General features: G+C 61.8%; 95 protein-coding genes, 1 tRNA gene and 16 pseudogenes (2 of these 112 cut by a window edge). 83 read left to right on the top strand and 29 right to left on the bottom strand.

Annotated features, from left to right (window positions below; genetic code table 11):
- From NHAM_RS04480 to NHAM_RS04465, 4 genes are all read right to left on the bottom strand, one after another.
- Positions 1-411, bottom strand: the 5' end (the start) of a protein-coding gene (locus tag NHAM_RS04480) for an acetate/propionate family kinase (protein ID WP_011509431.1). It extends 804 nt beyond the left edge of the window; the window shows 411 of its 1,215 coding nt (coding positions 1-411); the start codon lies at positions 409-411; the stop codon falls past the left edge of the window.
- 5 nt (positions 412-416) lie between these two features.
- A complete protein-coding gene (locus NHAM_RS04475) occupies positions 417-1,379 on the bottom strand; it encodes a phosphate acetyltransferase (protein ID WP_041358749.1) in 963 nt (320 codons plus the stop codon).
- A 38-nt stretch (positions 1,380-1,417) separates the two neighbouring features.
- Positions 1,418-3,646 (bottom strand): DUF3141 domain-containing protein, encoded by a 2,229-nt coding sequence (locus NHAM_RS04470; RefSeq protein WP_011509429.1) that lies wholly within the window; start codon positions 3,644-3,646, stop codon positions 1,418-1,420.
- A gap of 77 nt (positions 3,647-3,723) precedes the next feature.
- The gene (locus NHAM_RS04465) at positions 3,724-4,806 is read right to left on the bottom strand and encodes an AI-2E family transporter (RefSeq protein ID WP_011509428.1); all 1,083 of its coding nucleotides are present in this window, start codon (positions 4,804-4,806) and stop codon (positions 3,724-3,726) included.
- A 159-nt stretch (positions 4,807-4,965) separates the two neighbouring features.
- Between NHAM_RS04465 and NHAM_RS04460 the strand changes: the two genes are divergently transcribed.
- Positions 4,966-5,487, top strand: a complete 522-nt coding sequence (locus NHAM_RS04460) for a GNAT family N-acetyltransferase (protein WP_011509427.1) — start codon at positions 4,966-4,968, stop codon at positions 5,485-5,487.
- A 477-nt stretch (positions 5,488-5,964) separates the two neighbouring features.
- Here the strand turns inward: NHAM_RS04460 and NHAM_RS27970 are convergent, their stop codons facing one another.
- Positions 5,965-6,123 carry a hypothetical protein gene (locus NHAM_RS27970; RefSeq protein ID WP_245269997.1) on the bottom strand — a complete coding sequence of 53 codons (159 nt, stop codon included), beginning with the start codon at positions 6,121-6,123 and terminating at the stop codon, positions 5,965-5,967.
- Here NHAM_RS27970 and NHAM_RS27965 point away from each other — a divergent pair, their 5' ends adjacent.
- A complete protein-coding gene (locus NHAM_RS27965) occupies positions 6,124-6,342 on the top strand; it encodes a hypothetical protein (RefSeq protein ID WP_245269996.1) in 219 nt (72 codons plus the stop codon). It abuts the gene before it with no gap.
- 203 nt (positions 6,343-6,545) lie between these two features.
- Here NHAM_RS27965 and NHAM_RS04455 read toward each other — a convergent pair.
- Positions 6,546-6,862: pseudogene (locus tag NHAM_RS04455) on the bottom strand (transposase); the annotation flags it as partial.
- A gap of 231 nt (positions 6,863-7,093) precedes the next feature.
- Positions 7,094-7,525 (bottom strand): CBS domain-containing protein, encoded by a 432-nt coding sequence (locus NHAM_RS04450; RefSeq protein ID WP_041357701.1) that lies wholly within the window; start codon positions 7,523-7,525, stop codon positions 7,094-7,096.
- Positions 7,526-7,846: 321 nt separating this feature from the next.
- Between NHAM_RS04450 and NHAM_RS04445 the strand changes: the two genes are divergently transcribed.
- The 6 genes and pseudogenes from NHAM_RS04445 to NHAM_RS04420 all read left to right on the top strand — a co-directional run bounded on the left by NHAM_RS04445 (position 7,847) and on the right by NHAM_RS04420 (position 11,489).
- Positions 7,847-8,716, top strand: a complete 870-nt coding sequence (locus NHAM_RS04445) for a tyrosine-type recombinase/integrase (protein ID WP_011509425.1) — start codon at positions 7,847-7,849, stop codon at positions 8,714-8,716.
- 13 nt (positions 8,717-8,729) lie between these two features.
- Positions 8,730-9,287 (top strand): annotated as a pseudogene (locus NHAM_RS04440) (IS91 family transposase); the annotation flags it as partial.
- A 29-nt stretch (positions 9,288-9,316) separates the two neighbouring features.
- Positions 9,317-9,742: a transposase gene (locus NHAM_RS04435; RefSeq protein WP_283805361.1), complete on the top strand. Its 426-nt coding sequence runs from the start codon at positions 9,317-9,319 to the stop codon at positions 9,740-9,742.
- Complete coding sequence (locus NHAM_RS27960) at positions 9,742-9,972, top strand: hypothetical protein (protein WP_049769292.1); 231 nt, start codon at positions 9,742-9,744, stop codon at positions 9,970-9,972. The genes NHAM_RS04435 and NHAM_RS27960 overlap by 1 nt, the downstream gene beginning before the upstream one ends.
- A complete protein-coding gene (locus NHAM_RS27955; protein ID WP_430707701.1) occupies positions 9,870-10,217 on the top strand; it encodes a transposase in 348 nt (115 codons plus the stop codon). Before NHAM_RS27960 ends, NHAM_RS27955 begins: the two co-directional genes overlap by 103 nt.
- A gap of 300 nt (positions 10,218-10,517) precedes the next feature.
- The gene (locus NHAM_RS04420) at positions 10,518-11,489 is read left to right on the top strand and encodes a catalase family peroxidase (RefSeq protein ID WP_198136995.1); all 972 of its coding nucleotides are present in this window, start codon (positions 10,518-10,520) and stop codon (positions 11,487-11,489) included.
- A gap of 192 nt (positions 11,490-11,681) precedes the next feature.
- On the opposite strand, the gene NHAM_RS04415 is transcribed toward NHAM_RS04420, so the two are convergent.
- The gene (locus NHAM_RS04415; RefSeq protein WP_011509422.1) at positions 11,682-12,125 is read right to left on the bottom strand and encodes an SRPBCC family protein; all 444 of its coding nucleotides are present in this window, start codon (positions 12,123-12,125) and stop codon (positions 11,682-11,684) included.
- A 410-nt stretch (positions 12,126-12,535) separates the two neighbouring features.
- Between NHAM_RS04415 and NHAM_RS04410 the strand changes: the two genes are divergently transcribed.
- Positions 12,536-13,498 (top strand): alpha/beta fold hydrolase, encoded by a 963-nt coding sequence (locus tag NHAM_RS04410; RefSeq protein ID WP_011509420.1) that lies wholly within the window; start codon positions 12,536-12,538, stop codon positions 13,496-13,498.
- 401 nt (positions 13,499-13,899) lie between these two features.
- On the opposite strand, the gene NHAM_RS04405 is transcribed toward NHAM_RS04410, so the two are convergent.
- The 3 genes and pseudogenes from NHAM_RS04405 to NHAM_RS04400 all read right to left on the bottom strand — a co-directional run bounded on the left by NHAM_RS04405 (position 13,900) and on the right by NHAM_RS04400 (position 15,625).
- Positions 13,900-14,361: a MaoC family dehydratase gene (locus NHAM_RS04405; protein ID WP_011509418.1), complete on the bottom strand. Its 462-nt coding sequence runs from the start codon at positions 14,359-14,361 to the stop codon at positions 13,900-13,902.
- A gap of 42 nt (positions 14,362-14,403) precedes the next feature.
- Positions 14,404-14,613: pseudogene (locus tag NHAM_RS27945) on the bottom strand (SDR family NAD(P)-dependent oxidoreductase); the annotation flags it as partial.
- Positions 14,614-14,755: 142 nt separating this feature from the next.
- On the bottom strand, positions 14,756-15,625 hold the full coding sequence (locus NHAM_RS04400) for a LysR substrate-binding domain-containing protein (RefSeq protein ID WP_011509417.1): 870 nt from the start codon (positions 15,623-15,625) through the stop codon (positions 14,756-14,758).
- Between the two features lie 46 nt (positions 15,626-15,671).
- Between NHAM_RS04400 and NHAM_RS27940 the strand changes: the two are divergent.
- Positions 15,672-15,868: pseudogene (locus NHAM_RS27940) on the top strand (integrase core domain-containing protein); the annotation flags it as partial.
- Between the two features lie 309 nt (positions 15,869-16,177).
- Here NHAM_RS27940 and NHAM_RS04390 read toward each other — a convergent pair.
- Positions 16,178-17,056 carry an endonuclease/exonuclease/phosphatase family protein gene (locus NHAM_RS04390; protein WP_011509416.1) on the bottom strand — a complete coding sequence of 293 codons (879 nt, stop codon included), beginning with the start codon at positions 17,054-17,056 and terminating at the stop codon, positions 16,178-16,180.
- Between the two features lie 170 nt (positions 17,057-17,226).
- Here NHAM_RS04390 and NHAM_RS04385 point away from each other — a divergent pair, with 170 nt between their 5' ends.
- The 12 genes and pseudogenes from NHAM_RS04385 to NHAM_RS27925 all read left to right on the top strand — a co-directional run bounded on the left by NHAM_RS04385 (position 17,227) and on the right by NHAM_RS27925 (position 27,587).
- Positions 17,227-18,780, top strand: coding sequence for a phospholipase D family protein (locus NHAM_RS04385; protein WP_011509415.1), 1,554 nt, complete (start codon positions 17,227-17,229; stop codon positions 18,778-18,780).
- A 69-nt stretch (positions 18,781-18,849) separates the two neighbouring features.
- Positions 18,850-19,197, top strand: a pseudogene (locus NHAM_RS04380) (transposase); the annotation flags it as partial.
- Between the two features lie 150 nt (positions 19,198-19,347).
- Complete coding sequence (locus NHAM_RS04375; protein WP_011509383.1) at positions 19,348-20,847, top strand: catalase; 1,500 nt, start codon at positions 19,348-19,350, stop codon at positions 20,845-20,847.
- Positions 20,848-21,590: 743 nt separating this feature from the next.
- A complete protein-coding gene (locus tag NHAM_RS27935) occupies positions 21,591-21,953 on the top strand; it encodes a ParB/Srx family N-terminal domain-containing protein (protein ID WP_245269993.1) in 363 nt (120 codons plus the stop codon).
- A 47-nt stretch (positions 21,954-22,000) separates the two neighbouring features.
- Entirely contained in the window at positions 22,001-22,912 is a 912-nt protein-coding gene (locus tag NHAM_RS04370; RefSeq protein ID WP_245269992.1) for a DNA-methyltransferase, read from the top strand.
- The gene (locus NHAM_RS04365) at positions 22,909-23,400 is read left to right on the top strand and encodes a DUF5681 domain-containing protein (RefSeq protein ID WP_011509414.1); all 492 of its coding nucleotides are present in this window, start codon (positions 22,909-22,911) and stop codon (positions 23,398-23,400) included. Before NHAM_RS04370 ends, NHAM_RS04365 begins: the two co-directional genes overlap by 4 nt.
- On the top strand, positions 23,390-24,592 hold the full coding sequence (locus tag NHAM_RS24505; protein ID WP_245269991.1) for a hypothetical protein: 1,203 nt from the start codon (positions 23,390-23,392) through the stop codon (positions 24,590-24,592). Before NHAM_RS04365 ends, NHAM_RS24505 begins: the two co-directional genes overlap by 11 nt.
- Positions 24,552-24,653: pseudogene (locus tag NHAM_RS29015) on the top strand (helix-turn-helix domain-containing protein); the annotation flags it as partial. The gene NHAM_RS24505 and the pseudogene NHAM_RS29015, both read left to right, overlap by 41 nt.
- A 264-nt stretch (positions 24,654-24,917) precedes the next feature.
- A complete protein-coding gene (locus NHAM_RS04350) occupies positions 24,918-25,139 on the top strand; it encodes a hypothetical protein (protein WP_041357696.1) in 222 nt (73 codons plus the stop codon).
- 98 nt (positions 25,140-25,237) lie between these two features.
- Positions 25,238-25,591 (top strand): DUF3489 domain-containing protein, encoded by a 354-nt coding sequence (locus NHAM_RS04345; RefSeq protein WP_011509413.1) that lies wholly within the window; start codon positions 25,238-25,240, stop codon positions 25,589-25,591.
- A gap of 86 nt (positions 25,592-25,677) precedes the next feature.
- Positions 25,678-27,120 (top strand): recombinase family protein, encoded by a 1,443-nt coding sequence (locus tag NHAM_RS27930; RefSeq protein WP_245269990.1) that lies wholly within the window; start codon positions 25,678-25,680, stop codon positions 27,118-27,120.
- Positions 27,093-27,587: a hypothetical protein gene (locus tag NHAM_RS27925; protein WP_245269989.1), complete on the top strand. Its 495-nt coding sequence runs from the start codon at positions 27,093-27,095 to the stop codon at positions 27,585-27,587. The genes NHAM_RS27930 and NHAM_RS27925 overlap by 28 nt, the downstream gene beginning before the upstream one ends.
- 821 nt (positions 27,588-28,408) lie before the next feature.
- On the opposite strand, the gene NHAM_RS04330 is transcribed toward NHAM_RS27925, so the two are convergent.
- Positions 28,409-32,635, bottom strand: coding sequence for a G8 domain-containing protein (locus NHAM_RS04330; RefSeq protein WP_245269988.1), 4,227 nt, complete (start codon positions 32,633-32,635; stop codon positions 28,409-28,411).
- A 335-nt stretch (positions 32,636-32,970) separates the two neighbouring features.
- Here NHAM_RS04330 and NHAM_RS04325 point away from each other — a divergent pair.
- A pseudogene (locus tag NHAM_RS04325) lies at positions 32,971-33,318 on the top strand (transposase); the annotation flags it as partial.
- A gap of 243 nt (positions 33,319-33,561) precedes the next feature.
- Here the strand turns inward: NHAM_RS04325 and NHAM_RS04320 are convergent.
- A complete protein-coding gene (locus tag NHAM_RS04320) occupies positions 33,562-34,593 on the bottom strand; it encodes an IS110 family transposase (RefSeq protein WP_011509410.1) in 1,032 nt (343 codons plus the stop codon).
- A gap of 87 nt (positions 34,594-34,680) precedes the next feature.
- Here NHAM_RS04320 and NHAM_RS26435 point away from each other — a divergent pair.
- The 21 genes and pseudogenes from NHAM_RS26435 to NHAM_RS23860 form a co-directional block, all read left to right on the top strand.
- A pseudogene (locus NHAM_RS26435) lies at positions 34,681-34,877 on the top strand (helix-turn-helix domain-containing protein); the annotation flags it as partial.
- A gap of 300 nt (positions 34,878-35,177) precedes the next feature.
- Positions 35,178-35,416 (top strand): annotated as a pseudogene (locus NHAM_RS27920) (IS481 family transposase); the annotation flags it as partial.
- Between the two features lie 85 nt (positions 35,417-35,501).
- A complete protein-coding gene (locus NHAM_RS04315; RefSeq protein ID WP_011509409.1) occupies positions 35,502-37,436 on the top strand; it encodes a phage tail sheath family protein in 1,935 nt (644 codons plus the stop codon).
- 15 nt (positions 37,437-37,451) lie between these two features.
- Complete coding sequence (locus NHAM_RS04310; protein WP_011509408.1) at positions 37,452-37,976, top strand: phage tail protein; 525 nt, start codon at positions 37,452-37,454, stop codon at positions 37,974-37,976.
- An 11-nt stretch (positions 37,977-37,987) separates the two neighbouring features.
- Positions 37,988-38,701, top strand: coding sequence for a hypothetical protein (locus tag NHAM_RS04305; protein WP_011509407.1), 714 nt, complete (start codon positions 37,988-37,990; stop codon positions 38,699-38,701).
- The gene (locus tag NHAM_RS04300) at positions 38,698-39,435 is read left to right on the top strand and encodes a hypothetical protein (protein ID WP_011509406.1); all 738 of its coding nucleotides are present in this window, start codon (positions 38,698-38,700) and stop codon (positions 39,433-39,435) included. Before NHAM_RS04305 ends, NHAM_RS04300 begins: the two co-directional genes overlap by 4 nt.
- On the top strand, positions 39,432-40,751 hold the full coding sequence (locus NHAM_RS04295; protein WP_011509405.1) for a DUF4255 domain-containing protein: 1,320 nt from the start codon (positions 39,432-39,434) through the stop codon (positions 40,749-40,751). The genes NHAM_RS04300 and NHAM_RS04295 overlap by 4 nt, the downstream gene beginning before the upstream one ends.
- Complete coding sequence (locus NHAM_RS04290; protein WP_011509404.1) at positions 40,748-42,841, top strand: ATP-binding protein; 2,094 nt, start codon at positions 40,748-40,750, stop codon at positions 42,839-42,841. Before NHAM_RS04295 ends, NHAM_RS04290 begins: the two co-directional genes overlap by 4 nt.
- Entirely contained in the window at positions 42,838-43,128 is a 291-nt protein-coding gene (locus tag NHAM_RS04285; RefSeq protein ID WP_041357693.1) for a hypothetical protein, read from the top strand. The genes NHAM_RS04290 and NHAM_RS04285 overlap by 4 nt, the downstream gene beginning before the upstream one ends.
- Positions 43,125-45,815, top strand: a complete 2,691-nt coding sequence (locus NHAM_RS23875) for an eCIS core domain-containing protein (protein WP_011509403.1) — start codon at positions 43,125-43,127, stop codon at positions 45,813-45,815. The genes NHAM_RS04285 and NHAM_RS23875 overlap by 4 nt, the downstream gene beginning before the upstream one ends.
- Entirely contained in the window at positions 45,812-48,541 is a 2,730-nt protein-coding gene (locus NHAM_RS23870; RefSeq protein WP_011509402.1) for a polymorphic toxin type 5 domain-containing protein, read from the top strand. The genes NHAM_RS23875 and NHAM_RS23870 overlap by 4 nt, the downstream gene beginning before the upstream one ends.
- Positions 48,538-49,194, top strand: a complete 657-nt coding sequence (locus tag NHAM_RS04270; protein WP_011509401.1) for a hypothetical protein — start codon at positions 48,538-48,540, stop codon at positions 49,192-49,194. The genes NHAM_RS23870 and NHAM_RS04270 overlap by 4 nt, the downstream gene beginning before the upstream one ends.
- Positions 49,194-49,553 carry a LysM domain-containing protein gene (locus NHAM_RS04265; RefSeq protein ID WP_198136992.1) on the top strand — a complete coding sequence of 120 codons (360 nt, stop codon included), beginning with the start codon at positions 49,194-49,196 and terminating at the stop codon, positions 49,551-49,553. Before NHAM_RS04270 ends, NHAM_RS04265 begins: the two co-directional genes overlap by 1 nt.
- A 3-nt stretch (positions 49,554-49,556) precedes the next feature.
- Positions 49,557-50,672: a hypothetical protein gene (locus NHAM_RS04260; protein WP_011509399.1), complete on the top strand. Its 1,116-nt coding sequence runs from the start codon at positions 49,557-49,559 to the stop codon at positions 50,670-50,672.
- Between the two features lie 12 nt (positions 50,673-50,684).
- On the top strand, positions 50,685-51,293 hold the full coding sequence (locus NHAM_RS04255) for a phage baseplate assembly protein V (protein ID WP_011509398.1): 609 nt from the start codon (positions 50,685-50,687) through the stop codon (positions 51,291-51,293).
- A 13-nt stretch (positions 51,294-51,306) separates the two neighbouring features.
- Complete coding sequence (locus NHAM_RS04250) at positions 51,307-51,642, top strand: hypothetical protein (protein WP_041357691.1); 336 nt, start codon at positions 51,307-51,309, stop codon at positions 51,640-51,642.
- Positions 51,639-52,010, top strand: coding sequence for a GPW/gp25 family protein (locus NHAM_RS04245; RefSeq protein ID WP_198136991.1), 372 nt, complete (start codon positions 51,639-51,641; stop codon positions 52,008-52,010). The genes NHAM_RS04250 and NHAM_RS04245 overlap by 4 nt, the downstream gene beginning before the upstream one ends.
- Positions 52,007-54,859 carry a putative baseplate assembly protein gene (locus NHAM_RS04240; protein WP_041357689.1) on the top strand — a complete coding sequence of 951 codons (2,853 nt, stop codon included), beginning with the start codon at positions 52,007-52,009 and terminating at the stop codon, positions 54,857-54,859. Before NHAM_RS04245 ends, NHAM_RS04240 begins: the two co-directional genes overlap by 4 nt.
- The gene (locus NHAM_RS23865; protein WP_011509396.1) at positions 54,856-57,948 is read left to right on the top strand and encodes a putative baseplate assembly protein; all 3,093 of its coding nucleotides are present in this window, start codon (positions 54,856-54,858) and stop codon (positions 57,946-57,948) included. Before NHAM_RS04240 ends, NHAM_RS23865 begins: the two co-directional genes overlap by 4 nt.
- A gap of 10 nt (positions 57,949-57,958) precedes the next feature.
- Positions 57,959-60,193 carry a hypothetical protein gene (locus tag NHAM_RS04230; protein ID WP_011509395.1) on the top strand — a complete coding sequence of 745 codons (2,235 nt, stop codon included), beginning with the start codon at positions 57,959-57,961 and terminating at the stop codon, positions 60,191-60,193.
- 10 nt (positions 60,194-60,203) lie between these two features.
- Positions 60,204-61,667 (top strand): DUF6519 domain-containing protein, encoded by a 1,464-nt coding sequence (locus NHAM_RS23860; protein WP_011509394.1) that lies wholly within the window; start codon positions 60,204-60,206, stop codon positions 61,665-61,667.
- Positions 61,668-61,935: 268 nt separating this feature from the next.
- Here NHAM_RS23860 and NHAM_RS27915 read toward each other — a convergent pair whose 3' ends face one another.
- Entirely contained in the window at positions 61,936-62,031 is a 96-nt protein-coding gene (locus tag NHAM_RS27915) for a TOBE domain-containing protein (protein WP_245270049.1), read from the bottom strand.
- 523 nt (positions 62,032-62,554) lie between these two features.
- Between NHAM_RS27915 and NHAM_RS26430 the strand changes: the two genes are divergently transcribed.
- Positions 62,555-62,992 carry a DUF5681 domain-containing protein gene (locus NHAM_RS26430; RefSeq protein ID WP_011509392.1) on the top strand — a complete coding sequence of 146 codons (438 nt, stop codon included), beginning with the start codon at positions 62,555-62,557 and terminating at the stop codon, positions 62,990-62,992.
- Complete coding sequence (terL, locus tag NHAM_RS04210) at positions 62,985-64,340, top strand: phage terminase large subunit (protein ID WP_011509391.1); 1,356 nt, start codon at positions 62,985-62,987, stop codon at positions 64,338-64,340. The genes NHAM_RS26430 and terL (NHAM_RS04210) overlap by 8 nt, the downstream gene beginning before the upstream one ends.
- Positions 64,341-64,604: 264 nt before the next feature.
- Here the strand turns inward: terL (NHAM_RS04210) and NHAM_RS28810 are convergent, their stop codons facing one another.
- Entirely contained in the window at positions 64,605-64,733 is a 129-nt protein-coding gene (locus NHAM_RS28810) for a hypothetical protein (protein ID WP_011509390.1), read from the bottom strand.
- A gap of 46 nt (positions 64,734-64,779) precedes the next feature.
- A complete protein-coding gene (locus tag NHAM_RS04205; RefSeq protein WP_011509389.1) occupies positions 64,780-65,031 on the bottom strand; it encodes a hypothetical protein in 252 nt (83 codons plus the stop codon).
- A 513-nt stretch (positions 65,032-65,544) separates the two neighbouring features.
- On the opposite strand from NHAM_RS04205, the gene NHAM_RS04195 reads away from it, so the two are divergent.
- A complete protein-coding gene (locus tag NHAM_RS04195; protein ID WP_011509387.1) occupies positions 65,545-65,754 on the top strand; it encodes a cold-shock protein in 210 nt (69 codons plus the stop codon).
- A gap of 314 nt (positions 65,755-66,068) precedes the next feature.
- The gene (locus tag NHAM_RS04190) at positions 66,069-67,181 is read left to right on the top strand and encodes an IS630 family transposase (protein WP_011509386.1); all 1,113 of its coding nucleotides are present in this window, start codon (positions 66,069-66,071) and stop codon (positions 67,179-67,181) included.
- A gap of 266 nt (positions 67,182-67,447) precedes the next feature.
- Here NHAM_RS04190 and NHAM_RS04185 read toward each other — a convergent pair whose 3' ends face one another.
- Positions 67,448-68,476: an IS110 family transposase gene (locus NHAM_RS04185; RefSeq protein ID WP_011509385.1), complete on the bottom strand. Its 1,029-nt coding sequence runs from the start codon at positions 68,474-68,476 to the stop codon at positions 67,448-67,450.
- Between the two features lie 87 nt (positions 68,477-68,563).
- A pseudogene (locus NHAM_RS24485) lies at positions 68,564-69,252 on the bottom strand (IS5 family transposase); the annotation flags it as partial.
- Positions 69,253-69,777: 525 nt separating this feature from the next.
- Here NHAM_RS24485 and NHAM_RS04170 point away from each other — a divergent pair.
- The 10 genes and pseudogenes from NHAM_RS04170 to NHAM_RS04125 all read left to right on the top strand — a co-directional run.
- Positions 69,778-70,125 (top strand): annotated as a pseudogene (locus NHAM_RS04170) (transposase); the annotation flags it as partial.
- A 150-nt stretch (positions 70,126-70,275) separates the two neighbouring features.
- Positions 70,276-71,775, top strand: a complete 1,500-nt coding sequence (locus NHAM_RS04165; protein WP_011509383.1) for a catalase — start codon at positions 70,276-70,278, stop codon at positions 71,773-71,775.
- A 743-nt stretch (positions 71,776-72,518) separates the two neighbouring features.
- Positions 72,519-73,829: a site-specific DNA-methyltransferase gene (locus NHAM_RS04160; protein ID WP_011509382.1), complete on the top strand. Its 1,311-nt coding sequence runs from the start codon at positions 72,519-72,521 to the stop codon at positions 73,827-73,829.
- Positions 73,826-74,317, top strand: a complete 492-nt coding sequence (locus NHAM_RS04155; RefSeq protein ID WP_011509381.1) for a DUF5681 domain-containing protein — start codon at positions 73,826-73,828, stop codon at positions 74,315-74,317. Before NHAM_RS04160 ends, NHAM_RS04155 begins: the two co-directional genes overlap by 4 nt.
- Entirely contained in the window at positions 74,307-75,707 is a 1,401-nt protein-coding gene (gene terL / locus NHAM_RS04150) for a phage terminase large subunit (protein WP_011509380.1), read from the top strand. The genes NHAM_RS04155 and terL (NHAM_RS04150) overlap by 11 nt, the downstream gene beginning before the upstream one ends.
- A 397-nt stretch (positions 75,708-76,104) precedes the next feature.
- Entirely contained in the window at positions 76,105-76,398 is a 294-nt protein-coding gene (locus NHAM_RS04145) for a helix-turn-helix domain-containing protein (RefSeq protein ID WP_011509379.1), read from the top strand.
- Between the two features lie 140 nt (positions 76,399-76,538).
- Entirely contained in the window at positions 76,539-76,760 is a 222-nt protein-coding gene (locus NHAM_RS04140) for a hypothetical protein (RefSeq protein WP_041357684.1), read from the top strand.
- 96 nt (positions 76,761-76,856) lie between these two features.
- Complete coding sequence (locus NHAM_RS04135) at positions 76,857-77,210, top strand: DUF3489 domain-containing protein (protein WP_011509377.1); 354 nt, start codon at positions 76,857-76,859, stop codon at positions 77,208-77,210.
- Positions 77,207-77,704 carry a DUF2924 domain-containing protein gene (locus NHAM_RS04130; protein WP_011509376.1) on the top strand — a complete coding sequence of 166 codons (498 nt, stop codon included), beginning with the start codon at positions 77,207-77,209 and terminating at the stop codon, positions 77,702-77,704. Before NHAM_RS04135 ends, NHAM_RS04130 begins: the two co-directional genes overlap by 4 nt.
- On the top strand, positions 77,694-79,214 hold the full coding sequence (locus NHAM_RS04125; RefSeq protein WP_011509375.1) for a recombinase family protein: 1,521 nt from the start codon (positions 77,694-77,696) through the stop codon (positions 79,212-79,214). The genes NHAM_RS04130 and NHAM_RS04125 overlap by 11 nt, the downstream gene beginning before the upstream one ends.
- A gap of 290 nt (positions 79,215-79,504) precedes the next feature.
- Here the strand turns inward: NHAM_RS04125 and NHAM_RS04120 are convergent, their stop codons facing one another.
- Both NHAM_RS04120 and NHAM_RS04115 read right to left on the bottom strand, forming a co-directional pair.
- Positions 79,505-80,056, bottom strand: coding sequence for a TIR domain-containing protein (locus NHAM_RS04120; protein ID WP_011509374.1), 552 nt, complete (start codon positions 80,054-80,056; stop codon positions 79,505-79,507).
- Positions 80,056-81,168, bottom strand: a complete 1,113-nt coding sequence (locus NHAM_RS04115) for a macro domain-containing protein (RefSeq protein ID WP_011509373.1) — start codon at positions 81,166-81,168, stop codon at positions 80,056-80,058. Before NHAM_RS04115 ends, NHAM_RS04120 begins: the two co-directional genes overlap by 1 nt.
- Positions 81,169-81,433: 265 nt before the next feature.
- Between NHAM_RS04115 and NHAM_RS04110 the strand changes: the two genes are divergently transcribed.
- The 10 genes and pseudogenes from NHAM_RS04110 (at position 81,434) to NHAM_RS04060 (ending at position 93,287) form a co-directional block, all read left to right on the top strand.
- The gene (locus NHAM_RS04110) at positions 81,434-82,108 is read left to right on the top strand and encodes a hypothetical protein (protein WP_245269987.1); all 675 of its coding nucleotides are present in this window, start codon (positions 81,434-81,436) and stop codon (positions 82,106-82,108) included.
- 4 nt (positions 82,109-82,112) lie between these two features.
- A complete protein-coding gene (locus NHAM_RS04105) occupies positions 82,113-83,096 on the top strand; it encodes a beta-ribofuranosylaminobenzene 5'-phosphate synthase family protein (RefSeq protein WP_041358722.1) in 984 nt (327 codons plus the stop codon).
- Positions 83,093-84,661 (top strand): non-canonical purine NTP pyrophosphatase, encoded by a 1,569-nt coding sequence (locus tag NHAM_RS04100; RefSeq protein ID WP_011509370.1) that lies wholly within the window; start codon positions 83,093-83,095, stop codon positions 84,659-84,661. Before NHAM_RS04105 ends, NHAM_RS04100 begins: the two co-directional genes overlap by 4 nt.
- A 293-nt stretch (positions 84,662-84,954) precedes the next feature.
- Positions 84,955-85,306 (top strand): annotated as a pseudogene (locus NHAM_RS04095) (integrase); the annotation flags it as partial.
- A 114-nt stretch (positions 85,307-85,420) separates the two neighbouring features.
- Positions 85,421-86,911, top strand: a pseudogene (gene istA / locus NHAM_RS04090) (IS21 family transposase); the annotation flags it as partial.
- A gap of 8 nt (positions 86,912-86,919) precedes the next feature.
- Positions 86,920-87,783 carry an IS21-like element helper ATPase IstB gene (gene istB, locus NHAM_RS04085; RefSeq protein WP_011509368.1) on the top strand — a complete coding sequence of 288 codons (864 nt, stop codon included), beginning with the start codon at positions 86,920-86,922 and terminating at the stop codon, positions 87,781-87,783.
- Between the two features lie 3 nt (positions 87,784-87,786).
- A pseudogene (locus tag NHAM_RS24480) lies at positions 87,787-88,074 on the top strand (tyrosine-type recombinase/integrase); the annotation flags it as partial.
- Positions 88,075-88,543: 469 nt separating this feature from the next.
- Complete coding sequence (locus NHAM_RS04070; RefSeq protein ID WP_198136988.1) at positions 88,544-89,398, top strand: hypothetical protein; 855 nt, start codon at positions 88,544-88,546, stop codon at positions 89,396-89,398.
- Positions 89,395-91,386, top strand: coding sequence for a hypothetical protein (locus tag NHAM_RS04065; RefSeq protein ID WP_011509366.1), 1,992 nt, complete (start codon positions 89,395-89,397; stop codon positions 91,384-91,386). The genes NHAM_RS04070 and NHAM_RS04065 overlap by 4 nt, the downstream gene beginning before the upstream one ends.
- Before the next feature lie 11 nt (positions 91,387-91,397).
- Complete coding sequence (locus NHAM_RS04060; RefSeq protein WP_011509365.1) at positions 91,398-93,287, top strand: hypothetical protein; 1,890 nt, start codon at positions 91,398-91,400, stop codon at positions 93,285-93,287.
- A 305-nt stretch (positions 93,288-93,592) separates the two neighbouring features.
- On the opposite strand, the gene NHAM_RS04055 is transcribed toward NHAM_RS04060, so the two are convergent.
- Both NHAM_RS04055 and NHAM_RS04050 read right to left on the bottom strand, forming a co-directional pair.
- Positions 93,593-94,066 carry a VOC family protein gene (locus NHAM_RS04055; RefSeq protein ID WP_041358716.1) on the bottom strand — a complete coding sequence of 158 codons (474 nt, stop codon included), beginning with the start codon at positions 94,064-94,066 and terminating at the stop codon, positions 93,593-93,595.
- A gap of 321 nt (positions 94,067-94,387) precedes the next feature.
- A tRNA-Gln gene (locus NHAM_RS04050) sits at positions 94,388-94,462 on the bottom strand.
- 300 nt (positions 94,463-94,762) lie between these two features.
- Between NHAM_RS04050 and NHAM_RS04045 the strand changes: the two genes are divergently transcribed.
- The 12 genes and pseudogenes from NHAM_RS04045 to clpS all read left to right on the top strand — a co-directional run bounded on the left by NHAM_RS04045 (position 94,763) and on the right by clpS (position 108,321).
- Positions 94,763-96,547, top strand: coding sequence for an acyl-CoA dehydrogenase (locus NHAM_RS04045; protein WP_011509363.1), 1,785 nt, complete (start codon positions 94,763-94,765; stop codon positions 96,545-96,547).
- A 29-nt stretch (positions 96,548-96,576) separates the two neighbouring features.
- Complete coding sequence (locus NHAM_RS04040) at positions 96,577-97,338, top strand: crotonase/enoyl-CoA hydratase family protein (RefSeq protein ID WP_041358714.1); 762 nt, start codon at positions 96,577-96,579, stop codon at positions 97,336-97,338.
- Between the two features lie 106 nt (positions 97,339-97,444).
- Positions 97,445-98,374, top strand: a complete 930-nt coding sequence (locus NHAM_RS04035; RefSeq protein ID WP_011509361.1) for a histone deacetylase family protein — start codon at positions 97,445-97,447, stop codon at positions 98,372-98,374.
- 70 nt (positions 98,375-98,444) lie between these two features.
- A complete protein-coding gene (locus tag NHAM_RS04030; RefSeq protein WP_011509360.1) occupies positions 98,445-98,696 on the top strand; it encodes an exodeoxyribonuclease VII small subunit in 252 nt (83 codons plus the stop codon).
- Between the two features lie 573 nt (positions 98,697-99,269).
- Complete coding sequence (gene dxs, locus NHAM_RS04025; protein ID WP_041358712.1) at positions 99,270-101,198, top strand: 1-deoxy-D-xylulose-5-phosphate synthase; 1,929 nt, start codon at positions 99,270-99,272, stop codon at positions 101,196-101,198.
- 225 nt (positions 101,199-101,423) lie between these two features.
- Entirely contained in the window at positions 101,424-102,179 is a 756-nt protein-coding gene (locus NHAM_RS04020) for a TlyA family RNA methyltransferase (RefSeq protein WP_011509358.1), read from the top strand.
- A 123-nt stretch (positions 102,180-102,302) separates the two neighbouring features.
- Complete coding sequence (locus tag NHAM_RS04015) at positions 102,303-103,547, top strand: class I SAM-dependent RNA methyltransferase (RefSeq protein ID WP_011509357.1); 1,245 nt, start codon at positions 102,303-102,305, stop codon at positions 103,545-103,547.
- 176 nt (positions 103,548-103,723) lie between these two features.
- Positions 103,724-104,778 (top strand): annotated as a pseudogene (locus NHAM_RS04010) (class I SAM-dependent methyltransferase).
- A 193-nt stretch (positions 104,779-104,971) separates the two neighbouring features.
- Entirely contained in the window at positions 104,972-105,295 is a 324-nt protein-coding gene (locus NHAM_RS04005; protein ID WP_011509356.1) for an ArsR/SmtB family transcription factor, read from the top strand.
- Positions 105,292-105,703: pseudogene (locus NHAM_RS04000) on the top strand (SRPBCC family protein). Before NHAM_RS04005 ends, NHAM_RS04000 begins: the two are co-directional and overlap by 4 nt.
- A gap of 394 nt (positions 105,704-106,097) precedes the next feature.
- Positions 106,098-107,780 carry a methyl-accepting chemotaxis protein gene (locus tag NHAM_RS03995; protein ID WP_041358710.1) on the top strand — a complete coding sequence of 561 codons (1,683 nt, stop codon included), beginning with the start codon at positions 106,098-106,100 and terminating at the stop codon, positions 107,778-107,780.
- A gap of 235 nt (positions 107,781-108,015) precedes the next feature.
- Positions 108,016-108,321: an ATP-dependent Clp protease adapter ClpS gene (clpS, locus tag NHAM_RS03990; protein WP_011509354.1), complete on the top strand. Its 306-nt coding sequence runs from the start codon at positions 108,016-108,018 to the stop codon at positions 108,319-108,321.
- A 63-nt stretch (positions 108,322-108,384) separates the two neighbouring features.
- Here clpS and aroC read toward each other — a convergent pair whose 3' ends face one another.
- Both aroC and NHAM_RS03980 read right to left on the bottom strand, forming a co-directional pair.
- Positions 108,385-109,485 carry a chorismate synthase gene (gene aroC / locus NHAM_RS03985; protein WP_011509353.1) on the bottom strand — a complete coding sequence of 367 codons (1,101 nt, stop codon included), beginning with the start codon at positions 109,483-109,485 and terminating at the stop codon, positions 108,385-108,387.
- A gap of 140 nt (positions 109,486-109,625) precedes the next feature.
- Positions 109,626-110,219, bottom strand: a complete 594-nt coding sequence (locus tag NHAM_RS03980; protein ID WP_011509352.1) for a histidine phosphatase family protein — start codon at positions 110,217-110,219, stop codon at positions 109,626-109,628.
- Between the two features lie 54 nt (positions 110,220-110,273).
- Between NHAM_RS03980 and NHAM_RS03975 the strand changes: the two genes are divergently transcribed.
- Entirely contained in the window at positions 110,274-111,275 is a 1,002-nt protein-coding gene (locus NHAM_RS03975; RefSeq protein ID WP_245269986.1) for an alpha/beta fold hydrolase, read from the top strand.
- Between the two features lie 173 nt (positions 111,276-111,448).
- On the opposite strand, the gene NHAM_RS03970 is transcribed toward NHAM_RS03975, so the two are convergent.
- On the bottom strand, positions 111,449-112,408 hold the full coding sequence (locus NHAM_RS03970; protein ID WP_011509350.1) for a DnaJ C-terminal domain-containing protein: 960 nt from the start codon (positions 112,406-112,408) through the stop codon (positions 111,449-111,451).
- Between the two features lie 198 nt (positions 112,409-112,606).
- Complete coding sequence (locus NHAM_RS03965; protein ID WP_245269985.1) at positions 112,607-113,131, bottom strand: RT0821/Lpp0805 family surface protein; 525 nt, start codon at positions 113,129-113,131, stop codon at positions 112,607-112,609.
- Here NHAM_RS03965 and pdxH point away from each other — a divergent pair.
- Positions 113,130-113,771: a pyridoxamine 5'-phosphate oxidase gene (gene pdxH, locus NHAM_RS03960; protein WP_011509348.1), complete on the top strand. Its 642-nt coding sequence runs from the start codon at positions 113,130-113,132 to the stop codon at positions 113,769-113,771. The two genes, NHAM_RS03965 and pdxH, sit on opposite strands and share 2 nt — an antisense overlap.
- Complete coding sequence (locus NHAM_RS03955; protein ID WP_011509347.1) at positions 113,768-114,562, top strand: SDR family NAD(P)-dependent oxidoreductase; 795 nt, start codon at positions 113,768-113,770, stop codon at positions 114,560-114,562. Before pdxH ends, NHAM_RS03955 begins: the two co-directional genes overlap by 4 nt.
- A gap of 106 nt (positions 114,563-114,668) precedes the next feature.
- Here the strand turns inward: NHAM_RS03955 and NHAM_RS03950 are convergent, their stop codons facing one another.
- Positions 114,669-114,902 carry a hypothetical protein gene (locus tag NHAM_RS03950; protein WP_041358708.1) on the bottom strand — a complete coding sequence of 78 codons (234 nt, stop codon included), beginning with the start codon at positions 114,900-114,902 and terminating at the stop codon, positions 114,669-114,671.
- Between the two features lie 232 nt (positions 114,903-115,134).
- A protein-coding gene (locus tag NHAM_RS03945; RefSeq protein ID WP_011509345.1) for a magnesium transporter CorA family protein crosses the window boundary here: on the bottom strand, positions 115,135-115,343 show its 3' portion. Its footprint extends 772 nt past the window's final position; 209 of the gene's 981 nt are visible here — the last part of the coding sequence; the start codon falls outside the window, past its right edge; it ends in the stop codon at positions 115,135-115,137.

Here is a 115,343-nt window from a genome sequence, read left to right as displayed (position 1 = left end):
AGCGAGAAGCGACCGGATCGGATCCAGATTATTCGGCTGATGGAGCGGGGCCAGCGCCACGAACCGCTCCAACCGCGCTACGACACCGTGGTCGATCAGCACCGGCCGGTCATAATCCGGACCGCCATGAACCACGCGATGGCCGACTGCCATCGGGCTAATGCGGAGTTCGTCCCGCAACCATCCGCCGGCGACGCCCATTGCGGCTGGAACGTCCGAAACCGACTCGATCGGGTAGGCGCGGTCGGCCAAAGGTTCGTTATCCGCACCGCTCGCCCGCAGGCGAGGACGACTGCCAATGCCATCGACCTGGCCCTTGATCTGCCGTAGCAGCTTCCCCTCTCCCTCAGCTGAGAAGACCTGGAACTTGACGCTTGAGGAGCCTGCATTGACGACGAGGATGCTATCCATGGCGATCACGCGGCAACAGTTGGAGCCTGCTGGCGCCTTGCATTCGCATAGAGAGCCGCGACAGCGCAGGACGCCATCCGAGCGCGCGCCGAGTCTGCACGCGACGTCAGAACGACAGGCACCCGGGCGCCGAGCACGATGCCAGCGCTATCCGCCTTGGCGAAGTAGGCGAGATTTTTCGCCAGCATATTTCCGGCCTCGAGATCCGGAACGAGCAGTATCTGCGCCCGCCCGGCAACCTCGGACCTGATTCCCTTGATCCGTGCCGCCTCAACATCGATCGCATTGTCGAACGCAAGCGGTCCGTCGAGCACGCCGTCGGTGATTTGCCCTCGATCGGCCATTTTGCAGAGCGCCGCGGCCTCGATCGTAGACGGGATACTCTGGGTAACGGTCTCGACCGCCGACAGGATCGCCACACGCGGCGATTTCCCGAATCCGGTTTGCGTGTACAGATCAATCGCGTTCTGAATGATATCCCGTTTGGCATCGAGATCGGGAAAGATGTTGATGGCTGCGTCCGTCACAAACAGTGTTTCGGCATAGGCCGGTACATCCATTACGAACACATGGCTGATCCGCCGATTGGTTCGCAGCCCGCCCACCTTTGCCGTAATGCTGCGCATCAATTCGTCGGTGTGCAAGCTGCCCTTCATCAGCATCTCGCCCTCGGCAGCATGGATGAGCTCAACGCCCTTTGCAGCCGCAGCCTCGCTGTGCGAAACATCGACGATCTTGAAGCCAGAAATGTCCAGGCCACACTTGCTGGCCGTATCCCTGATTTTCCCTTCAGGTCCGACCAGTGTCGGCCGGATGATGCCCGCCGCCGCACTATCGATGACGCCGCGCAACGATGTTTCATCGCAGGGATGCACCACAATGGTCTGCGCCGGCGGCACCGCCTTGGCCGCTGCGATCAGACGGTCATATTTTCTGGGAGAGCGCGCTTGTCCTGAATTGGCCGGCATGGCGTTCATGGTGTCGCTCCGGATCTTTCCGATTAACGCTACGATGCCTTCGCTTTTGGATCGAAGGTGGCGATGTTAGAACTCATAGCTGACACTTCGTCGACATCGATCCCGAACAGTTCGGCAATACGCTTCAGACGCTTCGCGGCCTCACCCGAAATTGCCGCACTAGCGGACAACACTTCGCCAATTGCCGCGAAGGCCGCCTGGCGGGCGCTTGCATCGTCGGGCAACAGCTTCGGTATCGCGGTCAGCGCTCCTTCTTGATCCAGCAGAAGCATGAAGAACTGGTCGCGGACCAGCATTTTGAACTCGGTCAACGTCAGCCGCGCACCGGAGTTGCTCCGGCGAACGTTGCGCAGCGCTTCAAGGCTACGCTCGTCCACCATTCCTCTCGCTGACCCGACATATAGCAGACCGCGAATGGCCGCTTCGCGAAGGCCACCTTCGCCAATTCTGGATTTCAGCTCGGCGATCCGCCTATCGAGCATTTCACGGTGTGCAGCAGACATCTCCTGCGGGCGCGATGGGGCGGATTGCGGATCGATTCCGACAGCCGCTTGCAACGCCGGTGAGCCGTAGACTGCAAGAAAAGTCGCCTCGCTCAGCGCCTCCTGCGAATCCCGCCAAATGTCCAGAGCGTGAACGATTTGTTTGGAGACCTGCTCCTGAAAGGCAACGAAGGGATTGCCCGTCGAGACCTGCTTCCGATCCTCGTTCACCTGCTCCGCCAGCGACTTCACCGCGGACATGAGCGGATTCTGGCTGCTAAAGGCTTCATACTGAAGTCGCAACGGATGCAGACCACGCATCAACTCCGCCACCTGCGGAGTCACCATGCCTTTGATCCAGGGCTGCAGAAACTTCTGGTAAGCGGCCAGATTGATTTCCGATACACGCTTGGCGGCGGCAAACCGCCGTTCATCCTCGGGCGAATTGCCACCCATGGCACGGATGTCATCAAGCGTCCGCGCCTCGCAGCGCATGACCCACTGGCCGACGGCAACGTCGACATTCGTCGTGTCGGTCCCCTTGGCCTCGAAAGTCGCTTCGTAGAGACCGGGTGGCAAGATATCGATCAGATCGATATTGCTGGAAAATTCCGCGTGTTCTTTCTTGGCAATGCCGCCGGAAACGAAAATGCCGAGATGGCCGACGTTCTCGTGAACCGTGTAGACAATCGTCTGCGCGTAGGCCCTGATTTCGTCGACGTCTGCATAGAGATCGAGGATCCAGTCCAACGCCTGCTGCGGCGGGGTAATATTATCCCCCTTGGAGCAGAATACCACGATCGGTGATCTGATATTACGCAGATCGACCGGCTGACCATCAGACATCCTGATGCGACCGGCGGCGAGATTATTCCCGACAAACAGCTCGTCGACGATGAACTGGATTTCCTCGGCATTCAGGTTGACGTGCCCGCCCCACCAGCGTTCGAATTCGAGATATCGCTCGGCCTCGGTATCGACCTTTGAGTAGACATTGTACTGCTTGGTCCACAGCGTATTCGAAGGATTCTGACTCTCGAAGTTTTGCACGAGCCAAGCGCCGTCGAATTTGCCGGCTCCGAGATCGCTCGTCAGCGCGGTCAGCCAGCTTCCTCCCAGCAGGCCGCCCGAGTAGCGCATCGGGTATTTGCCATGTACGCCCGCCCAATAGGCAAGTGGGGCGCCTGCAATGATGGTGGGGCCGAATAGTTCCGGTCGCAGCGATGCGAGGATCATGACGGCCCAGCCGGCCTGGCAATTTCCGATGACACACGGCTTGCCGTCGGCTTTCGGATGAAGGCTGATGACTTTCTCAATGAATAGGGCTTCGGCGCGCGCGATCCGCTCGATTGTTTGTCCAGGCATCGGTTCGGGCAGGAAGCCAATGAAATAGCACGGATGCCCCGCTTTCATCGCAACGCCGATTTCGCTGTCCGCCTTGAATCCGCCGATTCCCGGACCATGCCCGGCGCGGGGATCGACCACGATAAACGGTCGCCGGTCGAGATCAATTTCAACGTCTTTGGGCGGGATAATACGCACCAGCGCATAATTCACCGGTTCATCCAGTGTTCGGCCGTCGACAATCAGTTCGGCGGCATAATGCAAGACATGTGGCGCCGTTTGCGCGGCGTGTTCTCGATACTGATCGCCGCGTCGACGCAAGACGTCCATGAACAGGACGTTGCGCTGACCTGCATCCATCATGTACTCCACAGCCGAAGCAACAAACCCTGACAAGGCACCGCCCGGCAATGTTGCTTTGTCTATCGACATGTCTTGACCTCGCCGTCGTGCAGTTCATTCAAGGAGCATCGCGGCATCGAACGTTGATTTAGGTCAACGTTCGACAATCAGCTGGGCAATGACGCTGTGCCGGCGCGATCGCTCCGTATCCAGGCCACCGTCAACTCCCAGGCCAGGGAGAGAATGATCGGTCCGATAAAGAGGCCGACAATTCCATGCGCGAGCGTTCCTCCGATCACCCCCACAAAGATGACAAGTGTCGGGGTCGTCAGGCCACGCTTCATCACGAGCGGCTTCAAGACGTTGTCGAGTACGCCGACGAGACCCAGGAACACCGTCAGCAGGAGCGCCGTAGTGAAATCCTTGTCCATCCAGATCCAAATGATCACTGGAACCAGGACGATTGCCGCGCCGACCTGAACGATTGACAGGATCATAACTGCGAAAGCCAACAGGCCAGCGCTGGAAATACCTGCCAGCTTGAAGCCGATGCCGGCCAATAGGGACTGGATGATTGCGACACCGATGACGCCCTGGGATACCGCGCGGATGGTTGCACCCGCCAGTTCGAGGAAATGTTCGCTCTGCTCAGGCACGATGCGATAGAGGAAGCTCTTGCCTGCCTCTATAAGCTGCGAGCCGTAGGGGAAGAGAAACCCGGCCAGCGCTACAGACAGGAGAAACTTCAGCGTGCCCACACCGGCATTACCCGCAAGAGCCAGCAAAACGCCTGCCAATGGCTTCAGATAAGGAGCCACCTCACGCAACGCCGCTCGAATGTTGCTGGATGCCTGATTCCAGAACTCGTAAAGATTCGGGCCGATGAGCGGCCAATCCTTGACACCCTCCGGAGGAGACGGAACCACCAGGTTACCAGCATTCAGCTGTCCGGCGAGTTCCTTCACCCCGTCCAAGGCACTCAAGCCAAGCCAAGTCGCCGGTCCGATGACGATCCCGAGATTGATGAGGGTGAGAAGTGCCGCTGCAAGCCGTGGACGACCACCGAGAAGTCGGGAAAGGAGATCAAAGACAGGATAGAGCGCAACAGTGAGTACGATGCTCCAGGCCAAGATAGGCACAAAGGGACGGATCAGAACGAACGTCCAGTAAATCAGTAAAGCGAGCAACCCGAGCCGGATCGCAAGCTGAATGACGTCGTCTCCAGGCAAGTACTGGCGAAAGGTTTTCAAGGACGCACCTTCAACTGAGGGCGAGCATACTGTCACCAAGCTACCGGCCGCCCTCGTGTCATAGTCTTGATCCAGATCAAACAGCCGTGAGTTGGTCTGGGCTCCAACTGGCGGCTCCGATCGATAGTGCTGTCCGTGTTTGCCGATACACGAGGCCCAATGACTGAGGTCATCAACTACACTGCACGGGAGCTTCTGCGCGACGGCAGCCAAGTCGAAATCCGCGCGCTCCGGCGGGAGGATGAAGCCGACATGCTCGCTGCGGTCGAAAGGACTAGCGCGCAATCACTGCAGCGCCGCTTTTTCGTCATGAAGCGGCACTTCTCGGAGAAGGAGCGCGCCTTCTTCATCGACATCGACTTCAAAAATCATGTTGCGATTGTCGCGCTCGCAGAAGACGCCGGCCGCAAGGTGATCGCCGGAGGCGGCAGGTACATTGTTTTCGCGCCGGGTCGGGCCGAGATGGCATTTGTCGTCGTCGACAGCTGGCAGGGACGTGGCGTAGGTTCGATCCTGATGCGTCATCTCGTCAAGTTCGCGAGCGATGCCGGACTGCAGGAACTAACGGCAGAGGTTCTCCCCGAAAACGCGGCAATGATAAAAATATTCGGGAAGTTCGGCTTCAAGCTCGCCGCACACCGAGACCCGCAAACACTCCATCTGATGCTGAAGCTCTCTTAGAAAGCACTCCAGGGAGGGAAGCGACCCGGCATTGATTCAAATCAAAGTCAGCCCTGGCACTGAAGCATCCCCTTGCTATGCTCTGTAGCTGGCCATGCGTCGAGGATCTCGACCTTCAGTCGACTGAGTTGATTCCAGTGCCAACTACGGCGGATGGATTCATAAATTTCGTCAAAGCAGTTTTTCTAGCCGCACTTTCCGGCACCACCCACCACCGGCACCTTCGCTGCACGGGGTGAGGGCGGACGCTTGTTCTGCACCCATGCCGCCAGCTGTGAAAATGTGTCTCCGATCACGATCTTTACTTCCCACACGCGAGTGGGTCGTAGCGGGGCTTCTGTAGATAATCTTCGGGCTTGCCGAGGAACGTTGATCTAAATCAAGCAACAAACCCGACAGAGCAGAAGTCTTTCGGTGGCCGAAGGTACGACAGCTAATCGTGAGGAGGACGCCATGCTTCGTTATGCTCTTATTGGCCTAGCCACAGCTGTTCTTGTTACCGCGACTCTGATTCCCGATGATGCATTCGCTCGCCGTGGTGGAGGTGGCGGCTTTCGGGGCGGCGGCTTCCATGGAGGAGGCATGCATGGTGCCCACTTCCGGGGCGGGGCTGTCCATGCCGGACGCCACGCTCATGTGTCCCGTCCAATCGCCCGCGCGCCGGTAGCGCGCGCAGCGGCTGCCCGCGGGGTCTATCGGGGCGCGGCTTATCGCGGCGCCTATAGAGGTGCAGCCTATGGTGCGGCAGCGGTCGGTGCCGCTACGATAGGTGCCTATGGCTATAACTACTACAACAATGGCTGCTACCGCGACGCCCGCGGTTATGTGGTTTGCCCCAATCAGTATCCGTACTAGCGGACCCGCAGGGCGGCCGAGCGGCACTGGTTCTCGACGAGAAAATCCGGCTGGATGATTCATCCAGCCGGGGTGTTTTAAGCCGCCAAGATAATCGGTTGCAGAGCCTCCTGGGGACCAGTTTGGGGATCGAGTTCTGCAGGTCGTAATCTAGCAGGTTTTGTTGCGCCTAAATCGCGCTAGGCGCGGCTATTCAAATCTCTCGACTCCGAACGGTGGGCCTTCACGGCTGAGGAATCGATGAGCACCTGGGCCGGAGGATCGTCGGCGCTGGCCAGCACATGGAAGAGATCGACCCAGACGCCCTTGGCGGCCCAGCGAACATAGCGATCGTAGAGCATCTTCGAGGTCCATAATCGGATGGCGCATCGATCCAACACCCGCCGGACTTGAGAACGTGGATGATCCCACTGATCACCCGACGGTCATCGACGCGCGGCTTGCCTCGCGCATCTGTCGGAAAATGCGGTTCGATCCGCGAAAACCGTGCATCCGTCAGCCAGAACTGATCCTCCTTCATCAAAGGCTCCTGTCGGAGACCCTGAATCACAAAACGCAGTCCGCTCAAACCAATTTTATGGGTCCAAGTCCTAACACTAGCACGGTGAACTTGAGCTCGCCAGATCCGGTTGTGCTTGTCGTAAATCATGATTAGCCAGCGCGCACTTGGCGGCCAGAATGTGCCTGGCCAATCGCTGCGCACGAAACCGGCGCATCTTTCCAAATGCGCGCTTGTAGTAATTTAGAGCCGTCAACGCGAGGTGTTGTAGGCATCACGTAGGACGTTCGTCTCAAGCTCCAGTTCCTCCAGCCGATACTTGACTACATCGCCGATGCTGACGATACCGGCCAGCTTGCCGCCGAGTAGTACCGGCAAGTGTCGCACGCGATGGTGCGTCATCAGGTTCATCACGCGAGTGACACTTTCGTCCGGGGACACGGTGGTCACACCGCGTTGCATGATTTCCTTCACACGCATCGACCCGGCAGTCTCGCCGTAGCGAAAAAATGCATCAACGATTTCACGTTCGGAAATGAGGCCAAGAATTGCGTCCCCACTCGTCACCACGAGAGCGCCAATATTCTTTGCGCGGAGCCAGCCCGCCGCGCTCTTGATATTGGCTTCCGGACCTATTGTTGTGACGTCGGTGCCCTTCCGCCTCAGAATGCTTTCGATGGACATAGCTTCCTCCATCGTGTGGCCTAGCCGCCTATCACATTGATTTGCGTGGCAGTGCCGGTCTCCCCCCAATTGGGGGAGCATCGTTCTCCTCCATGAGGAGCATTAGCATATCATATCGGCGGGAAGCAGTCAGCCAGCATCTAGGACCGTGGAACCGATCAGTCGTTGGCTAACTGGTGCGTGACCGGTTCGGGTCAAAGGACTAAACCTCTCGCGCGGTAGTTCGCCGCGGCCAGCGGCACGGCAACACGATAGCACGCCGGGGCGTCCTGTCTTGAGATAAGGAGTTCGCAACCTTCATCAAAGACAGGAGCATCCCCCATGACCGACAAGGCCATAAGCCCGCTGCGGCAGCGCATGATCGAAGACATGACGATCCGCAAGTTCGCGCCGAAGACTCAACATGACTACCTTCAGAGGGTCAAGAACTTCGCTGTCTATCTTCGCCGCTCGCCCGACACGGCAAGCGCAGAGGACGTGCGGCGCTACCAACTTCACCTGACGGCGAGCGGCGTTGGCGTCCCCACCGCCAACCAGACGGTCTCGACGCTGCGGTTCTTCTTCAAAGTCACGCTCGGGCGCGCCGACCTCGTCGAACGCACGGCATTCGTCCGTGAACCGAGCAAGCTGCCGGTGGTGCTCAGCCCGGAGGAAGTGGCGTGCCTGCTCGATGCGGTGCCGGCGCTCAAGTACAAGGCGGCGCTGAGCGTGGCTTACGGGGCGGGATTGCGCGTCTCCGAGGTGGTGGCGCTGAAGGTCGGTAACATCGACAGCAAGCGCATGATCATCCGCGTCGAGCAAGGCAAAGGCCGCGAATACCGCTACGTGATGCTGTCGCCGCATCTGCTTGAACTTTTGCGTGCCTGGTACAAGGCGGCACGCCCACAGGGCTGGCTGTTTCCAGGACGAGACCGCGTGCGGCAGATGACAACGCGCCAACTCAATCGCGCCTGCCATGCCGCCGCCGACATGGCCGAGATCGGTAAGCCGGTGTCTATGCATACGCTGCGACACAGCTTCGCCACTCACCTACTCGAGCAGAACATCGATATCAGAGTGATCCAGGTCCTGCTCGGTCATGCCAAGCTCGACACCACGGCGCTCTACGCGCGCGTCGCCACCAAGGCGATCCAACAGGTCATGAGCCCGCTCGACCGCATCACCCTGACGCAAGCCGAGCCGCCTGCTTGACGCGAGACTTCTTGTGTCGCGTCCATCGCTGGAGGTCGCTGGCATCTTCCGCGGCCACGGCCCGGCATGGCGCAAAGCCAACGCCGGCCATGTCAGCCTCGGCCAACTCAAGGTAATGTCGGCGATCGAGAACTGTCGCACGGCAGCGCTCGGCGGTCATGTCGCGCGCTGCGAGAAGTGCGCGCACACCCAAGTCTCGTACAATAGTTGCCGCAATCGGCACTGCCCGAAGTGCCAGGGCGCGGCGGCAAAGGAATGGCTGGCGGCGCGCGAGGCCGATCTGCTGCCAGTGCCGTACTTCCATGTCGTGTTCACCCTACCGGCGGCCATCGCCGATATCGCCTACCAGAACAAGGCCGTCATCTACGACCTGCTGTTCAAGGTCTCGGCCGAGACCGTGCTGACAATCGCCGCCGATCCGAAGCATCTGGGCGCCAGCGTCGGCATCACCTCGGTTCTCCATACCTGAGGCTAGGCCATGACCCATCACCCGCACGTCCACATGATCGTGCCGGGCAGCGGCATCTCGCTCGACGGCAAGCGTTGGGTGGTGTGCCGGTCCGGCTGTTATTCGGCCTGCAATATTGACCCCCTGATGGAGTGGGCCCCTTGGGCCGGACGGGATGGTTTTCAGCAATTGACCGGGTAGCTGGGCTTTCAGAGGATGAAGGCCCATGGCAAAGCCATCGAACCCACAGCGTCGAGTTCAAGCGGCAAGTTTCGCAGGAGTATCTCGGCGGCGAGACCTTGCACGCCCTCTCGAAGCGCTACGACGTCTCACGCAATCTGATCCGGATCTGGGTTGAGAAGTATCAGGCGGGCGCTCTCGATGAGGATGCCGCAGCGGCTGATCTTCTCCAGGCTTATGAGGCGCGCGTCGCCGCGCTCGAACGACTGGTCGGCAAGCAGGCCCTGGAGCTTGAGTTTCTAAAGGGGGCTCTGCATACACGACCGCGGCCGAGAAGCGGAGCTACATCCGCGATCACCGGCCCCGTGGTCTCTTCATTGCCGAAGGATGCCGGCTGATGGGGCTCTCGCGCACAAGCTTCTATGATCAGCCGCGCAATGCCGCCGACGACACCGCGATCGTCGAAGCGATCGCCACCATCTGCAACGAGTTCGAGCACTATGGCTGGCGGCCCTGGCCGCCGCAATCGAAGGACGTAACCCTCCACCCGGCTGCGTGCATCATTCCGACCGCGGATCACAATATGCCGCGACTGCCTATCGTGATCACCTTGCCACGCACGGCCTAATCGGCTCCATGGGCCGGCCCGGCAATCCATACGACAACGCCAAGGCGGAAAGCTTTATGAAAACGCTCAAGGTCGAAGCCGTCTATCCGATGGCCTTCGAGACGTTCGCCGATGTCACCGAAAACCTTCCGCATTTCCTTGAGGAGGTTTACAACCGACGACGGCTTCACTCAGCGCTTCGCTATCTCAGCCCCATGCAATTCGAGGATCAACACGCCCGGCAAACGGTCAAACCAGCAGCCTGACCTTGTCCGGCCCAAGGGGCCCACTCCAATACGGGGTCAAACTTCGGCGCCGATTGACAGTCGGGGAGATCCCGGTGACACGCGGGCAGAACGTCGCCGCCAACGAGGTGCTGGTGCGGATCGACGACCGATTATGATGGGCAATGGCGTAACGCTCGACCGGATACCGACTATGTTGGGCGCGCGTTTTAGTTTAGATTATCCACTGTGGCGGGTGTTTCCGCCTGCCTGAAACAGCTTTCCGTATGCGTTCCCTCGTAGACCAGGAGGATAGTCATGCGATCGTTTCAAAGCTTTGCTGTGAGCATCGCATTCTGCACGCTGATGGCGGCAGGAGCGACCTACGTCGGCGCCGAAGACGAGCCGCTTGGCGTTCGGCTGGTCAATCAAATGAACGCACTTTACGGTCAGCATGCGGGCGTTCGCGCGAACCACGCCACGGGCGCCGTGTTTGAGGGTACCTTCACGCCGGCGCACGGCGCCGACACCTTCAGTTCGGCTGCCTTTCTTAAAGGCGCTCCCACACCGTTGGTCATTCGCTTCTCAAACGCGGGCGGCGTCCCCGACGCGCCCGACACCCACCCTTCGACGGGTGGTATCCGCGGCATGGCGATCAAGTTCCGTCTCTCGGGTGGCAGCGAGCAAGACATAGTCTGCATATCGGCCAACGGGTTTCCGGTGGCGACTGGAGAAGATTTTCTGGCTTTGCTCCAGGCGGTCGGTGAGAGCGGTCCCGACGTGCCCAAGCCGACGCCGGTCGAGAAATTCTTGTCGACCCACCCAGCCGCATCAGCGTTTGTCACCACGCCTCGGCCTGTGGCGGTCAGTTACGGTACGCAGCCCTTCTTCGGCGTCAACGCGTTCAAGTTCACCAACGCGCAAGGAACAAGCAAGTTCGGCCGCTACCGCATCGTACCCGAGAGCGGCCCCGCCTACGTAAGCGACGAGGAGGCGGCGAAGCGTCCTCCGAACGCTCTAGCTGACAATCTACGGGCATCGCTCGAAACAGGACCAGTCAAGTTCCACCTTTTGGTGCAGGTTGCCGCCGCTGATGATCCAACGACGGATGCCACGAAAGTCTGGCCGGACAGCCGGCCGACGGTAGAACTCGGCGAAATCGCGGTCATCAAAGCGTTGGATACGAAGAAGGTCGAGAACGAGTTGCTGTTCCTGCCGACCAATGTGACGACCGGCATCGAGGCTTCGGATGACCCAATCATTAATGTACGCACCGAAGCGTATGCCGAGTCGTTCAGTCGCCGCACCAAATAAATCGTTCGATAGCCACCGGAAAGCCGTCCGGGCGAATGATCTCCGCGGGTGGGCGTTCGTAGCGCGATGGGCGCGATCATGCGAGCCCTTTGTCGCGATAGCGACGGTGCGACGCATGGCGCGAGCCTACAGCCACGATTCGCGTGATCGCGTATCAAGTGCAAACGTCCTGAAGCAAGTTCAGGCTCGCGCCTACTGGTTGATTTCCGGCTCGACAAGTCTTGAGAGCTTGCGCAGGGATTCCTGCCAACCGAGATAACAGGCCTCGGCGGGGATCACATCCGGCACACCCTGCTGTTCGATGTTTACCTCTGTGCCAACCGAAACGGCCTTCAGGCTCACCGTGACCTTCATCTCGCCGGGCAAGTGCGGGTCATCGAACTTGTCGGTGTAGACGAGACGTTCGCCCGGAACGAGTTCCAGATAAGAGCCGCCAAAGGAGTGGCTTTTCCCCGTGGTGAAATTCCGGAATGACATCCGATGATTGCCACCGACCTTCGCATCCAGCTCGTGAACGGTGCAGGTAAACCCGAAGGGCGGAAGCCAGCTCGCAATCGCATCCGGTTCGAGGAAGGCGCGATAGAGCTTTTCGGGCTTGGCGGCAATGACGCGATGCAGACGGATCGTGTTGGGCATAACTTCTCCCTGCGGTTTGGCTTTATCAGAGTTGTTCGATCGTCTCCGAGCGGAGGGGTCGATGGTTGGCCTGCGTAGGACGATGTCACCCGCTTCTACGGGTAAACGTCATCACCGTCTTGGAGATAGTGGTTTTGGCCAGGCCCAAGCTCTTGCGCAGCCTCGCTGAACGATCCGCGCTCGGCGACTTTGGCGAAGATGGCCCAGGCCTCGAAATCCGTCATATGCGGCATGTTTCGAAGCTCGCCCCGATTGCGGATTCATATCCCAAGCTCGGAGCACGCGAAATCACCGGGGAGCGGAGCACAGATTGGCGGCGATCCGGCAACAATCTCGTGCCGCGCCGGCTGAGAATCACCAGAGCCCAGGCGATGTAACTTAATATTGCCACTCAACGAGGAGCAACGTCCATGAGCATTCTCCGCACCGGTTCCAATATTTTTGGCGCCAACTCGATTTCAAAGCATCTTTCCTCACTCACCGCTTTGGCCGCCGCCACGCTCCTGTCGACCGTTGCATTCCTTGGAGCGACGCCTGCGCAGGCCGAAGTGAAACCATGGCCGACAACTTTCTATGCCGAGCAGATGCCGGTCAGCGACGGCACCCAATATGTGCGCCTCGGCGGCACCGGTCCGGCCGTCGTGCTGCTACATGGCTTCGGCGACGCCAGCGACATGTGGGTGCCGCTCGCCGAAGCTCTGATGAAGGATCATACCGTCGTCGTACCTAATCTGCGCGGCATGGGCTTGTCGTCTCATCCGGAAGGCGGCTACCGCAAGGTTACGCAAGCGCGATCTTGCAGCGTGGCCCTCGTGAAGCACGATATTGGCAACATGGTCGGCTATGCCTTTGCCGTGCAGTATCCATCGCGAACGGTAAAGTGGGTGGCGATGGACGCACCGCTGCCGAGCATCGGCTACTGGGACGAACAGTTGAAGAATCCGAAGGTCTGGCACTTCAACTTCCGTGAACCGGACGTCGAGCGCCTGGTCGCCGGGCGGGAGCGCATCCTGCTCGATCGCTTCTACAACGAACTGTCGGCAACCCCGGCCGCAATCGATGAGCAGACGCGCGATTACTATGCCGCTCTCTACGCGCGCCCACACGCAATCCATGACGACTTCAGCGGGCAGTTCGCGGCCTTTACTGACGACGCCGTCGACAACCAGAAGCTGCTTGCCGAGAAGGGCAAGCTGACAATGCCGGTGCTCGCGATCGGCGGTGATCATTCCTACGGCGCCAGTCTGGCGACCGAAATCGGATTTGCTGCGACCGATGTCCGCGCGGCTGCCGTCAAGGACTCTGGCCACTGGATCATGGAAGAGCAGCCCGGTCAGGCCGTTGCACTCATCACCTCGTTCATCGGGCAGTAGCCCACTTTTTCCATGGGACGGGCGCGCGCCAGAGCCGATGGCTTCAGTAAACCTCTAAAAGGAATCAGAAAATGCAATCTCAAAGACGATACGTCGAAACTTCAGGAAACCAAGGAAACCTTCAAGGGTGTCGGTGACGACACCGTCTTCACGCGGTCGCAGCACCGACGGCAAGCTCGCCATGGACGGCGAGAAGCCCTTTGGTCACAGGAGATCCGACCCATATTCGAAAGGCGGTCGAAGGATCGCTGCGGCGCCTGAGGACCGATGGCATCGACCCGAGACGAACTGGAGAATCTCGAGCAAGCGGCATTCGTCGGGTATGCACTCACCGTGTCTTACTGGCGTTTTCGAGTCAGAGAAGGCAATTAGCAAGCTAATATGCACATCAAGTATCGCACCTAAGACCGGCGAGGGACAACAAGCTTCGCCGTCAACACCTGGACAACCTTTCCGTTTTGATTCTTCGTCTCGCTGCGCATCCGAACGATCCCCTGGTTGGGTTTCGAACGGGACGGGATGATCTCTATCACTTCGCTCTCGACGTGAAGCACATCCCCTGGTCGCACGGGATACGGCCACTCGATTTCGCTGCCGGCGCCGACAATACCGCCCGCGAGCGGTGCACCACCCTGAACGAGGAGCCGCATGGTTACCGCAGCCGTATGCCAGCCGCTCGCCGCGAGTCCTCTGAACAGGGTCGATTTGGCCGCCTCGTCATCAAGATGGAAGGGTTGCGGATCGAACCGACAAGCGAACTCTTTGATCTCCGCCTCGGAAATACCGTAGCTCGCGCTGGTAAATTTCTGGCCGATACTGAGTTCATCTAGGAAAAGGGGCTTGGGGTGTTCGATCTGCGACATGTTTACCTCCTGCCTTGTATGAATGATGACAGCATCGTCGCCGCGAGCCAGTACCTCGCGGGTCACGGCCTCGGCCGTCTTCGGATCAGCGATGTCACCGGGAATCGCCAGAATGTCCTGGTCGCCGGCCTGCTTGATCGAGCGCGACGTCGCTACTACGCGATAATTGCGGTCTCAAAATTCCTTGACCAGCCCGGCGCCGATACCCTGCGACGCTCCAGTGACAATTGCGACCTTACGTTCGTTGCTCATGATGCCCCTCAGATCCTCCCAGCGAGCGGGATCGCTGCTGTCCGGCCCGTCTGGCTCGGTGGGCATCATTTGGGAGATTTCGCGAAATACCTGAATATCTCTTGTTCGGCAGACATTCTTCCTTCTGCCGGAAGAATGGCAGCTATCCGGCGTGCATCGCGACTGCTTCAGCAGAGAGCCGTGCAAAATCAGCACGCAACCGCGGCACGGCGAAGTCCAGGAATGCCCTGACTTTCGGGACTGCGTTACGCCCTTGCGGCAGCACCAGGTTAACTGGTCTCGCAGGAGGCTCCGCGTCCCTCAGCAGGAGCTGCAGCGAACCATCCTGGACACGTTCGGCCACATGATAAGTAAGCAGGCGGGTGACCCCCAGCCCACCCACCGCGGCACCGAGCGCGACACGCACACTGTTGACCACCAGTCGTGGCTTAAACTGGACGGAGCGCGGCACAGACCCGTTCCTCGCCGGAGGGAAGACCCAGGCATCGCTTCCAAAATCGGTGCAGGCGACGATGCTGTGCTTCGTGAGATCACTAGGTTCGTCGATGCGAGGGTGCGGGGCGAGATAACGCGGAGAGGCAACGATAACTGGTTTCACGTCGCCACCGATCCGAACGGCCATCATCGAGGAATCCGGGAGTTCGGCGATCCGTAAGGCGATGTCGATTCCCTCTTCGATCAGATTTGCGCTGCGCACAATCAGAACAAGATTGACTGAAACGGCCGGGAAAGCCTCGATATACGCATCGATGATCGGGCGCAGAATTTCCTCCCCGCTGATGGGCGGAGCCGTAATCGTCAGGGCGCCACGCGGGGCAATATGCTCGCCGGCCGCAACCACCTCCGCTTCCTGCAAATCGACCAGAACACGATGGCACGCCGCAGCATAACGCTCGCCGATCTCGCTGAGTTTGATCGTGCGGGTCGTCCGATGCAGCAATGCTGCACCGACCTGTTGTTCAAGGAACGTGATCGCTGTTAAGGCAGCCCGCATGGAAGCACTGTCTTTCATTCCTGACGATGCAACGAGATATGGACGAGTGATGCCGGACACGGCGTCGCCGCAACTGAACGGCAAGGTCGAGCGCTCGCATCGCACTGATAAGCAGGAGTCCCATCAGCTCCTCACCTACACCGATGATGTGGACCTGTGAGCAAGGCTTTCCGAGTGGGAGCAGTTCTACAACCTCTCTCCCGACCTCACGGTGCATTCAACGGAAAGGCACCTTACGCGGTGCTTCGTGAACGGCTATAATTGACCAACGGGTGTCTCATAAGTGTGCCGTCATTACAGACCGATCCGTTCTCCGGTAGTGTCTACGTGTTCCGCGCCAAGCGGGCCCAACACGCGATATTCTGCATACAGTCTTCGAAGCGTGACAATTGTATATCACGCTTGAAGAAGTCTAAGATGCTGATTGGCGGCCGAACTCTGCGCCGGATAGCACTTGACGCACTTGGCGGTTGACTTCCGGCAGACTTCGCAAGATGGCTGATGCGGCCAGAGAGTAAAGACACGCTTCTAAGCGTGGCCCGACGCCGTAGCTCTATTCTGCATCCCGGTCTACGCGGCAGCTATCTTATCCGGTTTTGAAGCACGATCCGAAATGCCTGCCGAAAGATCGATCACGGCTTTTAGCGGCAGGTGATCGGAGGCAATGCGCGCCAGCGGCGTATCGTGCAGCGCTACACTCGAAATGAGACCATGGGGATAGCCGAGGATGCGATCGAGAGCCAGCATGGGGAAGCGTGCCGGGAAGCTCGGTATAGGCGCGTGCAGAGGGCCAAAACCCGGTGCCAGCCCATGCAAGGTCGATTTATCGCCGAGCCGCCATTCGTTGAGGTCTCCGACCAGCAAAACCGGCCGGTCGTCCTGTGGTTCGGCGATGGAAAGCAGCGCCGCGACCTGCAGCGCCCGCGAACGGCGCAGCAGACCCAAATGCGCCGCGACGATGCGCAAAGGCCCGCTTGGCAGGTCCAGATCGACCACCAGCGCGCCGCGCGGTTCAAAGCCCGGCAGCTTGACCTGATGGGTCGCCGTGACGCTGCCTTCACGGTAGAGGATGACGTTGCCGTGCCAGCCGTGGCCGCCCTGTGAAAACTCCAGAGGAACCGGGACAAGGCTGCATTCGCTTTTGAGGGCCTGGATGTCGAGAAGGCTGCGGCGATCGCCGAAACGCCGATCAGCTTCCTGCAGGGCAATGATGTCGGGCTGAATCTCCTTGATCACCCTCACCGTGCGGTGCGGATCGAAGCGGCGATCCCTGCCAACGCCCTTGTGGATGTTGTATGAGGCGATGAGGGCGCTCGCCCTGCGGTCCTTGTCGAGGTGGGCGATATAGGCCTTACGATCCTGGCGAAACGTCGAAACGAGAAGCGGGCCGAACCGGCGGATGGAAGGACTTTTGTCACGTTGGGTTCGCACGATGTTGACGGGCTCCATCGTTTGTTGCGTCACACACGAAAACGGGCACCGAATCCTTTGATGCCCATCAGAGTTTTCCTTAGACCAATATAGGCACTGGAGCCGGATTTGCCACTCTGGAAAGGTTTGAAGAGCGGCTATCCGGCACATAACCTCCACTGCGTCAATCCTTCGGCAGAATTGAAGAAATGCAGCTTTTGTCGATCATCGCTGTTGTTGTGGCCTTGTTTGCGCTGGCATCGCTCGCCGCGGTTTATTCCTATGGCCGCTTCGCCAGGCAGGCGCGCGGCGAGCCCTCCTCGGCACTGCCGATTGCCGAGCGCGACACGTTGCTCGACAGGATCGTCTCGCCGAAGCTGAAGGAGTATCCGGACAAGAGCGGTCTGTTGCTTGTGACGAGCAATCTTCAGGCTTTCGCCATCAGGGCGCTCGCCGCGCGCAGCGCCGAGCGGAGCCTGGACCTTCAATATTACTACTGGAAGGACGACCTGACGGGCGGTCTGCTGGCACGCGAGTTGATCGCCGCCGCCGATCGTGGCGTTCGGGTGCGGGTGCTTCTCGACGACATCAATACGAAGGGCGACGATTCCACCTATCTGGCCCTCGACAACCATCCCAACGTCGAAATCCGGCTGTTCAATCCTTCCCGCAGCCGCACCAGTGCGCTGCGGCGCGGCATCGAGATGGCGCTTCGCGCCTTCAGCGTGACGCGGCGTATGCATAACAAGGCGTGGATTGCCGATGGCCGCATGGCGATCGTCGGCGGCCGCAACATCGGGGACGCCTATTTCGACGCGGCCGAAATGTCGAATTTTCACGACATGGACCTCGTGCTGATCGGACCTGCCGTGCAGCAGGCCGAGACCGTATTCGATGACTACTGGAACAGCAGCGTTGTGCTTCCGATCAGCTCGCTTTGGCGTTTTCGAAAGGGCGACCTGAGAAAGAAAAGGGCGTATCTCGAAGCCTTGGTGTCGAGTGATGGCGCCCGGCCTTATCTGCGACGGCTGCAAGCGGAGAACAGCACCGGATCGCTGCTGAGCGGGAAGCAAACCATTCACTGGACCGCCGGCGCGAGGATCGTTTCCGACCCTGCTGAAAAGGCCGTTAGTGCAGCAAGCGAGAACTGGCTTTTGAACACCATCTTCCCGGTGATCAATGCGGCGACGAGCGAACTGCACATCATCTCCCCTTATTTCATCCCGGGAGCTCAGGGGGTCGTTGCTCTGCAAAAGCTGGCGGCTGCCGGCACGGAGGTATCCGTGCTAACGAATTCGCTCGCGGCGACGGATGTCGTGGCCGTGCACGGCGCTTATGCGAATTATCGGCTGGCGCTGCTGGCCGCCGGTGTTAGTCTCTACGAACTGCGTCCGGAAATCATCCGTCAAGGTGTCTCCCTGTTCGGATCGAGCGGCGCCAGCCTGCATACCAAAGCCTTCACCGTCGACGGCAAGTCGGGCTTCATCGGCTCGTTCAATTTCGATTCGCGTTCGATATCGCTCAACACCGAGATGGGCGTGCTGTTCGATGATCCGGGCCTGACAACCGAGGTGAACGGGGTGTTCGCTGATCAGATCTCGCCCGAAAGCAGCTACAGGGTCATGCCGAGAACGGGAAACGTTGTCTGGCAGGATGGAACCGGAGCGAGCGCGAGGATCCTTGATTCCGAGCCTGCGGCAAGCATCTGGCGACGCATCACCGCTGTCGTTATCGGCCTGTTGCCGATCGAGTCTCAGTTGTAAAGACATGTTGCGCGACACCTGCCGCCCGATTTCCTGGATGATGTGACAACATGCATCAGCCACCAGATTGCGCGCGTGCCCTTCGGAGCCTGGAAAACACTGACCTTCGTGGCCGGGCTGCGCTGTGATGGCATGACTGCTCCGATGATTATCAATGGGGCGATGAACGGAGAGATTTTCTTGGCCTACGTCGAGCAATGCCTGGTGCCGACGCTCAAACGCGGCGACATCGTTGTGATGGATAATGTCGCCATCCATCGGGTCGCTGGCGCGCGCGAGGCGATCGAAGCGGCCGACGCGACGATGCGTTATCTGTCGGGACGAACTCCCGACACACGGCAACTGATCCGTCAGGCGCCGATCATCCCGGAAACACCTGAAATCATCTCGATCAGAATTTCTTATCTAACGCTCTAGATAAAGCGATTAGACCTAATTTGGATATCTGCCTATTACAATATGAATCGAAGAGAGTTCGTAGCTGTCTGTCATCCACTTGCGCCAGTCTGACCGAATATGCGGGAACCGAGGTCCGGTTGCGATTAAAATCAGAAAAAGGGTGGTTTCATGAGTAGCTCACACAAAAAGCAAAACACCGGTTCGACCATGAGCACCGGCGTACCGGCGGCCAGCGACCGCAATTCACTGACGCTCAACCCCAATGGTCCGATTCTACTGCACGACGTACATTTCCTCGAGCAGATGGCACACTTCAACCGTGAAAAGGTGCCGGAGCGGCAGCCGCACGCCAAGGGTGCCGGCGCATTCGGTGAACTCAACATCACCGAGGAGATGTCAGCGTTCACCAAGGCCGCGGTGTTTCAGAAAGGTGCGAAGACCGAGATGCTGGCGCGTTTCTCCACAGTCGCCGGCGAAATGGGAAGCCCGGATACCTGGCGCGACGTGCGCGGCTTCTCGCTGAAGTTCTACACCAGCGAGGGCAACTACGACCTCGTCGGCAACAACACGCCGGTGTTCTTTATCCGCGATCCGATGAAATTCCCGCACTTCATCCGCAGCCAGAAGCGGCTGCCGGATTCCGGCCTGCGTGACAATCACATGCAGTGGGATTTCTGGACTAATAATCCGGAGAGCGCACATCAGGTTACGTACGTGATGGGCGAGCGCGGCCTGCCGCGCACCTGGCGCAACATGAATGGCTACGGTTCGCACACCTATATGTGGATCAACGCCAAGGGCGAGAAATTCTGGGTCAAGTATCACTTCCACACCAATCAGGGCATGAAGTTCTTCAACAACGCGGAAGCCGCCGCCATGGCCGGCAGCGATGCCGACTACCATCGCCGCGACCTGTTCGATGCCATCAAGCGCGGCGAGCATCCGAGCTGGACGCTGTCGGTGCAGGTGATGCCTTATGCGGATGCGAAGAACTATCGCTTCAACCCGTTCGACCTCACCAAAGTATGGCCGCACGCCGACTACCCCTTGAAAAGGGTTGGCACCATGACGCTGAACCGCAACCCGGAAAACTTCTTCGCCCAGATCGAACAGGCGGCGTTCTCGCCGGGCAACACGGTTCCTGGCATCGGTCTGTCGCCGGACAAGATGCTGCTGGGCCGCGCCTTCGCCTACAACGACGCGCAACGTAACCGCATCGGTACCAACTTCCATCAACTGCCGGTCAACCGGCCGAAGGTGCCGGTCAACACCTATATGTTCGACGGCCAGATGGCCTTCGATCATAGCGGCAGCGCGCCAGTCTACGCCACCAACAGCGGCGGGCGCACCTGGATGGATCAAACCGGCCCGATTGCCGACGGCTGGGAGAGCGACGGCGAGATGGTGCGCAGCACCTACACGCTGCACAAGGAGGACGACGACTTCAGCCAGCCTGGCACCATGGTGCGCGAGGTCTGGAATGACGCCCAGCGGGCGCAGTTCGTAGATCAAGTCGCCGGCAGTCTACTCGGCGGTGTGCAGGAGCCGGTACTCAGCCGCGCCATCGACTACTGGAAGAAGGTTGACGCCGCGACCGGCAAGCAGATCGAGCAGAAGGTCCGCGCCAAGGCCGCGCCGCAGCCTGCCGAAGGCATGGGCGAACGATAGTCAAGCTAGCCCCTTATGACAAAAAGTCATTTTGGCCTGACCAATCGGTGAGGTATGAGGTCAGTTGCCCTAGGGTAGGTAGCGCCGGCATCGATCACGGCCTCGATGACGTGCAGGCCATCGCATATGGAGCGCGTGGCGTGTTCCACTCCCGATCACAAGCTTGTCGCCGGCGCACAACGCGGCCGGAGCCGCGTCATCGTCGCCTGGCATCCTAGACGCTTATGAGGTCCAACGCGCACGGACGCTCGCGTGCGAATTCGCTGTTCAAATAGACGATCGTCGGCCGAAATACTATGCCTCGACCGACTCGACACCGACGGACGTTGGGAGCCGTTGCCCGAGAGTCGCTTTGTTCTCGGGATCGACATCCACCGACCTGCAATGAATTTTCCAGGCATTGGGCGACTAGAGATGTCGGTGGCGCAGTAACCAACGAGCGACATTGGCGTTCCATAACGCCTATTCCCGCGAATCCAATCATTCAGCCATCGGTATTGACGTCACAGCACGAATCAAATTTACGTCTGCACGAGAACAGCCGGACCCTAGGCTAGGCGGTTTTCGGCTAAGCTGGTGTTCCAGCATGGTAAGACGGCTGGTCGGCCACTTTCATTGGATATCGTGGCTGCGGTCAAATAGCATGGTGGGCTCGCTCAAGAGCCCGATCTCTCAGTTCGTCACACCAGTGAACGCTGGCGTTTGTCTACGTCTTTGTGGACATCGCCGGTTGGAGATGACCCATGCGCGATATCCAATGGGCCCTTCAGTGGGTCCCTATCCATGCTCCCAAGCCCAATCCGCGTAACGCACGCACCCACTCAAAGAAGCAGATCAGGCAGATCGCAAACAGCATTTCGCGATTTGGTTGGACTTATCCGCTATTAGTCGATGAGAACTTCGTTGTCCTGGCAGGACATGGCCGTCTTCTCGCAGCTTCAGAATTGAATTTAGACAAGGTTCCCCTAGTGGTCGTCAGTGACCTCAGCGAAGCAGAAAAGCGCGCCTTGATGTTGGCGGATAACAAAATCGCCGCCAACGCCGGATGGGACCGCAAAATCCTCGCCAAGGAGCTTGGCGAGCTATCTGATCTCTTCCCGAGATAAATCTCGATATCGAAATAACCGGATTTTCCGCGGCTGAGATCGAACCTTTGCTCGTCGATTTGGTCGACGGAGAATGCGATCCAGCAGATGACGCTCCCCTGCTGGCGAAGGAGGCCATCACCCGCAAGGGTGATCTCTGGATATTAGGCGACCACAGACTCATTTGTGCAGATGCCTGCAGTCGCAAGGCATACCAAGCGCTCATGAAAGGTTGTTTCGCGTCAGTTGCGATACCCGATCAACCCTACAACGATTCCATCGCTAAGATCGTCGGACGAGGGAAGATCAAGCATCGGGAATTCGCCCGCGCTTCCGGCGAACTCTCGCCCGAGCAATTTATGAACTTCCAACGACAATGGATGGAGCTCTGTGCGGAATTTTCAAAGCCTGGTTCAATCCATTTCGTCTTTATAGATTGGCGCCATCTCTCGGAGGCACTGACGGCGGGGCATGCTGTCTATAGCGAGCTCAAGAATGTCGTCGTCTGGTGCAAGACCAATGCCGGGCAAGGTAGCTTCTATCGCTCACAACATGAGCTCATCCTTGTTTTTAAAAACGGTGATGCCCCACACCAGAATAACATCGAATTAGGTCGCCACGGCCGCAATCGTTCAAACGTCTGGACGTACGCCGGCGTAAACACATTCCGCGCTGGCCGGATGGATGATTTGTCTGTCCATCCGACCGTTAAGCCGGTCGGACTGGTCCTGGATGCAATCAAGGATTGTTCGCGTCGCGGGGACATTGTCCTCGATCCCTTTATGGGATCCGGAACAACAATCCTTGCTGCCGAACGGGTTGACCGACGCGGCTTCGGCATCGAGATCGACCCGCTCTATGTCGACGTCGCGATTCGTCGTTGGCAGCAATTTACTGGGCAGGATGCGATCCTCGAAGCCAGCGGCTTAACATTCCACGAGATTGAGGCAAAACGATCTACCGATGGAGGTGGCAAATGAGCAAGCGCAGCGATGACGACGCGCGGAGTAACTGCACGGCGTCTCCGACCAAACGTGTGCCACGGGTACGCGCCCGCATATTGCGCAAAGCCAGGAATCCTGACGTCGGCTACGGCAAGCCACCGGTCGAACACCAATTCAAGCCCGGTCAGAGTGGCAACCCAAGAGGCCGGCCAAGAGGACGGAAAAGCGAAGCGAAGATGCTCGATGACGTACTGTATCGCATGGTCGGTGTAAGGGGACCCGGGGGTACGCGCAAGATTCCCGTCTTAGAAGCAATGCTGTACCGCTTCGCTGAGGATTCTCTCAAAGGCAATACGAAGACTGCAGCATTTTTGTTGGCCCGCCATGCGGCGGCAACCTCAATGACCCAAGAGGCGCCGGAACTCAGCGCAGACGACAAGGCGGTCGTCGAAGCGTTCTTACAGGACTTCGCAGCCAAGAACGGAGAGACTAACACAAGCGAATGGCAAAGCCATGAAAAATGAGATCGACCTCTTCAATGCAATCCTGCGAAGCAACTTTGCCAGCTTCGTGCATCGTTCCGTCCGAACGTTAAATCCCGGATCGGCCTTTATTCCGAACTACCACATTAACGCGATTGCTTATCAGCTTGAGCGGATCCGACGAGGCGACATCAACAGGCTCATCATTAATCTGCCGCCTCGCTATCTCAAATCGATCATAACATCAGTGGCGTTTCCCGCTTTTCTTTTAGGCCACGATCCGAGGCGGCGGATCATTTGCTTAAGTTACGGCGCCGAATTGGCAGCAAAGCATGCGGCCGATTGTCGGGCCATCATGATGTCGAATTGGTATCGCAGAGCATTCCCGCAAATGATCGTCTCGCGGGCTGCTGACTCCAACATCTACACCTCCGGGCAGGGCTTCCGTAAAACCAGCTCAGTCGGGGGTGCCCTGACAGGTCTGGGAGGAGACCTATTTATCATCGATGACCCTCAAAAGCCTGTGGATGCACAATCCCAGCCTTTGCGAGATCAATTAAACCAGTGGTTTTCCAATACGCTCGTGTCTCGCCTGGATAACAAGGAAAAGAGCGCCATCATTGTTGTCATGCAGCGCGTCCATCTCAACGACTTGACCGGCTATCTCACTGAGAGCTCCGACCGGTGGACTGTCCTCAGTCTTCCGGCGATCGCTGAAGTCGACGAGCGCATTCAAATCGGCGATTCGCGATACTACGAGCGTCACGCCGGTGAAGCGCTGCACGAGAAATACGAATCCCTGGCCACTTTGGAGGATCTACGTCGGGAAATGGGGACGGAAGCGTTCAGTGCGCAGGATCAACAAGCCCCTGTACCGCCGGGCGGCGCGATGATCCAGCGGCGATGGCTTCGTTACTACGATGTCCCTCCCGAAGGCTCGAGCAGCGCACGGATTATTCAGAGTTGGGATTGCGCGGGCAAGGAGGGCGCGCAAAATAGCTGGTCCGTGTGCACCACCTGGCTGGTCGACCTTAAAGCACGCTTCCGGCCAGAGGAATATCCGATCAGCGTTAATATTATCCGTTTTTGGGATAATCCCGTCTCGGGATCAGCTTGCCCGGGCGATGACAGCTTCCGCCCGTGGGATCGACAAGACCATCCATTCGTCCGACCAGGCCGCCTTTTGCGCCCTGATGGTCGCTGCCCGCAAGCGTGCTGGCCTGACCCAACATGAGCTCGCGCGCCGTCTCAAGCGCCCTCAATCCTTTGTCGCCAAGTACGAAGGCGGCGAGCGGCGGATCGACGTTATCGAGTTCGTTGCGATCGTGCGGGCCATTGGAGCTGATCCCGTCAGATTGCTGCGAGACCTTAGTAGCCGGCAAGCCGCCGGCCAAGCCTCGACGCGCGTCGGCGAAATAGACCCACCTTCCGCGCGCTCTGGTCACCCTCGATCACATCGTGATCCGGTGCCCGCAGTCTTCGCCACAAGATTATCAAGTTTCCGCTCGACTTCGCGCGACGTCAGAGCGGTAGTGGGTCCAACTTTTAAGGAGGGCCCGATGGAGCGCGCCAGCATCGAACCGGCAATCAAACTCATCATTGCCGAGGTCCATAACAAACTGAGCGAAGCGGCACGAATTGCCAAGGCCGCGGAGGCTTGCGCGGTCGCAGGCAGTATCACTGAGGGTCTCGAGGTCTCCATGGATATTGAGCAGCTCATTTATGAAGCAGGGCGCCTGCAGGATGCGGCTTCTCTCCTGAACCGGCTCGCGACGGACTAGTCGCGAGCCACCTTACGGACTTCTCCTCCCTCGCCCAGTCGGCGAGGTCTTGTCAGTGGCACCGCCTGATGGTGCCGATGACACAGAGGAGAACGATCATGTCCGTCGGCAAGCCAAAGCCGAAAGGCACAAAGACCACCAAGGCACGTTCAAGCCGGACCAACAAGGCGAAACCCAAAGCGAGACCAGCGATCAAGACGGCCAAGGCGGCTGCTGCCGCACCCCGATTGAAGGACCGCTCCAGTCCCTCGAAGCAAGATTCGGTACTTACCCTGCTGCAACGCGCGAAGGGCGTCACGATCCCGGAGATCACCGAGGCCACTGGCTGGCAGCCCCATTCAGTCCGCGGCTTTCTGTCCGGCGTCGTCAAAAAGAAGCTCAAACTTAAAATCGAGACGAGCAAGGACGGCAGTGACCGGACCTATCGCATCAAGGGTCGCTCGTCGCCATGATCCGGCCGGTACGCCCCGTCGGCAGCGATAGGGTTGTCGAAGCCGAGCTGGCGAAACTCCCGACGATGCCGATAGCGAGCTTGAGAATGCGATATCGCGAGCTGTTCCGGACCGATCCGCCAAAAGCCTTCGGCCCGGACCTGCTCCGCCGCAGCATCGCGCAGCGGATTCAAGAGCGCGCCTATGGCGGTTTGTCCAAGGAGAGCAGTCGGCTCTTGAGGCAGCTGGTCAAGGCGGCTCGAAGCAAACCAAACGGGAAATTAGAGCTGCCCCGCCGGATCAAGGCCGGCTCGGAGCTGGTGCGGACTTGGCGCGGCACGACCTATCGGGTGAAGGTCACCACGGAGGGATTCTCGTTCCAGGGCGGGACCTACGCCAGCCTGTCGGAGATCGCCTGCGAAATCCCCGACACCAGATGGAACGGGCCGCGCTTCTTTGGGTTGCGGTCATCGACGGCCCCCCGGGTTCGGGGAACTCGTCAAATGGCGACTGAACGCCGGGGCATTTTGCGCTGCGCCATCTATACCCGCAAATCCACCGAGCATGGCCTCGAGCAGGAGTTCAACTCGTTGGATGCTCAGCGAGAGGCCTGCGAGGCATATATCAAGAGTCAGGCCTCCCAGGGCTGGCGGGCCCTAGCCGCCCGCTATGACGATCCGGCCTATTCTGGCGGCAATCTCGACCGCCCTGCCGTGAGGCGACTGCTCGCCGATATTGAGGCCGGCAAGGTCGACGTGGTCGTGGTCTACAAGATCGACCGCCTGACCCGGTCGCTAGCCGATTTTGCCAAGCTGGTCGAAACCTTTGATGCCCGTTCGATCTCGTTCGTCGCGGTCACCCAGCAGTTCAACACCACGACCTCGATGGGCAGGCTGACCCTGAATGTGCTGTTGCCCTTTGCTCAGTTCGAGCGGGAACTCGCCTCCGAACGGGTCAAGGACAAAATCGCCGCCTCCCGCAAGAAGGGCAAATGGACCGGCGGCACGGTGCCGCTCGGCTATGAGATCAAGGACAGGAAGCTCGCCATCAACAAGACCGAGGCACACACCGTCCGGACCATCTTCAAGCTTTATCTACAGACAGGATCACTCAACAAATTGATCCCCGAACTCGACAAGCGGCAGATCGTCACCAAGCGCCGCAAGACCGAGGTCAAGAAATACCAGGGCGGCATTCCCTTCCCCTATGGGCCCCTCGCCTATCTCCTGAAAAACCGTATCTATCTTGGCGAAATCCATCATGGCGGCAAATGGTTCAAGGGCGAGCACCAGCCGATCCTGGACCGCACCACCTTCAATCGCGTCCAAGACCAGCTCAGTCGAACACCATCGACCGCCCAAAAGGTCAGTCAGCCAACAACGCGCCGCTCACCGGCAAGCTGTTCGATGACCGTGGCAATCGGATGGGCCCAAGCTTCACCCGAAAAAACAGCGTCCGATACCGCTTCTACGTCAGCACGGCATTGCGGGGACGACAGCACCTCGCCGGATCGGTCAAGCGGGTGCCGGCCACCGAGATCGAGCAATTGATCGAGCGAACCATTCGGGAACGGCTCAACCTCGCCCACACTGCTGCATCCGACATCTTCGACGGCGTCGACCGCGCCGTCATCAACTCAAACCACATCCGGATCGCCGTGAAGCCGGCCTACGCGGGACGGCGGCCCATCGAGATTCCCTGGAAAATAGCAAAAACCAACGCCGCCACGGTCATCGAGCCCACGGACCAGAGTAAATCCGATCCCAAGCTTCTCCAAGCGATCGTCCGCGCCCACGCCTGGCTTAACGAGCTCACCTCCGGTCGCCACGATTCGATCGAAGCGCTGGCTAAAGACGTCAGACTCCATCCCAAGATCATCCGCCAACAGTTGCGACTTGCTTTTCTAGCCCCGTCGATCACAGAAGCAGCACTTACAGGAGAAGCAGCAAGCACGCTGTCCCTCCGGTCAATTCCGAAATTGCTCCCGATTTCGTGGACGAGGCAGCGGAAGCGATAGAGGAATAGGCTGTGACTACTACTGGCCTGGATGTCTGATGTGCGCCCCACATCGGTCGCTTAATGCCATTCGCTCAGATGGCTGCTCATGCGGCGTACGCCTCACAACTGCCAACCACCAAACCAGTCGTGATCGAAACCATTCTCCGATCTGAGCTGCCTCAAAGCGGGAATATTTTCAGCGAAGGCCGGAGATTTTCAGTAGCGCATATTCAAAAACCACTTGTGTTATCTTTTGGAGAAGGCCGCCCTGCTGCAAAAGCCCGCTATTAGCGGGCTTTTCGCTAATTCTCCGGAGATTCCAGAAAATATCGCACTGGGTGGCTGGCGATGCAGTGCCGATCGCACCAGTCTCCACACGAAATCCCTGCTAACAGGGAATTTTACAGGGAATTTCGCAATTTATTCGGCCACACGGACGATATGGGTGGCAGGAAACCACTGCGCTGCAGCCACTTCCCAAGCGATTCCCTACTGAACCTATCAGGGAAAATAGTTCGACAAACAGGGAAAGAAAAACCCCAAGCAGGGAATGGGTAAGCGTTGAATTCTTTCGCTTTGTTTGGGGTATCGCGCACACGATCTGTTCTCGCTCTCAATTTGCAGATGAGGTGAGCGAGATGGTGGACGAGGACAGAAGGTGGAAACGTCAAGGTCGGCTCGGGGTCCGGACACCGATCGGCACCTTAAGCTATTGATCTGCTCAGCGCGGGATGACTCACTCTCCGACGCCTATTCACACGCATAATCCGCTTCAGGATCGGCAGCGCGCCAACGCCATCGTGACATTAACGCCGATCCAGATCGATGAACCGGGCCGGGCTATTGCGCCGGGCAACTGCCCGGCAGCCTCGGATAGAAACACTCCGTCTCGACCCCGTCCCTAGCATGGCTTGCGTTGTCGGGGACGAGCTTGGTGTTGAGGAAGCGCGTTGCGAATTCGCCGGTTTCGGGGAATGCGATCGGCGCCGGACGCGCCGCCTGCCCCTGGTCTTGCGCACTGAAACCGGCTGGAAGCGTGAACGAAAAGCCGAAACATCCGGCCGACGGGCAATCGAGATCCTTGACTGCCCAGGTTTTGCAAACCGCGTCCGCTTCCTTGGCCAGCGCCGGGTCGGCGACGAGCAACGGCTCTTTTCGAGGATCCGAGGCCGCAAGCTTCGAGCCGCAGTTCCCGTCCGCCTTCCAGCCGCAGAAGCTCGCCGGACCGCAAAGCCCGTTCTTCTGTTGCTTCGGATCGAGTTCGGACTGGCCGGCGAAATTGGTCTCGATGGTCACAATGCCCTTGGAGACGCCTTTCACAGTGAACCACTTCCCCGCATTGGGCGAAGAGTCCGGACTGAACTTGATCGGCGCGGTCGCGAGGCTTCCGCGCACGGGCTTCACGGTTGCCGTATCAAAGCCGTCGCCAACATAGATCTGGTAGGTCTGGGCCGTGGTCGGCTTCGCATAGAGGAAGAACATGTAATAGGTCTGACCGGGAGCGAAGACATTCACATCCCGCGTCTGCGGCATCTTCGTGTAATTCTCCTTGTTCTGTGTGTCCTTGGAGATAGACGTGTCGACGTAGTAGAGCCCGTTGTTTACGGTCAACGTCTCGCGCTGGTACATGTTCTGACCGCCCATGCGCATGAAAGGCCAGCGGCACGCGGGCGTATTGGCGTTTCCGGCGCAGCCATTGGTCTGCCAATGACCCAGTTCGGGGGTTGTCAGATACTGCCGGAAAAGCGGTACGCCATAACATGCCCCGTTCGAGCACTCGCTCGACCACTCGCCTCCCTGGCCGAGGTCCTGCGAGTCTCCGCAGCGGCCGTATGGTTGAGGCGGATTGGGCGGCGAGTTCTGCGAGCATTCCGGCGCGATCGCCGTCGCCACATAATCATAAGGGCTCGTCTTGGCGGTCGAGGGCGCGGACGCGGGTGGCGGGGGCTTTTGCGGACACACCAGCGAGGGGCCGACCCTCAGGTTCGACCTGCACTCGGAAGTTTCAAGCTTGGCAGTGAAGAACTGATCCTCGTTGATCGACACCGTCTCCCCGCCGGGCTTCGAACTGATGAGTCCCGTCAGCGTACCGTCGTCGTCGGTGAGCTCGGTTTGCCGGTCGATCCCGCTCCAGCCGTCGAACATGTTGTCCGTCGAGGTGCAGTAGAAATTCTTCACCGCGTTCGGTCCAGAGGTCGCCGTGATATAGGTGCCGCCCTGACCAAAGTCCTTTTCCCCCGTCACGCCATCGGGCGCCTGAAACAACGGGTCAAAAACGAAATGACGGATGTCGACGTTGCTGAAATAGAGGTTCGTCGAATGAAAGGCGGGTGGATAGAAGAAGCCGTTGCTCTGCTTCCATCCGATGGCCGCGTTCGGCAGATAGCATTGCCCATTCAACGGATCCTTGGTCACGCCCGTGACGACGCCAGAGCCGTACATGCAGCCCGGATTGGTGCTCGCCCCGGTCACGGGACAGTCTGATTTGGTGATGTCGAAGTAGGCGTTGGAATCCTGATAGGCGGGACCGTCGTAGATGTTGAAGAGACGCTGGCCCGTGTCGAAATTGACCAGCGGAATGGAAATGCCGTCCTTTGCGCTGAGGCAATAGTTGCTCGGCGCAAGGCCGGCCACCTGCCAGTCGCAACGCAGCTTCGAACGGGCGTTGAACGGCCCCGCGTCCAGCGCAAAGGCATGGGCGTCATCCTGCGGCTGGGTATGGCCGATGAAAACGCTCTTGCGCGCGAGCGCCCAATAGCCCCGGATCACGGACGCATGAGTATAATCGCCGCCGGTGATGAAGGTCAGGCCACCGTTCTGAACGTCCGACAGCACGCTGTTGGCGACGAGATACCACTGGTTGCGCAGCCAGATCGCCGCGACATTGTGCTGGGCCCAGTGAAACATCGACGTGAACTTGTCGATGACGGTCACCGCACAATTTTCGGCGTGGCCCGGATCGCAGAACTTGATCCCTTCGCAATCGTAGGTCCCGTCATCCTTCCGCTTGCATGCCGTCGCGTGCCGGTTTCCGCCCAAGGCGTGCGGATAGTAGTGATCTTCAGCGACGTTGTCGTTCGGATCGGGCGCGAGGCTGCGGACCGCCGTGAGAACGTTGGGAGCAGGCGCGCTCACCTTTGCGGAGTTAGGCTTGACGACGCCCGAGCAATCCGGTGCGTCGCCGGTCGTCTGGAAGGACATCATCGTCGAGGTGGCGAAGTTGCCAACGAAGGCCTTGAGCGGCGTCGATCCTTGGTAAGCGCCATCCTTTTGCAGGCCGGCATAACCAGACCACTTCATGTGCCCACCGGAGTTGTTGCTGCCGGTCATCACGTCCGGCCTGTCACTGTTCCAGGCCGGCACGAACCAGTAGGCCGATCCGCAGGCCGTGGCGCCAGCCGCCATATTGCCGATGAACTCGTTCCAGCCGTTCGTGATCCAGAAGACGGACGGATAGGCCGAGTCAGTCAGGTAGGGAAATTTCGGGACCGCTTTTTTGTCTTCATTGGCCGCGAGGATGCCCGGGATTAATCGCGGATTTTGCGCATTGGCCACCGCGGCGCGCGCGAGAATGCCGAGGTTGCCGTAAAGCTTGTTGTCGGTCTCGGTTCCGTCCTCGAGATAGAAGCCGTGGCCGATCGACTTGTAGCCGACGTTGCCGGCAAGCAGGACCCCTTGCGTTGAGTGCAGCACGATCCAGCGGGTCATCGATTCGTTGATCGACGAATCCCGCACGTAGGTTCCTGCCGGCGTTTGGCGCGCCATATGAAAATGCACCGGATAGTGCGCCATCCGTCCGCCCTGTCCGAGTTGCTTGAACTCGACACCCTTGATGTGAACCGCGTTGAATCCCTGCCGGAACACGACATGGCCGCCGAGCGAATAGCACGGCCCCTTGCCGTCCTGCGCGACACAGGGCTTCTCGGGCGTTGAGGCCGGAAATTCCTCGCCCGCCCCGTCGCCTCCGGAGACGATCCGGATGCTGCGGTTCAGAATGGCGACGGCGGCACGGGTTTCGACACCGTTCTTGACGAGATCCGGATCGAGGTGGAGTCGTCCCTGCGACGGCGCCAGCTTGTCGGAGAGCGCGTAGCGTTCGCCGTTATGGTGCCACTGCGCGCCATGATCGACCCGGATCTTCGTAAGCCACCGTCCCTTCCCATCTCCGCCCGTGCGGGCTTCCTTGACGACGAAGGTTTCGGAATGACCGGGTAGATAGTCGGTCGTTGTGACGACGATCTGATCGCCGGCTCTGACATAAAGATTTTCGGGATTGAAGTTGCTCGGGCCGGCGATGACGATCGGGTCATTCGGCCCTGCACCGGCCCCTGGGGAAAGCGAACCATCCAGCCGTGTCCAACTCGGATGGGTCAGTTGCGGATTGGAGCAGCCCATCGAGTTGCAGGAGCCTTTCGAGCCCCAGAGTTCGAGGCTCCCGCCATAGGAAACGGCGAGAACCTTGTAGCCGAAATATCCAACCTGCTTGCCTTGACTGTCATCGCATGGCGATTTGCTCGACCAGATCGAGCCATCGGAGCACTTGCCGTCACCGTGCAGCGGTCCGTAGCGGTAGAAGAAGTCCGAGACACCGCCGGGCAGCGCGAGCTTCGTCTTGCCATTGTCGTTCCAGACAGACGTCGGGACACCGCAGGGGCCCGTATCGGCGTTCTGCGCGGTCCGGCAAAGAGCGCCAAGCGCGGGACCGTTCGCGTTGCGGTCGACGCCATAAAGATGAATCGTCAGGACGCCCCCGTAGTTCCCATAGGGCTCTCTCCATGATCCGGCGACAACCGTCCCGCCGTTCTCGATCACCATCGATTGAACCCAGAAGTGGGTGGCCGTGGGCTTGATCGTCTTATCAAGCTCGTCGAACACGAGTCGGCCTTTGTCGAGAACGTTGACGTTCTCGAAGTAGTACGTCTGATCGGGTTTGACGTGGCACTCGCCGGTGACCAGAAGATCGGGCGGACTACTTGCGGATCCCGCAGCCGGCAGAAATCCGCTCGAGCATGTGACCGGGGTGTCCTGTTGTGCGCGGCTTCCAGTTTCAGCCGACAAAGCCGGCAAGATTAAAAGCCAGAGCAACAGAAGGGCGCTGCAAGGGAGACATATGCGTGAGCCCGTCCGATTGCCTTTACGGTTGATATGCATCGAGCATCCCCTACCCTGATCATTTAGTCGCAGTAAATCCGAAGCAGGCTGGAGCTCACTGTGCGCCTCAATCATTGGAGATTGAGGACAGGTGTATCTATAAGAGGGACGCGAACGAGAAAGCAACCGGATTGATACGTTGGCCATCAAGACGTGTTTGTACGTTTGTGTCCGGGATCAGTGCCTATGGCACAGAATTGAGGGATTGATTCAAGGAGTGTTCGGTTTTCGTCATCGACGAAGGAACGAACATGAATACGAAGTCTCTCAGCGGCAAACGATCCGCTGAACATGTGGTCAAGGATATCCGCCGCGCGACCCGGCGGCGCTTTTCGACGGAAGACAAAACCCGGATTGTGGTGGACGGTCTTCGCGGCGAGGACAGCATTGCCGAGCTCTGTCGCAAGGAGGGCATTGCGCAGGACTTGTACTACACTTGGTCGAAGGAATTCATGGAAGCCGGCAAGCGCCGCCTTGCGGGCGATACCGCACGTGCGGCCACGACCGGCGATGTGCAGGACCTGCGTCGCGAGACCAGCGCCTTGAAAGAGGTGGTTGCCGACCTGACCCTGGAAAACCGTCTGCTCAAAAAAACGTATGGCTCGCCCCGCCTGCAAGGGATTTTTTGACGGCTTCTCAGTCTGCGCCAACGTATCCGGTCTCGAGGTCGTGCCTCGGCCAAGATGGAGCTTTCGCGCGTACCGATCCTCATAAAGCCGTCGGCGTCTAACGCCATTTTTTTGATCAGGATTACGGCACGCCGTTCGACTGTCAGGCCATCTTTTCAGTCCACTCACAGACAACGCTGGCCTGAAGGGCGCTACCCTTCGGCCGAACTCTGATCATCCAGCCGGCGGCGTCGCCTCCACCTGGAAGGGGCGCCCGCTTCTCAACACGGCCCAGATGATCCTGGCCATCTTCGCCGCGAGCGCGACCACGGCCGTGTTCATATGCGTTCGCGCGAGCAATCCGCGCAGCCATTCGCCGAGCAACGTCCGCCCCTTCGCCAGGGATGGCAAGGCCGCTCGCGCGCCGTGGATCAGCATCCGACGAAGATAGCCGTTGCCGCGCTTGCTGATCCCGAGAAGACGAGGTTTGCCGCCGGTCGTCATCTGGCGAGGTACGAGGCCGAGCCAGGCGGCAAGATCCCGGCCCCGGCCAAACGTCTCCGCCCTTCCCACCGAGGCGACGAAGGCGGTCGCATTCAACGGGCCGACCCCCGGGATCGTCGAAAGGAGCTTCGTTGCGGCATCCTCGCGCGCAATCGCAACGAACTCGGCATCGAAGGCGCCGATCCGCTCGTCAAGGGCGCGCCATTGGGCCCGCATGTCCTCGACCAGCAGTCTGATCCGACGGCTGATCGTCACCTCGCCAGAAAAGAGTTGATCCAGTCGAAGTTCGAGCTTGCGCCGTCCCTTCGCCATCACGATCCCGCGTTCGAGAAGGATCGCTCGCAACTGATTAATCAGCGTCGTGCGCTCGCCGACCAGCCGATCCCGCGCCCGATGCAGGCTCTGCATGTCGAGTTGCTCGTCGCTCTTGAGATCGACGAAGCGCATCGTCGGGCGGGTTGCCGCTTCCGCGATCGCCTCTGCGTCCCGATCGTCATTCTTCTGAGCCTTCACATACGGGCGAACATACTCTGGCGACATCAGCCGCACATCGTGACCCTGCTCGCGAAGCAGGCGGCCAAGATGATGGGCGCCGCAGCATGCCTCCATCGCCATGACGCAGGTTGGCATTCCTGACGCCAGCTTGAGGATACTGTCGCGCCGCATCCGCCGACGCAGCAACACCTTCCCCGCCCCATCGAAACCCACCACGCTGCAAACGTCTTTGCCAAGATCGATTCCCAGAACCTTGATCTCATTCATTGGCTCGCCTCCGTGCCGTGTTCAACCGACGCAATCTTGCGCCGGGGGAAAGGGGCGAGCCATTCCATAAAGCATGATAGCGGATAGGGGCGACGACGAATGAGATACCCCGCACCCGAAAAGCTTGAGATCATCAGGATCGTCGAGCAGTCACACCTTCCGGCAAAGAAGATGCTCGACCAGTTGGGCATTGCGCGCCGGACCTTCTATCGCTGGTATGACCGCTACCTCGAAGGTGGCCGGAGGCGCTGGAGGATCGTCCTTCCCGGCCAAGCCGCGTGTGGATCTGAATCAGCGGCAATATTGCGAGGTGCACGGGCTGCCACAAAAGTGGCTTCGAGAATTGGCGTGCGAAGTCAAAGCCGAGCCGCAGCTGCCGGAGCGGAAGGTGCTGTATCGGCGGCACCCCTTAAGTCCACCCCTTAGTCCGCCACTAAGTCCGCTCGTAAGTCAGGGTCTCTCTTCCACCATCATCGCAAACTCATCTCGTCTTCGATGATGAAAATGCGACGCAACGGCTTGCGCAAGAACGCGCGGAGCCCATCGCATCTTCAAGCGCCGCTGAATCGGCATATCCGCCAGCAACTCTGCGATACCAGCAACAGGTATCGGGTCATCAGATCCAGGTCGACGTCAAGTTATTGAAATTCGAAGGCAAAGACGGCAAACCCGTGAAACGCTACTAGTACACGGCCATCGACGATGCCACGCGCATTCGCGCTCGAAAATCTATGACTGTCACATTCAGTCAAATGCGATCGACTTCATCAACCATCATCAACAAATTCCGTTCAGCATCCGCGAGGTGCGAACGGACAATGGCACTGGTGCAAGTGACCTTTATGGACTAACATGGCAGCAGTACGCTCGATGAACGGTCAAGTCTGCTCTATAATGGAGGGACGGTCATGCCGGCGGCGCTCAGCTATCCCGGGGTCTACGTCAACGAGATTCCCAGCGGGGTTCGTACAATTACCGGCGTCGCCACGTCAGTTGCGGCCTTTATCGGTAGCGCGCGAAAAGGTCCCGTCGACACGGCCGTCGACATTGTCGGTTTCGGCGATTTTGAACGCATCTTCGGCGGCCTGTGGACCGGCAGCAATATGGGGTTCGCGGTCCGCGACTTCTTCTTCAACGGCGGCGCGCGCGCCGTTATCGTGCGCCTGTTCGACGATGGCGCGGGCGGCAACGCCGACGCGGCGATTGCTGCTGTTGCTTCTATTACCGCGGCCGCGCGCGGTGGTGCAAACGGCCAGACCGCCAAGACCGCCGCCAAGGCGGTCTACGACCTGATTACCGCCGACCCGAATGCAAAGCAGCCAGTGAAGGATGCGGCGAAGGCCGCGATGGATGCGATCAATGTGCTCCCCGACAACGCTGATGCAGCGGCGATCGAGGTAGCCGCCAAAACTGCGGATTCAGCGGCGCCAAAGACGACGTTGCGTATGCTGCACGTCGGCACGCTCACCTTCAAGGCGGCAGCGCCCGGTGGCTGGGCCAACAGGCTGCGTATTCTCGTGTCCGCCGCCAAGCCCGCGACCGCCGCCGGCGTCGCCGCAACGCTGGGTGTCGCGACCGCCGACCTGTTCGATCTCACCGTCACGGATCTGGACAGCAACCAGACAGAGTTTTTTGAGAACCTTACCGTGAAGAACTCGCTGCGTCGGGTCGATCATGTCCTCAACGAGGGCTCGACGCTGATTGGCTGGGGTGGCGACAACCTCGACACACAGGCGGCGGCGCTTCCCGACTTCACGGCCGTCTTCGGCGACGATCAACTCGGGCAGAAATATGCGCAGATGCTGGTGGCGCAGAAGCAATCGCCCGATCCAACGCAGGACCCGCTCAAGGCCGCGAAGAAGGCCTATGCCGACGCACTCGCGGCGACGGCGAACCTCGTCGGCGACGGCGGCATGCTTGGCTCGACCGATTTTCTGAAGCCGGACGGCGAGGACGGTAAGACCGGCCTCTATGCGCTCGAGCAGCTCTATACGCGCGACGGCATTTTTAACATGCTGTGCATTCCGCCCTACACCGCAGGGAACGACGTCGATCTCGGCGTGGTTGCCGCAGCGGGCGCGTACTGCGAGAAACGGCGCGCAATTCTCATTGTCGATCCGCCGAGTGGCTGGAACAACATCGCCAGGGCGGTCAGCAGCTTCTCCGCCGACCCGGACCAAGTCGGCTACCGCGGTAGCAATGGCGTCATCTTCTTCCCGCGGCTCAAGATGCCCAATCCGCTGAAGAACAACCGCATCGAGGACTTCGCGCCCTGCGGCGTCGTTGCCGGCCTGTTCGCGCGAACGGACACGCAGCGCGGCGTGTGGAAGAGCCCGGCGGGCATCGACACGTCGCTGCTCGGCGTGTCGTCGCTCACCGTGCCTATGACGGATAGCGAGAACGGGCTGCTCAATCCCCTCGGCATCAACTGCCTGCGCCATTTCCCCATCTTCGGCTCGATCAACTGGGGCGCGCGGACCTTGCGCGGGGCGGATGCCTTTGCCGACGAATATAAATACGTCGCGGTGCGGCGCACCGCGCTCTACATCGAAGAGAGTCTGTACCGTGCGCTGAAGTGGGTCGTGTTCGAGCCCAACGACGAGCCTCTGTGGGCGCAGATCCGCCTCAACGTCGGCGCTTTCATGCACAATCTTTTCCGCCAGCGCGCCTTCGCCGGCGAGAGCGCGAACGACGCCTATTTCGTCAAATGCGACGGCGAGACGACGACGCAGAACGACATCAATCTCGGCATCGTCAATATCAAGGTGGGCTTCAAGCCACTGAAGCCGGCCGAGTTCGTCGTGCTGCAGATTCAACAGATGGCCGGGTCCGTCGAGGCCTGAACGTGGGAGGACGCGATGGCTCAGTTCACCACCAACCCGCAGCGCTTCGACCCCTACAAGAACTTCAAGTTTCGTATCAAATGGGGCGCTGATTACGTTGCCGGCGTCAGCAAGATCAGCGGCTTGAAGCGCACGACCGAAGTCGTCAAACATCGCGAGGGCGGCGACCCCAGTTCCAGCCGCAAGTCGCCCGGCCGCACCGAGTACGAAGCGATCACCATCGAACGCGGCGTCACCCACGACGTCGCCTTCGAGCAATGGGCGAACAAGGTGTGGAACTACGGTTCCGGGCTCGGCAAGGAAGTCTCGCTCGCTGATTTCCGCAAGGACCTCGTAATCGAAGTCTATAACGAGGCCGGTCAGGCGGCGGTCCGCTACAAGGTGTTCCGCTGCTGGGTCTCAGAATTCCAGTCGATGTCGGACCTCGACGCCAACGGCAATGCGGTGCTGATCCAGCACCTCAAGCTCGAGACCGAAGGCTGGGAGCGCGACTACGACTTGGTTGAGCCCAAAGAGGGCACGTTCACCGAGCCTGCCTAAGGCGTTCGGCCGTGCGCACGCTCGCCCCCTCCGAACTCATCGACCTGTGCGACGTCGGCGACGCTTCAAGCCCCGTGACGCGCGCGATGCTGCTGCTCGAGGCGGCGACCGAAGTCGACGATGCAGGGTTGGTCCGCGACTGGTCGCTCGGGCAAGTGAACGCGGGGCTCCTGCGCCTCCGCACACTCGTCTTCGGCCGCCGACTGGAGGTGCTGGCCGATTGTCCGCAGTGCGCCGCGATCTGCGAGAGCGAACTCGATTGCCTCGCGATGGCAGACGCGGCGCCGAAAACGGCAACCGGACCGCTGAAGCTCGCCTTTGGCGGGACGGAGATCGCTTACCGCCTTCCGACCGCCGCCGATCTTCTCGCGGTGACGGCGCAGGCGCCGTCCGATCCGACCGCGCAGGCGCTCTTGCGGCGGATCGTGCTCGACGGCGGGACGGACGCAGAAAGCGCCGAACTAGCGGGCGCACTGGCCGAGGCGGTGACGACGGCCGACCCGCTGGCGCAGATCGAACTGGCGCTGACATGCCCCGATTGTACGGCGCGCTGGACCGAGCCGTTGCATGTCGTCGACCTGTTCTGGGCGGAACTGCGCAATCTGACGGAGCGGCTTACTTTCGATGTCGCCCGTTTGGCGCAGGCGTTCGGCTGGCGAGAAGCGGACATTCTCGGAATGAGTGCGCGGCGGCGGCAGCGCTATCTGGAGCTGTTGTCGCCATGAGCGCCGGCGGCGACAGCGCGGCGGGCGCGCGCGGACCAACGTTGTTCGACGCGCTTGTCAGCCACGAGCGCGGCGACCGGAGCAGCATGGCGCCTAGCCTGCGGCCGCGGCTGCCCTATCTCTTCGAGGACGCGACTCGGGACACTGAAACCGACATCGAAGTTTTGGCGATGGTCGCGGCGGCACCCACGACATCGCCGCATCCGGCCGCTACGCCGGCCAGTCCGTCGCGCGGGGGGCGCGATACGCCGAGACTGCCCGCCCTTCGCGAACCCATCTCCGTAACGGTCCGTCACGTGGCCGAGCCGGCGGGCGACCGCCGTCAGGAGGACGTCGAACCGGCTACCGCTGAATCGCGCGAGGGCCCACCACGCTCGCTACGTCCGCAGGACGAGGAGGCCGCCCGCCCGCCGCACCAGCAAGCCCGCCCCACGCCTACTCCACAGGCACATCCCACGACCGAACGCGCGTCACCGCGTCCTCGCCAAGCGGAGGACCGCCGCCTGCCCGATGAAGCCGCCGCAGCGCTACAGACTCCGCCCCGCGTCGCCGCCTTGCGTCGCGGCGCGACGCTCACCCGTGACGAGCCGGTCATCGAGATCAGCATTGGCCGCATCGACATCCGCGCGGCGGTCGCGCCGGCCGTCCAGGCTCCCCAATCCGCGCCCGCAAAGCCGCGCGGCGACCGGCTCGCTGCCTATCTCGAACGACGCACGCGCGGGAGCCGCTCATGAGCAGTCCGCTCGCCATCGCCGCGGTCACCGCGATCCTCAAGGACCTGCTCAACGAAGGGCTGATCAACAACGACCTGTCGCCGGTCGGGAGTTTTGCGGTCAGCGCGCTGCCGCCGGACCGCATCACCACGGGCGAAACGGAGGACAACCGGCTCAATCTGTTCCTTTATCAGGTCACGCCGAACATCGGCTGGCGTAACGCGCAGCTGCCCTCGCGCGATACGCAGGGCGCGCGGCTCGCCAATCCCCCGCTCGCGCTCGACCTCCATTATCTGCTCACCGCCTACGGCTCGGTCGATCTCAACGCCGAAATCCTGCTCGGCTTTGCGATGGACCTGCTCAACGAAACGCCGATCCTGACGCGAGACATGGTGCGTCGCGCCCTGACGCCGCAGAATCCCGTACCGGTCGCCCTCATTCCACCCGATACGCAGGGCCGCACCGCCATCGACCTCGCCGACCAGATCGAGACGCTGAAGATCGTGCCGCAGTTTCTCAGCGCCGACGAACTGTCGAAGCTGTGGACCGCGATGCAGGCGCGTTATCGGCCGACCGTTGCCTATCAGGTGACGACCGTGATCATCCAGGGCACCCGGCCGACGCGCACCGCGCTCCCGGTGCTGAGCCGCGGGCAAGGCGACAGCGGCGTCGCAACGCAACCCTCCACCGCCGCGCCACTTCCCGACTGGCCGACGCTCACCGCGCTGACAATCGTGTCCGCCCCCGGCGAAGGTCCCCGCACCGGCGCCGAAATGGGCGACACGCTGCTGCTGCAGGGCGTCCTTCTCGCGGGCAACACTGTCACCGCCGAGTTTCGTCACCGACGACTCGCCAATCCTCTCGAGATCGTTGCCACGCCGGGTCCCGATGCCGGAAGCATGACCCTCGATCTGCCAGGCGCCGCGGATGCCGCCGCGCCGAACTGGCCCGCCGGCGCCTATGGCGTCGCGCTCCGCATCGTGCGGGCAGGGAAACCGATACGGCGCACCAACGAACTCCCGCTGACCCTCGCGCCCCGCCTGACCGCCGTGCCGACGCTCGGCATGGCGAGCGGGCAGAGGAACCTGACGCTCGCGGTCGCGCCGCCCGTCTGGCCGGAGCAGCGCGTCGACATTCTCGTCGGCAACGATCCCTATCAGGCGACCGTCGCTGCGAAGACGGAGACCCTGGTCGTGCCTGTGCCAGGCCTGACACCGTCCGATGTGCCGATCCCGGTCCGGCTGCGGGTGGATGGCGCAGAAAACAACCTCGTCCGCGATCGGCGCCTCCAGCCGCCGCAGTTCGACCCGCAACAATCCGTCATGGTGCCCGCATGAGCGAAGCGGCCGGCTTTGCAGCGAATAACAGCGCCTATCTTCAGGCCGGGCTGCACTGGTTGCGCGCGCTTCTCGCCGATCGCGCCAGACCGTCATTGTCACTCGTGCCGATGGAAAAGTCCGCGCCGCCGCGCCGTCGCCGCTTCTTCGGCGTGGACCTGCGGCCCGATGACAGCGCTGCCGCGCCCGAACTGCTTGCCCGTCCGACGCAGGACAGCGCGACAGCCGCCGCGGCGAAGTTCGAAGAGGCCGCCGGGCTAGAGCCCAGGCCCGCCCTAGTCGTGCTGGCCGAGCGTTTTGGCCTGACCACCTTCGAGCGGAACATCCTGCTGCTATGCGCCGCCATGGAGATCGATCCGCATCTGCCTGCGCTGATCGCCGAGGCGCAGCACGTGCCGGCCGGCGCCGCGCCAACCTTTGGCCTCGCGCTCGAGCTGTTCGAAGACCCGAGCTGGGATGCGCTCGCGCCGGCCCGTCCGCTGCGCCGCCATCAGCTTGTCGAAGTCTACCAGTCCGGCGTCGCCTCGCTGATCGCCGCGCCGCTGCGCATCGACGAGCGGATCGCCGCCTACATCAAGGGCCTGAACTATCTCGACGAGCGCCTTCTCGCGATCGCTGAGCCGGTGCCGCCACCTGCATCGCTCCCAGCTTCGCAGGAGGCGCTGGCGCGGCGGATCGAGCTTTGGGTCGCACATGGCGCGCCCGCCACATGCATCGAGCTCATCGGGCGGAACAGGGTCTCGAAGCGGGAGGTCGCCGCCGCCGCGCTGGCCGCGGTGGGCATCAATCTTCTCGCCATTCCGTTCAGCCAGCTGCCGCGCGAGGCGGAGGGGATCGAACGGTTCGCGAGCCTGTGGGCGCGCGAGACGCAACTGATGCCGATCGCGCTGCTCGTCGCGCCGCCGGAGCCGATGGGCATGGAAACCGGCGACGGTGTCCGCCCAACGCCGCAATGGAATTGGCTTCTGCGTCTGCCGGGCATCGTGATGCTTGACATGCCGTCGCCCGGCGCTGAATCGAGTGCCCATCTCATCGAGATCGCGCCGCCGACCATTGCCGAGCGGCGGGCGCTCTGGGCGGCGGCATGGCCGGAAGACGGGCCGCCCGACGGCGCGTCGTTGGAACGGCTCGCGGGCGAGTTCGCTCTCCCTGCCTCCCGCATCCGCCTCGCGGTGAAGGCGACAGCAGTGGAGTCCGGCGGCCCGCCGGAGATCGGTCAGCTGTGGACCTGGTGCGTTACGCATGCCGGCGGTGCGCTAGAGGGGCTGGCGGAGCGGCTCGTGCCGCGCGCGACGATCGACGAGGTCAAGGTGCCCGAGCGCGATCGCGAGCAACTCGACCGGCTTATCCGCCATGCACGCAGCCGAGGGATCGCGCTCGACACCTACGGATTCTCGGCCATCGCAAGCCGCGGCCTCGGTCTCGCCGCGCTATTTCATGGCGAGAGTGGCACTGGCAAGACCATGGCGGCCGAAGCCGTTGCGCACGAACTCGGCCTCGCCCTGTTCCGCGTCGATCTCGCCTCGGTCATGAGCAAATACATCGGCGACACGACGAAGAAGCTGCGCAGCATTTTCGACGCGGCCGAAGGTGGCGGCATCATGCTGCTCTTCGACGAAGCCGACGCGGTGTTCGGCAAGCGCAGCGAAGTCAAGGACAGCCACGACCGCTTCGCCAATATCGACATCAACTATCTGCTAACGCGCATGGAGGCGTTCGGCGGCATCACCATCCTTGCCACCAATATGAAACACGCGCTCGACCCGGCGTTCCTGCGTCGACTGCGCTTTGTGATCAGCTTTTCCTTCCCCGGAGTTGCGGAGCGCGAGGCGATCTGGCGCGGCGTGTTTCCGCCCGACGCGCCGATGGAGGCACTGGACTATCCAGCGCTCGCGCGCTTTCCGCTCACCGGCGGCAGCATTTTCAACGCTGCGCTCGGCGCTGCGCACGAGGCGGCGGCGGAGGGCAAGCCCATCGCCATGCGCCACATCCTCATCGTCGTGCGCGCGGAATTGCAGAAGATGGAACGCCCCGTGCCGGAGCGCGAATTCGCGCCGCTGCGCGAGATTTCGGGAGGCGCGTCGCCATGAAGGTACGGCTTCGCATCGAGGCGCTCTCAATCGAGGCCGACTGGCTGCGCGCGGGTCGCGCCGACTTCGACGATGCACTTCGTGCCGCGCTGGAACGGGAGTTGGGCGAGATGGCGCGACGCGGCGATTTCACGACCGGGCGCAGGACAGCGCGTCGCGGCCTCGCCATTCCTGCGCCGGTGCTGGTCTCGCCTCAGACGGCGGGCCAACACATTGCCCGCGCAGTCGGCGGAGAGATCGCGCCGCGGGAACGACCCGCTGCGCCCGGCCGCGGGAGGCGATCGTGAGCGCGCGGGCCTACGCCAGATACCAGCCAGCGGCCGCGCTTGTGCCGTCGCCGGTGACGTTGCAGCGCAGCTGCGCCTGCGAGGAGAATGGCGAAAGCTGTGCGCGCTGCCAGGCGAAGCGCAAAACCCTCCAGCGGTCGGCAACGGGAACGGGCTACGCGCCGTCGATGGCGATGCCGGCTGCGGTCGGCGACGTGCTGCGGTCTTCGGGCGCGCCGCTACCCTCCGAAACGCGCGCCGAGATGGAGGGCAGCTTTGGTCGCGACTTCTCGGACGTGCGCATCCATGCCGACGGCCTTGCCCGTCGCTCGGCGGAAGCCGTCGATGCGAATGCCTACACGGTGGGTCAGCACGTGGTGCTCGGCGACTCCGCTCCGGACCTCGGCGGCGCCGCTGGGCATCGTCTCCTCGGCCACGAGCTTGCGCATGTCGTGCAGCAGTCGCGCGGCGGCGTGACGGCGGGCATCGATCCCGATCCGGGGCTTGAGACCGAAGCGCAGCGGGCAGGCGATGCGGTCGCGGCGAACGGGCCCGTGCAGGTCGCGGGCGGGGCTGGCCCCGACCTCCAGCGCGACGCGAAATCGGATGCGCAGGCGAACACGAATGCCGAGGCCGACGGCCCCTACCTGGATGACCCCGACCTTCTGGCGATGGGCTATCGCGCGGGCGACTACGCCTACGTCAGCGAAGGCACCACAGTCGACAATGTTCCCGTGAAAATGGACGAACGGAGCTACTCCTACGGCCGCGAGCAGGATGTTGGCGTGGAGGACGCGCAGAAGATCTTTCGCGCCGCGATGAAGAACCGTTACGGTGTGACCCCCGTCGCCATCGATGGCGAGGTCGCCATGGTGCAAGGTGCCGGCGCGGAAGATCAGGGCGAGATCATCGGCAACGAGATCATCGTCATGCACGATCTGGCGACGGAAGCGGAGGTGACACGCCGAGCCGGCACCTCCAATCCGCAGACGTTCGAAACCTTCTCGAGACAGTACGAGAAGGAAAAGCACACGTCGGAAGGCGTCGTGAAGGCCTTCTTCGAGTACCGCAACGCCTATTCCGACGAACTGCGCGCGGGCTACAAGAGAATCGATGCGGCCGCCGGGGTCGCCAATTTCTCCGCGAAGGTCGTCATCGCGATGATCGCCGGGGGCGGCGATCCGATCGCCGTTTTCGCCCCCGCCATCGCCGGCAAGGGCGCCGAGTACAGCGCCAAGGCGCTCGGCGTGAACGACGAGATCGCGGAAGGAATCGGCGGGCTGGTCGAGACGGCCGTCGGCATGGGCAACCCGGCGAAGATGACAACGGCGCAAGCCATCGCCCCGCTGGTCGGCATGGGCGCGGAGAAGCTCGCCACATCGCTCGGTGTGTCGAAGGAAGATGCATCGCTGATCGGCCAGGGCGCCACTTTGGCGACAGGCCATGCTGGGTCGATGGGCAGGAAGGGCCCTTCGACGGGCGACGCATTTCGCGCGAGCCTGCATGGGCCGGCGGGCGAAGCCCCGAGTGCAAGGCTGCCCGCGGGAAATACATCCGCCGCCGGGACGGAGACGAAAGCGCCTGTTGTTCGCCCACCCGCCGGGGAACCACTGACGACCAAGGCCGTCACCACAACGGAAAAGACGCCCGCGGCGACCGGGGTGGAGACAAAAGCGTCCGTCACGCGCCCGCACGGCGAGGAGCCGCTCCCGGCAAAGACGACCGCAGCCCCCGCCACGTCGCCGCCCAAGGTCGACGAGACCGCCGCGGCCATCGAGCCAAACGAGGCGACGGCGCGCAAGCCGGCGGACGACGGACATGATGCGGTCGTCACGCCCGAGGGCGTCGGCCGGTGCAGCCCCGCGCCGTGTCCGGTCATCCAGGTCGAGTACCAGAAGGAAATGGGCGACAATCCCGATCTCAAGCAATGGAACGACGAGGTTCAGGGGCTGCGCCAGACCGACCCGCAGCGCGCGGCGGACGAAGCGGCGAGTCTCATCCGCGCCTGCGAGGCGGCGCGCAACAATGCCGGCCGCGCGCCGGTGGAGGACTACGTTCGCCGCCGGGATGCCGAAATTCCCGCGGACGGGACGCCGGCCGCCAGGCGTCCCGGCGCGCCGCTGCCCCAGGGCTACGCGGACGACGCGATCGCGCGGCTCGACGATCCCGACGCCTGGTCGCTGCACATCGGCCAGAAACGCGCCGAGAAGATCCAGTCGGGCGAGAGGGACTTCATCCTCGACCAGCCGGTGACGCGCGGCGACATCGACGAGCCGCTCGCGGTCGGCGCGCCGGACATCAAACCACAGCGCGCATTCGCGCGCGCGGAGGACCCGCACAACCGCCAGTTCCTCGATCCCGCGACCAACCGCAGCACTAAATATCTCGGGACCGATCCGCGCGACATCGCGCGCAACCGGCAGAAACTAGATCCGGTCTCGCTCAAGACCAATCCCGATGCGCTGTTCAGCCGCCGCTTCGACGAGATTACGGAAATGGCGACGATCTTCGAGACAGCGCGCAGCAGCATCACGAATAAAAACGAACTCACCCCCACGGGACTCAAGAACGCTATCAACCGCAAGATCTCGACGATCATCAAGGAAGGCGAGTCGGTCGAGGCACTGACGGTACGCGATGCGCTCGTCAGCCGCGGCTTCACCTTCCGCCAGGGTCAGGGCTGGGTGGCCGGGACGGGTCAGCCATGAGCGCGCACCGCGCCCTGGCCGTGAAGGCGGCGCCCGCCGTCCAGACAGCCGCGCCGGTGACGCTGCAGCGGACCTGCGCCTGCGAGGAAACGGGCGAGAAGTGTCCTCGCTGCGCCGGCAAGCGCACGCGCCTGCAGCGGTTCGGAACAGGCGCGCCGCCACTCGCACTGCCTGGTGCGGTCGGCGACGTGCTGCGCAGCCCCGGCCAGCCCATGCCGCGTGCGCTGCGCACGCGGATGGAAGAGAAGTTCGGCCAGGATTTCTCGGCCGTGCGCATGCATGCCGATGCGTCGGCGCAGAACTCCGCCGCGGCGGTCAACGCGCGTGCCTACACCGTCGGCCGGGATGTCGTGTTCGCCAGCTCAGCACCGGACCTTGTCAGCACGGCGGGCCAGCGGCTGCTCGGGCACGAGCTTGCGCATGTCGTGCAGCAGTCGCGCGGCGGCGTGGCAGCGGGCATCGATCCCGACCCCGCGCTGGAGGCCGAGGCGAAACGGGCGGGCGACGCGATTGCCGCGGGACACCCGGCCAGCGCCGGCAGGGCCGCGCCGGTCGGCCTGCAGCGCGACGCTGAGCAGCCCGACTATCCCGCGATGGAGAAGGTGACCGGCTATGTCGCGCAGGCGCTCGGCTTCAACGAGACCACTTCACGCGTCGTTGCTGCCAGCCTCGAAGGCGGAATGTCCGGCTTCTCCCACCAGTGGAACGAGGGCAAAACCGGCGAGCGGCTCGGCAAGAAGTTCAAGAGCTTCTCGATCACCGATGTGCCCGACCTTATCAAAGGCTATCTCGTCGGCGTGTTCGAAGGCGTGGTCAGTCCGATCACGGATCTGTTCGCCATCGGCGTGATGGTCGAGCAGCTCAATGCATTCGTGACCAACCTGGTGTCGAGCGCCATCTCGAAGGCAGCCGAACTCGCGAACGAACTGAAAGGCCTCGTCGACGTGCTCGCCGGTCTCGGCAAGCCGATAAAGGAATTCTTCCTCGGTCTGAAAAGCAATGCCCGCGAGACGTTCAAGATGCTGGTCGGCATGCTGAACAGCAACGGCGGCCTCGTCGAGAAGGCCATCGGTTTCGCGCGCTCGATCGGGCGGACGCAGGGCGCGGCAGTGGCCAAATCGCTGGAGTCGCCCTGGGAAGAAAAGACGAAGCAACCGGAAGAGAAACCGGCCGGCGCGCTCGGCTACGTCTCGAACCTCTTCGGCCAGGGCCGCGACGCGCTGATCGAGACGCCCTGGGCGAAGGTCGGCAACAAGGCCGGCTATGCGCTCGGCTTCGCGCTCATCCAGGTCGTGCTGCTCGTCTTCTCCGAAGGCATCGGCAACCTCATCACGCAGATCGGCCGCAGCCTCGGCGGGCTCGCCAAGGCGGGCACTTTCCTCGGCCGCACGATCGAGGGCGTCACAAAATTCGTGACCATGGCGGGCGGCATCATCACCAAGGTCGAGGAGGCCGTGAACGCCGTCGTCCAGTTCCTCCTGAAGCCGATGATGCCGGTGCTGGAGCCGCTCCTGAAACCGCTCGCTGGCATGATGGAGCGGATGGGCGGCTTCCTGCGCAAGCTCTTCGGCATCGCCGAGAAGGATGCCGCGCAGGTCGCGACCACGGCCGCCACGAAGGCACTGGGCGGCGCGCATCCGGCGCCGCCCGCACCGCATCTGCCAACGCCCGCCACGCGCCATCCGCATGGGCCGCCCGCGAAGGCGCCCGTGCCGCACGGCGAGCCGCACCCGACGCCGAAACCCGTGGCGGAGCCGCGTCCCGCAGCGAAGGCGACCGAGCCGCATCCAAAGCCCGCGGCGAAAGCGCCCGAGCCCGCCGCCGCGACGCCGGCCGCCAAGACCGCGGAGCCACATCCGCAAGCCATGGCGCCGGAGCCGCACAAGCCGGAACCGAAGGCTCCGCATTCCGCCTCCGACGCCGCGCACAAGCCGATCGCCGAGCCGGAGCCCGTCGGCGGCGGCCACCATGTGCAGACGACACCCGACGGCTTCGAACTGTGCAGCGGGCCACCCTGTCCGAACCTGCGCCTGATGTACAAGGAACAGCTTGCCGCCGACGACGCGCTGCGTGCCGAAATGGAAACACTAGAAGCCAAACGTAAGCTCGCTGCGAAGCTCGAAGCCGATGGTATCCCGGATCGCAATTTCGCAAAAGGCCTCAATAAAGAGGCAGCCAAACTCCAGCAAAAGCTTGAAACAGCGAAACTCCATGGGCCAACCGCGCCCAAACCGCCACCTGCAAAGCCGCCCGTCGCACCTGCCCCTATTAGGGGATCGGCGAAGCCAGCACCGGGGGAGGCCTTGGTCGGATCAAGTACGAGTCAGATGCGCAGAAGATCTGCCAAGCTCATCGCGAGCGACCCCGATCATCCGCTCGGCTTTTTGCTCAACAAACGCGGACGTTTCAGATCCCAGCGCGGGCTCAAACACCACGAGCTGATGGAGCGGCCAGACATCGTGCAGATGGGTCATATCCGCAGCAACAAGCTCGGCGAGGATGAGTTTGTGATGCTGCAAGGCGGTTGGGAAAATCAGTTCAACAACGTGACGATCGAGATGTCTCATATACGGGGCGCCGTTCTAGATCAGCCGGCGGTTTCGATCGGCGGCGTCGTTGTGGATTTGAAAACGGCGCAATACTGGGAAAACGTTGGCCTGCTTAAGCGCGGAACAGTCGCGTGCTCACCACGGGTTCAACTTCCAATATCGGATATCGCCAAATGACCGGCTTTTCCCGATCACCCCGCATCCTAAAAGCCGGTCTGGTTCTGCTCGATCCGGTGCTGTTCACCGTAACGCGGATCATCACGCTTCAGTACAATCCCGACCAGCTCAGCCGCACGATGCAAATTCTCTCGGCCGGCGGCGACAGCCAGGATCGGACCGAGGCGCTGCGCCTCAGGGGACCGGCAGTCGAGATATTCAAGCTCGAGGCCGAACTCGACGCTACCGACCAGCTCGAATTCCCCGCCGCCAACAAGGATGCCGTAGAGCTCGGCATCTTCCCGCAGATGTCGCTGCTGGAATCGCTGATCTCGCCGTCGAGCGATGCCATCGTCGGCGCCGACGCGCTGCTTCGCAACGGCGCGATCGAGATCGCGCCGATGGAGGCGCCGCTCACGCTGTTTGTGTGGAGCGCGCAGCGCGTTGTGCCGGTGCGCGTCACGGAATTCAGCGTGACCGAGGAAGCGTTCGACACCACGCTCAATCCGATTCACGCAAAGATCAGCCTGTCGCTGCGCGTCCTATCGGTCAACGACCTGCCGGTCGATCATCGCGGCGCGGAATTCTTCCTCGCGTATCTGCGCACGAAAGAATCACTCGCGCGGCGCGCCGCAGACGGCACCCGCACGCAACTGGGGGCGCAAGGCTTCTGATGCCCGACCTGATGGATCCCAATCCGGCGCTGCCGGTTCCGACGCTCCAGCCGTACGACGATTACAGCCGCTATCGCGGCCTGGATCTGCAGTCGGCTGTCGATGCGAGCGGACGCGCCGTCGTCGTCGTCGCGCGGCGCTTCCTGCCGCAGCCCGACACGCTCGCGCAGGTCGGGACGGTGACGGTAAAGGCGGCCGACCGCCTTGACATCATCGCCGCGCAGCAGATGGGCGACGCGCGCTGGTGGTGGCGAATCGCCGACGCCAATGGCGCGATCGATCCGGTCGACCTCACAGCCGAGCCGGGAATCTCACTACGTCTGACGCTACCGCAGGGTATGACCCTGCCGCGAGGTTGAACCATGCTGAAAGGCATCAGCCTTCAGATCATGATGGGGGCGGTCGCGCCTTCGCCGATCGCGCCGGAACTCGCCGAGGCGCTTGTGTCGGCGCAGGTGACGCAGGCGACCGAGCAACGCAGCGGCTTCACGCTCAGCTTCGCCTACGGCAAGAATTCGCTGGTCCGCGAGAAATTCCGCAACCGCTTCTTCGATCCGCCGCAGCGCGTCGTCCTGACGGCGATGGTCGGCGGTTCGCCGATCGTGCTGATGGACGGCGTCATCACGCGCCACGAAGTGACGTCCGCGAACGAACCCGGCGCATCGCAGCTCAACATTACGGGGGAAGACCTGTCGCGCCTGCTCGACACCGTCGATCTGAGCTGGGTGATGAAATATCCGGCTATGCCGCCGGAGGCACGCGTCGCACTGATCCTCGCCAAATACCTGCCGCTCGGAATGGTGCCGACCGTCGCGCCCAGCATCAACATCGATGTGCCGCTGCCTACGCAATACATCCCGAGCCACATGGGCACCGACCTACAATACGTGAACTATCTCGCGAAGTCTGTCGGCTATGTCTTCTACATCGATCCGGGACCATTGCCGGGCATGTCGATCGCCTATTGGGGACCGGAGATAAAGGTCGGCTCGTCGCAGACAACGCTGTTCGTCAACAGCGACGCGATGAGCAACGTCGACAACATCAGCTTCAGTTACGACGGTTTCGCCAAGTCGCTGTTCGTGTTCCTGCTCCACGACGAGCGGATGCCGCTCAATCTTCCGATCCCTATCCCGGTGCCGGACGTCAATCCGCTGTCGCCGCCGATGGGCAAGCGCTGGCCCATCCCGCTGCGCGCCGAGCCGCTGACCGGGATGGCGAAATTCTCGCTGCCGCAGGCGATCATGATCGGGCTCGCCAAGGCCGCGCGTGCCGCCGAAGTCGTCAGCGCCAGCGGCTCGCTCGACGTGCTGCGGCTTGGCCGCGCATTGCGTGCGCGTCAGCTTGTGTCGGTGGCCGGCGCGGGCGTCCCGCACGACGGGATACACTACGTGCGCAGCGTGACGCACGAATTGCGGCCGGGCGAATACAAGCAGCGCTTCACCCTTTCGCGCAACGCTTTCGAGCCTTGGGGATAAGGAACGCGACCGATGAGCAGAAAAACGATGGCGCAATACGGCTTCGTCGACAGCGTTCGCCCCGACGACGATGATGAACCACCCGCGTCCGATCCGATCAGCGGCGCAAAACGCTACTACGGCAAATATCGGGGGACGGTGCTGCCGGTGCCCGACACCGACCGGCGCGGCCGGTTGATGGTGGAAGTGGTCGACCGCGACGGTCCCAATATCACCGGCTGGGCGCGGCCGTGTCTTCCGTGGGCCGGAATGCAACTCGGTTCGCTGATCGTGCCGCCGCCCGGCGCGAAAGTTTGGGTGGAGTTCGAGCAGGGCCTGCCCGACTATCCGATCTGGGTCGGTTGCTGGTGGGGATCGCCCGCCGAGACGCCGACCGTCGCCAAGACCAGCGCGCCCCTCATGCCGATCTTCGCGCTCCAGACACTGCTGCAGCATGGGCTGGTCGTTACCGACACGCCATATTTGCCTTACCTGCCGACTGGCGGCGTCCTGATCGGCAACACCACCGCCTGCATCGCCATAGACATGACGGGCGTGCGCATTTTCGGCCCGACGGTGCAGGTGAACGGCGATCCCGCCGGCGCGGTGCCCGCCGCCGCTGCCCTCCTCGTAACCAAATGAAAGGAAGCGCGCCATGCCTGGCTACGTAGCCCTTCCGACCAATCAGGTGACCTGCTCGCATGGCGGCATGGGCAAGCCCGCGCCGCTCTCCACGCGGGTCTTTATCATGGGCCAGCCGGTTGTGCCGCTCAGCGCCGTCTATGCGATCGCCGGATGCAGCCTTGCGGCGTCCGGCAGTTCGCCGCCCTGCGCGACGGGACGCTTTTCGGCCGGCACGACCCGCGTCATGGTCTCGGCCGCAGGCTTGCTCGGCCCCGCCGTCATTGTGCCGGCACTTGGCCAATGCGTGCCGACCGGCCAGCCGCTTGTCGCGCCGCCCGCCGGCCAGATGCGGGTCTTCGCGTCATGAGCGCGCCGTTCAATGCGGCCATGCCGCTGCGCATCGGCGCCAACGGGCGCACTGCCGGCTCCGGCTACGCAATCCATGTGCGCGACATGATCGAGACGCTGCTTTTCACGCAGCAGGGCGAGCGGGTCATGCGCCCGGAAATGGGATCGGGGCTTCTGCAATATCCCTTCGCGCCCAACAGCCCCGAACTCGCCGCCGCCCTGCAACTCACCGCGCGCTCCGGCCTCGAGCGATGGCTCGGCGACGTCATCGAGATCGACTCGCTGTCGGCGGATGCGGTGGATGCGACATTAACCGTCACGCTTGTCTGGGCGTTGCGCGGCACGGGACAATTCGCAACGGACCAGTTCTCGCGGAGCCTCGCATGACCGGCTGCGACGCCCTGCACGCCACCTGCGCGAGCAACGAGCGGCGCGAACTGGTGCGCGCGAGCGGCACACTCTGCGGCATCGACGACATCGAGGTCTATGACGACGGCGTGACGCTTTGTGTGCGCCTCTTCGGCACGGTGCCGGGGGGGTTGAAGCTGGAGAATGTCGTCGTGACCGGCGGCACCCGCATCACCGGCATTGCCGTCACCGACGTCGATTTCGAGGAACACGAGGACGAGGGCACGTGCCTTCGGGTGACACTCGACCGAACGGGCGATTTTTCGGCCTATTGCCTGTGCCTCGTCGCGCCGCCCGCGACCGACGATGCAACCTGTTCTTTCGTTCCGCTGCCGAATGCGCCGATGGTCGCGGCCGTCCCCGCGGGCGTCGATCCGCGCTATGCCTGCGCGGAATTTCATTTCCATCTCGACTGTCCGAGCGACGACGATTGTCTGCCCCCACCCTGCGGCCCGGAGGCGCGGCCGCCGGACATCGCCATCGATTATCTCGCGCGCGATTTCGCCGGCTTTCGCCGGCTTCTCATCGATCGTCTCGCGCTCACAATGCCCGACTGGCAGGAGCGACATCTGCCCGACCTGCAGATATCGCTGGTCGAACTACTCGCCTATGTCGGCGACCGGCTGAGCTACCAGCTCGATGCCGTTGCGACCGAAGCCTATCTCGGCACCGCCCGCAAGCGCATCTCCATGCGCCGCCATGCGCGCCTGCTCGACTACCGAATGCACGAAGGTTGCAATGCGCGCGCCTTTGTGTGCGTCGAGATCGATGGCGGCGACCTTCTCGACCACTTGGCGTCCGACTTTCTGTTCGCGGCGGCGGATGCGAGCGATCTTTCGCCACTGTCCGGACTGGTAACTCCCGCGCGGCTCGACGGCGCGACCCTGATTTTTGAGCCGATGTCGTGCGCGCCGGACGCGCGCATCAGCCTGCGCGCCGCGCACAGCAGCATCTCCTTCCACACGTGGCGGCAAAGCGAATTCTGTCTGCCGAAAGGCGCAACCCGCGCGACGTTACGTGACGGTGCGCGGCCCCTCGAAGGCGGCGCGGTGCGGCGGCTCGCCCTGCAGCCGGGCGACCTGCTGATCCTCGAGGAAATACGCGGCGCTGAGACCGGCGCGGCGGCCGATGCCGATCCCGCAAAACGCTGGCCCGTCCGGCTGACGCGTGTCGAAGAACTCGTCGATCCGTTCGATGGCACGCTGCTTCTCGAAGTCGAATGGGGTCGCGCCGACGCGCTTCCGTTCGCGCTGCGCGTGTCCAGTTGGACCGCGCCCGACGCAATCGATGCGTTGCGCCTCGCGCGTGGCGGCACTATCGTCGTTTCCGCCCGGGACGCTGCGGCCGACCCGCTTCCCGAAGGTGGCATCGCGATCGAGACGATGCCGCGTCACGGCAGGGCGACCCTCGATGCGGACGGCATTCTGACTTATACCGCCGATGCGGAGTTCACCGGCGCCGACATAGTCGGACTTTCCGTCACCACTCCTGCAGGAGCGAGCGTCGGCTTTACGCTCACACTGCTTGTCGGCGACGCGCCCTATTGCCGCATCGTCGAGACAGCGGTCGCACGCGGCAATGTGATCCTCGTCGACCACGGCCGCACCGTGATCGAGAAAAACGACCGCTGGCTGGTGGATTGGGTGGAAAGCGCCGAGTGCTGCCGTTGTGAAGGAATCGCCGCCGACGTCCTCCGCGTGCCTGCGCCGTTCGCGATGACGCTCGAACAGACCCCAATCTGCAGCGCGGCGCCCGCGCCCTGCGATGCGCGCATCCCGGCCGCCGCCATGCTCGCGCAGGATGTGCGTACGGTAGTCGCGCAAGTAACGCTCGACATGGCGCTTGATGTGCTCGATGCACCAGCGATGGCCTTCCCGGCGACGTTCGATTGGATCGCGCGCTTCGATCTGCTCGACAGTGCGTCGGACGACAGACATTTCGTGGTCGAGATCGACGATGCCGGGCGCGCGCATTTGCGCTTCGGCGATGGCGAATGTGGCGCGATACCTCCAGCGGGCGCGCGCTTCCGGGCGCGCTACCGCGTCGGCAATGGCCGCATCGGCAATGTCGGCGCGGAAAGCATCGCGATGATGGCGCTGCACAGCACCGGTCTCGATGGCATTTCCATCACCGTGAGAAATCCGCTTGCCGCGCAGGGCGGCACCGAGCCGGAATCGATCGAGGAAGTCCGCCGCCGCGCGCCGCATGCCTATGGCCGCGCGCTGGAGCGGGCCATCACAGCGCTCGATTATGCGACGATCGCCGGCCGCGATCCGCGCATACAGGGGGCGCAGGGCAGCTTCGCCTGGACGGGCATCGGCTACGAGGCCAATGTCGCGCTCGACATCACGGCCGCTCATGTCCGCGACGACGACCTCGCCGCAAGCACGCTGGAACGGATCGCGGCGTTGCGGCGCGTCGGTCACGATGTCGCCATCACACAGGTAAGACGCGTGCCGCTGCGCATCGCCGCCCATGTCTGCGTCGATCCCGCCTATCGCCGCGACGACGTGAGCCGAGCGATGCGCACGCTAATGTCGGCCGGCTCTCTTCCCGACGGGACGCCGGCGATGTTCCATCCCGACCGGCTTGTCTTCGGCAGGGATGTCCACGCCTCGCGCATCGTGGCGGCAATCCAGGAGCTCGACGGCGTCACCCATGTCGAACTGACCCGCTTCTCGCGTCTTGACGATGTCAAACCAGGCACGATCACGCGACTCGATACCGGCGTCATCCCCATTGCGGACGACGAGATAGCGCAGTGTGACAGCGATCCTGACTTTCCCGAACGTGGCAGCTTTTCCATGCGCGTGGTGGGCGGACGATGAGCGCGGGTGCGACATCCGCCACCTGCGCGGCCTGCGGCGCGCGCATGGATTGCGGCTGCGAGTCCAACTGCAATGGTGCGGAAACGCTTTCGCTCGGGGCGGGCGCGAACCGACCGGGCCTGGCGCGCATCGATACGCGCATCGGCGGTCATGGCGCCTTCTTTGCGGCCGCGACACGTGCGCTGTCATCTGCAGACGCACCCGCGTTGCGCACGTTCGGAACCCGCGAGACGAACGACCCTGCCATCGCCCTTCTCGACGGCTGGGCGATGATCGCGGACGTCCTGACGTTTTACCGCGACCGGTTCTCGAACGAGACTTATTTGCGCACGGCGCGCGAGGAACGGTCGCTGCGGGAACTCGCGGCGCAGGTCGGCTATGCTCCGCGCCCCGGCGTGTCGGCCAGCGTTGCCCTCGCCTATCTGCTCGATCCCGGCGCGCAGCCGGTCATGATTTCCGCAGGCGCCCGGGTCCAGTCGGTGCCAAAGCCAGGCGAGCAGATGCAGAGCTTCGAGACGATACAGCCGCTTGAAGCTCGCGCCGAATGGAGCGAGATGGCGCCGCGACAGAACTGGCTGCCGCCGATCGATCGCATCGATGCGCTGCTGCGCAGCACCTTGCAACTCGCCGGTGTGCAGACGGTCGCGCGTCCGGGCGAGCGGATGCTAATGGTGTTCGGATCGAAACAAGGCTGGCAGGTGGTGCGCGAGGTCGCGGCCGTGAAGGTGAATATCGCCGCAGACTGCGTCCTTCTCACACTGAAGCCGCGCCTCGGCCTCACCGCCAAACTCGCCGACCGTCTGCTCGCCTATCTCGACAAGGCCGTCGCGGTGTCCGGCGACCCGAGCACCGCCAGCGCGATCCGCGGCATCGCCTCCTATTTTCTCGGCGCCTCGGCGTACGACGCCAAACGCGTGGTGTCGGACAGGGAGCGCGAGCTCTACGAGATTTTCGATGAGATCGTGAAGGCGCCGCACGCCGAGGTGTCGGGCCGGCGAGGCGCCAGCCTCGACGCCATTCTCGCGGGGGCCAGGACACTCGCCGGGCGCGTCGCGGCGGGCGGACCTCGCGCCGTCACGGATACGCTCGGTCCGGCGGGCCTAACCCGCACTGCGCTTCTCACGAGGGACTCACCCGCCGTCGGCGCCGCGCTCTATTCGGCCTGGAGCAGGCTGCCCGTCAACGACGTGACGGTGAGCCACGCGCCCGATTGCTATCTGCTGCGCCTCGTCGCCGGCGCATTCGGCAGCAACGCGCCGGCGCTCATGCCCGACGGCAAGGGAGAAGTGGATGACGTATCGATCGCGCCGATCGACCGGGATCACGTCTTCCTCGATGCGCTTGCGGACGGCGTGCAGAGCGGCGGCTTCGCCCTGATGGACGCCCCGGCGACGAGCGAATCCGACACGCGACTTCTTCGCCTTGGTCGGGTGCGCGAGGTCCAGGCGACAGCGCGGTCCAACTACGGGTTGACTGCGCGAGTCACGCGGCTCGACGTGGTGGGTCTCGAGAACGACGAGCCGCTCGGCTTTCCCGAAATCATGAACGAGCGTGGCGGCACGGTGCGGCTGTTGCGCCAGATCCTCTACGCCGTCCAGAGCGAGGCGGTGACGCTGGCGCCCGAGCCGCTCGACGACCTCGTCGAGGGCGATACGATCATGCTCGACAGCCTCTATCCGGATCTCGCGCCGGGCCGTGCGATCGTGGTCAAAGGCGAACGCGCCGACATCATGGTGGGCGACAACGTCGTGCCGGGCGTGGCCGGAGGCGAACAGGCGAAGGTCGCCGCGGTCACGCAGGAAGCGATCAAGGGATCGCCCGGCGACACGCCGCACACGGTGCTGCGCCTCACCGCTCCGCTGACCTTCCGGTACCGGCGCGCGGCGACGACCGTCCATGGCAATGTCGTTATCGCCACGCACGGCGAAACGGTGCAGGAAACACTGGGCTCCGGCGATGCGAGCCAGGCGTTCCAGCGGTTCGCCTTGCGCCGCAAGCCCCTGACCTTCGTCGCGGCGCCGACGACGAGCGGGGTCGCGGACACCTTGCGGCTGGAGGTCAATGGCATCGCCCTAGGCCAGGTCGACGCGCTGATCGACGCCGGTCCCAACGAGCATGTCTATCAGCTCAGCGTCGATGCCGGCGGCGCGGGCACCGCGGAGAGCGGTGACGGCAAGACCGGCATGCGCTTGCCGACCGGCGCGGAGAATGTCCGCGCGACCTATCGCGTCGGCATCGGCGCCGTCGGCAACGTCGACCTCGGTCAGATCAGCCTCGCCACCACCCGTCCGCTTGGCGTGCGCGGCGTCGTCAACCCGTTGTCTGCGAGCGGCGGCGCCGATCGCGACGGCGCCGAAGCGATCCGGCGCAATACGCCTGTCCCCACCCTCGCCCTTTCGCCGCAGTCGCGGCTCGTCAGTGTCGAGGACTACGAACATTTCGCGCGCGCCTTTGCCGGCATCGGCGATGTGCGCGCGGCAATGCTCTCCGACGGACGCCACCGCACCGTCTTCGTGACAATCGCCGGCATCGACGACGCTCCAATCGCGCCCGACGACCTGCTCACCGGCACGCTGATCGACGCCTATGCGCGCTATGGCGATCCGGCGCTGCCGGTGGTCGTCGCGGTCCGCGAACGCGTGACCCTGCTCGTGCAGGCGAATGTCGCGTTCGCGCCGGAGATGGACCGAGTCGCCGTCGACGCGGCCGTGCGCGCGCTGCTGGCCGAGGCCTTCTCGTTTGCGCGGCGGGGCCTTGCGCGCCCTGCTTATCGCTCGGAGCTGATCGCGCTCATCCAGGGCTCGCCGGGCGTCGATCATGTCGATGTCGATGTCTTCGGCGGCATCTCCGACGCGGTCCTTCAGGACCCGGTCCGCCTTGCTAATGCGGTGCACGACCTGCGCGAGCAGGCGCAAGAGGGGCGTCCGCTGGTCTTCGTCCCCGCCGCGCCCGCGCGCGTCGCGCCGCTGGCGCATTCAGGATTGCATATTCAAGGGCCGGAAAGCGCCTCATCGGAGCGTCTGCTCCCAGCGCAGACGACCTATTTGCGGCCGGACGTTCCCGGCACGCTGATCCTCAACTGGTCGTGAGGGCGACGGCATGATCGACGACCGCGACGCGCTGTTCGACCTGCTCCCGGCCTGGGTCCGTCAGCGCGACCTCATCGCCGACGGCGTTCTGCAGCAATTGCTGCGCATCGTCGGTGGCCAGGCTGTGTCAATCGAACGCGACCTCCATCGCATGTACGACGACAGTTTCATCGAAACCTGCGCAGACTGGGTGGTCCCCTATATCGCCGACCTGCTCGGCGCGAGCCTTGCCGAAGGAAGCGCCGGCGGCGCCGGTGCGCAGCGTCGCGCGATCGGCCACCTGCTCGCCACGCGGCGGCAGCGCGGCGCGATGGTGGCGGTCGCCGGCCTGGCTCAGGATGTCGGTGACTGGCCGGCCGAAGCACGCGAGGCCTACCGGCTGCTCGCCATCTGCCAGCACCTCGACCATGTCCATCCCGACCGGCCGGCATGCGTCCGGATCGGTGCGCAGTCGACGCTCGAGGCGATGGAACCCTGGGGCGGATCGCTGCTCGGCGAGGTGCGCACCGGTGCCGCCGGCGATCGCGTGCTCCGTGCCGATGTCCGCGGCCTCGGCCTTGCGGTGCGGCGGATGCGCGCCTTTCCGATCACGGCGACGACCGCTTATGCGATCGAGAACCGCGAGCATTGCTACAGCTTCTCCGTGCTCGGCAACGACACGGCCCTCGTCGACCCCCGCGGGCCGGCGCCGATCACGCGTCTCGGCTTTGAAAGCGACGCGGGCTCGGCCGCGGCCGCCGCCGGCGTCGATCCCGCGCTCTACGACGAGGGAAAGGCGCTCGTCATCTGGGCGGACGGCTGGCCCAGTCGCCGCCCGACCCCGCAGGCGCGCGCGGCCCCGATCCCGGCGAGCGCGATCATTCCCGCCGATCTCAACGGATGGGCCTACCGCGTGCCCAAGCGCAAGGTTGCCGTCGATCCAGTCCTTGGCCGTATCATGTTCCCGCTCAAGCAGGGGCCGGCCCGCACCGCGTCGGTGCGCGTCAGCTATCACTACGCGTTCGCGATGGCGCTCGGCGGCGGCGAATATCCGCGACCGCCGCTCGCAATGCCCGCGCACGTCTCGCGCCGTCGCGTGCATGCGCGGGAAATGGACATGCCGCCCGAGGGCGATTTCGCCGGCATCGCCGACGCGATCGCGGACTGGCGTGCCGCGCGCGACGCGCAGGCCGTACCGGTCGAAGGGGACGGTGATGCGGCGCTCGGCATGATCGCGTTTCCCGCGCTCGTCGTCGAGCTGATGGAGAGCGGACTTTATGCCGGCGCGCTCGATATCGAACTGAAGGCGGGGGAGTCGATCTGGCTGATCGCGGCACCGCGAACACGGCCGGTCCTGTGGCTCAGCGATGTCGAAGCCGGCCAGCAGGATGCGCTCCAGGTCAGCGGCGGGAACGGCAGCCGTTTCGTCATGGACGGTGTGATGGTCGCCGGTCGCGGCCTGCGCTTCGCCCCGCGCGAGGATGGCGACGGCGAAACGGCGGGCGACCTGTGCGAAGTTGTGCTGCGTCACTGCACGCTCGTGCCCGGCTGGGGGCTGACCCATGATTGCGAGCCGCTGCGTCCCAACGATCCGAGCATCGTCATCGACGGATCGCGCCTGCGGCTTCGCGTGGAGCACAGCATCGTCGGCACGATCGACGTGAGCCTCGGCGTCACCGCCGGCCCACCGGCCGACATCTGCATCGCCGACAGCATCGTCGACGCCACGTCCGAAACGCGGGCCGCCATCGGCTCAGCGGATGCAAGTGTCGCCTATGCGCGGCTCACCATCGCACGTAGCACGGTGATCGGCACCGTGGCGGTCCACGCCATCGATCTCGCAGAAGATGTGTTGTTCGGCGGCGTCGTCACCGTCGCGCGCCGCCAGCAGGGCTGCGTGCGCTACTGCTATGCCTCCGTCGACTCGCGATTGCCGCGTCAGCATCGCTGCCAACCGTCGAGCGCGCGCGCGAAGGTGCGCGACGACGCAGGCGCCGATCCAGCGCGGGAAGCGGTGCGCGACCGGATGCTCGCCGACGTTGTTGTGCGGATCTCGCCGCATTTCGTCTCGACCCGCTACGGCACGCCGGACTATGTGCGCTTGACTGGTTGCACCCCGCCCGAGATCACGCGCGGCGCGAGCGACGGCGGCGAAATGGGCGCCTATCACGATTTGGGCGAACCGCAGCGCATGGATCAGCTCCAGGCGCGTCTCGTGAATCATTGCCCCGCCGACTTCGATCCCGTTGTTCTGGTAGCAGACTGAGAGGCCCATCATGCACGGCGACTTTGCGCGTATCACCTTCGATCCAAGCCAGGGCTTTACACGCGTGCTAGCGCAGCAGGGCCGCATGCTGCTCGAAGCCGAGCTCAACGAGCAGACGGCGCTGCACATCCACTATCTGCGCAAGGTCATCGTCGACACCATCGGCCCGTGTTGGCGCGCGGGCGACGGATTTGCGCTCGCCGCCGGCGACTCGGTCAACGAATTCGCCATCGCGGCCGGCCGTCTCTACGTCGACGGCATCCTGTGCGAGCTCAATGCGAACGTCACTTACGGTACACAGCCGTTCTGGCCCGTCCCCGGAATCGCTCCGGACGCGCCGGTCGAATTGCCCGCAATATTCCTCGCCTACATCGAGGTTCACGAACGGCACCTATCGCCGGTCCAGATGCCGGCGCTGCGCGAGATCGCGCTGGGTGGCCGCGACACCGCCAGCCGCGCACAGGTCGCCTGGCAGATTCGCATCCTGACGCAGGATCAAGTCACGGCCGTGCCGAAACAGTTCGCGAAGCTCGCCGAAATTCGCAAGGCCCATCCCGGACCTTTCGTCTATAGGGACGGCAAGCTCAGCGATTTCGTCAAGGCGCTGGAAGATTCCGCGCGGCAACTCGCCGATGTGTTTAGCGCCGGCGCGCCCGATCAGAAGGCCTGCGCGGGTGCGAAGCGCTTCTTCGACACATGGGAGCAGATCGGGCCGCTGATGCGCGCCCGCGCCCGCTTCGACGCGCGCAATCTCGACCCCTGCGCGATCCCAGCCGACGGCCAGTTCCGCAGCCGCGAGAACCAGCTCTACCGCGTCGAAATCCACAAAGGCGGAATGGCCGGCGAGGCGACGTTCAAATGGTCGCGGGAGAATGGATCGGTCGAATTCGCGCTCAGCTCGGTCAAGACGGCGCAAGGCGGCACGATCACGGCGATGATCGACACGCTCGGCCGCGATCGCCGCACGGGCCTTTGCGAGGGCGACTGGGTCGAGCTGACCTCGGACGGGTTCGAGTTCGCGGAGATGGCGCCCCCGCTCGGCCAGATCACCGGCATCGACCGCGCCAGACGAATGGTCACCCTCAAGGTCACGACAGGCGCAGGCATCGACTTCAGCGCCTGCACCCTGCTGCGTCGCTGGGATCAATCGCTCGAGACCGCGCCCGATCTTGGCGAGGACGGCGCCATCCCGGTGCGCGAAAGCAGTGAGGGTCGCTGGACGCCGCTCGAACGCGGCGTACAGGTGCAGTTCGTTCCCGGCGGCTATTATCGCACAGGCGATTTCTGGCTGATACCGGCGCGGGTCGAGACCAACGACATCCTCTGGCCGCAATCGACCGCAGGAAAGCCCGCCGCGCTGCGGCCGCTAGGGGTCGAGCGGCATCGCGGCGTTCTCGGCTTCGGCATCAAGGAACAGGCACAGGTGACTTTCACGAATTGCATCTGCACGATCACGCCGCAGTGCAATCGATAGGCTGGCGTTCGCGCTACGGGGTTGCGAATCGTTGACAAGTCGTTCCCGTGCCGGAGGCATCGGCCGACGGCTTCACTGTCCGCGCCTTCGCAGTCGCCGACCTTCAGGGTGACCTGCAGGAATAGACGCTTACGATGCGTTGAATCCTGAAAGCGTCGGGACAATTCAAGCTGTGAAACGACAACGATCTGATCGACCAAGCTCACGCTTCGACGAGGAGAGCGGCAGTGCCGAGAGCGATCACAACAGTGCGTGATCCGAAATCTTTTCAGCTGATTGCGATGATGACATGCGCAGCGTCGAAAAGGGCGAATGCGGGCTTTCCTGGAGAGAGGCCAAGCGACTTGGCGCTGTGCGCAGCGATGCTCGATGCTCGATGCTCGCGTCTAGCCGGCGCCGATGTCGAGGACGATCTCGGCGCTTACGGCGGACGCTTCGCATCGGCTGACGATTCCACTGACTGCGCGCGGAGGTCTTCGGGGCTGCCTTACCGGTAGCGATAGCAACGAATGGCGCCTTGATCAGATCTTGTCTAGGGATTTCTTATGAAGACCAGCGCATGCAACGCAATCTGCGGCAGCATCATCATTATCGTGTTCGATGCGGAAACGACAATCTATTCGCTTGTCACGCCCGCCAGTATGAAAGAACTGGGACTGTGCCCGGGCCAATCGGTGACTCTACTCCTTCACCGGGAAAGACGCCATTCTTGCGGAAACAGGCCAAACCTTTGATGAGGTGAGCGCCGCGCGGCGCTCGCAGAACTACGGTTCTGCTCCACCTCCGCCGCAAAAGCCATCGCGTCATCGCGTCGGTTCGAAACCCGTGCCACATGACTCTGGCACGACGAGTACCGAGCGTACCGGTCTTCGTAGAAGGAGGCCGCAATGAGTACCGACGATGACGACGATCTGCACCCGCACAAGGGTACTCAATCCAGGAATATCGGTGATGTTGGCTACGGGCGCCCCCCGCGTAAGCACCGATTTAAACCGGGCCAAAGCGGCAATCCGAGGGGGCGACCCAAGGGGCGCAAGAGCGAGAACCAGATGCTCGAAGAGCTGTTGTCTCGAATGATGACGATTCGCGAAGGCAACCGTGTTCGCAAAATTTCACTCCGCGAAGTCATCTATCGCGGTATCGCAGAAGAAGCCGTCAAGAAGAAGAATTTGAAAGCTGCTTCCTTTCTTTTCGACCGGTCGGCTCTGTTGAAATCGGCTCAACCCGAACATCGACAGCTCACAGAGGACGACAAGACCGTTCTCGGTGCCTACGCCAAGAAGTTCTTGTCCGCCGCGCACAATGAGGATGGGAACGATGATTGATCGCGATGCCCTTAACGCCTTTCTGAACGATCCGTGTGCCCTCGGCGCGGTGTTGCGCGGTGATTTTCAGAGTTTTCTTCACCGCAGCGTGCTGACGTTAAATCCGGGCGACGATTTCCTGCCCAATTGGCATATCGACGCGATCGCGTACCAGCTGGATCGGGTGCGGCGCGGCGAAATCACCCGTCTCATCATCAATCTGCCACCCCGCAATCTGAAATCGATCATGAGCTCGGTTGCGCTTCCCGCGTTTGTCTTAGGCCATGACCCAAGACGGAGAATTATCTGCATCAGCTACGGTGCCGATCTGGCGGAAGAACATGCCAAAAGTTGCCTGGCCGTGATGCAATCCGATTGGTATCGCGCTGCCTTCCCGGGGACGCGGATCCTACGTCCCTCGGCCACCGATATCCGAACGTCGATGCGCGGATTTCGTAAGACCACCTCGGTAGGTGGCGCCCTCACCGGCTTTGGCGGCGATCTCTTCATCATCGACGATCCACAAAAGCCCGTTGACGTGCAATCTCAGCCGCTCCGCGATCAGCTCAATCAATGGTTCTCGAACACGCTGATTTCGCGACTCGATAGCAAAGAACGTGGTGCCATTGTCATTGTTATGCAGCGAGTCCACCTTCACGATTTGACCGGATATTTGCAGGAAAGTTCCGAGAGCTGGACGGTTTTGAACCTTGCCGCGATCGCTGAAGCAGACGAACAAATCCCGATCGGGAACGGGCAATTCCATTTCCGGCGGACCGGCGAGGCCCTTCATCCGAAGCACGAGTCCCTTGATACGCTGAACACTATCAGGCGAGAAATGGGATTCCACTTCGATGCCCAATACCAACAATCGCCCGTGCCGCCTGGCGGAGCCATGATCCGGCGCGAATGGCTACACCATTATGATGTGCTTCCCGAACGGACCTGGGATATGGAGATCATTCAGAGCTGGGACTGCGCGTCGAAGGATGGCGCCCAGAACAGCTGGTCGGTGTGCACGACCTGGCTTGTCGTCAACAAGCGGGATTATTACCTCATCGACGTCACTCGCGGGCGATATGAATATCCCCGCTTACGCGAAACAGCGCTCTCACTGGCGGGACGCTACAAGCCGACCACAATACTGATCGAGGATGCCTCAACCGGCGTGGCATTGGCTCAAGAACTCAAAGATGCTGGACGTTTCCGCGTGGAGCTGGTCCCAGTCACACGTGACAAGGTGACACGGTTATACGTGCAGACGCACAAACTCGAGGCAGGCCACGTCTTCTTTCCGAGATCGGCGTCGTTCATGCCGGATTTGTTGGCTGAATTGCTCGCCTTTCCGCAGAGCAAGCATAACGACTAGGTCGACAGTATCACTCAGGCACTCGCCTACGAGATCACCGGATACGACACCTCGATGAAATGGGCCCGGCATCTTTGACGACGATAGCTCGCGGACATCGTCCGCGAGCCTCCTCCTATCGAGGTATCCCAGCCGGAAGCGGATCGGAGGGCTCGTCACGATGACGAATCAATCACTTCAGCGGGAGCGGCGAATACTCAAGCCAACGAAGCAAGAAGCTGGTTCGATAACTTTGATGGCGGTCATGCCCTGATAACTGTCGGCTCACGGTTTCTTTTTGCCCGCACCGAAGTTTGGCTGCCAAGCCACAGCGCCCTTTTGACTTGGTGTTGCCGCGATGATCTTTGCCTTTTCCTTTTTCGGCTTCTTCGACTCTCGATTACTTTTTGACACGGCGATCTCCTCTTAGGTTGAAAACGCGTCCGGTTAACAGGCGTACTCACATCGAGCAGTAGCGTTTCGCACTTTTAACTGCATCATCGATCTCATCGGCCAACTGGGTTTCGCCCATTTGATGAAGGTCGCAGGCCAGCGCCGATGCCTGAATCGAGCTCATGGAGAGTGGCTCACCATCCGCGTAGCAGAATTTGATGCGCCAAACGCCTTCTCGATTTCGATGCGGCTCGACCAGGATTATCGGTAGATCGGGTAATCCGTTTGCAGAAAACAGCACCGACAGAGCGCCCGTCATGGCATCGCACTGAATTCGTCCGGAATCTGTCCTTCCCGATAAAAGACCGTCGGCTCCTCGTCATAGTCGCCGGTTTCATCATCAGACGTTATGGAGAAGGCAACGACGCCTGCCCTGGACAGTGCGAGCCTCTGCGCGGTTCGACGGGCGCCTTCTGCTGATCGACACACGATCAGCCTGTCTGGCTTCAACTGATCGTCTTTTGCGGCGTTAAAAGCCTGCACGAGAAACTGCGTTTGAGGCGACATTCCGTGAACGTGCGCTCTTTCGGGTCTAATAGCTATTCATTAGTTCCGAACCTGTCCTCATAACGCAGGACACCACATGTGCCGTAGTTTGACCGGGCTCTTGTACTTTCCCTAAGCCACCATATGTAGGTCAAGTTCGAACCGTCGCTCTGGCTTGTTGACCGCGCCGAAACCGGCTCCATTCCCCAAGACATCGCTGAACTCGGATCAAGCTTGCACGGATGCCGTGCGAGCGAACGCGCTTTCGCGCATTTTGGAGATTATAATGGCAACTGGAACAGTGAAGTGGTTCAACGCGACAAAGGGCTTCGGCTTTATTCAGCCTGACGGTGGCGGACAGGATATCTTCGTTCATATCAGCGCGGTCGAACGCGCTGGTCTGAGCTCCCTCAATGACGGTCAGAAGGTTTCGTTCGAAGCCAAGACCGACAGCATGCGCGGCAAGACCAGCGCTGAAAACCTTCGCGTCGATTAAATCTGCCGATTTGAGATGCCCACGGATGTACTGGGACCTCTAGATCGATTGCGCGTCTCTCATGGGAGGCGGTCTCCAGGTTATCGAAGTGTGATGGGATCCGTCGGCTGCGAAGCCGACGGGCTCTCAGTTATCGTGCGGCATTTGTGCCAAGATAGCCATAGCTACTTGGCTTGAAAGAGCGCATGAATACGAAGCGCCTAATTATAGCGCTGGCGCGGAATTCCGCAGCAACTGGACCTTAGCTAGTCACCTGGAACTGAAGTTCGTTTCATTATAATCTGCCGCATTCGCAAGAGTGCGGGAGCGCAGTTATGGCCAACGCGGCAGGACGCCCGGTTTCTCCCTTGATCCTCAGCGCGGATGAGCGCGCGTATCTCGAACGGCAGGTTCGTCGTCATCGGGTGGCGCGTTCTTTGTCTGAGCGATGCCGCGTCATCCTGCGATGCGCGGATGGCATACCCAGCAAATCCGTTGCGCACGAACTGGGTGTCCATGAGCATACAGTTGGCAAGTGGCGTCGGCGCTTTCTGAAGGGGCGCATCGAAGGGCTCTTGGATGAAGCCCGCCCTGGCAGGCCTCGCACGATTGATGACGATCAGGTCGCTGCAATTATCGAACGCACGCTCCGCTCCACGCCGAGCGACGCCACGCACTGGTCCATCCGTTCGATGGCGACCGCGACCGGCTTTTCGCACACGACGATCCGACGGATTTGGAACGCCTTCGGCTTGCAGCCGCACCGTTCGGAGACATTCAAGCTTTCCAGCGACCCATTATTTGTCGACAAGGTCCGCGATATCGTCGGTCTTTATCTGTCGCCGCCCAATCGGGCCCTGGTGCTCAGTGTCGACGAGAAGAGCCAGATACAAGCGCTTGATCGCAAGCAGCCGGTCCTGCCGACGATGCCGGGCATTCCGGAACGCCGGACGCATTCCTATATCCGCCACGGCACAACATCGCTGTTCGCGGCCCTCGATTTTGCTTCCGGATTTGTGATCGGCAAATGCTACAAGCGCCATCGTGCTGCGGAGTTCCTCGACTTCCTGAAGCAAATCGACGCTCACATTCCCGACGGTCTCGATATCCATATCATTATGGACAACTACGCCACTCACAAAACTGCTGTGATCAAATCCTGGCTGGTGCGACGACCGCACTACCATGTGCACTTCACGCCAACATCACCATCGTGGATCAATCAGGTCGAGCGCTGGTTTGCTGAACTCACCCGCAAGCAGATCCGCCGCGGCGTCCATACTTCGACCAAGCAGTTGGAAAAAGATATCCGCGCCTTCATCGAGCGGCACAATGAAAATCCCAGGCCATATCGATGGACAAAGTCAGTTGACGAAATCCTCGCCTCCGTCAAACACTTCTGCCAGAAAACTCAGCAGACCTTATGCCACGAATTTAGGTTCACCTGACTAGGCTCATCTGTGGACGCCCCCGGAAAAGCAAGAGGGATTTTGGCTTTCTGACGCGCTAGTCGGATGCTGCCATCTGTCCGGCCTCTAGATGCGGCGATGATGCGCCGCGGGCCCGTATGGGAGTTCGCGGACCGGCTCCATATCAGGACTGCGTGCTTCGCAGCACAGTGAACCTATCTGGTTTTGCCTGTCCCGTCTCGTCGACCGTTGCGCCGTACTTGCCTTCGCCCTCTACTCCTTCGACAGCCTCACGCTCTAATCGCTTACGTAGCGGCTACAGCGGGAGCTCGGTAAACTTCGTTGTGGGCGAGCAGCGCCCAAACAGTTCGCGCCATTTTGTTTGCGAGCGCGGTAATAACCAGCATGCGTGGCTTTCGGGCGAGCATGCGCGCCAACCATGATCCTGGCGGCGGCTCGCGGCGGCTGGTCTGGCGCACCAGTGCGGCGGCACCAATGATGAGCAGGCGGCGTATGGTCCGCTCGCCCATCTTGGATGTGGCCCCGAGCTTCTGCCTGCCGCCGGTGGATCGTTGCACCGGCGTCAGGCCGAGCCAGGCCGCGAAGTCGCGCCCTTTGTGGAACGTCTCCACCGGCGGAGCAAGAGCCGCGATGGCAGTCGCCGTGATTGGCCCGACACCCGGTATCGTCATCAACCGCGAAGGCATATCTTCTTCCTTGGCCCGCCTGGCGATCTCGCGGTCCAGCGCGCTGATCTGTTCCGCGAGCATCATTACCATCCCGATCAGCACATCGAGCATCGCACGCGTGGCCTGCGGCAGATCGGAGCCTGGCTCGTCGACCAATGCCAGCAGCCTCGGCAGGTTCGCGGTTCCCTTAGCGGCCACCAGGCCATACTCGGTGAGTTGCCCGCGCACCGCGTTGATCAGTTGCGTTCGCTGGCGAACCAGTAGATCGCGCGTGCGGAAGATTGCGGCGCTTGCCTGGGCCGACTCGCTCTTCACCGCGACGAAGCGCATCGTCGGGCGCTGCGCTGCCTCGCAGATCGCCTCCGCGTCGGACGCATCGTTCTTCTGACGCTTTACGAACGGTTTGACGTAAATAGGTGGGATGAGCCGCACCTCATGTCCCAACCGACCGATCTCGCGAGCCCAATGATGCGCCCCGCCGCATGCCTCCATCGCGACGAAGCAACGTGGCAGATCGCGGAAGAACTCGAGGACCCTGGCCCGCCGAAGCGTCTTGCGGAACACGACCGCGCCGCTCGCATCGGCGCCGTGCACCTGAAAGACCGACTTCGCCAAATCCAACCCGATCGTGCTAACCTCTGTCACGGACGCCTCCTTCAGTGGTGATCAACACCTTCCACTCTGGCACATCGATGCCGTCGAGGGGGCGTCCACCCCATCAGGACTCATTGATCAGAGCCAGAAGATGATGGTTGCTGCGATGCAGATAGCGGACATGAATGTGTGAGCACACCGATCGTAGCGGGTATGGATACGTCGCCAGTCCTTGAGCCTTCCGAACATATTCTCGATTTTGTGCCGCTGGCGATAGAGCACCCGATCATATTCGATTTTCTCTTTGCGGTTTGACTTTGATGGGATGCATGCGGTGATGCTGCGCGCGGCGAGAGCCTGACGGAACCAGTCGGCGTCGTAACCCTTGTCGGCGAGCAACTGCCTGGCGGGCGGCAGCGCATCGATCATCAGGGCCGCGCCTTTGTAATCGCTCATCTGGCCCTCGCTGAGCAGCATGATGATGGGGCGGCCTTGACCGTCGCATACGGCGTGCAGTTTGGAGTTCAGGCCGCCCTTGGTGCGCCCAATACATCGGGAAACAGGCCCTTTTTTAAAAGGCTGGCGGCGGTACGGTGCGCCTTCAAATGCGTGGCGTCGATCATTAATCGCTTCGGAGCGCCGCCCTTACGAGCCAGTTCAGCAAATATCTTGTTGAAGACGCCAAGCCGGCTCCAGCGCACGAACCGGTTATAGATCGTCTTGTACGGACCATAGCCCGGCGGTGCATCGCGCCAGCGCAGACCATTCCTGATAACGAAGATGATGCCGCTGATCACCCGCCGATCGTCAACCCTCGCAATCCCGTGCTAGGTCGCGACCCGTCCGCTGAATGTGGACATGACGATTTCGTTGCCGCACCTGAACCGCGATGCCGTGCATCGCGAACGACGCACTGGCTTAGCTTTTAAATCAGGATCGAGCCGCGCTCGCAGCAGTGAGCGGCGTTACCTCATCTCGTGTCGGTTCGATTTGTGAGCGGAGGCTCGGGAGGCCATGTGACGATCGAACATGCCGCTATGCAAATGCATCGCAAGCCGTGGGGAAGCACCGATCTGCTGCCGTGGGCTGTGACGCCCGCAAACGGCTGTTAATCGGCGCGGGGTCTGGACGCAGATCGGCGCGCTAAGCTATTGATCTGCTCGGCGCGGGAGGGGTCACTCTCCGACGCCTATTCACACCTTGATTCCGAGCCTGCGGCAAACATCTGGCGACGCATCACCGCTGTCGTTATCGGCCTGTTGCCGATCGAGTCTCAGTTGTAAAGACATGTTGCGCGACACCTGCCGCCCGATTTCCTGGATGATGTGACAACATGCATCAGCCACCAGATTGCGCGCGTGCCCTTCGGAGCCTGGAAAACACTGACCTTCGTGGCCGGGCTGCGCTGTGATGGCATGACTGCTCCGATGATTATCAATGGGGCGATGAACGGAGAGATTTTCTTGGCCTACGTCGAGCAATGCCTGGTGCCGACGCTCAAACGCGGCGACATCGTTGTGATGGATAATGTCGCCATCCATCGGGTCGCTGGCGCGCGCGAGGCGATCGAAGCGGCCGACGCGACGATGCGTTATCTGTCGGGACGAACTCCCGACACACGGCAACTGATCCGTCAGGCGCCGATCATCCCGGAAACACCTGAAATCATCTCGATCAGAATTTCTTATCTAACGCTCTAGATAAAGCGATTAGACCTAATTTGGATATCTGCCTATTACAATATGAATCGAAGAGAGTTCGTAGCTGTCTGTCATCCACTTGCGCCAGTCTGACCGAATATGCGGGAACCGAGGTCCGGTTGCGATTAAAATCAGAAAAAGGGTGGTTTCATGAGTAGCTCACACAAAAAGCAAAACACCGGTTCGACCATGAGCACCGGCGTACCGGCGGCCAGCGACCGCAATTCACTGACGCTCAACCCCAATGGTCCGATTCTACTGCACGACGTACATTTCCTCGAGCAGATGGCACACTTCAACCGTGAAAAGGTGCCGGAGCGGCAGCCGCACGCCAAGGGTGCCGGCGCATTCGGTGAACTCAACATCACCGAGGAGATGTCAGCGTTCACCAAGGCCGCGGTGTTTCAGAAAGGTGCGAAGACCGAGATGCTGGCGCGTTTCTCCACAGTCGCCGGCGAAATGGGAAGCCCGGATACCTGGCGCGACGTGCGCGGCTTCTCGCTGAAGTTCTACACCAGCGAGGGCAACTACGACCTCGTCGGCAACAACACGCCGGTGTTCTTTATCCGCGATCCGATGAAATTCCCGCACTTCATCCGCAGCCAGAAGCGGCTGCCGGATTCCGGCCTGCGTGACAATCACATGCAGTGGGATTTCTGGACTAATAATCCGGAGAGCGCACATCAGGTTACGTACGTGATGGGCGAGCGCGGCCTGCCGCGCACCTGGCGCAACATGAATGGCTACGGTTCGCACACCTATATGTGGATCAACGCCAAGGGCGAGAAATTCTGGGTCAAGTATCACTTCCACACCAATCAGGGCATGAAGTTCTTCAACAACGCGGAAGCCGCCGCCATGGCCGGCAGCGATGCCGACTACCATCGCCGCGACCTGTTCGATGCCATCAAGCGCGGCGAGCATCCGAGCTGGACGCTGTCGGTGCAGGTGATGCCTTATGCGGATGCGAAGAACTATCGCTTCAACCCGTTCGACCTCACCAAAGTATGGCCGCACGCCGACTACCCCTTGAAAAGGGTTGGCACCATGACGCTGAACCGCAACCCGGAAAACTTCTTCGCCCAGATCGAACAGGCGGCGTTCTCGCCGGGCAACACGGTTCCTGGCATCGGTCTGTCGCCGGACAAGATGCTGCTGGGCCGCGCCTTCGCCTACAACGACGCGCAACGTAACCGCATCGGTACCAACTTCCATCAACTGCCGGTCAACCGGCCGAAGGTGCCGGTCAACACCTATATGTTCGACGGCCAGATGGCCTTCGATCATAGCGGCAGCGCGCCAGTCTACGCCACCAACAGCGGCGGGCGCACCTGGATGGATCAAACCGGCCCGATTGCCGACGGCTGGGAGAGCGACGGCGAGATGGTGCGCAGCACCTACACGCTGCACAAGGAGGACGACGACTTCAGCCAGCCTGGCACCATGGTGCGCGAGGTCTGGAATGACGCCCAGCGGGCGCAGTTCGTAGATCAAGTCGCCGGCAGTCTACTCGGCGGTGTGCAGGAGCCGGTACTCAGCCGCGCCATCGACTACTGGAAGAAGGTTGACGCCGCGACCGGCAAGCAGATCGAGCAGAAGGTCCGCGCCAAGGCCGCGCCGCAGCCTGCCGAAGGCATGGGCGAACGATAGTCAAGCTAGCCCCTTATGACAAAAAGTCATTTTGGCCTGACCAATCGGTGAGGTATGAGGTCAGTTGCCCTAGGGTAGGTAGCGCCGGCATCGATCACGGCCTCGATGACGTGCAGGCCATCGCATATGGAGCGCGTGGCGTGTTCCACTCCCGATCACAAGCTTGTCGCCGGCGCACAACGCGGCCGGAGCCGCGTCATCGTCGCCTGGCATCCTAGACGCTTATGAGGTCCAACGCGCACGGACGCTCGCGTGCGAATTCGCTGTTCAAATAGACGATCGTCGGCCGAAATACTATGCCTCGACCGACTCGACACCGACGGACGTTGGGAGCCGTTGCCCGAGAGTCGCTTTGTTCTCGGGATCGACATCCACCGACCTGCAATGAATTTTCCAGGCATTGGGCGACTAGAGATGTCGGTGGCGCAGTAACCAACGAGCGACATTGGCGTTCCATAACGCCTATTCCCGCGAAATAGATTCATGTTGACTACGCTCGCGAACTATCACTAATTCATATCGCCCTCACGAGAATCGTCGGACCTTGGGGCTGGGCGATTACTCGGCTATGCTCCATGAGCTGGTCAGGCGACTGGGCAGGCCGTTATGTGGCCATTGCAGAGAATGACCCAGTAAAGCAGCCCGCCGAGATCGCCAGGATCTCTTTTTCAAAACATTATTGACCAGCCATGGCTGGCGAACAGCGGCGCGCGGCCGCGAAGTTCGCTGGCAGGAGATGTCGTATGCATAACATCCAATGCATCGCTGTCGGCTCTCTTAAGCCGAACCCTCGTAACGTCCGCACGCACTCGAAAAGGCAAATCAGCCAAATCGCAAATAGCATTTCGCGATTTGGCTGGACCTATCCGCTATTGGTTGATGAGAACCTCATTACTCTGGCAGGGCATGGTCGCCTACTTGCCGCCCGGCAACTTGGCTTAGAGAAGATTCCGGTAATCGTCTTCGGCGGTCTCAGCGATACCGAAAAGCGGGCCTTGATGTTGGCGGACAATAAAATCGCCGCCAACGCCGGATGGGACCGCAAAATCCTCGCCAAGGAGCTTGGCGAACTCTCCGATCTTCTTCCTGAGATAAATCTCGATATCGAAATAACCGGATTTTCCGCGGCTGAGATCGAACCTTTGCTCGTCGATCTGGTCGACGGAGAATGCGATCCAGCAGATGACGCTCCCCTGCTGGCGAAGGAGGCCATCACTCGCAAGGGTGATCTCTGGACATTAGGCGACCACAGACTCATTTGTGCAGATGCCTGCAGTCGCAAGGCATACCAAGCGCTCATGAAAGATTGTTTCGCGTCGGTCGCTATACCCGATCAACCCTACAACGATTCCATCGTCAAGATCGTCGGGCGAGGGAAGATCAAGCATCGGGAATTCGCCCGCGCATCCGGCGAACTCTCGCCCGAGCAATTTGTGAACTTCCAACGACAATGGATGGAGCTCTGTTCAGAGTTTTCAAAGCCTGGTTCAATCCATTTCGTCTTTATAGATTGGCGCCATCTCTCGGAGGCCCTGACTGCGGGGCACGCTGTCTACAGCGAGCTCAAGAATGTCGCCGTCTGGTGCAAGACCAATGCCGGGCAAGGTAGCTTCTATCGCTCACAACATGAGCTCATCCTTGTTTTTAAAAACGGTGATGCCCCACACCAGAATAACATCGAATTAGGTCGCCACGGCCGCAATCGTTCAAACGTCTGGACGTACGCCGGCGTAAACACATTCCGCGCTGGCCGGATGGATGATTTGTCTGTCCATCCGACCGTTAAGCCGGTCGGACTGGTCCTGGATGCAATCAAGGATTGTTCGCGTCGCGGGGACATTGTCCTCGATCCCTTTATGGGATCCGGAACAACAATCCTTGCTGCCGAACGGGTTGACCGACGCGGCTTCGGCATCGAGATCGACCCGCTCTATGTCGACGTCGCGATTCGTCGTTGGCAGCAATTTACTGGGCAGGATGCGATCCTCGAAGCCAGCGGCTTAACATTCCACGAGATTGAGGCAAAACGATCTACCGATGGAGGTGGCAAATGAGCAAGCGCAGCGATGACGACGCGCGGAGTAACTGCACGGCGTCTCCGACCAAACGTGTGCCACGGGTACGCGCCCGCATATTGCGCAAAGCCAGGAATCCTGACGTCGGCTACGGCAAGCCACCGGTCGAACACCAATTCAAGCCCGGTCAGAGTGGCAACCCAAGAGGCCGGCCAAGAGGACGGAAAAGCGAAGCGAAGATGCTCGATGACGTACTGTATCGCATGGTCGGTGTAAGGGGACCCGGGGGTACGCGCAAGATTCCCGTCTTAGAAGCAATGCTGTACCGCTTCGCTGAGGATTCTCTCAAAGGCAATACGAAGACTGCAGCATTTTTGTTGGCCCGCCATGCGGCGGCAACCTCAATGACCCAAGAGGCGCCGGAACTCAGCGCAGACGACAAGGCGGTCGTCGAAGCGTTCTTACAGGACTTCGCAGCCAAGAACGGAGAGACTAACACAAGCGAATGGCAAAACCATGAAAAATGAGATCGACCTCTTCAATGCGATCCTGCGAAGCAACTTTGCCAGCTTCGTGCATCGTTCCGTCCGAACGTTAAATCCCGGATCGGCCTTTATTCCGAACTACCACATTGACGCGATTGCTTATCAGCTTGAGCGGATCCGGCGAGGCGACATCAACAGGCTCATCATTAATCTGCCGCCTCGCTATCTCAAATCGATCATAACATCAGTGGCGTTTCCCGCTTTTCTTTTAGGCCACGATCCGAGGCGGCGGATCATTTGCTTAAGTTACGGCGCCGAATTGGCGGCAAAGCATGCGGCCGATTGTCGGGCCATCATGATGTCGAATTGGTATCGCAGAGCATTCCCGCAAATGATCGTCTCGCGGACTGCTGACTCCAACATCTACACCTCCGGGCAGGGCTTCCGTAAAACCAGCTCAGTCGGGGGTGCCCTGACAGGTCTGGGAGGAGACCTGTTTATCATCGATGACCCTCAAAAGCCTGTGGATGCACAATCCCAGCCTTTGCGAGATCAATTAAACCAGTGGTTTTCCAATACGCTCGTGTCTCGCCTGGATAACAAGGAAAAGAGCGCCATCATTGTTGTCATGCAGCGCGTCCATCTTGGCGACCTGACCGGCTACCTCACCGAGAGCTCCGATCGGTGGACTGTCCTCAGTCTTCCGGCCATCGCTGAAGTCGACGAGCGCATTCAAATCGGCGATTCGCGATACTACGAGCGTCACGCCGGTGAAGCGCTGCACGAGAAATACGAATCCCTGGCCACTTTGGAGGATCTACGTCGGGAAATGGGGACGGAAGCGTTCAGTGCGCAGGATCAACAAGCCCCTGTACCGCCGGGCGGCGCGATGATCCAGCGGCGATGGCTTCGTTACTACGATGTCCCTCCCGAAGGCTCGAGCAGCGCACGGATTATTCAGAGTTGGGATTGCGCGGGCAAGGAGGGCGCGCAAAATAGCTGGTCCGTGTGCACCACCTGGCTGGTCGATAAGGGTAAATACTATTTATTGGACGTCACGCGAGGTCGCTTTGACTATCCGAAGCTGCGTCAGTCGACGCTCGCTTTAGCCGAAAGATACAATCCGACAGCCATTCTTATCGAAGACGCGTCCGCAGGCATCGCGCTCGCTCAGGAACTCCGACAGGCAGGGCGCTTCCGCGTTCAACCGATTCCGGTCGATCGTGACAAGGTCACGCGCCTCTACGTTCAGGCGGCCAAGTTCGAAGCTGGCCACGTTTATTTCCCCAAGCAAGCGCCTTTCCTGGCTGACCTCGAGGCCGAGTTGCTTACATTTCCGCAAGGGAAGCATGATGACCAGGTCGACAGCTTGACGCAGGCACTCGCGTTCAATGCTTCCAGATATGATGAGACGCTTTCCTGGGTCGGGTAACCGTTCAGGCGATGTTACCGACTATCACTAGCGTGTAGCCTGGCCACAGGATCATATCCTGATCCTGTGGCTCCAATCTTCGCCATAAGATTATGCCAGGCGATAACCGCCGCAGCTTGCGTTTCGAAGGAGCCCCTTCCAAGCGTCCAAACAAACCACGCTCGTGCACGCTGGAAGTTGCCCCCAAATAGAACGCGCCCAACTTGGCATAGTCTGACGCGCCACTTGGCACGGCGGACTGCTACCACCGTTAAAAGTGCGAATTGAGTCCCTCGGACATAATCGCGCTGTACGATCGATTTACGCCATTAGCACCGCAGGTCCGGAAGCCTGGACGACGAATCCGAGCTTTTCTAGCTTTGGGATAATCCCGTCTCGGGATCAGCTTGCCCGCGCGATGACAGCTTCCGCCCGCGGGATCGACAAGACCGTCCATTCCTCCGACCAGGCCGCCTTTTGCGCCCTGATGGTCGCTGCCCGCAAGCGGGCTGGCCTGACCCAGCATGAGCTGGCACGCCGTCTCAAGCGCCCTCAATCCTTTGTCGCCAAGTACGAAGGCGGCGAGCGGCGGATCGACGTTATCGAGTTCGTTGCGATCGTGCGGGCCATTGGAGCTGATCCCGTCAGATTGCTGCGAGACCTTATAGCCGGCAAGCCGCCGGCCAAGCCTCGACGCGCGTCGGCGAAATAAACCCACCTTCCGCGCGCTCTGGTCACCCTCGATCACATCGTGATCCGGTGCCCGCAGTCTTCGCCACAAGATTATCAAGTTTCCGCTCGACTTCGCGCGACGTCAGAGCGGTAGTGGGTCCAACTTTTAAGGAGGGCCCGATGGAGCGCGCCAGCATTGAACCAGCGATCAAACTCATCATTGCCGAGGTCCATAACAAACTGAGCGAAGCGGCACGAATTGCCAAGGCCGCGGAGGCTTGCGCGGTCGCAGGCAGTATCACTGAGGGTCTCGAGGTCTCCATGGATATTGAGCAGCTCATTTATGAAGCAGGGCGCTTGCATGATGCGGCTTCTCTCCTGAACCGGCTCGCGACGGACTAGCCGCGAGCCACCTTACGGACTTCTCCACCCTCGCCCGGGTCGGCGAGGTCGTGTCAGTGGCACCGCCTGATGGTGCCGATGACAGAGGAGATCAAAATGTCTGCCAGCAAACGTAAACCGAAACCGGCAAAGGCCGCCAAAACGCGTTCACGCCGTACCTATAAAACAAAATCCAAAGCGGGATTGGCGACCAAGCCGGCCAAGGCCGTCGTTGCCGCACTCCGAGTGAAGGACCGCTCCAGTCCCTCGAAGCAAGATTCGGTACTTGCCCTGCTCCAGCGTCCGAAGGGCGTCACGATCCCGGAGATCACCGAAGCCACTGGCTGGCAGCCGCATTCCGTGCGCGGCTTTCTGTCCGGCGTCGTCAAAAAGAAGCTCAAACTCAAGGTCGAGTCGAGCAAGGACGGCAGTGACCGGACCTATCGCATCAAGGGTCGCGCGTCGTCATGATCCGGCCGGCACGCCTCGTCGGCAGCGATAGGGTTGTCGAAGCCGAGCTGGCCAAACTCCCGACGATGCCGATCGCGAACCTCAGAATACGGTATCGCGAGCTGTTCCGGGCTGAACCGCCAAAAGCCTTTGGCCCGGACCTGCTCCGCCGCAGCATCGCCCAGCGGATTCAGGAGCGCACCTATGGCGGTCTCTCCAAGGAGAGCAGCCGGTTATTGAGACAACTGGTCAAGGCAGCCCGGAGCAAACCGAACGGGAAATTGGAGCTGCCGCGCAGGATCAAGGCCGGCTCGGAGCTGGTACGAACCTGGCGCGGCGCAACCTATCGGGTGAAGGTCACCGTGGAGGGATTCGCATTCGAGGGCGAGACCTACGCGAGCCTGTCCGAGATCGCCTGCAAAATCACCGGCACCAGATGGAATGGGCCGCGCTTCTTTGGGTTGCGATCATCGACGGCCCCCTCGGGTTCGGGGAACTCGTCAAATGGCGACTGACCGCCGAGGCATTTTGCGCTGCGCCATCTATACCCGCAAATCCACCGAGCATGGCCTCGAGCAGGAGTTCAACTCGCTCGACGCCCAGCGGGAGGCCTGCGAGGCATATATAAAGAGTCAGGCCTCCCAGGGTTGGCGAGCTCTTGCCGCCCGCTATGACGATCCAGCCTATTCCGGCGGCAATCTCGACCGCCCGGCCGTGAGGCGACTTCTCGCCGATATCGAGGCCGGCAAGGTCGACGTGGTCGTGGTCTACAAGATCGACCGCCTGACCCGGTCGCTGGCCGATTTTGCCAAACTGGTCGAAACCTTCGATGCCCGTTCGATCTCGTTCGTCGCGATCACCCAGCAGTTCAATACCACGACCTCGATGGGGCGCTTGACCCTGAATGTGCTGTTGTCCTTTGCCCAGTTCGAGCGAGAGCTCGCCTCGGAACGGGTCAAGGACAAGATCGCCGCCTCCCGCAGGAAAGGCAAATGGACCGGCGGCACGGTGCCGCTCGGCTATGAGATTAAGGACAGGAAGCTCGCCATTAACAGGGCCGAAGCCAAGTCCGTCCAGACCATCTTCAAGCTTTATCTGCAGACAGGATCACTCAACAAATTGATCCCCGAGCTCGACAAGCGGCAGATTGTCACCAAGCGCCGCAAGACCGAGGTCAAAAAGTATCAGGGCGGGATTCCCTTCACCTATGGCCCCCTCGCCTACCTCCTGAAAAACCGCATCTATCTCGGCGAGATTCATCACGGCGGCAAATGGTTCAAGGGCGAGCACCAGGCAATCCTGGACCGCACCACCTTCACTCGCGTCCAGGACCAGCTTAAATCCAACACCGTCGATCGGCCGAAGGGCCAATCTGCGAACAACGCACCGCTGGCCGGCAAACTGTTCGACGATCGTGGCAACCGGATGGGTCCGACTTTCAGTAGAAAGAACGGCGTCCGATATCGTTTCTACGTCAGCACGGCGTTGCGCGGGCGAAAGCACCTTGCCGGATCGGTCAAGCGGGTGCCGGCCACCGAGATCGAGCAACTGATCGAGCGAACCATTCGGGAGCGGCTCAACCTCGGCCACACTGCTGCATCCGACATCTTCGACGGCGTCGACTGCGCCGTCATCAACGCCAACCACATCCGGATCGCGATGAAGCCGGCCTACGCCGGGCGTCCGATCGAGATTCCCTGGAAAGTAGCAAAAACCAACGCCGCCACGGTCATCGAGCCCACGGACCAGAGTAAATCCGATCCCAAGCTTCTCCAGGCGATCGTCCGCGCCCACGCCTGGCTCAACGACCTCGCCTCCGGTCGCTACGATTCAATCGAGGCGCTCGCTAAAGACGTCAGACTCCATCCCAAGATCATCCGCCAACAGCTGCGCCTCGCATTTCTATCGCCATCAATCGCAGAAGCAGTAATTATGGGAGGAGCGGGAAACACGCCAACTTTGGTGGCGATCCCTAAAACCTTACCGCTCTCGTGGTCCAAGCAGCGGGAAGCGACAGAAAAGTAAGAGCCTGGGATCGACGTCTTCTTTGCGCCCCATGTTTGCCGTTAAGGGCGTCTTTACCACAGCCCAAAAGCAGACATCGCTGACCGCGAAGCCGTAGGTCGAGCCCTTGTGATGGTCGTTGGGCTCCCTCCCACCATCGCCCAGAAGAAGCGCTCCGCCACGAACAATTAAGCCGATTGCCGGAAGCTAAAAGTCCATGGATAGAGTCGCGATTATTGGAATCTGCCGCCGATGTCCGCGGATCATAAGGACAGTATGAGCCTCCAGCCTTAGCAAGGACCATTATTGCCTTAGAGCAGCCCAAACGACCTATAGGCGTCATCGCTGTAGATACCGATCCCTCCGCCGAACGGGAGTTTGTTGTGACTGAACTGGCCGATGGCGTCGTCAATCGCCTTCTGGTTGAACGGGATATGGATGACGCTAGCCGCGCCGTTGTCTATCCTCTCCCGCAGCGCCTCGGGCCACAGCGGCCTCAGCGCGTTGGAGACACGGATCACAGATTGCCCCGGATATGTAGCGATAATGGGGATGCGACAAGTGTCCACCGCGTAGGCGATCTCATAAGGCACGAAGTCCATATCGAACCTAGTCCGCTGACCGATGATGAGGACCATGTTTTTTGAATTATCGAGTCTCGCCCTCAGGCTCCGCTTGATAGTCGCTGCCTGACTTGTGTCCCGCACGGCGGCGACCTTCTCGTGGCTGTTCACGAACTTGAATTCGATATTATCGTTGGTGTGCCACATCTTCAGCGTGCGGTAGTATCTAATGTCTGACGCGGTAGGGTCAGAGTTACCCTCTGCGTGGAACGCAATATAGGTGCCGTTTCGATAAGCCACTAGCGCTTCATCCAATCTCGCTTGATTTCACGGATATCGAGCTGTTCAAAGCATCCCTCGGGTGCCACGATGGTCACTTGCTTGGGCAAGCTGACTTTTCGCCCAAAGTCCACCAAAGCCAGCGTGATGAGCCTGAGCAGGTGTTGCGGCTCTAAGTTGACGCTGGAAAGGCCGTTGCCGATTAGCGGCAACGCCAGCGGTTCGCCGTTGCCATAGTTCTTTACTGATTCGAGCGCGCCCTTCATCGCTTCGAAAAGCATGGGCACCGTTGATCCAGCCTTATGCGTCACAAGGTCGGTTCGGGACATAGCCACGAGGAACGCCTTCTGTGACCCGTTAGCAACGACGGCCGTGGTGCCAATCTCGTAGGAATCCGCTGGCAAGTTCATCCTGGCAGTGGATGTGCAAGGCACGCCAGCCAGAGCTGCCGTCACTGCTTCTCGAAATCGCGTCTCGTCGCCGTGGAATACGTTAGTGATGAACTGCCCGTGGACGGAGGTCTTTGCGATCACTTGTCCAAGACGGCCGTCGAAGAACTCGTTAACGCCAATTAGCCAGTCTGACCTTTCTTCGAATAGGTTACCGAACTTGATTGTGATGTAGCTGTTTGTGGTCGGAACTCGAAATTTCACCTTTCGCTGCTCGTAGGAGTAGGCGACAAACCACATAGCCCCTGCGAGCAGGACGCCGCCCAAGTAAACGTCTCCGTTGGCGGTCAGCCAATCGTTCGCCGAGCTGGAGACACGAGTCACTATTTCAGTGACCAGCCAGATCGCTCCGGCCACACCAAAGGCCCGCGTTAATCCGGCTTTCCAGCGCCGTAGAAAACCGACAGTCAAAGATTTGATGAGGTGAGTCGCCATATCCACTGCCAGATTGGCGGGTACCGCCTTTTGCAGCAATGGATTGTGACGACACATCCACAAGGATCGTCGGAAGCGGTGAAATTCGAAACCACGAACGACTTGCATCGTTGCTGACTTGCAAGACCCTATGACCGTGGAAGCTTGATCGGCGATATTGCCACGATAACGGCAGCTATGCTGCATTTTCGCAACGAAGCCACGTTCCGCTAACGGCTCCGAAAATTCAGCAAGGCGGGAGACTATCATTCGCGCTTATTTCTGGCTGATAGCTGAGTTTCTCACGTGCCTACTATGAAAGAATGTCGGATTGATATTTTATCAAAGCGTTTAACGCCTATAAATACTCCGTTTAAGCTAGCGATGATTCGCAGCGCGGATACAGGCTCGTTACGTGTGTGCAGTTCGCCTTGTTGGGCTCGTGGAAGGGGAGAAAATGCGGTCTTGGTGGTCGCCGACGAGCCTGATGTGGCTTGGCGTTCATTTGGTCCTAGTATTCGGGGGCATGCTCTGCATGACAACCGAGGGTGAAAGAGTGTTCGGTGCAACACTTGCACAAAGCGTGGGTGGCGGTCTGCTTGCGACGGGTATCGCCGGGATGGCGCTATACCTCTACATCCGCTTAACCGAGCGGACGCAGAACAGGCTTGAGGTGATAGCGAGTGCCGGCATCTCAAGCGTTTTCCCGCATCGTTCGGTGCGGATCAAGGAACAATACGACCGTCGTCTCAGGTCGGCGAAGCGGATCGACCTGATCGGTCTAGGCTTGTCGTCCTTCCGTGAGGACTACGCCCGCGAGTTCGCAGAGTGGTCACGTAGGGCCAATGTGCGAGTTCTTATGCTGGATCCAGATTTCCCGACGAAAGCACAGAGCCTCGCTGATTACCGCGACCTTGAGGAAGGCGGCGCAAGGGGGGAAATTCGCGCCGACATCGAAGCATTCCAAGCAGCCGTCGATACCGATGAAGATATAGATCGCGTCAAGTTCCAGGTGCGCCGTATGCGCTCCATTCCTGCGATCAACCTATTGCGGATTGATGACGAGATCTTCTGGGGTCCGTATTTGATGACGGAGCGAAGCCGCAACTCGCCTACCATCCTCGTGCATCGAGGCGGTTTCATGTTCGACCATTTGGACAGCCATTTTGAGGCGACATGGCAAGCTGCCGCGCCGGCAGCGCAGGAGTGAACAGTTGGCTGTCCGAGTGAGCGCGGGGTCGCGCATTCATATTGCCCTAGCTGATATGGGTTTTGCATCGCCCCGCGCATTCGGCGGTGTCGGCTTCATGCTCGACAAGATTGCCGCCGACGTTGAACTAAGGTGTGCGCCCGTAATGTCGTTAGAGGGGGCGAGCGACTTGGACAGGTCATGCCAGTCTGAGTTGACGGCTCTCCTCGAGACGCTGGCCGAAGCGGGCAAAAGACGGGTTCAGGCTATCATCCATAGTCACGCGATTCAGCATATTGGTCTCGGCACAAAGACTGCCCTTAAGCTCGCGGTCATCTTAGCATATCACCACCTAGTTGAGCTTCCAGGCAATCGGGCTGAGCAGCAAAGTCTGAGCGGACGTGGCGGGGCGTCGGGCATCGGCATTCACGGTTTCTTTGAGGGCGGCGTATTGTGGGACGCGGGTAGACCCGCCGAGGAGATCGATCATCTGCTTCCCTCTGGTGCGAGAGCGGCCACCTCAGCACCCGTTCTGATGCTTCGGCTGCCTTTTCCAGCTTCATGGCGAGTCGGCTTGTGCCTACCCAAGGGCGAATTATCGCACGGCTCGGAAGAGCAGCGCTTCTTTGAAGAGAATGCGCCCATCGCGCCCGACGATGCGCTTGAAACAATGGCGTCGCTGTATCACGGGATCCTGCCTGCATTTCGTCTTGAGGATTTGAAACTGCTTGCGTCCTCGCTTGCTTCGATTTCCTACAAGGGCTTCAAGCATCTTGAGATCGAACGGTGCGGCGAGAATGTCATCGAGCTATTGGAGGACTTTCGCACAAAGGGCTATGCTGCGGGCATGAGCAGCATGGGTCCAATCGTATATGTAATCTTCGCAGCCAGTGATACGCGTGCTGTCGCCGAGTTACGGGCGGTTTGTGCCGCACACAATGCACGTTGGCTAGGATGTCATGGCGGTCTGAATCACGGCGCGAGAGCTTCGCGGGACGAATCCGCATGAGGTTTCGATATGGCGACGTCTTCCGGTTTCAACGGCTTCTCAGAATCTTTTTCTACACCTCGAACGCAGACAAGCTGATCCAGGCTAGGCTAATCTTCATGCGTAGTGGGTATCAGCTCACCCATTATCGCAGTCAGCACGAACCCTATGGCGAAGACTATTCCCTCGACACACAGGGGCTACTCACCCAGGCACTGAAGCAGGTCAGCCAGGAGTTTGAACGCCGCTCGGTCTTGTTCGTCGAGGATACGTCACTGCGAATCGAGGCGCTGAGCGGCGCGACAGACTATCCCGGAACGCGCGTTAAGGAGTGGTTCTCGGAAACGAGTTTTGTGGAACTTGATCGCCAAATCGCGCTGCGCGGAGGCGACCGACGTTGTACGGTGAAGTCCGATATTGCGCTTCGGCTGCCGACTCTGTCGCGGCCGGTTTTCTTCCACGGCGAAACGTCGGGATGTGTTGCAGAGGCCCCACCGGCATTCACTACCTCGCCGCAATATCCTTGGCTCACGCCAGATACGTTCAATGGATGGTTCGTCCCCGAGGGGACTAACCGGCGACTAGGTGAAATGGAGTTCGAAGAGTCGCTCCCATACGACTTCCGCGTAAAGTCTCTTACACTGCTAATCGAGCGGCTGGAGGAGCTGAACGCCATTATCAACCTTGGACGATGGAACCATGTGGTACGCCAAGCAGCGGACGCGGAGGGGGAGGTTGGAAGTCAGCTTTCGCTTCTTCCGTTGAATCGGCGCGACGTGCTTATCGTGATCGGCCATAAATGCGCTGGCAAATCTACTTTTGGCGACTTTTTGATGGGGCAGCGCACGGCAGTTTTCGCGCTCGAGGGTAGCACCCTTCTGCGACAAATAGCCGAAGAAGAAGGGATCACAATCAGCAACTCGGCTGACGCGATGACCTTCCTCGAAAAACGGAGTTGGGACATCGTGGCGAAGCGAGCCGCCGACTATATCGCGCGGGAGAACGCCGACATCAACATTGTAACTGGCATGCGAACGGTTGAAGAGGTCATGCGGTTGCGTTCGATGCTGCCGGCGGCGCGGGTGGTATTGATCGAGGCCGATCCCCGTACCCGTTTCGAGCGACACGTCAAGCGGGCGCGCCCCGGCGACGCCCGGACTTTTGGGGAGTTTGCCCGCCTCGACGAGGAGCAGATGCGTTTCGGAGCGCTGCGCGTCGCGAATGAGATCGCTGATGTCGTTGTCCGAAATGACTCCGATGTGCGTTCCTACTTCCGTCGTATCGACGAGTTGGTCAGCACAATCGATACTTTACCGGATGGACGCCAGAGCCTATCCGAATTGCATCGTTCGCTGCGCGCCCTGCGAAAGATTGGCCGTGCCGCGACATGCGATGAGATCGCCGCCGTGACTGCGGACCAGGGATTTGCGGTACGCAAGTACAACAACAATCGAGCGCTTAAGTCCGTGCCGGAATTCGCGACAAGGCTGGAGAAGCGTGGCGAGCTGCTGCGCTATCGTCTTTCCCCGAGGGGACCAGCGCTTCTTCGGCTCCTCGACTTGATTTGCTATGCCAGCAAGCACTGAGACAGTCGTCGCCCATGCACCAGAGCGTGAAGAAGATCGTCCCGAACGAATGCATTTCGAAAGTTCGACCCGTAGCGCCGAATGTCAAAAACTGGGGCGATCGCGGAAGTTCGCCAAATGGCCAATCTGATGAGGGCTGAGGGCTTCGGGCCGAACTCGCCGGTGTGCGGGCCTAGGAATTGTCCGCTTCGGCAGGCCTTTTGTCGATAAGCTGACCGTCTCCTTCCGCCCCCGAGCTGTAGCTCGGGCGTTTTCGTTTCTCCATAGGCCAATCACGGTCAAGGAGAACTGAAATGGGTTATTCTCAATATGATCCTGCCACTCAGGGCCGAGCCGCTTGGAATGCCGGTAAAGACAGTTGGCACGAAGCGGCCTTTCACACAAAAACAAATCTGGGCGATTCGCTTCTTCCTCGATCATGAAGGGCGCGTTCGTGACCGCGCTCTTTTCGATCTGGCAATCGACAGCAAGCTACGCGGCTGTGACTTGGTCAAAATCAAGATTGGCGACCTGGTCGCTGGGCCGGAAATACACATGCGTGCGATTGTCGTCCAGCAGAAGACGGGCCGCCCCGTACAGTTCGAGCTGACCAACGACGTGCGGGCCAGTCTCCTAGCCTGGCTCGAGAGGCGCGGCGGTACAGTCTGTTATTCGGCCTGCAATATTGCCCCCCTGAGCCGGGGGATCGGCGTCCAAAATTGACCCCCGATAGGTTGGTCTGTTGCGCTGCCTGCTTTGGAACGAAGCAGGTGGTTGGGGATGCTGATCGTGGAGACGATTGCGCGGATACGCCGCGAGCACTTCATCAAGGGCAAGACGATCAAGGAGATCGCCCGCGACCTGAAGGTGTCGCGGAACACGGTCCGCAAGGTGTTGCGGTCTGGGGAGACCTCATTCGAGTACGAACGTGCGGTGCAGCCGCGGCCGAAGCTGGGGCGATGGGCCGCTGATCTCGACGGATTGCTGGCGTCGAACGCGGCGAAGTCCGCTCGCGAACAGCTGACGCTGATCCGGGTCTTCGAAGAGCTTCGCGGGCGCGGCTATGACGGCGGCTACGATGCGGTGCGACGTTACGCCAGACGGTGGAGCCAGGAGCGCGGACAATCGACGGCGGCGGCCTATGTCCCGCTGAGCTTTGCACCGGGAGAAGCCTACCAGTTCGACTGGAGCCATGAGGTTGTCCTGCTGCATGGCGTGACGGTGATCGTGAAGGTCGCTCATGTCCGGCTCTGTCACAGCCGGATGCTGTTCGCTCGCGCCTATCCACGCGAGACGCAGGAGATGGTGTTCGACGCCCACGACCGGGCCTTCGCTCTGTTCAAGGGCACCTGCGGCCGCGGCATCTACGACAATATGAAGACCGCGGTGGAGACGATCTTCGTCGGCAAAGGGCGTCTCTACAATCGCCGCTTCATGCAGATGTGCAGCCATTACCTGGTCGATCCGGTCGCCTGCACGCCGGCCTCAGGCTGGGAGAAGGGCCAGGTTGAGAACCAGGTTGGGCTGGTCCGGGAGCGCTTCTTCACGCCGCGGCTGCGGTTCAAAACCCTCGACGAGTTGAACGCCTGGCTGCTGGATAAGTGCATCGCCTACGCCAAGGCGCACCGTCATCCGGAACTGACCGAACAGACGGTCTGGGAAGTGTTCGAAGCCGAGCGGCCGAAGCTCGTTCCCTATGCCGGCCGGTTCGATGGATTCCATGCCGTGCCGGCATCCGTCTCGAAGACCTGCCTGGTGCGCTTCGACAACAACAAATACTCGGTTACGGCCAACGCCGTCGGGCGGCCCGTCGAAGTGCAAGCTTATGCCGACCGCATCGTGATCCGCCAGGACGGACGCATCGTCGCCGAGCATCCGCGTTCATTCGGCCGCGGCGAGACGACCTACGATCCCTGGCATTATGTGCCGGTGCTGGCTCGCAAACCCGGCGCGTTGCGCAACGGCGCCCCGTTCAAGGACTGGGTGCTGCCGGCCGCGATCGAGCGTGTGCGGCGCAAGCTCGCCGGTGCCGACGATGGCAATCGGCAGATGGTCGACATCCTCAACGCGGTGCTGACCGACGGACTGCCGGCAGTCGAGGCCGCCTGTGCCGAGGCGATCGCCCACAGTGTCCATTCCGCCGATGTCGTTCTCAACATCCTCGCCCGCCAGCGTGAGCCGGCGCCACCAGCCAACATCCTCACCCCGGCGGCGCTGACCTTGCGCCATGCGCCGATCGCTGACTGTGCCCGTTACGACAACCTCAGGAGACCGGTCTGATGGAACGCACTCAACTCTTCGACCTCATGAGCGAACTCAAGCTCTATGCCATGAAGGCCGCCTTCGACGAGATCATGGCGACCGCCGTCAAGCGCCAGCACGAACCGCAACGCATTGTCGGCGACCTGCTCAATGCCGAGATCAACGAGAAGCAGGCGCGTTCGATCAAATACCAGCTCACTATCGCCAAGCTGCCGCTCGCCAAGGATCTCGATGGCTTCCAGTTCGAGGGCACCCCTATCAACCAGACGCTGGTCAATGATCTCGCCGGCGGTGGCTTCATCGCCCAGCAACGCAATGCCGTTCTGGTCGGCGGTACCGGCACCGGCAAGACCCATCTGGCCATCGCCATCGCCCGAAGCTGCATTCGATCCGGTGCCCGCGGGCGCTTCTACAACGTCGTCGACCTCGTCAATCGTCTCGAGATCGAGACCCGCAACGGACGCCAGGGTCGTATCGCCGAGCATCTGACCCGAATGGACTTCATCGTCCTCGACGAACTCGGCTACCTGCCATTTGCCCAATCCGGCGGACAACTTCTGTTCCATCTCGTCAGCCGGCTCTACGAGCGCACCTCCATCGTCGTCACCACCAATCTCGCCTTCGGCGAATGGCCCAGCGTGTTCGGCGACGCCAAGATGACCACCGCGCTGCTCGATCGTCTGACCCACCACTGCGACATCGTCGAAACCGGCAACGACAGCTGGCGCTTCAAAAGCCGCGACGATGATCAAACAACCCGCGCTCGCTCCGTCTCCGCAATCCCGGCCAGCTCCGACGGACCGAGCGCTACCGCTAAACCCCGTCGATCAAAGGGGTCAAATTTGGACGCCGATACGGGGTCAAACTTCGGCGCCGATTGACATACAGTCGACGACCATGCATTCCCGAGCCGGATTAACCAGGCGCACCACATGAGCACGAGGCAACACGCCCGCCTTGTCGATGAATGGGTAACTGCGATTGGTCTGCGACGAGCAGAGTATGGCACTCACTCGCTGCGACGAACGAAAGCATCAATGATCTACAAGGCGACTGGCAATCTGCGCGCTGTACAGATCCTACTCGGCCATACCAAGATCGAGAACACCGTGCGCTACCTCGGTGTAGACGTCGAGGATGCGCTGCTCTTGGCCGAGCGAACTGAAATCTGAATCGGGTGCGTGTCAATCGGCGATGCTGGATGGCCGCTCCCAGCGCCTAGCGCCGTTGCTCTTCAGCTCCGACATGGGTGGAAAGCGGACTGGCGGCTTTGGGGCAGGAACTTGGGATAGCTGACAATCGTCCGATTACTGACTTCAAGGCCGTTAAGTGAAGGTCGGCTTTCGGCGGCGGGAATCGGTGAACAGACATTGCGCGTATCGCCCATTTTGATAGTCGCTAATCGCCGACTTCGGCGAAGCCTTTCACGAGGCGGACCGGCGCTCCTCGATCTCGGTTACAAACTGGGACGGATTGAATTCCCCGAACATAAGATGGATCTCGTACCGTGCACGGGTGAAGCCAACATAAAACAGACGGCGAGTTTCGCGTACCTCGCTCTCCGATGCGTTGTGACGCGGTATCTCGTCCGTCATGCACAGTGCTTCGCGGTCGGCGTGGATAATATTGCATCTAACCGAGTTGCTGCCCGCACTATATCGAGCTCGCCCGAAGAAATCGTCCCGGATTCTCAGGAAAAAACTGCTTTCCTCTATCGAGAGTGGAGGCTGCCAAGATTGGCGAAAGCTGAACATTTGGAATATCATCGGCCCGGCAGCTATTGGGGCAATTGCTGATATGGATATTTTGGTTGAAGGAGAGGGAGCAGAGGGCGAACACACGCCGCCTTCTCTAGCAGCGCGCGAACCGACTTCTCGACACCGCGACGCGCTTCGGTTGCTCTTCATATTGGTTGCGGGTGGCGAAGACGCCGACAAGCCCACCGAGGACGTCGTGAAGGTCTTCAGAGCCGAAAAGCGCTTGATGGCCATGGACTTCCTCGTCCGTTATCCTGACTACTTGGGCGACGCCCTGCTGGATCTCTATGAGGAGACCGGCGATCCCGAGCTGCTGGAGGCGGTTCAGCGCATCTTCCTCGATGACGAGCCTTCCGTCAGACTGGTGCGGATGGTCCGCTGGCGACACGGTGCCTACCAGAATGTCGAGGATGCGCTCGCCATGCTGAGCTACTATGGCCTAGCCAGACCCATGAAGCTCGCTGGTGATGACGGCAAGATTCGTCGGTACGAATATCTAATATCGCCAAAGGCGATCTCGTTCCTCGAAAAGTGCGTTCAGGATCACCCGGAGTTGGCGTGGTATCGCGACCGATTGGCGTTGGTCATGCGGGTCGCCAGCGGCAAGAGCGGTTCTGCCCTGAAGGAATGGCAATACGAGCACCCCGAGTATGGAAACACCATCCCTGGCGACGTGATACCAACCGTCCGGGAGCAGGTCGAACAACGTCTAGCCAAGATCGTCGGGTTGGAACCATGAGCAAGGAACGGACCATCGAGCCAACCGAGTACGGCTGGATCAAGGCCATCGCTGAGGACAGCACCAGTCCAGAGTCGAATGTTCGAAGCGTGCTGCTCAAGTATGGTATTCGCGCTCAGACAACGCCGCCGCGTGCCAAGAGCCTTCGCTTCGACAGCATCAAGTTGACGGGTGTTCGTGCCGAGTCCGAGCGCGACGGACTGTTCGATCTATCTTGGTCGGGCCTGGGAACTGGCATCTGGGCCGTGATGTCTGAGCGCAATCTGCGAGGAAAGTCGTCCGTCCTGAACCTTCTCCAAGCCGCAATCCGCGGCGACTTTCCCGGCCGGGTGAAGCCCGACGTCTGGAAGTGGCTGGAGGCCATCGAAATCCAGTATCGCATCGACAACGTCCTGCATCGCTTGGAATTGCGCAAGGCCGCCGGCGAGGAGAAGACGGCGGAGGGCAGAGCCACGTTGAGCCGGAGCGATAGCGACGGTCAGTGGATCACGCTCTACGAAGGCGACGCTGGGGACGGGCTGAAGTCGCAGACCGAGCACCTGATGATGGAGGAGCTCGATTTCCCGGTGATCTACGCCCACAACAAGAATACGGGCGGTCATCCCCATGGCTGGCCCCTGATAGCTTCGACATTCTTCCTGTCGAGCTCCATCGAGCCGAAGGCACTGTTCGGTGACCTACCCATCGACGGGCTCCCGCTTCGCCTGCTCCAACTGTTCATCGGATTGCCGTGGGTCTCTACTTATAGCGCTGCGTTGACCGCGCAGAAGCAAATCGAACAGGGATTGTCAGGTCGGCCAGATCAGTCCGGCGTGAGCGCGGTGCTCAATGCCAAGCTTATCGAGGTTGAGGGCCAGCTCGCGGAGGCGACGAAGGCTCGCGGCACCGATGACCGCGCCGCAAAAAGGCTAGAACTGGCGCGGCTCGACGAGGAGATCGCGAGCGATAGGAAGGCGGCCGAGACCGCTCGGGTCACCTTCGAGGCGGACACGGCGACCGTCGCGTCCGTCACAGCCAGCTACGACGACGCGCGTCGAAGGCTCAAGCAGCTTGAGGACGAGCGGTCGGCAGGATACTCGTTCCGTCAGCTCAGCCCGACTTGCTGCCCCGCCTGCGAGGCGGCGTTCGAGAAGGCCGCGACGGCGGTTCAGCACTCGGATGGCAATACCTGCGCCTTGTGCAAGAACGACCTCCCGGTCCACGAAGAGGATCTGGACAGCGATCGCATCCAGGACGCCCAGACCTTGGTGGAGGAACTGGCCACTTCGCTCCAGATCGCCAAGGCCAAGCTCAAAGCCAGCGAGAAGACAGCAAGGGACGCGACCGAACGGCTCCGCGTCGGAATGAGCAGAGTACGAAACCTTCAGGACGCCATCTCCACGTTGCCGACGGATCCCGAACTCGTCGTGGTGCAGCTGGAGGCCCAGACCCAGCAGCTTCGGGAACTGGTGGCTTCACTGCAATCGCCTGCCAACGACGAAACCGAGACGCAGGGCGAACTCAAGATCCTCCGCGCCGCTACCGAAGTCAGTAAGACGCTAATGACCTCTATGCAGTCGGACGTCCTGACGGAGATCGCCGATTCAGTGATGTCTCTCGCCAAGAAGTTCGGTGTATCCCACGTCACCAGCATGCACCTCGACGGCGGCGGGAAGCTGAAGGTCCACCAAGGCGGCGCCGATATCTATTTCAGCAACCTGACGATGGGCGAGAAATTGCGTATCAAGATCGCCATCTCGTTGGCGGCGGTGGAGGTGGCCAAGCGTCGCGGGCATGGCCGGCATCCTGGCTTGCTGATCATCGACTCGCCGGCATCGGAAGAGGTCGTGAACGAGGACTTTGAGCAGATGCTCGATAGCGTTTCATCTGCTGCAAAGGACATCGGAGGCGTTCAGGTCATTATCGGCACCATCGCTCGCAAGGCCGTGGAGGCGGTTGTATCTAGCGATCATCGACTGCACGCCAAGGGGGATGAATACCTTTTCTGACCGGTGGGACGATGGAAGACAGATTCGAGCTCCTGACGACGGACGGCACGCCCATCCCAGATCCGGGGACGGCTCAAGAGAAGGAACTGCTGGCCGCGATCGAGGCCCTGCCTTCCGAAACCGCACGCGCCGACGCGTTCTGCTGGCTGACCGGTTGGGTGACCGCGGCCGCCGTTCAGCGCGCGTTGCTGCGGATACTCGAGCGAGAGAACGACGCCACCTCCGTTGCCGAAATGGTCGACTGCCTCGACGAACTGCCCGCGATACCGCAGGCTCTCGGCCGCGGTGCGTGGGAGATCTTCCGCAGCCGTTTCGAGTCCCGGTCTGAGCATAGGTGGATGCGATCGCAGGCGTTACGTGGCGCACTGGCCGTGGCGCAGGGCGATCCCAGCTTGGTAAGGCGCCTGCAGTCGTACCTCCTGGACGTCACGGCGGACGACGACAGCGCCTATCTGCGTCACGTCGCGAAGGTTGCTGGCGCCATCCTGCGCCGATACCCCGACGACGATTTCCGGGACCTTCTCTCTCGGCTGGTCGAAGTCGACGCGGCATCGGACGAGGCCGCACTCGAACTGGGGCTCGATCGGCTACAGGAAGGATTGCTGGCCAGAACCTACGATGCACTAACGTCGGCGTTGGCGGCCGCGCAGGATTGGTTTCGCCGTTCGCTCGCCATGAGCGAAGAGCGTTCGGATGCCGCGCTTTATGAGATCTGCACGTCGGTCCTGATCGATGTGCAGGCCAGGGGGCTGCATTCCGAACTTTCACTCGATTTGCCGAAACTTCGGCGCGCCGCCATAGAGTACTCGGCCTATGCTACGGATCGTCACTCTGCGGAATCATGGCTCGGGACGTCATCCCGCGAGCGTTTCCACTGGCTGTCGATGGCCACCAAACTGGCCATGATCGCTCACACGTTTACGAAGGACATCTGGTTGCAAGCGGCCATCGTGATCGAGGACGAACTGCTCTCGATCTTCTTCGCCAGCGAAAAGGTGTTCTCCCGATCCGATGGCAATGGCGCCGATATTCTTGGACGGGAGGCACTCGTCCATTCGCTGCGGAAACGGCGATACTACCTGCAGACCTTGGATCAGTGGCTCGCCGAGAAAGCTGACAGCGACCTGGCGCTAAACGTCGGACAGTTGCGCGATACGGTACAGCAATCACTGGCCGGGGCCCTCCATCGCAGCCCTTTCGACGAATCGACCGGAGGTCGGCTGGTCGATTTCCTCACACACGCCGGCCTCGACGAAGCTACTGCCGCAATGACAGCAGCGCAGCTCGACGTGGGTATCGATCGCAATCAGCAGGTGGCCGCCCTGTGGACCGCTGTCATGGAGAAGCTCTCGGACAGTCCCGACTACAAGCGAGAGCACCCCCGAGCGTTGCTAGAACTCATGTGCACGCTCATCCTGCGGTTTCTGGATTTTCGCGCCAACATCGGCAAGAGCACCGATCCGTCGAGCGAATACGTGTTCCGACGCGGCGCCGATCTGCCGGTCGAGCACGACCTTCAACTGGATTTTCTAAGGTTCCTCACGGCGTCGGACGCGCCATCGTTCCGAGCCGAAGTCAGAGATTCCGGTGGCGGCCGCGCTGACATTGCAATCGAGTACCGTGGCGTAAAGTCGACCGTCGAGGTGAAGAAGGACGACAACGTGCCCGACAATGCCGCTCTGGCGAAGCGGTATGCTGGTCAGGCAACGGGCTACCTGACGACCGGCGTGCGCTTTGGTTTCCTCTTGGTGCTCGACCTCACCGATCGAAGTGGCCATCAACCACACCTTTCCGAGCAGATCAGTGTGGAGCGAAAGGTACCGGCCGGATCCGAGGTGGAGTACCATATCGTGGTGGCTAGGATTCAGGCTAAGCGCAAAACACCGCATGACTTGCGGTAATCAGCACCATGGATTGATATCGCGTTCCTTCGATTCACAAACGAGGCGATCTTCCGCACGGCCCAGTGGGGAAGGTACCACAACGATCTACAAGCTCGATCCTATGATGTCCGCTTCGGCGCCCGAGTTTCGGGCGTTCTGACGTCTTTGATGAGGTCGGTTGGAGAATGGCCGCTTACCGCCAGATTTCTCCATGACCGGACTGTCTGCTCCCGGCCCCAAATGCAACGTTGCGCGATCGGCAAGGCCGGCTGCACGATCGATTACCAGGATCGCCGAAGCAACGCGGGCCAACTTGGGACCCATCAGCCCCACCGTGCCTTCTCGATCGCGGCGACGTCGATTTTCTTCATGGTCATCATCGCACTGAGCGCGCGTTTTGCTTCGTCGCCGCCGGCAGCCATCGCCTCGGTTAGCACGCGCGGCGTGATCTGCCAGGAGATGCCCCATTTGTCCCTGCACCAGCCGCACGCACTTTCTCGGCCGCCATTGCCGACGATGGCGTTCCAGTAGCGGTCAGTCTCTTCCTGATCGTCAGTGGCGATCTGGAACGAGAAAGCCTCGTTGTGTTTGAACGCGGGGCCGCCGTTGAGACCGAGACAGGGTATGCCGGCGACGGTGAATTCGACCGTCAGCACGTCGCCCGCCTTGCCGGACGGATAGTCGCCGGGGGCATGGTGGACGGCGCTCACCGAACTATCAGGAAAAGTCTCGGCGTAGAAGCGGGCTGCAGCCTCGGCATCCTTGTCGTACCATAGGCAGATAGTGTTCTTGCCAATTGCCATCGCTTGTCCGCTTGCGTCCATCCGGCTATGGCTGCGAATTAAAATTAATGAGTGCACGCCCTAAACAGACGGATTTCCATTATCCAATGCAGAAATGGACTGCCGCTCTCCGGCGGCAGTCTGGATCGAACGGTGTCTCCGGTCTCGGCTTCCCAAAAACGGGAATATTCGGGGCGTCAGCCGGAGACGTTTGGTATTTCAAATGCCTATGACCGTAAAAGGGGCGCGCGGAGGCGAAAGCTGAATGCACAAAAACCCGTTATCGGTGGGCCTTTTCGTTAATTCTTCGGAGATTCCAGGAAATATCGGACTAGATGGCTGGGGCGGGAGGGATCGAACCTCCGCATGGGGGAATCAAAATCCCCTGCCTTACCGCTTGGCTACGCCCCAACGGCCCGGAGCGCACGAAACCTCGTTTCGCGGATTCCCTCGGGCCCCGACGGTCTATAGAGAGAACCCTGTTTTTTCAACCGGCTGGAGACGCCCGAAGGCGGATTGGTCCGCTTCAAAACCTGCGCCGTCTGGTCCGGTCTGGAAACGGCCGTCGAGCCGAAACCGGCCTTGAGGCCGGGCCGCATCGCCGCACTGCCTGAAAGAGTTGAGAGCCGCCCGGTTTCGTGGGAATACCGCTCATGGCTCACAATATGGCGGGAGGCCTGCCCCTGTCAGGCCATTTCGCGAGGCACCGTCATGACCTATCGCGCACCGATCAGCGACATGCTCCTTGCTCTCAACCATGGCGCGGGGCTGCAGGCCGCGGTCAAGGCCGGCCACTACGGCGACTACGATGCCGACATCACGGCAGCGGTGCTGGAGGAAGCCGGCCGGTTCGCAACCGAGGTGCTGACGCCGCTCGACCGCACCGGCGACCAGCACGGCGCCAGGCTGCAAGACGGCCGCGTGACAACCGCACCGGGCTGGGCCGCCGCCTACAGGCGCTGGACCGCGGCGGGCTGGAATGCCGTCTCCGGACCGGAGGATTTTGGCGGACAGGGACTGCCGCTCGCAATCAACGCCGCCTGTACCGAAATCTGGAGCGCATCGAATATCGCGTTCGGTCTGTGCCCGCTGCTGACGCTCAGCGCGATCGAAGCGCTCACCGCCCATGGCAGCGACGCGCTGAAGAAAATCTATCTCGAAAAACTGGTGTCCGGCGAATGGAGCGGCACGATGCAACTGACCGAGCCGCAGGCGGGTTCGGATGTCGGCAGCTTACGCAGCCGGGCCGAACGCGCGGCCGACGGCAGCTACCGCATCGTCGGCACCAAGATCTTCATCACCTATGGCGACCACGACATGACCGACAATATCGTGCATTTCGTGCTCGCGCGGTTGCCAGATGCGCCGGCCGGCACCAAGGGAACCTCGCTGTTCCTGATATCGAAATTTCTCGTCAACGCTGACGGCTCGCTCGGCGCGCGCAACGACATCCACGCCAGCGGCATCGAGCACAAGCTCGGCATCCACGCCTCGCCGACCTGCACCATGACCATGGGCGACGAAGGCGGTGCCGTCGGCTACCTGATCGGCGAGGAAAATCGCGGCATGCAGTGCATGTTCACGATGATGAATCAGGCCCGGCTCGGCGTCGGACTCGAGGGCGTCGGCGTCGCCGAACGCGCCTACCAGCGGGCGCTGGCCTATGCGCAGGAGCGCAAGCAGGGCCGCGCCGTCGGCAAATCCGGCGACGGCATGGACGCCATCATCGTGCATCCCGACGTCAAGCGCATGCTGATGCAGATGCGCGCGCTCACCGCCGCCGCCCGCACCATCTGCTACGCCACCGCCGTCGCGCTGGATGTGGCGGCGCGCGCCACCGATCCTGACGTACGCGCCGCCGCCGCCGCCCGCGGCGCGCTGCTGACGCCGGTCGCAAAGGCGTTCTCGACCGACATCGGCAACGAGGTCGCTTCTCTCGGCGTTCAGGTTCACGGCGGCATGGGCTTCATCGAGGAGACCGGCGCGGCGCAGCACTATCGCGACGCGCGCATCACCTCGATCTACGAAGGCACCAACGGCATCCAGTCGATCGATCTGGTGACGCGAAAACTCGGCGGCGACGGCGGCGCGGCGGTGTGGGCGCTGCTCGACGAACTGTCGGCGACCGTCAAGCGCGTGGAAGCCTCGAACGATCCCGCGTTCGGCGCCACCGGCACGAAACTGCGCGACGCGCTCGGGTCTCTCGAACGCGCCAGCAAATGGCTGCTGGAAAGGCTGGTGTCGTCGCCGAACGATGCGCTGGCCGGCGCGACCCCGTATCTGCGGCTGTTCGGATCGACGCTCGGCGGATGCAAGCTCGCGGAAGAAGCGCTCGCGGCGCGCGACCTCGGCGACGAGTTCGGCGATTCCCGGCGTTACGTCACGCTGACGCGCTTCTTCGCCGAAAACGTCGCGGTACAGGCTCCGGCGCTGGAGCGCACGGTAATCGACGGCGCCGATGCCGTAAACAGCGCCGATGCGGTTTTGCTCTCTTGAATCGCGCGGCACGGGACAGCGAGCACGTCATGACCGGACACCTCATCGTCAGCGACGACAACGCCATCCGCGTCATCACCATGCGGCGCCCCGAGAAGAAGAACGCGATCACCCGCGACATGTATCGCGCGATGAGCGATGCGATCGACAGCGCGCAAAACGACCCGGCGATCCGCTGCATCGTCATCACCGGCGGCTCGGGCGTGTTCACGGCGGGCAACGACCTCGACGACTTCCTGAAGGACAGCACATCCGGCGGCGGCGCGCCCCGCGCCTCCGACGCCGTGACGTTCCTATACTCGCTGGTGCACAACACCAAGCCGCTGATCGCAGCGGTGGACGGCATCGCCATCGGCATCGGCACCACCATGCTGTTCCACTGCGACCACGTCCTCGCCGCCAGGACGGCGACGTTCTCGACGCCCTTCATCCATCTCGGTCTGGTGCCGGAAGGCGCGTCCAGCCTGCTGGCGCCGCGGACCATGGGCCATCAGCGCGCCTTCGCCATGCTGGTGATGGGCCGCACGCTCAGCGCGGACGAGGCCCGCGAGGCGGGTTTCGTCAACACCGTGGTCGCGCCGGGCCACACCGAGGCCGAGGCCGGAAAAGTCGCCCGCGATATCTGCGCGCTGCCGGCGGAAGCCGTCGCCCTTTCGCGCAAGCTGCTGAAACCGCCACCGGAGGAGCTGACGCGCCGGATCGACCGGGAAAGCCACCTGTTCGCCGAACGGCTGCACTCGGAGGAAGCGATCGCCGCGTTCCAGGCATTTTTCACGCGCAAGAAAGAATGACAGCCTCGGCGCGGAACAAAACGGCACCCTTTCGGAACCTCGCGCAACCCGGTAGATTGACCCTTCGCCGCCGCGCGCGATGCCAGCGCGGCGGTCAGGATATGGCATGACAACGCTTGTTCTCACGCATCCCGCCAGTCTCGATCATCTGATGCCGCTCGGTCACCCGGAGCGGCCGGACCGGATTCGCGCCATCGATGAGGTGCTGGCCGAAGATCGCTTCAAGAGTCTGGCACGCGGCGAGGCGCCGGAAGGCTCGCTGGATTCGGTCGCGCTCTGTCACAACGAGCATTACATAGGCGAACTCCGGCACAGGTCTCCGGCGGAGGGTCTGGTTTATCTCGACAGCGACACCTCGATGTCGCCGGGGACATGGGAGGCGGTGATGCGCGGCGTCGGCGGCGCTATCGCGGCGACCGAGGCCGTCATCGCCGGCAACGCGAGCAACGCGTTCGTCGCCACGCGCCCGCCGGGACATCATGCCGAGACCGGCAGAGCGATGGGCTTCTGCTTTTTCGACCAGGCGGCGATCGCGGCGCGCCACGCCCAGCGCAAGCACGGCATCGGCCGCGTGGCCGTGGTCGACTTCGATGTACATCACGGCAACGGTACGCAGGATATCTTCTGGGCCGACCGAACGGTGATGTACTGCTCGACGCATCAGATGCCGCTGTTCCCCGGCAGCGGCGCCAGCGGCGAACGCGGCGATCACGATACCATCGTCAATGCGCCGTTGGCGTCGGGCGACGGCGGGGCCAAATTTCGTTCCGCGTTCGAGAACCTGATCCTGCCGCGGCTGGAGACATTCGCGCCCGAACTGTTGGTCATCTCCGCCGGTTTCGACGCGCACAGTCGCGACCCGCTGGCGAGTCTCAACCTGGATGCGGACGATTTCGGGTGGGTGACCCGCAAATTGATGGATATCGCCGACGCGACCGCAGGCGGCCGAATTGTCTCGGTGCTCGAGGGCGGCTATAATCTGCAAGGGTTGCAGGAGTCGGTGGCGGCGCATGTCACCGCACTCATGGGCGCGTGACATTCTGCCGCGTTAGGCCCGAAAAACCTCCTCATGACCCGCGCCAAACAATCGATTCCGGAAAATCCAGATGGCCGAAAATGCCCTTGCCGATGTGAAGACGCTTTCCTTCGAGCGAGCCATCGAGGAGCTCGAATCCATCGTCAAGCGCCTGGAGGACGGCAAGGTCCCGCTTGAGGAATCGGTCGCGATCTATGAACGCGGCGAAGCTCTGAAGCGGCGCTGCGAGGAGCTGCTGCGCCAGGCCGAAGCCCGGGTGGAGAAGATCACCACCGACGCTTCCGGCCAGGTTACGGGCACGGAACCGCTCGACGTGCAATAAGCGCTACCGCGCGCACCGCAGTTGCTCCGGCCGATCGCTGCGTGGTCCCGACCCCTCCGGTCATCCGGAACGACATTGTTAATGACATCACAAATTAAGTGTCCCTGAATTAATTGTCATTGATTGTCGTCCGACAGCGGTTCCCAGGGCTGAACTTCAGCCCCTCGACCGCGTTAATGTTCCGATTTCCGGCAGGCCGGCTTCCGGAAAGCCTTGAACCTTCGGCAGAGCCTCCCCTACTCAAGTGGAAGGTCGCCTCAAGTGGAAGGCCCTGCCCGTTGGCTTTGGCTGCGGGTTTGGTGTAAATGCTTCTGGAACTGTGCGCTGCCGAACCTGCTCCGCAGCCGGCGCTCAAGCGGCGGTAAGCGCTTCAGGCAGCTTGCAAAAAATGATTGGACCGGGTGACACGATAAATAGTGACGTCTATCAGTTCTCGGCCGGAGCATCAGCCAAACTTCGGACTCAAGCTTCTCAGTTCGGGAGGTTTCGCGGCCCGTGGGCGTCTGTTGCGCGACGGCGCCAGCGTCGGATCGCCGTTCAAGGCACCCGGACATGCAAAATTGGAATGTCGCAGTGACCGATTTCAGTAAGACCCCGCTTCTCGACACCATCCGCACCCCCGCCGACTTGCGCAAGCTCAGGGTCGAGCAGCTCCGGCAGGTTGCTGACGAGTTGCGCAAGGAGACCATCGACGCGGTGTCGGTGACGGGAGGACATTTCGGCGCCGGTCTCGGCGTGGTCGAACTGACTACGGCGATCCACTACATCTTCGACACCCCGCGCGACCGGCTGATCTGGGACGTCGGCCATCAGGCCTACCCGCACAAGATCCTGACCGGCCGCCGCGACCGCATCCGCACGCTGCGCACCGGCGGCGGCCTGTCCGGATTCACCAAGCGCACCGAGAGCGACTACGACCCGTTCGGGGCCGCGCACTCCTCGACCTCGATCTCGGCCAGCCTCGGCATGGCGGTGGCGCGCGATCTCTCCGGCGGCAAGAACAACGTCATCGCCGTGATCGGCGACGGCGCGATGTCCGCGGGCATGGCTTATGAAGCGATGAACAATGCCGGCGCGATGAATTCGAGGTTGATCGTCATTCTCAACGACAACGATATGTCGATCGCACCGCCGGTCGGCGCGATGTCGGCCTACCTGTCGCGGCTCTATTCCGGCAAGACCTACCGTTCGCTGCGCGAAGCCGCCAAGCAGCTCGGCAAGCACCTGCCCAAGATGATCGCCGACCGCGCCGAGCGCGTCGAGGAGTATTCGCGCGGCTTCATGGTCAACAGCGGCACGCTGTTCGAGGAACTCGGCTTCTACTACGTCGGCCCGATCGACGGTCATAACCTCGATCACCTGCTGCCGGTCTTGAAGAACGTCCGCGATATGGAGAACGGCCCGATCCTGCTTCACGTCGTGACGCAAAAGGGCAAGGGCTACGGTCCGGCGGAAGCCGCCGCCGACAAATATCACGCGGTGGTCAAGTTCGACGTCTCCACCGGCGCGCAATCCAAGTCCAAGCCGAACGCGCCCGCCTACCAGAACGTGTTCGGCCAGAGTCTCGTCAAGGAAGCCGAGAAGGACGACAAGATCATCGCGATCACAGCAGCGATGCCGTCCGGCACCGGCGTCGACATCTTCAACAAGGCATTTCCGAAGCGCACATTCGACGTCGGCATTGCCGAACAGCATGCGGTGACCTTCGCCGCCGGCCTCGCCACCGAGGGCTTCAAGCCGTTCTGCGCGATCTATTCGACCTTCCTGCAACGCGGTTACGATCAGATCGTGCACGACGTGGCGATCCAGTCGCTACCGGTGCGCTTCGCCATCGACCGCGCCGGCCTCGTCGGCGCCGACGGCGCGACACATGCAGGCTCGTTCGACAACGCCTATCTCGGCTGCCTGCCGAATTTCGTTATCATGGCCGCCTCCGACGAGGCCGAACTGGTGCACATGGTCGCGACGCAGGTTGCGATCAACGATCGCCCGAGCGCGGTGCGCTATCCGCGCGGGGAAGGCCGCGGCGTCGAAATGCCCGAGGTCGGTGTTCCGCTCCCGATCGGCAAGGGCCGCATCGTCCGCCAGGGCAGCAAGGTCGCGCTGCTGTCGCTCGGTACCCGCCTCGCCGAGTGCGAGAAGGCAGCCGACGAACTCGCCGCGCACGGTCTCTCCACCACCATCGCCGACGCCCGCTTCATGAAACCGCTCGACGTCGATCTGGTGCTCAAGCTCGCGCGCGACCACGACGTTCTGATCACGATCGAGGAAGGCTCGATCGGCGGCTTCGGCTCCCATGTGATGCAGACGCTGGCGGAGCACGGCGCGCTCGACAGCGGCCAGGTGCGCGTGCGCGCGATGGTGCTGCCGGACGAGTTTCTCGACCACGACACGCCGAACGCGATGTACGCCAGCGTCGGGCTTGATGACCGAGGCATCGTCGCCAAGGTGTTCGAGGCGCTCGGCAAGGACGTCACCACCGAGACCGTCAAGCTGGCCTGAGCCTCAAGACGGTGAGGGCGCGCGCCCCTCGCGAGAGACCCCCTCATCCCACCCCTCTCCCCGGCGGGGAGAGGAAGCAGACTGTGCGCATCGCGACGCGCTCCTCATCATGAGGGACGACCGTTGCAAGGCATTCTCGCATGAAAATCCATCTGGCAGGCCCCCGAGGTCCGTGCGCCTTGCATAAGATCGGCGTCCGACCGGCCGCAAGGTTTTGAGCTCACCATGGCGAAGCGCAACAGCACCGAACCCCTCGCCCGCAAGCGCGCCGACGTGCTGCTGGTCGAGCGCGGCCTGTTCGAGAGCCGGGCGCGGGCGCAGGCTGCGATCGAGGCCGGGCTCGTCACCGCCAACGGCAAGGTTGTGACGAAAGTCTCCGAAACGATTCCCGTCGATGCCACGCTCACAGCTCAACCCGCGCATCCCTACGTGTCGCGCGGCGGCGTCAAGCTTGCCGGCGCGCTGGAGCGCTATCCGATCGAGATCGAAAACCACGTCTGCCTCGATGTCGGCGCCTCGACCGGCGGCTTCACCGAGGTGCTGCTCGCGGGCGGCGCGGGCCTGGTCTTCGCGGTCGATGTCGGCCGCGATCAACTGCATCCGAGCCTGCGTGGCCACCCCCGCGTGGTGTCAATGGAGTCCACCGACATCCGCTCGTTCGAAGGCAAGCGGCTGCCGCAGCGGCCGGACGTGGTGGTGATGGATGCGAGCTTCATTTCGCTGAAGGCCATTCTCCCGGTCGCGCTGGCGCTGGCGGCGGCGCCGATGCATCTGCTGGCGCTTATCAAGCCGCAATTCGAGGCGCCGCGCGCCGCGATCAAGAAGGGCATCGTCCGCGACGCGGCGGTGCATCGGGCGGTGTGCGACGACATCGCGGCCTTCGCGGCGACGCTCGGATGCACCGAGATCGACGTCTTCCCCTCCCCGATCACCGGCGGCGACGGCAACATCGAATTCTTCCTCGGGGCCCGCCGTGGCTGAACACATTGCCGTCATTGCGAGCACCAGCGAAGTAATCCAGATTGTTGTAGCAAAAAGCTGGATTGCTTCGTCGCAAGTGCTCCTCGCAATGACGCCATCTCTCTTCCAGAACTCGCGCACCGCATGACCAAACACCTGGTCATCGATCACGTCGGCCATCGCGGCGACGGCGTCGCGCTGACGGATGGCGGCAACGTTTTCGTCCCCTACGCGCTCGGAGGCGAAACCGTGGAGGTCGAGCCGCTCGCGGGCCGTCCCGACCGCGCGCGACTCCTCCGTGTCGCAACGCCGAGCCCCGAGCGGATCGCGCCGTTCTGTCCGCACTTCGGCGCCTGCGGCAGCTGCGCCGTCCAGCACTGGCAGCCAGAGGCCTACCGCGCCTGGAAGCGGCAGATCGTGATCGACACGCTGACGCAGGCCGGCATCGGGTGCGAGGTGACTGATCTGATCGACGCGCACGGCGCGGGACGACGGCGGATCACCGTCCATGCCCGGCGTGGCGAGAACGGCGGGATGCGCGTCGGATTCGCCGCGCCGAACAGCCATGCCATCGTGCCGATCGACACCTGCCCGATCCTCGATCCCGCTTTGCACGGCGCGCTCGATGCGGCGCGCGCGCTGGCCGATGTGCTGAGGCCTGCGAACAAGCCGCTCGATATCCAGGTGACCGCCGCCGACAATGGCCTCGATGTCGATGTCCGCGGCTCTGGACCGCTGCCCGCCGCGCTGATCGCGACACTGTCTCGCGTCGCCGAGGCGCACCGGCTGGCGCGGCTGACCCGTCACGGCGAACTGGTGCTGATGCGCGCGCCGCCGGAGATCGGCATCGGCGCCGCGCGGCTCGTCCTGCCGCCGGGCTCGTTCCTGCAGGCGACTGTCGCTGGCGAGGAAGCGCTGGCGGCGCTGGTGGCCGCGCATTGCGGCAAGGCCAGGCATATCGCCGACCTGTTCTGCGGCGTCGGCCCGTTCGCGCTGCGGCTCGCGGCTGGCGCCCGGGTCACGGCCTTCGACAGCGACGCCGGCGCGATCGGCGCCTTGCAAAAAGCCGCTGCAACCACGCATGGCCTGAAGCCGGTCAAGGCCGAGGCCCGCGACCTGTTCCGCCGCCCGCTGCTGACGCAAGAGCTGCGCGACATCGACGTCGCGGTATTCGATCCGCCGCGGCAGGGCGCACAAGCGCAGAGCAAGCAACTCGCCGCCAGCAAGATTCCCGTCATCGTTGCGGTGTCGTGCAGCATCGCGACATTCGCTCGCGATGCGCGCATCCTGATCGATGGCGGCTACCGGCTCGAAACCGTGACCCCCGTCGACCAGTTCCGGCATTCGCCGCATGTGGAACTGGTCGCGAAGTTTTTACGTCGGCGTTGAACCTGCCGCGGCGTACAATGACTGACGACCGAAGGACCCGTTTGTCATCCGTCGAGCGTCGCTGCCGCTGACGCTACGGCCATTACCGCCCCGCGCATGATCGCGCCGCTGGAGACGCCGAGCCCTATGACTTCACGTGATGCATCGTCACCAATGAACCCTCACAGGAGGCTTTCATGGACGTGAATATGGATCGACTGAATCAATTCATGGGCAAGATGGTCGGCGACATCGGCGCCGCCGCCAACGCCGCGCTGATCCGCACCGGCGACCGCCTCGGGCTTTACAAGGCGCTGGCCAGCAAAGGTCCGATGACGCCCGCCGAACTGGCGCAAGCCACCGACACCACCGAACGCTACGTGCGCGAATGGCTGTCGGCGCAGGCCGCATCGGGCTACGTCGAGTATGACGCAACGACGAAGACATTCTCGATGCAACCGGAACAGGCGATGGTGTTCGCCGACGACGACAGCCCGGTGTTCATGGGCGCGATCGGCGACATGATGGCGGCGATCATGCTCGATGAGCCGAAGATCTCGGATGCCTTCAAGAGCGGCAAGGGTGTCGGCTGGAACGATCGCGCCGAGTGTCTGTTCTGCGGCACCGCGCGCTTCTTCCGTACGACCTACAAACATCATCTGGTGCAGGAATGGTTGCCCGCGCTCGATGGCGTGATGGCCAAACTCGAACGCGGCGCCAAGGTGGCCGATGTCGGCTGCGGCCACGGCATCTCGACGCTGCTGATGGCCAAAGCCTATCCGAACTCGCATTTCTTCGGCTTCGACGCGCATCCGGGTTCGCCGCAGCACAAGCGACCGCAGCCAGTGAGGGTGTGAGCGAACGCGTCACCTTCGCCGTCGCCACCGCCAAGACTTATCCGGCGAATGACTACGATCTGGTGTGCTTCTTCGATTGCCTGCACGACATGGGCGACCCTGTCGGCGCGCTCAGCCACGTCAGGGAGACGATGGCCAAGGACGGCACCTGCATGCTGGTCGAGCCGTTCGCCAACGACAAGCTGGAAGACAACCTTAATCCGGTCGGCCGGTTGTTCTATGCGGCGTCCACCATGGTCTGCACGCCGGCGTCGCTGGCGCAGGAAGTCGGCCTCGCGCTCGGCGCGCAAGCCGGTGAAGCGCGGCTCAGCGAGGTGGTAAAAAAGAGCGGCTTCTCCCGCGTTCGCCGCGCCGCGGAGACGCCCTTCAATCTGATACTTGAAGCGAAGATGTGAGACGCCTGCCCGCGTGGCCGTAACCGCACCATGCATAACCATGGGGCGATGATAGATTCCTTGAGGGCGGCGATGTTTCAAGACCGGCTCCCACAAAGCGCGCGTTGTTACGCTCAGCTTAGGTTCTACGCTTGACTCACGCATAGCTTGATAGTTATATGTAAATCAATAGCCAACGAGTTATTGATCTCAAATGCCGAACGCCCCCGATGTGCTGTTCCGAACGCTCGCCGATCCGACCCGGCGCGCCCTCTTTGAGAGGTTGTGCCGCGAAGGAGAGCAGACGGTCGGTGCCCTGACGGCTCGGGCCGGAGTGTCGCAACCAGCCGTCTCAAAACATCTCGGCGTCCTGAAGCAGGCCGGACTGGTGCGCGACCGCCATGAAGGCCGTCAAACGCACTACAGCGCACAACTCGGCGCGCTTGCCCCGCTGATGGACTGGACAAGGCAGATGGCCGGCTTCTGGCAAAGCCGCTTCGACGACCTCGAAGATCTACTCAAAAGGATGGACCAATGAGCAACGCTGCGACCGAAACGCTCTCCGTCGTCGTCGAGCGAGACATGCCGTTTCCGCCCGAAAAGATCTGGGGTGCATTGACGCAACCACACCTCATCGAAGGGTGGCTCATGAAGAGCGACTTCAAACCCGTCATGGACCACCGTTTCAATCTTCGCGGTGACTGGGGGGCTGTCGACTGTCAGGTCCTGGCCATCGAGCCGAGCAAAACATTGTCTTACACCTGGAGCCGCGATGGGTCTGGAGAGCGTGGTGACCTGGACTCTCACGCCTACGGGCACGGGCACCCGCCTGCGCATGGAGCAATCGGGCTTCCGGCCGGATCAGCAACAAGCCTATCAGGGCGCCAAGTTCGGGTGGCAGAAGTTCTTTGCGAACCTGGAGCAGGTCCTTGTGGAGCGGATTTGACAGTCACGATTCGCCTTTGCTCCTCGTGAGGAGGTCTCCTTGAACTGAAATAACCGGACTGGACAAATCCACCGCTGGCTATCGTCCGGTGACCATCATCGGCAACTTCGTCGCCATGGCACGAGCGGCGTCGTAGGTGGTTCTACTTGCCACTGCTACCGCTCTTCTTGCAGGACACGCGCGGCTGCTTCTGATCGACGCGGAGTCCGCGCGCATACGTTGTTTACGAACATTTCATTCAACTTGTTCATGATCCGGAAACGAACCCCGGTACCCCGCAGCGGGTAGCGGCCTTCGACAGGAACGTCCCATAATTTCAGCGCGAGCCGCCGCAGGCCGGGCGCCCTCGACGTTCCGTCAGCCAACAAGGCAGACTATCCAAAGGATCAGAATGATGCTTTCCCGCCTATCAATTCGCGCCAAGATCATCTCCGCTATCTCGTTTCTCCTGCTGGCCATGGCCGCAATGGGCACGTTGTCCGTGCTTGAAATGGAAACCATCCACGATCGCGCCGTCGACCTCCGGACCAACTGGCTTCCCAGCGTCCGCGAACTCGGCGAGTTGCGCGCCAACACCATCGCCTACGGAGCCGCGGTCCGCTCCCACCTGCTCGCTGCCGACGCCGCCGGAAAAGATGCCGCCGAGAAAACGCTGGACACCGCCGGACAGGCCGTAGACGAGACCCGCAAGGCCTACGAGGCCATGATCACGGCTCCCGACGAACGACGAATCTACGACGCGTTTTCCACGCAGTGGACGTCCTATGTCGCGGGCGTTCGCGAACTGCTCGCCGTGTCGCGAAAGGGCGACCTCCAGGCCAGCCTCGATCTGAACGACCGCAAGATCGAGCCGGTCGGCCGAACGGCCGACGACACCTTGCGCGAGGGCATCGCGCTGAACCACAAGGAGGCCGACGCCGCGGGCCATGCGGCCAGCCGGAGCTACAACTCGGCCTTCACGATCGTGGTCGCCATCGTGTCGCTGGCGCTGATCTTCGGCATCGGCATCGGAATCTACCTGGTGCGCGACATCTCGCACGCGATCGCCTCGATCGTCGCGCCGATGCGGAAGCTGGGCGCCGGAGATCTTTCCGCGGTCGTCCCGCATCAGGGCGAAAAGAACGAAGTCGGCACGATGGCGGATGCGCTTCAGATCTTCAAGAATGCGCTGATCGCCAAGAAGGCGGCCGACGAGGCCGCGGCGCAGGACGCCGACGCAAAGATCCGGCGCGCCCAGCGCGTCGATACCCTCACCCGCCAGTTCGAATCGATGATCGGCGAACTGGTGGGCTCGCTGTCGTCGTCCTCGACCGAACTCGAGGCGGCCGCCAACACCCTGACGACAACGGCAGAGACCACCGGCCGGACATCCGGCGAAGCGGCCGCCGCCTCGCAGGAGGTTTCTTCCAACGTGCAGTCGGTCGCCAGCGCCACCGAGGAAATCACCTCCTCCGTTCATGAAATCGGCCGGCAGGTCCAGGAGGCGAGCCGCGTCGCCGGCGACGCCGTCAGACAGGCCGAACAGACCGACAGCAACATTGCGGAGCTGTCCCAGGCGGCGGGCCGGATCGGCGACGTCGTCAAACTGATCACGGCGGTCGCCGAGCAGACCAATCTGCTGGCGCTCAACGCCACCATCGAGGCGGCGCGGGCCGGGGATGCCGGCCGCGGCTTCGCGGTGGTCGCCTCGGAAGTCAAGACGCTGGCGGCGCAGACCGCGAAAGCGACCGACGAGATCAGCGCTCAGATCACGGACATACAGGCCGCGACCCGGGACTCGGTGACGGCGATCCGCGAGATCGGGACCACCATCAAGCTGATTTCCGAAATTTCATCGGCGATCGCCGCCGCGGTCGAAGAACAGGGCGCAGCGACGCAGGAGATCGCCCGCAACGTCCAGCACGCGGCCCAGCGCAGCGGCGAGGTCGCCTCCAGCATCACCGAGGTCAGCCGCGGCGCCGGCGAAACCGGTTCGGCATCGAGCCAGGTCCTGTCGTCGGCGCAAATGCTGTCCACAGAAAGCACCCGCCTGAAAACCGAGGTCGAGAATTTCCTGCACACGGTCCGCGCGGCCTGATCGCGGAAAACACGGGCGGCGGCGTTCGCCGCCCGCACGGTCGCGGGTGGGTAATGCCGCCCCCTTTGCGGCCCCTTCCGACGTTATATTCTTCCGGTCAAGGCCGCATCCGCCGGATGAATGCGGCTCCATGTTTGACTTGACGCGTTTTCGTCACGCGAACCGGTGTCTATCCTCGGGTCAAGCCCGGGGACATGCTTTGCTCGAAGCGTTCCAGTCAAAGGTTAAAGCCGGAATGAGCGATACCGCCATCAAACCTCGAACCAACGTCGAACCAAGGACCGAGCGCCCGCGTCTGCACAAGGTCATTCTCCACAACGACGATTACACGCCGCGCGAATTCGTCGTGACGGTGCTGATGGCCGAATTCGGCCTGACCGAGGACCAGGCGCACAAGGTGATGATTACCGCGCATCGGCTCGGTTGTTGCGTTGTCGCCGTTTTCACCAGGGACGTCGCGGAGACCAAGGCGACCCGCGCCACCGATGCCGGGCGGGCAATGGGCTTCCCGCTGCTGTTCACCACCGAGCCTGAAGAATAGAGTGGGATGAGGAAAAGTGTGTAGCGGTTTTCCGCCCGCATCCCGCTCTAAAATTGCGAAACCTCAGCGCGGGCCGACCTGCCCGCGATGACGCAGAAAATGATCGGCCAGCACGCAGGCGACCATGGCCTCGCCCACCGGAACCGCGCGGATACCGACGCAAGGGTCGTGGCGACCCTTGGTGAAGATATCGGTGTCTGCGCCGTTGCGATCGACGGTCTTGCGCGGCGACAGGATCGACGAGGTCGGCTTGACCGCGAACCGCGCCACCACCGGCTGGCCGGTCGAGATGCCGCCGAGAATGCCGCCGGCGTGGTTGGACAGAAACACGGGGCCGTTGTTGCCCATATTGGACGAAGAACTGCGCATCTCGTCGGCATTGTCCTCACCGGACAATTCCGCAGCGCCGAAGCCCGCGCCGATCTCGACGCCCTTGACCGCGTTGATGCTCATCAGCGCCGCGGCGAGGTCGCCGTCGAGCTTGGCATAGATTGGCGCGCCAAGTCCTGCGGGCACCCCTTCGGCCACCACCTCGATCACGGCGCCGATCGACGAACCACTTTTGCGGATACCGTCGAGATAGCTCTCGAAGAACGCGGCCTTGTCCTTGTCGGGACAGAAGAACGGATTCCTCGCGATCTCGTTCCAGTCCCATTTCTCGCGATCGATTCTGTGCGGCCCCATCTGCACCAGCGCGCCGCGCACGGTCACGCCCGGCACGATCTTTCGCGCGATGGCGCCAGCAGCAACGCGCGTCGCGGTCTCGCGCGCAGACGAGCGTCCGCCGCCGCGATAGTCGCGCAGCCCGTATTTGGCTTCATAGGTGAAGTCGGCGTGGCCGGGACGAAACTTGTCCTTGATCTCGGAATAGTCCTTCGAACGCTGGTCGGTGTTCTCGATCAGCAGCGCGATCGGCGCGCCGGTGGTGACCTGCCCGCTCGCGGTCTCCATCACGCCGGACAGGATTTTAACCTGATCGGCCTCCTGCCGCTGCGTGGTGAAGCGCGACTGGCCGGGACGACGGCGATCGAGATCGCGCTGGATCTCTTCAACCGTCAGGGCGAGCTGCGGCGGGCAGCCGTCGACCACGCAGCCGATCGCAACCCCGTGGCTCTCGCCAAAGGTCGTAACCCGAAACAGATGGCCGAAGGTGTTGTGGGACATAAACAATCCGCAGCAGCGAAATCACTACTTCTCGTAGCGGCATGTTGCGGAAATCGCAACATTCGTCACCGCCGGGCTCGTCCAGGCTTGATCCGGGCATGACGGCGGTCGTCATGCGGAACACATATCAGCTATACTTCTCAGGTATACTTCGCCAGACCGTCCTCGCCGAACACGTACACCGCGCCCTGCTCGATCCGCAGACTGGCGGCATCCTCCGGCGCCTGAAGGCCGAGCACAACCATCAACGCCCGCGCCGTGCCGCTATGCGCCACGGCGACGGTGCCCGATTTCAGCGAGTGATACCAATCGCGCAACCGCGAAGTGGCCGAGGCATAGCTTTCGCCGCCCGGCGGCGCCACGCTCCATTTGTCGACCTCGCGGGCCGCGAACACATCGGGATGGGCGGCCTGCATCTGCGCCAGGGTCATGCCTTCCCAGTGTCCGTAACCGACCTCGCGCAGCCGGTCGTCGACCGCATAGTCATGCGGCGGCAGGCTCAGCACGCCGCGCATCAATTCCATGGTGCCGCGCGCGCGCACCAGCGGGCTCGTGACAAAGGCCAACCCGGAGGGGTCGCGGCCGTCGCGCGCGAACAGCTCGTGCAGAATATCGCCCGCCTTCACCGCCTCGGCGCGGCCGAGATCGTTGAGCGGAATATCCTGCAAGCCCTGGAAGCGACCATCGGCGTTCCATTCGGTCTTGCCGTGGCGGATGTAGTAGATGGTGGGCATGTCAAGAATAGCCGGAATGCCTATGAAAAAGTGAATGCCCGCACGAGGTGGGGCATGACGGCGAGAATTGATGCGCCGAGCTATACACTATTTCCTGTTCAGCGAAATACGGGCAGGGATGCGTCACTCACCCGCGGCATCGCATCCGGGACACGCGAGGCGGCGGCCCTCTTCCGCAGCCGGCGTTTTCAGGTCATCTTCCCGCCGCGGCATCACTACAACCGGAGGTTTGATCGAATGGCGACCGGAAGCATCACAACGGACGCGGGCCGGATCGCGTACCGGCAATCCGCCGGCACCGGCAGCGCCATCGTTCTGGTTCACGGCAACTCGGCGTCGTCAAAGGCTTTTGCGCGGCAACTGGATGGAAATCTCGGCCGGACCCATCGCGTGATCGCGTTCGACTTGCCGGGCCACGGCGAGTCCGACGATGCGGCCGATCCCGCCGCGACCTACACCCTGCCGGGCTATGCGCGCGTGCTGCACGATGTCGTCGCGCATCTTGACGCTGCGGACGCGGTCTTCGTCGGCTGGAGCCTCGGCGGACATATCGTGCTGGAGGCCGCGCCCGAGCTGCCGCAGGCCAAGGGTTTTGCGATCTTCGGCACGCCGCCGTTTGGGTTTCCGCCCGCGGTCAAGCAGGCATTCCTGATGCATCCGGCGATGGCCTGCACCTTCGCGCGCGATCTCACCGATAAGCAGGCGCGGGGCTATGTCGCAGCGGCCTTCAGGCCCGGCGTCGCCGATCTGCCGGCTTTCATGATCGACGACGTGCTGCGAACGGACGGCCACGCTCGCAAGAATCTCGGCGCAAGCATCACGCCGGGCGGTTTCCGCGACGAGGTCGCGGTTATCGCCAGCCTGACCCGGCCGCTCGCGGTGCTGCATGGCGCAGAGGAACAACTCATCAACGGCGATTACGTCAAGACGCTGGCGATGCCGACTCTGTGGCGCGGCGCCGTCCAGACCGTTCCCGGCGCCGGCCACATCCTGCAATGGGAGCAGGCGGAAAGCTTCAACGCGTTGCTCGATGCTTTTGCGGCCGACTGCGGATAGCGCGTAGTCCGCTAAAGCGGATACCGGTTTTGCGATCGGAATACGCGCTAACCCAGAGCCTTTCCGCTTCTGATGGAATCAGAAGCGGGCTCTTTCATTTTTATTTGACGCGTTTTCTTCACGCGAACCGGTATCATCCTCGGGTCAAGCCCGAGGACATGCTTCGCAAAACGCTATAGATCGCCGCGGGGATTGTAGGGGTGCGCGTCGCGCCACTTCTGCATCAAGGCCTCGAGGTCGGCGTCGTTGCCGTCGGGCAGGATGATGCGCGTGGTGACGAACAGATCGCCGGATGCGCCGCCCTTCGGTATGCCCTTGCCCTTGAGGCGGAAGGTGCGGCCGCTCGAGGTGTTTTTCGGGATCGAGAGTTCGACCGCGCCGCCGAGCGTCGGCACCCGCACCTTGCTGCCGAGCACCGCCTCATAGAGCGTGATCGGCAGGTCGGCGCGCAGGTCGCTGCCGTCGACCTTGAAGAACGGATGCGGCGCCACCGTCACCGTGATCAGGAGATCGCCGGGACGATGGCCGGGCGCGGTGTCGCCCTGCCCTCTCAGCCGAATCTGCTGACCCGAGGTGACGCCGGCCGGAATCCTGACATTGAGTTCCTTGCCGCTGGACAGGCGGACACGTTTCTCGCCGCCCTTGACCGAATCCTCCAGCGACACCGTCATGGCGACGTTGAGATCGAGATCAGGTGCGCCGAACGTACTGGAGTCGAAGTCGAACGACTGCGCGCCGGGCCGGCGTCCACCCCGCGCGGCACCGCCGAACATGCTGTTGAGAACGTCCTCGAACCCGCCGCCGCCATCGAAACCCGGACCGCCGCCGCCGCGGAAGCCGTACTGCTCGAAGCCGCCGCCGGGCCGCGCGCCGCGCGGGCCGCCGCCGCCCGGGAAACCCTGAAAGCGCGGCTTGCCGTCGGCGCCGATCTCGCCGCGGTCGAACTGTTTGCGCCTGGCTTCGTCGCCGAGAATCTCGTTGGCGGAATTCAGCTCCGCGAAGCGTTCGGCGGCCTTCGGGTCGTTCTTGTTGGCATCGGGATGGTGCTTCTTCGCGAGCTTGCGAAAAGCACTTTTGATCGTCGCGGCGTTGGCGCTCCGCTGCACCCCCAAGACCTCATAGGGGTCCCGCATCCGTGTCGTCTCCTTCAGGAAATCTGGACCATGGGCCCCCGGACCCACGCGCCTAACATCTGGGGTATCCGTGGCATTTTTGCAACGGGTTGGCGAGCCATTCGCCCCTGCAATCTATCCTGCAATCTATAGCGTCTTGCGAAGCATGTCCTCGGGCTTGACCCGAGGATGGATACCGGTTCGCGTCAAGAAAACACTCTAACTTCGCCGCCAGGGTTTGAGCGACTGGATCTCCCAGCGGCCGCCGGACCGGCACGCCGCGCCCTGCAGCCAGCTTTCGGACTTTCCGTTAACGTAACTCGCCAAAAAATCCCGGCAGGTACGGCCCTCGGCCGTGTAGGCCTCTGCCAGTGGCGTCACCGAGCCCCGCGCGCCGGTCGAGGGGTTTTCCCACGGCTGGCTCGCATCCTTGTCCCCTTTGGTCAGTACGTCGGACGCCGCGGTGCGGGCGAAGGCGAGATCGGTGTCCGTCGGACCGGTGCGCGCGGGCGCCCCGATCGATCCGGTGGTATCATTGGGGCCCATCTGCGCGAAAGCCCCGTCAGTGCGCGCCAGACTGCAACCTCCTACCGACGCCCCGACCAGAATCGCCGTCACAACGGCGGCAGCAGGCCTGATCGCGGATAGGATACCACGCGAGCATGCCCTATACAGGTTTGCGCTGTATAAGGACCGCAACGGACTTTCGACGGCAGACCGGCGCAACCTGTGGACTCCCCGCATGAACGACACCTCGGACATCAAGCACACAAGCCAGTTAACGTCCGGTGATTTCACGGAAGCGTCGGAGCCCTTCGCCCTGTTCGCGGCGTGGTTCGCGGAAGCCGTCGCGTCTGAACCCAACGATCCCGACGCCATGGCGCTCGCCACCGCCGATGCCGACGGCCTGCCCGACGTGCGCATGGTGCTGATGAAGGGCTATGATACCCAGGGCTTCGTGTTCTACAGCCACATTGCCAGCGCCAAGGGCCGCGAACTCGCCGCAAACCCCAAAGCGGCGCTGCTGTTTCACTGGAAGTCGCTGCGCCGGCAGGTCCGCTTGCGCGGGCCGGTGACGCCGGTAACCGATGCCGAGGCCGACGCCTATTTCGCCACCCGGCCGAAGCAGGCGCAGATCGGCGCCTGGGCCAGCAAGCAGTCGCAGCCGCTGGAAAGCCGTTTCGCGTTCGAGCAGGCCATCGCCAAGCAAGCCGCAAAATATATCATCGGCAGCGTGCCACGGCCGCCGGGCTGGCGCGGATGGCGGATCACGCCCGCGCAATTCGAATTCTGGCACGATCGTCCGTTCCGCCTGCACGACCGCATCGAATTCCGCCGCACGGCGCCTGATGCGCCGTGGACCAAGACAAGGCTGTACCCATGACTCCCGACAAGGCGAAGCCGCGACCCGATCCGGCGGCGGCGGTGGCCGACCCCAACGCGCCCCGCCGCACGCTCCTCTTGACCGGCGCGAGTCGCGGCATCGGCCACGCGACCGTGATCCGGTTTTCCAGCGCGGGATGGCGCGTCATCACCTGTTCTCGGCATCCGTTTCCCGAGCAGTGCCCGTGGGATGCCGGACCCGAGGATCATATCCAGGTCGACCTGTCCGACCCCGACAATACGATGCAGGCGATCCGGGAGATCCGATCGCGACTCGAGGGCGGCAGGCTGCACGCGCTGGTCAACAATGCCGCGATCTCGCCGAAGGGCGAGGGCGGCGCGCGGCTCGGCTCGCTGAACACCGACATGGAGACCTGGGAGAAAGTGTTCCGCGTCAACTTCATGGCGCCGATCATGCTGGCGCGCGGACTGATCGGGGAACTGAAGGCCGCGAAAGGCTCCGTTGTGAACGTCACCTCGATCGCCGGCTCGCGCGTGCATCCGTTCGCGGGCGCGGCCTATTCAACCTCGAAAGCGGCGCTGGCCTCGCTGACCCGCGAGATGGCGGCGGACTTCGGCCGCATCGGCGTGCGCGTCAATGCAATCGCGCCGGGCGAGATCGACACCACGATCCTGTCGCCGGGCACCGAGAAGATCGTCCAGCGGCAGATCCCGCTGCGTCGCCTCGGCACGCCGGACGAAGTGGCGAAGATCATCTATGTGCTGTGCACGGAGACGAGCTCATACGTCAACGGCGCGGAGATCCACATCAACGGCGGCCAGCATGTTTAGCGGAAGCTGAGTTGCAAGTAGAACCACGCCGGTAAGAGCCACCTCTCCCGCTTGCGGGGAAGGGAATTCGCATCATTGCGGAGCGAGTGCCGACGAACGAAGCGCTTCACTCCGCACAAAACCGGCGCGGTGGCGCACGCAACGCGGGCGCCACAACTCCCGCGCTGGAACAATCGTCGTCGCTCTCGCCCTCGAGCAACGCGGCGCCGCAATGCCGGCAGGTTCGCGCGAGACCTGCCGCAACACACACGGCCGCGTTGTCCACCACGGATTTCCGCAACTGTTGATAGCTGCGGAAATCAAGGACGTTGCGATCTCCCGTTACGACTTTCTCAACCATTCCGGCCCCCGCGATTTCATTCACGGGTTATGGCAGCAACTTTTCTTGGAAACCGTTCAGGCGAACGCTCAAATTTTACGAGGAAAATTGTGGCGGGCCTCGTCGCGAGATACCGCGCTATAGCGTTTTGGAGCGAAGGATATGCTCGGGCCTGATCCGAGGATGGGTACCGGTTCGCGTCAAGACAACGCGTCAAACAAAAAGCCGGAACGGCTCCAGAGAGGGCTTCCGCTCACAGCCACTTCTTCCACTTGAAGACCATGTAGGGCAGCACCGCCGCGATCACCATCATGGCGAGCGCGAAGGGATAGCCGTGCGGCCAATCCAGCTCCGGCATCAGCTTGAAGTTCATGCCGTAGATCGAGGCGATCAGCGTCGGCGGCATCAAGACCACTGCCATCACCGAGAACAGTTTGATGATGTTGTTCTGCTCGAGATTGA

Origin of the sequence: Nitrobacter hamburgensis X14 (assembly GCF_000013885.1) — a bacterium.
In the GTDB taxonomy this organism is placed as follows: domain Bacteria; phylum Pseudomonadota; class Alphaproteobacteria; order Rhizobiales; family Xanthobacteraceae; genus Nitrobacter; species Nitrobacter hamburgensis.
Note: the sequence above shows the minus strand (reverse complement) of the source record. Positions and strands in the feature narration are given on the sequence as shown.

What these genes read in the sequence shown, in the direction of transcription:
- NHAM_RS04475 (WP_041358749.1), bottom strand. Translation starts at nt 1,379, where the DNA reads ATGCCGGCCAATTCAGGACAAGCGCGCTCTCCCAGAAAATATGACCGT.
- NHAM_RS04470 (WP_011509429.1), bottom strand. Translation starts at nt 3,646, where the DNA reads ATGTCGATAGACAAAGCAACATTGCCGGGCGGTGCCTTGTCAGGGTTT.
- NHAM_RS04460 (WP_011509427.1), top strand. Translation starts at nt 4,966, where the DNA reads ATGACTGAGGTCATCAACTACACTGCACGGGAGCTTCTGCGCGACGGC.
- NHAM_RS27970 (WP_245269997.1), bottom strand. Translation starts at nt 6,123, where the DNA reads ATGAGCGTGGCGTCCGGCATGGACAGCCCCGCCCCGGAAGTGGGCACC.
- NHAM_RS04450 (WP_041357701.1), bottom strand. Translation starts at nt 7,525, where the DNA reads ATGTCCATCGAAAGCATTCTGAGGCGGAAGGGCACCGACGTCACAACA.
- NHAM_RS04445 (WP_011509425.1), top strand. Translation starts at nt 7,847, where the DNA reads ATGACCGACAAGGCCATAAGCCCGCTGCGGCAGCGCATGATCGAAGAC.
- NHAM_RS27960 (WP_049769292.1), top strand. Translation starts at nt 9,742, where the DNA reads ATGGGGCTCTCGCGCACAAGCTTCTATGATCAGCCGCGCAATGCCGCC.
- NHAM_RS04415 (WP_011509422.1), bottom strand. Translation starts at nt 12,125, where the DNA reads ATGCCCAACACGATCCGTCTGCATCGCGTCATTGCCGCCAAGCCCGAA.
- NHAM_RS04410 (WP_011509420.1), top strand. Translation starts at nt 12,536, where the DNA reads ATGAGCATTCTCCGCACCGGTTCCAATATTTTTGGCGCCAACTCGATT.
- NHAM_RS04405 (WP_011509418.1), bottom strand. Translation starts at nt 14,361, where the DNA reads ATGTCGCAGATCGAACACCCCAAGCCCCTTTTCCTAGATGAACTCAGT.
- NHAM_RS04400 (WP_011509417.1), bottom strand. Translation starts at nt 15,625, where the DNA reads ATGAAAGACAGTGCTTCCATGCGGGCTGCCTTAACAGCGATCACGTTC.
- NHAM_RS04390 (WP_011509416.1), bottom strand. Translation starts at nt 17,056, where the DNA reads ATGGAGCCCGTCAACATCGTGCGAACCCAACGTGACAAAAGTCCTTCC.
- NHAM_RS04385 (WP_011509415.1), top strand. Translation starts at nt 17,227, where the DNA reads ATGCAGCTTTTGTCGATCATCGCTGTTGTTGTGGCCTTGTTTGCGCTG.
- NHAM_RS04375 (WP_011509383.1), top strand. Translation starts at nt 19,348, where the DNA reads ATGAGTAGCTCACACAAAAAGCAAAACACCGGTTCGACCATGAGCACC.
- NHAM_RS27935 (WP_245269993.1), top strand. Translation starts at nt 21,591, where the DNA reads ATGCGCGATATCCAATGGGCCCTTCAGTGGGTCCCTATCCATGCTCCC.
- NHAM_RS04365 (WP_011509414.1), top strand. Translation starts at nt 22,909, where the DNA reads ATGAGCAAGCGCAGCGATGACGACGCGCGGAGTAACTGCACGGCGTCT.
- NHAM_RS24505 (WP_245269991.1), top strand. Translation starts at nt 23,390, where the DNA reads ATGAAAAATGAGATCGACCTCTTCAATGCAATCCTGCGAAGCAACTTT.
- NHAM_RS04350 (WP_041357696.1), top strand. Translation starts at nt 24,918, where the DNA reads ATGGAGCGCGCCAGCATCGAACCGGCAATCAAACTCATCATTGCCGAG.
- NHAM_RS04345 (WP_011509413.1), top strand. Translation starts at nt 25,238, where the DNA reads ATGTCCGTCGGCAAGCCAAAGCCGAAAGGCACAAAGACCACCAAGGCA.
- NHAM_RS27930 (WP_245269990.1), top strand. Translation starts at nt 25,678, where the DNA reads ATGCGATATCGCGAGCTGTTCCGGACCGATCCGCCAAAAGCCTTCGGC.
- NHAM_RS04320 (WP_011509410.1), bottom strand. Translation starts at nt 34,593, where the DNA reads ATGAATGAGATCAAGGTTCTGGGAATCGATCTTGGCAAAGACGTTTGC.
- NHAM_RS04315 (WP_011509409.1), top strand. Translation starts at nt 35,502, where the DNA reads ATGCCGGCGGCGCTCAGCTATCCCGGGGTCTACGTCAACGAGATTCCC.
- NHAM_RS04310 (WP_011509408.1), top strand. Translation starts at nt 37,452, where the DNA reads ATGGCTCAGTTCACCACCAACCCGCAGCGCTTCGACCCCTACAAGAAC.
- NHAM_RS04300 (WP_011509406.1), top strand. Translation starts at nt 38,698, where the DNA reads ATGAGCGCCGGCGGCGACAGCGCGGCGGGCGCGCGCGGACCAACGTTG.
- NHAM_RS04295 (WP_011509405.1), top strand. Translation starts at nt 39,432, where the DNA reads ATGAGCAGTCCGCTCGCCATCGCCGCGGTCACCGCGATCCTCAAGGAC.
- NHAM_RS04290 (WP_011509404.1), top strand. Translation starts at nt 40,748, where the DNA reads ATGAGCGAAGCGGCCGGCTTTGCAGCGAATAACAGCGCCTATCTTCAG.
- NHAM_RS04285 (WP_041357693.1), top strand. Translation starts at nt 42,838, where the DNA reads ATGAAGGTACGGCTTCGCATCGAGGCGCTCTCAATCGAGGCCGACTGG.
- NHAM_RS23870 (WP_011509402.1), top strand. Translation starts at nt 45,812, where the DNA reads ATGAGCGCGCACCGCGCCCTGGCCGTGAAGGCGGCGCCCGCCGTCCAG.
- NHAM_RS04270 (WP_011509401.1), top strand. Translation starts at nt 48,538, where the DNA reads ATGACCGGCTTTTCCCGATCACCCCGCATCCTAAAAGCCGGTCTGGTT.
- NHAM_RS04265 (WP_198136992.1), top strand. Translation starts at nt 49,194, where the DNA reads ATGCCCGACCTGATGGATCCCAATCCGGCGCTGCCGGTTCCGACGCTC.
- NHAM_RS04260 (WP_011509399.1), top strand. Translation starts at nt 49,557, where the DNA reads ATGCTGAAAGGCATCAGCCTTCAGATCATGATGGGGGCGGTCGCGCCT.
- NHAM_RS04255 (WP_011509398.1), top strand. Translation starts at nt 50,685, where the DNA reads ATGAGCAGAAAAACGATGGCGCAATACGGCTTCGTCGACAGCGTTCGC.
- NHAM_RS04250 (WP_041357691.1), top strand. Translation starts at nt 51,307, where the DNA reads ATGCCTGGCTACGTAGCCCTTCCGACCAATCAGGTGACCTGCTCGCAT.
- NHAM_RS04245 (WP_198136991.1), top strand. Translation starts at nt 51,639, where the DNA reads ATGAGCGCGCCGTTCAATGCGGCCATGCCGCTGCGCATCGGCGCCAAC.
- NHAM_RS04240 (WP_041357689.1), top strand. Translation starts at nt 52,007, where the DNA reads ATGACCGGCTGCGACGCCCTGCACGCCACCTGCGCGAGCAACGAGCGG.
- NHAM_RS23865 (WP_011509396.1), top strand. Translation starts at nt 54,856, where the DNA reads ATGAGCGCGGGTGCGACATCCGCCACCTGCGCGGCCTGCGGCGCGCGC.
- NHAM_RS04230 (WP_011509395.1), top strand. Translation starts at nt 57,959, where the DNA reads ATGATCGACGACCGCGACGCGCTGTTCGACCTGCTCCCGGCCTGGGTC.
- NHAM_RS23860 (WP_011509394.1), top strand. Translation starts at nt 60,204, where the DNA reads ATGCACGGCGACTTTGCGCGTATCACCTTCGATCCAAGCCAGGGCTTT.
- NHAM_RS26430 (WP_011509392.1), top strand. Translation starts at nt 62,555, where the DNA reads ATGAGTACCGACGATGACGACGATCTGCACCCGCACAAGGGTACTCAA.
- terL (WP_011509391.1), top strand. Translation starts at nt 62,985, where the DNA reads ATGATTGATCGCGATGCCCTTAACGCCTTTCTGAACGATCCGTGTGCC.
- NHAM_RS04205 (WP_011509389.1), bottom strand. Translation starts at nt 65,031, where the DNA reads ATGACGGGCGCTCTGTCGGTGCTGTTTTCTGCAAACGGATTACCCGAT.
- NHAM_RS04195 (WP_011509387.1), top strand. Translation starts at nt 65,545, where the DNA reads ATGGCAACTGGAACAGTGAAGTGGTTCAACGCGACAAAGGGCTTCGGC.
- NHAM_RS04190 (WP_011509386.1), top strand. Translation starts at nt 66,069, where the DNA reads ATGGCCAACGCGGCAGGACGCCCGGTTTCTCCCTTGATCCTCAGCGCG.
- NHAM_RS04165 (WP_011509383.1), top strand. Translation starts at nt 70,276, where the DNA reads ATGAGTAGCTCACACAAAAAGCAAAACACCGGTTCGACCATGAGCACC.
- NHAM_RS04160 (WP_011509382.1), top strand. Translation starts at nt 72,519, where the DNA reads ATGCATAACATCCAATGCATCGCTGTCGGCTCTCTTAAGCCGAACCCT.
- NHAM_RS04155 (WP_011509381.1), top strand. Translation starts at nt 73,826, where the DNA reads ATGAGCAAGCGCAGCGATGACGACGCGCGGAGTAACTGCACGGCGTCT.
- terL (WP_011509380.1), top strand. Translation starts at nt 74,307, where the DNA reads ATGAAAAATGAGATCGACCTCTTCAATGCGATCCTGCGAAGCAACTTT.
- NHAM_RS04145 (WP_011509379.1), top strand. Translation starts at nt 76,105, where the DNA reads ATGACAGCTTCCGCCCGCGGGATCGACAAGACCGTCCATTCCTCCGAC.
- NHAM_RS04140 (WP_041357684.1), top strand. Translation starts at nt 76,539, where the DNA reads ATGGAGCGCGCCAGCATTGAACCAGCGATCAAACTCATCATTGCCGAG.
- NHAM_RS04135 (WP_011509377.1), top strand. Translation starts at nt 76,857, where the DNA reads ATGTCTGCCAGCAAACGTAAACCGAAACCGGCAAAGGCCGCCAAAACG.
- NHAM_RS04130 (WP_011509376.1), top strand. Translation starts at nt 77,207, where the DNA reads ATGATCCGGCCGGCACGCCTCGTCGGCAGCGATAGGGTTGTCGAAGCC.
- NHAM_RS04125 (WP_011509375.1), top strand. Translation starts at nt 77,694, where the DNA reads ATGGCGACTGACCGCCGAGGCATTTTGCGCTGCGCCATCTATACCCGC.
- NHAM_RS04115 (WP_011509373.1), bottom strand. Translation starts at nt 81,168, where the DNA reads ATGATAGTCTCCCGCCTTGCTGAATTTTCGGAGCCGTTAGCGGAACGT.
- NHAM_RS04110 (WP_245269987.1), top strand. Translation starts at nt 81,434, where the DNA reads ATGACAACCGAGGGTGAAAGAGTGTTCGGTGCAACACTTGCACAAAGC.
- NHAM_RS04100 (WP_011509370.1), top strand. Translation starts at nt 83,093, where the DNA reads ATGAGGTTTCGATATGGCGACGTCTTCCGGTTTCAACGGCTTCTCAGA.
- istB (WP_011509368.1), top strand. Translation starts at nt 86,920, where the DNA reads ATGGAACGCACTCAACTCTTCGACCTCATGAGCGAACTCAAGCTCTAT.
- NHAM_RS04065 (WP_011509366.1), top strand. Translation starts at nt 89,395, where the DNA reads ATGAGCAAGGAACGGACCATCGAGCCAACCGAGTACGGCTGGATCAAG.
- NHAM_RS04060 (WP_011509365.1), top strand. Translation starts at nt 91,398, where the DNA reads ATGGAAGACAGATTCGAGCTCCTGACGACGGACGGCACGCCCATCCCA.
- NHAM_RS04045 (WP_011509363.1), top strand. Translation starts at nt 94,763, where the DNA reads ATGACCTATCGCGCACCGATCAGCGACATGCTCCTTGCTCTCAACCAT.
- NHAM_RS04040 (WP_041358714.1), top strand. Translation starts at nt 96,577, where the DNA reads ATGACCGGACACCTCATCGTCAGCGACGACAACGCCATCCGCGTCATC.
- NHAM_RS04035 (WP_011509361.1), top strand. Translation starts at nt 97,445, where the DNA reads ATGACAACGCTTGTTCTCACGCATCCCGCCAGTCTCGATCATCTGATG.
- NHAM_RS04030 (WP_011509360.1), top strand. Translation starts at nt 98,445, where the DNA reads ATGGCCGAAAATGCCCTTGCCGATGTGAAGACGCTTTCCTTCGAGCGA.
- NHAM_RS04020 (WP_011509358.1), top strand. Translation starts at nt 101,424, where the DNA reads ATGGCGAAGCGCAACAGCACCGAACCCCTCGCCCGCAAGCGCGCCGAC.
- NHAM_RS04015 (WP_011509357.1), top strand. Translation starts at nt 102,303, where the DNA reads ATGACCAAACACCTGGTCATCGATCACGTCGGCCATCGCGGCGACGGC.
- NHAM_RS04005 (WP_011509356.1), top strand. Translation starts at nt 104,972, where the DNA reads ATGCCGAACGCCCCCGATGTGCTGTTCCGAACGCTCGCCGATCCGACC.
- NHAM_RS03995 (WP_041358710.1), top strand. Translation starts at nt 106,098, where the DNA reads ATGCTTTCCCGCCTATCAATTCGCGCCAAGATCATCTCCGCTATCTCG.
- clpS (WP_011509354.1), top strand. Translation starts at nt 108,016, where the DNA reads ATGAGCGATACCGCCATCAAACCTCGAACCAACGTCGAACCAAGGACC.
- aroC (WP_011509353.1), bottom strand. Translation starts at nt 109,485, where the DNA reads ATGTCCCACAACACCTTCGGCCATCTGTTTCGGGTTACGACCTTTGGC.
- NHAM_RS03980 (WP_011509352.1), bottom strand. Translation starts at nt 110,219, where the DNA reads ATGCCCACCATCTACTACATCCGCCACGGCAAGACCGAATGGAACGCC.
- NHAM_RS03975 (WP_245269986.1), top strand. Translation starts at nt 110,274, where the DNA reads ATGACGGCGAGAATTGATGCGCCGAGCTATACACTATTTCCTGTTCAG.
- NHAM_RS03970 (WP_011509350.1), bottom strand. Translation starts at nt 112,408, where the DNA reads ATGCGGGACCCCTATGAGGTCTTGGGGGTGCAGCGGAGCGCCAACGCC.
- pdxH (WP_011509348.1), top strand. Translation starts at nt 113,130, where the DNA reads ATGAACGACACCTCGGACATCAAGCACACAAGCCAGTTAACGTCCGGT.
- NHAM_RS03965 (WP_245269985.1), bottom strand. Translation starts at nt 113,131, where the DNA reads ATGCGGGGAGTCCACAGGTTGCGCCGGTCTGCCGTCGAAAGTCCGTTG.
- NHAM_RS03955 (WP_011509347.1), top strand. Translation starts at nt 113,768, where the DNA reads ATGACTCCCGACAAGGCGAAGCCGCGACCCGATCCGGCGGCGGCGGTG.
- NHAM_RS03950 (WP_041358708.1), bottom strand. Translation starts at nt 114,902, where the DNA reads ATGGTTGAGAAAGTCGTAACGGGAGATCGCAACGTCCTTGATTTCCGC.